The 111,679-nt window shown below is 57.9% G+C and carries 115 protein-coding genes, 1 tRNA gene and 3 pseudogenes (1 of these 119 cut by a window edge); 72 read left to right on the forward strand and 47 right to left on the reverse strand.

Annotated elements, in window-relative coordinates; genetic code table 11:
• The 3 genes in view from M9Q49_RS16195 to M9Q49_RS16205 are tightly spaced (at most 59 nt apart) and all read left to right on the forward strand, a layout consistent with a single transcriptional unit that may run on beyond the window.
• Positions 1–1,072 carry the 3' portion of a DUF1552 domain-containing protein gene (locus tag M9Q49_RS16195; protein WP_254509844.1) on the forward strand. It extends 167 nt beyond the left edge of the window, so only the last 1,072 of its 1,239 coding nucleotides appear in the window; its start codon lies beyond the left edge, outside the window; the stop codon is at positions 1,070–1,072.
• Positions 1,073–1,113: 41 nt separating this feature from the next.
• On the forward strand, positions 1,114–3,726 hold the full coding sequence (locus M9Q49_RS16200) for a DUF1592 domain-containing protein (protein WP_254509845.1): 2,613 nt from the start codon (positions 1,114–1,116) through the stop codon (positions 3,724–3,726).
• 59 nt (positions 3,727–3,785) lie between these two features.
• Positions 3,786–4,343: a heavy-metal-associated domain-containing protein gene (locus M9Q49_RS16205; RefSeq protein ID WP_254509846.1), complete on the forward strand. Its 558-nt coding sequence runs from the start codon at positions 3,786–3,788 to the stop codon at positions 4,341–4,343.
• A 6-nt stretch (positions 4,344–4,349) separates the two neighbouring features.
• On the opposite strand, the gene M9Q49_RS16210 is transcribed toward M9Q49_RS16205, so the two are convergent.
• The gene (locus M9Q49_RS16210) at positions 4,350–5,573 is read right to left on the reverse strand and encodes a HEAT repeat domain-containing protein (protein ID WP_254509847.1); all 1,224 of its coding nucleotides are present in this window, start codon (positions 5,571–5,573) and stop codon (positions 4,350–4,352) included.
• Between the two features lie 239 nt (positions 5,574–5,812).
• Between M9Q49_RS16210 and M9Q49_RS16215 the strand changes: the two genes are divergently transcribed.
• The 3 genes from M9Q49_RS16215 (at position 5,813) to larA (ending at position 7,623) form a co-directional block, all read left to right on the forward strand.
• Entirely contained in the window at positions 5,813–6,004 is a 192-nt protein-coding gene (locus tag M9Q49_RS16215; protein WP_254509848.1) for a DUF6800 family protein, read from the forward strand.
• Between the two features lie 46 nt (positions 6,005–6,050).
• Positions 6,051–6,233, forward strand: a complete 183-nt coding sequence (locus M9Q49_RS16220; protein ID WP_254509849.1) for a hypothetical protein — start codon at positions 6,051–6,053, stop codon at positions 6,231–6,233.
• 73 nt (positions 6,234–6,306) lie between these two features.
• Positions 6,307–7,623 (forward strand): nickel-dependent lactate racemase, encoded by a 1,317-nt coding sequence (larA, locus tag M9Q49_RS16225; RefSeq protein ID WP_254509850.1) that lies wholly within the window; start codon positions 6,307–6,309, stop codon positions 7,621–7,623.
• A gap of 191 nt (positions 7,624–7,814) precedes the next feature.
• Here the strand turns inward: larA and M9Q49_RS16230 are convergent, their stop codons facing one another.
• The gene (locus tag M9Q49_RS16230) at positions 7,815–8,900 is read right to left on the reverse strand and encodes a hypothetical protein (RefSeq protein ID WP_254509851.1); all 1,086 of its coding nucleotides are present in this window, start codon (positions 8,898–8,900) and stop codon (positions 7,815–7,817) included.
• A 300-nt stretch (positions 8,901–9,200) separates the two neighbouring features.
• Here M9Q49_RS16230 and M9Q49_RS16235 point away from each other — a divergent pair, with 300 nt between their 5' ends.
• Both M9Q49_RS16235 and M9Q49_RS16240 read left to right on the forward strand, forming a co-directional pair.
• The gene (locus tag M9Q49_RS16235) at positions 9,201–9,809 is read left to right on the forward strand and encodes a superoxide dismutase (protein ID WP_254509852.1); all 609 of its coding nucleotides are present in this window, start codon (positions 9,201–9,203) and stop codon (positions 9,807–9,809) included.
• A gap of 153 nt (positions 9,810–9,962) precedes the next feature.
• Positions 9,963–12,392, forward strand: a complete 2,430-nt coding sequence (locus M9Q49_RS16240; RefSeq protein ID WP_254509853.1) for an ATP-binding protein — start codon at positions 9,963–9,965, stop codon at positions 12,390–12,392.
• Between the two features lie 36 nt (positions 12,393–12,428).
• On the opposite strand, the gene M9Q49_RS16245 is transcribed toward M9Q49_RS16240, so the two are convergent.
• The 4 genes and pseudogenes from M9Q49_RS16245 to M9Q49_RS36070 form a co-directional block, all read right to left on the reverse strand.
• Entirely contained in the window at positions 12,429–13,688 is a 1,260-nt protein-coding gene (locus M9Q49_RS16245; protein WP_254509854.1) for a lysophospholipid acyltransferase family protein, read from the reverse strand.
• Positions 13,689–13,722: 34 nt separating this feature from the next.
• On the reverse strand, positions 13,723–14,706 hold the full coding sequence (galE, locus tag M9Q49_RS16250) for a UDP-glucose 4-epimerase GalE (protein WP_254509855.1): 984 nt from the start codon (positions 14,704–14,706) through the stop codon (positions 13,723–13,725).
• Positions 14,703–15,257 carry a PDDEXK nuclease domain-containing protein gene (locus M9Q49_RS16255; protein ID WP_254509856.1) on the reverse strand — a complete coding sequence of 185 codons (555 nt, stop codon included), beginning with the start codon at positions 15,255–15,257 and terminating at the stop codon, positions 14,703–14,705. The genes galE and M9Q49_RS16255 overlap by 4 nt, the downstream gene beginning before the upstream one ends.
• Before the next feature lie 39 nt (positions 15,258–15,296).
• A pseudogene (locus M9Q49_RS36070) lies at positions 15,297–15,938 on the reverse strand (DUF1016 N-terminal domain-containing protein); the annotation flags it as partial.
• A 212-nt stretch (positions 15,939–16,150) separates the two neighbouring features.
• Here M9Q49_RS36070 and xerD point away from each other — a divergent pair.
• The 5 genes from xerD (at position 16,151) to M9Q49_RS16280 (ending at position 21,964) form a co-directional block, all read left to right on the forward strand.
• Positions 16,151–17,092: a site-specific tyrosine recombinase XerD gene (gene xerD, locus M9Q49_RS16260; protein ID WP_254509857.1), complete on the forward strand. Its 942-nt coding sequence runs from the start codon at positions 16,151–16,153 to the stop codon at positions 17,090–17,092.
• 130 nt (positions 17,093–17,222) lie between these two features.
• A complete protein-coding gene (locus M9Q49_RS16265; RefSeq protein WP_254509858.1) occupies positions 17,223–19,661 on the forward strand; it encodes a DUF4159 domain-containing protein in 2,439 nt (812 codons plus the stop codon).
• 94 nt (positions 19,662–19,755) lie between these two features.
• On the forward strand, positions 19,756–21,396 hold the full coding sequence (locus M9Q49_RS16270; protein WP_254509859.1) for a HEAT repeat domain-containing protein: 1,641 nt from the start codon (positions 19,756–19,758) through the stop codon (positions 21,394–21,396).
• A gap of 3 nt (positions 21,397–21,399) precedes the next feature.
• On the forward strand, positions 21,400–21,777 hold the full coding sequence (locus M9Q49_RS16275) for a hypothetical protein (protein ID WP_254509860.1): 378 nt from the start codon (positions 21,400–21,402) through the stop codon (positions 21,775–21,777).
• Between the two features lie 114 nt (positions 21,778–21,891).
• Positions 21,892–21,964, forward strand: a tRNA-Glu gene (locus tag M9Q49_RS16280).
• 297 nt (positions 21,965–22,261) lie between these two features.
• Here M9Q49_RS16280 and M9Q49_RS36075 read toward each other — a convergent pair.
• Positions 22,262–22,774, reverse strand: a pseudogene (locus tag M9Q49_RS36075) (tyrosine-type recombinase/integrase); the annotation flags it as partial.
• Here M9Q49_RS36075 and M9Q49_RS16290 point away from each other — a divergent pair.
• Positions 22,691–23,080: a hypothetical protein gene (locus M9Q49_RS16290; protein ID WP_254509862.1), complete on the forward strand. Its 390-nt coding sequence runs from the start codon at positions 22,691–22,693 to the stop codon at positions 23,078–23,080. The pseudogene M9Q49_RS36075 and the gene M9Q49_RS16290 sit on opposite strands and share 84 nt — an antisense overlap.
• A 327-nt stretch (positions 23,081–23,407) precedes the next feature.
• Here the strand turns inward: M9Q49_RS16290 and M9Q49_RS36080 are convergent, their stop codons facing one another.
• Genes M9Q49_RS36080 through M9Q49_RS16300 form a run of 3 tightly spaced genes read right to left on the reverse strand, consistent with a single transcriptional unit; the run spans position 23,408 to position 24,593 of the window.
• Positions 23,408–23,581, reverse strand: coding sequence for a helix-turn-helix domain-containing protein (locus tag M9Q49_RS36080; protein ID WP_390844181.1), 174 nt, complete (start codon positions 23,579–23,581; stop codon positions 23,408–23,410).
• Between the two features lie 2 nt (positions 23,582–23,583).
• Positions 23,584–24,078: an HNH endonuclease gene (locus M9Q49_RS16295; RefSeq protein WP_254509863.1), complete on the reverse strand. Its 495-nt coding sequence runs from the start codon at positions 24,076–24,078 to the stop codon at positions 23,584–23,586.
• Complete coding sequence (locus M9Q49_RS16300; protein ID WP_254509864.1) at positions 24,075–24,593, reverse strand: hypothetical protein; 519 nt, start codon at positions 24,591–24,593, stop codon at positions 24,075–24,077. The genes M9Q49_RS16295 and M9Q49_RS16300 overlap by 4 nt, the downstream gene beginning before the upstream one ends.
• 989 nt (positions 24,594–25,582) lie before the next feature.
• On the opposite strand from M9Q49_RS16300, the gene M9Q49_RS16305 reads away from it, so the two are divergent.
• The 32 genes from M9Q49_RS16305 (at position 25,583) to M9Q49_RS16455 (ending at position 46,789) form a co-directional block, all read left to right on the forward strand.
• Positions 25,583–26,272, forward strand: a complete 690-nt coding sequence (locus M9Q49_RS16305; protein ID WP_254509865.1) for a hypothetical protein — start codon at positions 25,583–25,585, stop codon at positions 26,270–26,272.
• 10 nt (positions 26,273–26,282) lie between these two features.
• Positions 26,283–26,852, forward strand: coding sequence for a hypothetical protein (locus M9Q49_RS16310; RefSeq protein WP_254509866.1), 570 nt, complete (start codon positions 26,283–26,285; stop codon positions 26,850–26,852).
• Entirely contained in the window at positions 26,852–27,082 is a 231-nt protein-coding gene (locus M9Q49_RS16315) for a hypothetical protein (protein ID WP_254509867.1), read from the forward strand. Before M9Q49_RS16310 ends, M9Q49_RS16315 begins: the two co-directional genes overlap by 1 nt.
• Positions 27,072–27,653, forward strand: coding sequence for a hypothetical protein (locus M9Q49_RS16320; protein ID WP_254509868.1), 582 nt, complete (start codon positions 27,072–27,074; stop codon positions 27,651–27,653). The genes M9Q49_RS16315 and M9Q49_RS16320 overlap by 11 nt, the downstream gene beginning before the upstream one ends.
• A gap of 12 nt (positions 27,654–27,665) precedes the next feature.
• The gene (locus tag M9Q49_RS16325; protein ID WP_254509869.1) at positions 27,666–28,049 is read left to right on the forward strand and encodes a hypothetical protein; all 384 of its coding nucleotides are present in this window, start codon (positions 27,666–27,668) and stop codon (positions 28,047–28,049) included.
• Between the two features lie 238 nt (positions 28,050–28,287).
• Positions 28,288–28,569 carry an HNH endonuclease gene (locus M9Q49_RS36085; protein WP_390844186.1) on the forward strand — a complete coding sequence of 94 codons (282 nt, stop codon included), beginning with the start codon at positions 28,288–28,290 and terminating at the stop codon, positions 28,567–28,569.
• 82 nt (positions 28,570–28,651) lie between these two features.
• The gene (locus M9Q49_RS16330; protein WP_254509870.1) at positions 28,652–29,293 is read left to right on the forward strand and encodes a DNA methyltransferase; all 642 of its coding nucleotides are present in this window, start codon (positions 28,652–28,654) and stop codon (positions 29,291–29,293) included.
• A gap of 209 nt (positions 29,294–29,502) precedes the next feature.
• On the forward strand, positions 29,503–29,820 hold the full coding sequence (locus tag M9Q49_RS16335; RefSeq protein ID WP_254509871.1) for a hypothetical protein: 318 nt from the start codon (positions 29,503–29,505) through the stop codon (positions 29,818–29,820).
• Between the two features lie 68 nt (positions 29,821–29,888).
• Complete coding sequence (locus tag M9Q49_RS16340) at positions 29,889–30,185, forward strand: hypothetical protein (RefSeq protein ID WP_254509872.1); 297 nt, start codon at positions 29,889–29,891, stop codon at positions 30,183–30,185.
• A gap of 8 nt (positions 30,186–30,193) precedes the next feature.
• Positions 30,194–30,709: a hypothetical protein gene (locus tag M9Q49_RS16345; RefSeq protein WP_254509873.1), complete on the forward strand. Its 516-nt coding sequence runs from the start codon at positions 30,194–30,196 to the stop codon at positions 30,707–30,709.
• Between the two features lie 18 nt (positions 30,710–30,727).
• The gene (locus tag M9Q49_RS16350) at positions 30,728–31,852 is read left to right on the forward strand and encodes a hypothetical protein (protein WP_254509874.1); all 1,125 of its coding nucleotides are present in this window, start codon (positions 30,728–30,730) and stop codon (positions 31,850–31,852) included.
• A gap of 1 nt (position 31,853) precedes the next feature.
• Positions 31,854–32,522 (forward strand): LamG domain-containing protein, encoded by a 669-nt coding sequence (locus M9Q49_RS16355; RefSeq protein WP_254509875.1) that lies wholly within the window; start codon positions 31,854–31,856, stop codon positions 32,520–32,522.
• The gene (locus tag M9Q49_RS16360; RefSeq protein WP_254509876.1) at positions 32,522–32,800 is read left to right on the forward strand and encodes a hypothetical protein; all 279 of its coding nucleotides are present in this window, start codon (positions 32,522–32,524) and stop codon (positions 32,798–32,800) included. Before M9Q49_RS16355 ends, M9Q49_RS16360 begins: the two co-directional genes overlap by 1 nt.
• 104 nt (positions 32,801–32,904) lie before the next feature.
• On the forward strand, positions 32,905–33,153 hold the full coding sequence (locus M9Q49_RS16365; RefSeq protein WP_254509877.1) for a hypothetical protein: 249 nt from the start codon (positions 32,905–32,907) through the stop codon (positions 33,151–33,153).
• A 9-nt stretch (positions 33,154–33,162) separates the two neighbouring features.
• Positions 33,163–33,612 carry a phage terminase small subunit P27 family gene (locus M9Q49_RS16370; protein WP_254509878.1) on the forward strand — a complete coding sequence of 150 codons (450 nt, stop codon included), beginning with the start codon at positions 33,163–33,165 and terminating at the stop codon, positions 33,610–33,612.
• A 2-nt stretch (positions 33,613–33,614) separates the two neighbouring features.
• Entirely contained in the window at positions 33,615–35,252 is a 1,638-nt protein-coding gene (locus tag M9Q49_RS16375; protein WP_254509879.1) for a terminase large subunit, read from the forward strand.
• On the forward strand, positions 35,242–36,786 hold the full coding sequence (locus M9Q49_RS16380; RefSeq protein WP_254509880.1) for a phage portal protein: 1,545 nt from the start codon (positions 35,242–35,244) through the stop codon (positions 36,784–36,786). Before M9Q49_RS16375 ends, M9Q49_RS16380 begins: the two co-directional genes overlap by 11 nt.
• Positions 36,783–37,349 carry an HK97 family phage prohead protease gene (locus tag M9Q49_RS16385; RefSeq protein ID WP_254509881.1) on the forward strand — a complete coding sequence of 189 codons (567 nt, stop codon included), beginning with the start codon at positions 36,783–36,785 and terminating at the stop codon, positions 37,347–37,349. Before M9Q49_RS16380 ends, M9Q49_RS16385 begins: the two co-directional genes overlap by 4 nt.
• 134 nt (positions 37,350–37,483) lie before the next feature.
• Entirely contained in the window at positions 37,484–38,818 is a 1,335-nt protein-coding gene (locus tag M9Q49_RS16390; RefSeq protein WP_254509882.1) for a phage major capsid protein, read from the forward strand.
• Positions 38,819–38,891: 73 nt separating this feature from the next.
• Entirely contained in the window at positions 38,892–39,101 is a 210-nt protein-coding gene (locus tag M9Q49_RS16395) for a hypothetical protein (protein WP_254509883.1), read from the forward strand.
• Positions 39,058–39,618, forward strand: coding sequence for a head-tail connector protein (locus tag M9Q49_RS16400; protein ID WP_254509884.1), 561 nt, complete (start codon positions 39,058–39,060; stop codon positions 39,616–39,618). The genes M9Q49_RS16395 and M9Q49_RS16400 overlap by 44 nt, the downstream gene beginning before the upstream one ends.
• Positions 39,615–39,932 carry a phage head closure protein gene (locus M9Q49_RS16405; protein ID WP_254509885.1) on the forward strand — a complete coding sequence of 106 codons (318 nt, stop codon included), beginning with the start codon at positions 39,615–39,617 and terminating at the stop codon, positions 39,930–39,932. The genes M9Q49_RS16400 and M9Q49_RS16405 overlap by 4 nt, the downstream gene beginning before the upstream one ends.
• Entirely contained in the window at positions 39,929–40,357 is a 429-nt protein-coding gene (locus M9Q49_RS16410; protein WP_254509886.1) for an HK97-gp10 family putative phage morphogenesis protein, read from the forward strand. The genes M9Q49_RS16405 and M9Q49_RS16410 overlap by 4 nt, the downstream gene beginning before the upstream one ends.
• Positions 40,354–40,764, forward strand: a complete 411-nt coding sequence (gene gp17, locus M9Q49_RS16415; RefSeq protein WP_254509887.1) for a tail completion protein gp17 — start codon at positions 40,354–40,356, stop codon at positions 40,762–40,764. Before M9Q49_RS16410 ends, gp17 begins: the two co-directional genes overlap by 4 nt.
• Before the next feature lie 60 nt (positions 40,765–40,824).
• The gene (locus M9Q49_RS16420; RefSeq protein WP_254509888.1) at positions 40,825–41,235 is read left to right on the forward strand and encodes a phage tail tube protein; all 411 of its coding nucleotides are present in this window, start codon (positions 40,825–40,827) and stop codon (positions 41,233–41,235) included.
• 18 nt (positions 41,236–41,253) lie between these two features.
• The gene (locus tag M9Q49_RS16425) at positions 41,254–41,622 is read left to right on the forward strand and encodes a hypothetical protein (protein WP_254509889.1); all 369 of its coding nucleotides are present in this window, start codon (positions 41,254–41,256) and stop codon (positions 41,620–41,622) included.
• Positions 41,623–41,672: 50 nt separating this feature from the next.
• Entirely contained in the window at positions 41,673–41,936 is a 264-nt protein-coding gene (locus M9Q49_RS16430; protein WP_254509890.1) for a phage tail assembly protein T, read from the forward strand.
• On the forward strand, positions 41,936–43,675 hold the full coding sequence (locus M9Q49_RS16435; RefSeq protein WP_254509891.1) for a hypothetical protein: 1,740 nt from the start codon (positions 41,936–41,938) through the stop codon (positions 43,673–43,675). The genes M9Q49_RS16430 and M9Q49_RS16435 overlap by 1 nt, the downstream gene beginning before the upstream one ends.
• Before the next feature lie 51 nt (positions 43,676–43,726).
• A complete protein-coding gene (locus M9Q49_RS16440) occupies positions 43,727–44,587 on the forward strand; it encodes a hypothetical protein (protein ID WP_254509892.1) in 861 nt (286 codons plus the stop codon).
• A 44-nt stretch (positions 44,588–44,631) separates the two neighbouring features.
• On the forward strand, positions 44,632–45,099 hold the full coding sequence (locus M9Q49_RS16445) for a hypothetical protein (RefSeq protein WP_254509893.1): 468 nt from the start codon (positions 44,632–44,634) through the stop codon (positions 45,097–45,099).
• Positions 45,099–45,758 (forward strand): hypothetical protein, encoded by a 660-nt coding sequence (locus M9Q49_RS16450; protein ID WP_254509894.1) that lies wholly within the window; start codon positions 45,099–45,101, stop codon positions 45,756–45,758. The genes M9Q49_RS16445 and M9Q49_RS16450 overlap by 1 nt, the downstream gene beginning before the upstream one ends.
• Positions 45,758–46,789 (forward strand): hypothetical protein, encoded by a 1,032-nt coding sequence (locus M9Q49_RS16455; protein ID WP_254509895.1) that lies wholly within the window; start codon positions 45,758–45,760, stop codon positions 46,787–46,789. The genes M9Q49_RS16450 and M9Q49_RS16455 overlap by 1 nt, the downstream gene beginning before the upstream one ends.
• Positions 46,790–47,967: 1,178 nt before the next feature.
• On the opposite strand, the gene M9Q49_RS16460 is transcribed toward M9Q49_RS16455, so the two are convergent.
• The 4 genes from M9Q49_RS16460 to M9Q49_RS16475 all read right to left on the reverse strand — a co-directional run bounded on the left by M9Q49_RS16460 (position 47,968) and on the right by M9Q49_RS16475 (position 50,917).
• On the reverse strand, positions 47,968–48,288 hold the full coding sequence (locus tag M9Q49_RS16460; RefSeq protein WP_254509896.1) for a hypothetical protein: 321 nt from the start codon (positions 48,286–48,288) through the stop codon (positions 47,968–47,970).
• A gap of 1,070 nt (positions 48,289–49,358) precedes the next feature.
• Positions 49,359–49,655 (reverse strand): hypothetical protein, encoded by a 297-nt coding sequence (locus M9Q49_RS16465; protein ID WP_254509897.1) that lies wholly within the window; start codon positions 49,653–49,655, stop codon positions 49,359–49,361.
• Positions 49,656–49,767: 112 nt separating this feature from the next.
• Entirely contained in the window at positions 49,768–49,911 is a 144-nt protein-coding gene (locus M9Q49_RS16470) for a hypothetical protein (protein WP_254509898.1), read from the reverse strand.
• Between the two features lie 112 nt (positions 49,912–50,023).
• Positions 50,024–50,917: an SHD1 domain-containing protein gene (locus M9Q49_RS16475; protein WP_254509899.1), complete on the reverse strand. Its 894-nt coding sequence runs from the start codon at positions 50,915–50,917 to the stop codon at positions 50,024–50,026.
• Between the two features lie 204 nt (positions 50,918–51,121).
• Here M9Q49_RS16475 and M9Q49_RS16480 point away from each other — a divergent pair, with 204 nt between their 5' ends.
• From M9Q49_RS16480 to M9Q49_RS16505, 6 genes are all read left to right on the forward strand, one after another.
• Positions 51,122–51,346 (forward strand): hypothetical protein, encoded by a 225-nt coding sequence (locus M9Q49_RS16480; protein WP_254509900.1) that lies wholly within the window; start codon positions 51,122–51,124, stop codon positions 51,344–51,346.
• The gene (locus M9Q49_RS16485) at positions 51,330–51,638 is read left to right on the forward strand and encodes a hypothetical protein (RefSeq protein WP_254509901.1); all 309 of its coding nucleotides are present in this window, start codon (positions 51,330–51,332) and stop codon (positions 51,636–51,638) included. Before M9Q49_RS16480 ends, M9Q49_RS16485 begins: the two co-directional genes overlap by 17 nt.
• A gap of 164 nt (positions 51,639–51,802) precedes the next feature.
• Positions 51,803–52,342, forward strand: coding sequence for a response regulator (locus M9Q49_RS16490; RefSeq protein WP_254509902.1), 540 nt, complete (start codon positions 51,803–51,805; stop codon positions 52,340–52,342).
• Between the two features lie 447 nt (positions 52,343–52,789).
• Positions 52,790–53,167 carry a response regulator gene (locus M9Q49_RS16495; protein ID WP_254509903.1) on the forward strand — a complete coding sequence of 126 codons (378 nt, stop codon included), beginning with the start codon at positions 52,790–52,792 and terminating at the stop codon, positions 53,165–53,167.
• A 436-nt stretch (positions 53,168–53,603) separates the two neighbouring features.
• Positions 53,604–53,789 (forward strand): hypothetical protein, encoded by a 186-nt coding sequence (locus M9Q49_RS16500; protein WP_254509904.1) that lies wholly within the window; start codon positions 53,604–53,606, stop codon positions 53,787–53,789.
• An 80-nt stretch (positions 53,790–53,869) separates the two neighbouring features.
• Positions 53,870–54,226, forward strand: coding sequence for a hypothetical protein (locus tag M9Q49_RS16505; protein WP_254509905.1), 357 nt, complete (start codon positions 53,870–53,872; stop codon positions 54,224–54,226).
• 263 nt (positions 54,227–54,489) lie between these two features.
• On the opposite strand, the gene M9Q49_RS16510 is transcribed toward M9Q49_RS16505, so the two are convergent.
• The 4 genes from M9Q49_RS16510 to M9Q49_RS16525 all read right to left on the reverse strand — a co-directional run bounded on the left by M9Q49_RS16510 (position 54,490) and on the right by M9Q49_RS16525 (position 57,568).
• On the reverse strand, positions 54,490–54,795 hold the full coding sequence (locus tag M9Q49_RS16510; protein ID WP_254509906.1) for a hypothetical protein: 306 nt from the start codon (positions 54,793–54,795) through the stop codon (positions 54,490–54,492).
• A gap of 55 nt (positions 54,796–54,850) precedes the next feature.
• Complete coding sequence (locus M9Q49_RS16515; RefSeq protein ID WP_254509907.1) at positions 54,851–55,198, reverse strand: hypothetical protein; 348 nt, start codon at positions 55,196–55,198, stop codon at positions 54,851–54,853.
• Between the two features lie 37 nt (positions 55,199–55,235).
• Positions 55,236–55,604 (reverse strand): DUF2958 domain-containing protein, encoded by a 369-nt coding sequence (locus M9Q49_RS16520; protein WP_254509908.1) that lies wholly within the window; start codon positions 55,602–55,604, stop codon positions 55,236–55,238.
• 734 nt (positions 55,605–56,338) lie between these two features.
• The gene (locus tag M9Q49_RS16525) at positions 56,339–57,568 is read right to left on the reverse strand and encodes a hypothetical protein (protein WP_254509909.1); all 1,230 of its coding nucleotides are present in this window, start codon (positions 57,566–57,568) and stop codon (positions 56,339–56,341) included.
• Between the two features lie 128 nt (positions 57,569–57,696).
• Between M9Q49_RS16525 and M9Q49_RS16530 the strand changes: the two genes are divergently transcribed.
• Entirely contained in the window at positions 57,697–58,179 is a 483-nt protein-coding gene (locus M9Q49_RS16530; RefSeq protein WP_254509910.1) for a DinB family protein, read from the forward strand.
• Positions 58,180–58,584: 405 nt separating this feature from the next.
• Here the strand turns inward: M9Q49_RS16530 and M9Q49_RS16535 are convergent, their stop codons facing one another.
• Both M9Q49_RS16535 and M9Q49_RS16540 read right to left on the reverse strand, forming a co-directional pair.
• A complete protein-coding gene (locus M9Q49_RS16535; RefSeq protein ID WP_254509911.1) occupies positions 58,585–58,977 on the reverse strand; it encodes a hypothetical protein in 393 nt (130 codons plus the stop codon).
• 234 nt (positions 58,978–59,211) lie between these two features.
• Positions 59,212–60,261, reverse strand: a complete 1,050-nt coding sequence (locus M9Q49_RS16540; RefSeq protein WP_254509912.1) for a WD40 repeat domain-containing protein — start codon at positions 60,259–60,261, stop codon at positions 59,212–59,214.
• A 213-nt stretch (positions 60,262–60,474) separates the two neighbouring features.
• On the opposite strand from M9Q49_RS16540, the gene M9Q49_RS16545 reads away from it, so the two are divergent.
• Both M9Q49_RS16545 and M9Q49_RS16550 read left to right on the forward strand, forming a co-directional pair.
• Positions 60,475–61,899, forward strand: coding sequence for a class II fumarate hydratase (locus M9Q49_RS16545; RefSeq protein ID WP_254509913.1), 1,425 nt, complete (start codon positions 60,475–60,477; stop codon positions 61,897–61,899).
• A gap of 159 nt (positions 61,900–62,058) precedes the next feature.
• Positions 62,059–63,234 (forward strand): tetratricopeptide repeat protein, encoded by a 1,176-nt coding sequence (locus M9Q49_RS16550; RefSeq protein ID WP_254509914.1) that lies wholly within the window; start codon positions 62,059–62,061, stop codon positions 63,232–63,234.
• On the opposite strand, the gene M9Q49_RS16555 is transcribed toward M9Q49_RS16550, so the two are convergent.
• From M9Q49_RS16555 to M9Q49_RS16565, 3 genes are all read right to left on the reverse strand, one after another.
• Entirely contained in the window at positions 63,235–64,725 is a 1,491-nt protein-coding gene (locus M9Q49_RS16555) for a hypothetical protein (RefSeq protein ID WP_254509915.1), read from the reverse strand.
• A gap of 94 nt (positions 64,726–64,819) precedes the next feature.
• Entirely contained in the window at positions 64,820–65,584 is a 765-nt protein-coding gene (locus tag M9Q49_RS16560) for a polyprenol monophosphomannose synthase (protein WP_254509916.1), read from the reverse strand.
• Positions 65,585–65,696: 112 nt separating this feature from the next.
• Positions 65,697–65,876 carry a hypothetical protein gene (locus tag M9Q49_RS16565; RefSeq protein ID WP_254509917.1) on the reverse strand — a complete coding sequence of 60 codons (180 nt, stop codon included), beginning with the start codon at positions 65,874–65,876 and terminating at the stop codon, positions 65,697–65,699.
• Positions 65,877–66,097: 221 nt separating this feature from the next.
• Between M9Q49_RS16565 and M9Q49_RS16570 the strand changes: the two genes are divergently transcribed.
• The gene (locus M9Q49_RS16570) at positions 66,098–69,097 is read left to right on the forward strand and encodes a TlpA family protein disulfide reductase (protein ID WP_254509918.1); all 3,000 of its coding nucleotides are present in this window, start codon (positions 66,098–66,100) and stop codon (positions 69,095–69,097) included.
• Between the two features lie 6 nt (positions 69,098–69,103).
• On the opposite strand, the gene amrS is transcribed toward M9Q49_RS16570, so the two are convergent.
• From amrS to rpsO, 5 genes are all read right to left on the reverse strand, one after another.
• Entirely contained in the window at positions 69,104–72,286 is a 3,183-nt protein-coding gene (amrS, locus tag M9Q49_RS16575) for an AmmeMemoRadiSam system radical SAM enzyme (protein WP_254509919.1), read from the reverse strand.
• A 57-nt stretch (positions 72,287–72,343) separates the two neighbouring features.
• Complete coding sequence (locus tag M9Q49_RS16580; RefSeq protein ID WP_254509920.1) at positions 72,344–74,578, reverse strand: HlyD family efflux transporter periplasmic adaptor subunit; 2,235 nt, start codon at positions 74,576–74,578, stop codon at positions 72,344–72,346.
• A 161-nt stretch (positions 74,579–74,739) separates the two neighbouring features.
• Positions 74,740–76,863 (reverse strand): efflux RND transporter periplasmic adaptor subunit, encoded by a 2,124-nt coding sequence (locus M9Q49_RS16585; RefSeq protein ID WP_254509921.1) that lies wholly within the window; start codon positions 76,861–76,863, stop codon positions 74,740–74,742.
• Between the two features lie 413 nt (positions 76,864–77,276).
• Positions 77,277–79,568 carry a polyribonucleotide nucleotidyltransferase gene (gene pnp, locus M9Q49_RS16590; protein ID WP_254509922.1) on the reverse strand — a complete coding sequence of 764 codons (2,292 nt, stop codon included), beginning with the start codon at positions 79,566–79,568 and terminating at the stop codon, positions 77,277–77,279.
• A gap of 416 nt (positions 79,569–79,984) precedes the next feature.
• Positions 79,985–80,254 carry a 30S ribosomal protein S15 gene (rpsO, locus tag M9Q49_RS16595; RefSeq protein WP_254509923.1) on the reverse strand — a complete coding sequence of 90 codons (270 nt, stop codon included), beginning with the start codon at positions 80,252–80,254 and terminating at the stop codon, positions 79,985–79,987.
• Positions 80,255–80,527: 273 nt separating this feature from the next.
• Between rpsO and M9Q49_RS36090 the strand changes: the two are divergent.
• From M9Q49_RS36090 to M9Q49_RS16605, 3 genes and pseudogenes are all read left to right on the forward strand, one after another.
• A pseudogene (locus tag M9Q49_RS36090) lies at positions 80,528–80,893 on the forward strand (leucyl/phenylalanyl-tRNA--protein transferase); the annotation flags it as partial.
• A gap of 44 nt (positions 80,894–80,937) precedes the next feature.
• On the forward strand, positions 80,938–81,162 hold the full coding sequence (locus M9Q49_RS36095) for a hypothetical protein (protein WP_390844207.1): 225 nt from the start codon (positions 80,938–80,940) through the stop codon (positions 81,160–81,162).
• A gap of 21 nt (positions 81,163–81,183) precedes the next feature.
• Entirely contained in the window at positions 81,184–82,122 is a 939-nt protein-coding gene (locus tag M9Q49_RS16605) for a VWA domain-containing protein (RefSeq protein ID WP_254509925.1), read from the forward strand.
• A gap of 42 nt (positions 82,123–82,164) precedes the next feature.
• Here M9Q49_RS16605 and M9Q49_RS16610 read toward each other — a convergent pair whose 3' ends face one another.
• Both M9Q49_RS16610 and M9Q49_RS16615 read right to left on the reverse strand, forming a co-directional pair.
• Positions 82,165–83,580, reverse strand: a complete 1,416-nt coding sequence (locus tag M9Q49_RS16610) for a hypothetical protein (RefSeq protein WP_254509926.1) — start codon at positions 83,578–83,580, stop codon at positions 82,165–82,167.
• Between the two features lie 341 nt (positions 83,581–83,921).
• A complete protein-coding gene (locus M9Q49_RS16615) occupies positions 83,922–84,557 on the reverse strand; it encodes a HEAT repeat domain-containing protein (protein ID WP_254509927.1) in 636 nt (211 codons plus the stop codon).
• Between the two features lie 515 nt (positions 84,558–85,072).
• On the opposite strand from M9Q49_RS16615, the gene trxA reads away from it, so the two are divergent.
• On the forward strand, positions 85,073–85,402 hold the full coding sequence (gene trxA, locus M9Q49_RS16620) for a thioredoxin (RefSeq protein ID WP_254509928.1): 330 nt from the start codon (positions 85,073–85,075) through the stop codon (positions 85,400–85,402).
• Positions 85,403–85,517: 115 nt separating this feature from the next.
• Entirely contained in the window at positions 85,518–86,363 is an 846-nt protein-coding gene (gene folP, locus M9Q49_RS16625; protein WP_254509929.1) for a dihydropteroate synthase, read from the forward strand.
• Between the two features lie 93 nt (positions 86,364–86,456).
• Here the strand turns inward: folP and M9Q49_RS16630 are convergent, their stop codons facing one another.
• Positions 86,457–87,800, reverse strand: coding sequence for a hypothetical protein (locus tag M9Q49_RS16630; RefSeq protein WP_254509930.1), 1,344 nt, complete (start codon positions 87,798–87,800; stop codon positions 86,457–86,459).
• A 167-nt stretch (positions 87,801–87,967) separates the two neighbouring features.
• Here M9Q49_RS16630 and M9Q49_RS16635 point away from each other — a divergent pair, with 167 nt between their 5' ends.
• From M9Q49_RS16635 to smpB, 6 genes are all read left to right on the forward strand, one after another.
• Positions 87,968–88,696: a leucine-rich repeat domain-containing protein gene (locus tag M9Q49_RS16635; RefSeq protein WP_254509931.1), complete on the forward strand. Its 729-nt coding sequence runs from the start codon at positions 87,968–87,970 to the stop codon at positions 88,694–88,696.
• 115 nt (positions 88,697–88,811) lie between these two features.
• Positions 88,812–89,558, forward strand: a complete 747-nt coding sequence (locus M9Q49_RS16640) for a (Fe-S)-binding protein (protein ID WP_254509932.1) — start codon at positions 88,812–88,814, stop codon at positions 89,556–89,558.
• Complete coding sequence (locus M9Q49_RS16645; protein ID WP_254509933.1) at positions 89,555–90,958, forward strand: lactate utilization protein B; 1,404 nt, start codon at positions 89,555–89,557, stop codon at positions 90,956–90,958. The genes M9Q49_RS16640 and M9Q49_RS16645 overlap by 4 nt, the downstream gene beginning before the upstream one ends.
• The gene (locus M9Q49_RS16650; protein WP_254509934.1) at positions 90,955–91,320 is read left to right on the forward strand and encodes a hypothetical protein; all 366 of its coding nucleotides are present in this window, start codon (positions 90,955–90,957) and stop codon (positions 91,318–91,320) included. Before M9Q49_RS16645 ends, M9Q49_RS16650 begins: the two co-directional genes overlap by 4 nt.
• A gap of 21 nt (positions 91,321–91,341) precedes the next feature.
• Positions 91,342–91,947, forward strand: a complete 606-nt coding sequence (locus tag M9Q49_RS16655) for a LutC/YkgG family protein (RefSeq protein WP_254509935.1) — start codon at positions 91,342–91,344, stop codon at positions 91,945–91,947.
• 66 nt (positions 91,948–92,013) lie between these two features.
• Positions 92,014–92,568, forward strand: a complete 555-nt coding sequence (smpB, locus tag M9Q49_RS16660) for an SsrA-binding protein SmpB (protein ID WP_254509936.1) — start codon at positions 92,014–92,016, stop codon at positions 92,566–92,568.
• A gap of 78 nt (positions 92,569–92,646) precedes the next feature.
• Here the strand turns inward: smpB and M9Q49_RS16665 are convergent, their stop codons facing one another.
• Both M9Q49_RS16665 and M9Q49_RS16670 read right to left on the reverse strand, forming a co-directional pair.
• The gene (locus M9Q49_RS16665; RefSeq protein WP_254509937.1) at positions 92,647–95,301 is read right to left on the reverse strand and encodes a PVC-type heme-binding CxxCH protein; all 2,655 of its coding nucleotides are present in this window, start codon (positions 95,299–95,301) and stop codon (positions 92,647–92,649) included.
• 96 nt (positions 95,302–95,397) lie between these two features.
• The gene (locus M9Q49_RS16670; RefSeq protein ID WP_254509938.1) at positions 95,398–96,444 is read right to left on the reverse strand and encodes a leucine-rich repeat domain-containing protein; all 1,047 of its coding nucleotides are present in this window, start codon (positions 96,442–96,444) and stop codon (positions 95,398–95,400) included.
• Positions 96,445–96,530: 86 nt separating this feature from the next.
• On the opposite strand from M9Q49_RS16670, the gene M9Q49_RS16675 reads away from it, so the two are divergent.
• On the forward strand, positions 96,531–97,004 hold the full coding sequence (locus tag M9Q49_RS16675) for a CAP domain-containing protein (RefSeq protein ID WP_254509939.1): 474 nt from the start codon (positions 96,531–96,533) through the stop codon (positions 97,002–97,004).
• Positions 97,005–97,206: 202 nt separating this feature from the next.
• Here M9Q49_RS16675 and M9Q49_RS16680 read toward each other — a convergent pair whose 3' ends face one another.
• The 7 genes from M9Q49_RS16680 to M9Q49_RS16710 form a co-directional block, all read right to left on the reverse strand.
• On the reverse strand, positions 97,207–97,515 hold the full coding sequence (locus tag M9Q49_RS16680) for a hypothetical protein (RefSeq protein WP_254509940.1): 309 nt from the start codon (positions 97,513–97,515) through the stop codon (positions 97,207–97,209).
• A 46-nt stretch (positions 97,516–97,561) separates the two neighbouring features.
• On the reverse strand, positions 97,562–98,074 hold the full coding sequence (locus M9Q49_RS16685; RefSeq protein ID WP_254509941.1) for a CBS domain-containing protein: 513 nt from the start codon (positions 98,072–98,074) through the stop codon (positions 97,562–97,564).
• A gap of 110 nt (positions 98,075–98,184) precedes the next feature.
• Positions 98,185–99,204 (reverse strand): 2-oxoacid:ferredoxin oxidoreductase subunit beta, encoded by a 1,020-nt coding sequence (locus M9Q49_RS16690; RefSeq protein ID WP_254509942.1) that lies wholly within the window; start codon positions 99,202–99,204, stop codon positions 98,185–98,187.
• A gap of 82 nt (positions 99,205–99,286) precedes the next feature.
• Positions 99,287–101,167, reverse strand: coding sequence for a 2-oxoacid:acceptor oxidoreductase subunit alpha (locus M9Q49_RS16695; protein WP_254509943.1), 1,881 nt, complete (start codon positions 101,165–101,167; stop codon positions 99,287–99,289).
• 174 nt (positions 101,168–101,341) lie between these two features.
• The gene (locus tag M9Q49_RS16700; RefSeq protein ID WP_254509944.1) at positions 101,342–101,806 is read right to left on the reverse strand and encodes a CBS domain-containing protein; all 465 of its coding nucleotides are present in this window, start codon (positions 101,804–101,806) and stop codon (positions 101,342–101,344) included.
• A gap of 244 nt (positions 101,807–102,050) precedes the next feature.
• A complete protein-coding gene (locus M9Q49_RS16705; protein ID WP_254509945.1) occupies positions 102,051–102,461 on the reverse strand; it encodes a type II toxin-antitoxin system VapC family toxin in 411 nt (136 codons plus the stop codon).
• On the reverse strand, positions 102,458–102,637 hold the full coding sequence (locus tag M9Q49_RS16710) for a hypothetical protein (RefSeq protein ID WP_254509946.1): 180 nt from the start codon (positions 102,635–102,637) through the stop codon (positions 102,458–102,460). Before M9Q49_RS16710 ends, M9Q49_RS16705 begins: the two co-directional genes overlap by 4 nt.
• A 168-nt stretch (positions 102,638–102,805) precedes the next feature.
• On the opposite strand from M9Q49_RS16710, the gene M9Q49_RS16715 reads away from it, so the two are divergent.
• The gene (locus M9Q49_RS16715) at positions 102,806–103,207 is read left to right on the forward strand and encodes a YciI family protein (protein WP_254509947.1); all 402 of its coding nucleotides are present in this window, start codon (positions 102,806–102,808) and stop codon (positions 103,205–103,207) included.
• Positions 103,208–103,212: 5 nt separating this feature from the next.
• Here the strand turns inward: M9Q49_RS16715 and M9Q49_RS16720 are convergent, their stop codons facing one another.
• Positions 103,213–104,628 (reverse strand): GH39 family glycosyl hydrolase, encoded by a 1,416-nt coding sequence (locus M9Q49_RS16720; RefSeq protein WP_254509948.1) that lies wholly within the window; start codon positions 104,626–104,628, stop codon positions 103,213–103,215.
• Between the two features lie 204 nt (positions 104,629–104,832).
• Here M9Q49_RS16720 and M9Q49_RS16725 point away from each other — a divergent pair, with 204 nt between their 5' ends.
• On the forward strand, positions 104,833–105,459 hold the full coding sequence (locus M9Q49_RS16725; RefSeq protein ID WP_254509949.1) for a hypothetical protein: 627 nt from the start codon (positions 104,833–104,835) through the stop codon (positions 105,457–105,459).
• A 30-nt stretch (positions 105,460–105,489) separates the two neighbouring features.
• Here the strand turns inward: M9Q49_RS16725 and M9Q49_RS16730 are convergent, their stop codons facing one another.
• Positions 105,490–105,924, reverse strand: coding sequence for a ComEA family DNA-binding protein (locus tag M9Q49_RS16730; protein WP_254509950.1), 435 nt, complete (start codon positions 105,922–105,924; stop codon positions 105,490–105,492).
• A 178-nt stretch (positions 105,925–106,102) separates the two neighbouring features.
• Here M9Q49_RS16730 and M9Q49_RS16735 point away from each other — a divergent pair, with 178 nt between their 5' ends.
• The gene (locus M9Q49_RS16735; RefSeq protein ID WP_254509951.1) at positions 106,103–107,305 is read left to right on the forward strand and encodes a Tm-1-like ATP-binding domain-containing protein; all 1,203 of its coding nucleotides are present in this window, start codon (positions 106,103–106,105) and stop codon (positions 107,303–107,305) included.
• Positions 107,306–107,309: 4 nt separating this feature from the next.
• Here M9Q49_RS16735 and eno read toward each other — a convergent pair whose 3' ends face one another.
• The 5 genes from eno to pyrE form a co-directional block, all read right to left on the reverse strand.
• The gene (eno, locus tag M9Q49_RS35770) at positions 107,310–108,671 is read right to left on the reverse strand and encodes a phosphopyruvate hydratase (protein ID WP_315861180.1); all 1,362 of its coding nucleotides are present in this window, start codon (positions 108,669–108,671) and stop codon (positions 107,310–107,312) included.
• Between the two features lie 6 nt (positions 108,672–108,677).
• On the reverse strand, positions 108,678–109,565 hold the full coding sequence (locus M9Q49_RS16750; protein WP_254509952.1) for a sugar phosphate isomerase/epimerase family protein: 888 nt from the start codon (positions 109,563–109,565) through the stop codon (positions 108,678–108,680).
• A gap of 25 nt (positions 109,566–109,590) precedes the next feature.
• Complete coding sequence (locus M9Q49_RS16755) at positions 109,591–109,890, reverse strand: type II toxin-antitoxin system RelE/ParE family toxin (protein WP_254509953.1); 300 nt, start codon at positions 109,888–109,890, stop codon at positions 109,591–109,593.
• Positions 109,887–110,108 (reverse strand): addiction module protein, encoded by a 222-nt coding sequence (locus M9Q49_RS16760; protein ID WP_254509954.1) that lies wholly within the window; start codon positions 110,106–110,108, stop codon positions 109,887–109,889. Before M9Q49_RS16760 ends, M9Q49_RS16755 begins: the two co-directional genes overlap by 4 nt.
• Before the next feature lie 65 nt (positions 110,109–110,173).
• A complete protein-coding gene (gene pyrE / locus M9Q49_RS16765) occupies positions 110,174–110,725 on the reverse strand; it encodes an orotate phosphoribosyltransferase (RefSeq protein WP_254509955.1) in 552 nt (183 codons plus the stop codon).
• A gap of 103 nt (positions 110,726–110,828) precedes the next feature.
• On the opposite strand from pyrE, the gene M9Q49_RS16770 reads away from it, so the two are divergent.
• Positions 110,829–111,572: an SDR family NAD(P)-dependent oxidoreductase gene (locus tag M9Q49_RS16770; protein ID WP_254509956.1), complete on the forward strand. Its 744-nt coding sequence runs from the start codon at positions 110,829–110,831 to the stop codon at positions 111,570–111,572.
• Positions 111,573–111,679 lie beyond the last annotated feature (107 nt).

A 111,679-nucleotide genomic window follows, 5' to 3' on the forward strand; every position in this document is an offset into this window, starting at 1 on the left:
CTTTCCCGAGAAGGAAGGCCGCGACTATGAAGGGACGCCCTACCTCGATCGACTCAAGGCCCACCGCGAACAGATGACAGTTTTCAGTGGCGTCAGTTTGCCAGGCGTCACCGGCGCACATGCGGCCGAGAAGTGCTTTCTCACCGGCACGCCACATCCAGAACGCGGCGGTTTTCGAAACTGGGTTTCGCTCGATCAATACGCGGCCGAACACGTCGGCAATCGCACTCGCTATCCGTCGCTCGTTCTAGCCATGAGCGGCGAGGGTGGCACGCTCAGCTTCACCCGCAGCGGCGCGCCAATCTCGGCCGAGCGGAGCCCGAAGAAGCTGTTCAACAAGCTATTCGTGCAGGGCAAAGCCGACGAAGTCGCCGCCAACGTCGAGGCCCTCAAGCAGGGCCGGAGCATGCTCGACTTCGTCGGCGATCAGTCGAAGCGACTGAACCGCAGCTTGTCGAAACCCGATCAACAACGGATGGATCAATATCTGTCGAGTGTTCGCGAACTTGAGCAACGCCTGCACAGCAGCGAGGAATGGGAATACAAACCCAAGCCGACGGTCACGGCCACAGCGCCGGAAGACATCGAAGATCAAAAGGAGTTCATCCGCAAGACGCGACTTATGTTCGATGTGATGAAGCTCGCCCTCGAAACCGATTCGACGCGAATCATCAGCCTCTTCATCGACACAACCGTCATTCACAACATCACCCACCACGGCAACCGCCCCGAGGTGCTCGCCGAATTGCGCGCGAAAGAAGAAGGGCAGTTCGACGCCCTCAACGCGTTCCTCACTGCCCTGGCCGACACCAAGGAAGCAGGCCAATCGCTGCTCGACCGCAGTATGGTTCTGTACGGCACTTGCATGGGCAGCGCGAACTCGCACTCCAACGTCAATCTCCCCGTCCTCATCGCCGGCGGCGGTTTCAAGCACGGCCAGCACTTGGCTTTCGATCAGAAGAATAACTACCCGCTGTCGAATCTGTATCTCTCAATGCTCCACCGCCTCGGCATCGAGACGAACGAATTCTCGACTTCCAAAGGCACGATGCACGGCCTCGACCTCGTCTAGCTCCAACCACCACTGCCCTCCTTCTCCCGATCAGTCCCGCCATGCGCATCTCCGTCCCTCTGTGTCTCTGTGGTGCATTCCTCTTCGCAGCCATCGCCAGCGCGGGAGAAGTCGAGAAGCTATTCTTCAAATCGCACTGCGTCTCCTGCCACGATGCCGACACCAAGGAAGGGGGCCTCGACCTCACGACCTTCAAGCAAGATCTCGCCAACGCCGAGAACTTCGCCCGTTGGATCAAAATCCACGACCGCATCGAATCCGGCGAAATGCCGCCGAAAAACCAGCCGCGGCCGAAGCCAGACGAGATCAACGCAGTCACCAAGTCCTTGCGTGATGAACTCGTTACCGCGGAAACCAAACGCCTCTCCACTAACCGCACCGGCATCCGCCGTTTAACGCGCGCCGAATACGAGAACACCATCCGAGATCTCTTCGACATGCCGGGCATTGCCCTGTATGGCAGCCTGCCAGCTGACGGCAGCGCGCACGGCTTTGATAAGAACAGCGATGCCCTCGACATCTCGCATGTGAACATGGCCAAGTACGTCGAAGCGGCCGATCACATTCTCGATCTGGCGATCGCCACCCAACCACAACCGCCGGTGAAGCAGCTGCAACGGATCTCGCTCGCCCGGCACGTTGGTCACATTCTTGGCAACGGCGATGCAGTGCTGCTGAAAAATAAACAGCCCGATCCCGAGTATCCGCCTGCCGGTGAACAGGGGCACATCGATCAAGGCGCGCACGAAAGAATTGGTTCATTCGAGCGGAACAGCAGCACCGGCGTCTTTCGCCATGAAGACGAGTCGTTCAATCCTTATTTTCTCGACTTCGCGGTCCTCTATCCGGGTCGCTATCGACTCAAAGCGTCGTTCTTCAGCTTCGGCTGGGACAAGGGAACCGTTACGCCCGCGCGCGGCACCGAAGCGGCCCGTCTTTCGGCCGTACAACTGAGCCAGGATGGCCGACATGGTGGCCATCCGAGCTATGTACTCGGCTACTTCGCCGCGCCGTCGCTCGAGTCGCGCGAGCACGAGTTCGTGCACTGGCTGAACTACAAGGAAACGATCGGCTTCAACGCGGCGTCGCTCGCACCTGCTTTCAACTACAACCGCAAGGGTCGGGCGATGGCCTTCGCTGGTCCCGGCATCGGCGTCGATTGGCTCGAGATCGAAGGACCGATCAACAACACCTGGCCGCCGCTGCCACACAAGCTCCTCTTCGGCGAGTTGCCGATCGTTGAGTTCAAACAGGCCGAGCAACCGAACGTGAAACTGCCGAAACGAAAACTGCTGCGGCAGGAAATCGTGCATGTAAGAAATCGTCCCGATCCGACGACGGGGCTTTGGTCGGTGAAGAGCGAGCAACCACTCGTCGATGCCGATCGTTTGCTCGCGACGTTTCTGCCGAAGGCGTTTCGCCGCCCGGTTCCCGCCGAAGTTCGTGAGGCCTACGTCGCAAAGGTCGACGAGCGTTTGCAGGCCGGCGATTGCTTCGAACTGGCGATGCGCTGGGCCTATCGCGCGGCTCTTTGTTCGCCCGATTTTCTGTATCACGTTGAGCCAGTCGAAAACAACGCCAAGGTCGATGAGTACGCGCTCGCCAGTCGCTTGTCGTATTTCTTCTGGAACAGCCAACCCGATGAGCGGCTCCTCGCACTGGCCAAGGACAAAAAACTGGCGAAATCAGAAACGCTGCAGAGCGAAGTTGATCGTCTGTTGAGCGACGCCAAAGCCCAGCGGTTCATCGACGATTTTCTCGGCCAATGGCTGAAGCTGCGGCAGATTGCGGCAACCGATCCAGATCGAAAGTTGTATCCCGAGTTCAGCGCCTACCTGCAAGATTCGATGGTTGCAGAGACACGAGCCTACTTTCGTGAGCTCGTCGAGAAAAACCTTTCAGCTAGCCATTTGATCCGTTCCGATTTCGCGATGGTGAACGAAAAACTCGCGAAGCACTATGGCATCGAAGGGGTGAGCGGCCCGGAGATTCGCCGCGTGCAGTTGCCGGCTGGTTCGCTCCGCGGCGGCTTCCTCACGCAGGCCTCGATTCTGAAGATCACCGCCAACGGCACGACGACGTCGCCTGTTCCGCGCGGCGCCTTTGTGATGGAGCGACTTCTCGGCTTGCCGCCAGAACCGCCGCCGCCGAACATTCCGGCGATCGAACCCGATGTTCGTGGTGCGAGCACCATTCGCGAACAACTGGCCAAGCATCGCGCCGATACCGCCTGTGCGTCCTGCCATGCGAAAATGGATCCGCCGGGCTTTGCCTTGGAAGCCTTCGATGTGATCGGCGGTTTCCGCGAACGCTATCGCTCGATCGGCGACGGTGACACCGCGCCGCGCGGCAACATCGACCCCTTCATCGGCATCAGTTTCAAACTTGGCCCGCAGGTCGATCCCTCCGGCATCCTGCCTGATGATCGGCAGTTCAAAGATGTCCGCGAGTATCAGGAACTGATGGCCGGTAATGAATCCCTGCTGCTGAAGAACCTCGCCCGCCAACTGACGATTTACTCCACCGGCCGAGATCTCGCCTTCGGCGATCGTGAGCCGATCACCACGATCGTCGAACGCACGCAAAAGAGCGGCGGTGGCATTCGGCGGTTGATTCACGAAGTGGTGCAAAGCGAGTTGTTTCGTGCCCCATGAGGCGATTGCAGATGGCGGATCGCAGAATGCAGATTGGAAGACGGGTACAGGAACGCGTTATGCTGAAGAATTTGATTTTTGTTGTGATTTGCCTTGTAGCCGGCGGTTTGCGTGCGCAAGAACCATCTGCTGAAACCGCCACGATCAAACTTCGCGTCACCGGCCTTTTCTCTCCCGAGCGCGAGCAAGATTTGCGTGAGGTGATGCTGCTAATCCCCGATGCTACGCTCAAAAGCATCGACTACGGCGCTGCCGAAGCGGTGTTTGAGTACGACCCCAAAAAATCGTTCGACAAAGCCAAGCCCGACAAAATTCCGGAACGGCTCGACAACGCCGTTCGCACTCATTCGCATTCCACCTTCGGCATTAAACCGCTCAGCGCAACGCCGGCGGACAAACTGCAAACCGTTGAAATCGGCGTGCTCGGTCTCGATTGCAAAGGTTGCGCGCTAGCTGCTTACGAATCGGTCGCGCGCATCGAAGGAGTCATGCAAGCGACGGCGAACTTCAAGGCGGGTTTGGTGACGGCCAAATTCGATCCAGAAAAAACGAACAAGGCAGCCCTCGAAGAAGCACTTACGCGCGCCCGCGTCGATCTGAAGAAGCCCGCGCCGTAGCCCTTCTTACTGGCGTCGTTCGAGGGCCGCGGGTTTGACCACGGCTTGCTTCTCCTGGGCGTACCAGAATTGCCAGGCTTGTGAATTGAAGCCGAAGTTCACACCGCTGCCGGCCAATTGGGCCAGGCCGTCGAGCACGTGTTGATTTTGCACGCGATAGACGTAAGTCTTCGGGCCTTCATTCGAACGAAAGTTGGTGCCACCCGTGCCGTTACTGCTGCTGCTGAACGATTGACTGTAGGTGTCGCCCGCGCCGCGGCCGGTAGAGCCGACCGTTTGCGTGTGCGTGGTGACGAGGGCGGCAATCAGCGGCGCGATGGCAGTGCGATCACCCAGACGGCCGAGAGCGATGCCGGCTCGATTGATGGTGACGTTGTTGGTGTCTTTCAACGCCCGGATGTAACCATCGGCGATGTGCGGTGGATTGGCTTTGACGATCTTGTCGAGGCAGTAATGAAAAATCTCCTCGTCGGCGTCGCTCAGCGAGATACTGACGAGCGCCCGTTCCGCGGCTGAGTTATTCATCTCGGCGAGCACGTCGGCAAACAGCATCTTGATGCGGCGGTTCTTGTCTTCCTTCATCACCGTGACGAGCGGGCCGATCGCGACGGGATCGTGAATGTCGGACAAGTACTCGGCTGCTTCCCGAGCCTTGGCCATGATGTCCAGCTCTCTTCGCCAACGACGGATCTTGCCGAGCCATTCTTTTTCTTCAAGCTCGCGCTTGGCCGAGATTTCAAGGAGTTCAATCTCCTGAATCGTCCGCCATCGGCCTTTGTAAAGCTCGTAGCCGTCCTGCCGCCTGGTCTCAGCGTGCTTCACCCATTTACCGTCCAGTAAGACGTAACCCATCGCGCGGCGGGCGCCGGCATGCTTTTCGTCCAGATCGAGAACCCGCGCTACGTGCAAGTTGCGCTCGGCAGTCAGTTGCTGCACCTTGCACCACTCGGCCAGTTTCCACTGATCCGCAGCCGTATCGGCAAATGTTGGCAGCAGCCGCTGATACTCGGCCAGCGCGGGGCGTTGCTGCGAAGCCTGCCGGACTTGCGTCAGTTGCAGCGAAACGACCAAGCCCGCGCCCGTGCGGACGCGGTAATGCGTCAGCGGTAGTTCGTCGCGGTTCAGCCATTCCCCTTCGACCACGCCGCCCGACTCGAGGGCAAAGACGTCGAGCGCCAGCGACGAAGCAGGGTCAGCCAGCGCAACCGTGAAGGCGCCACAAAGGAGCATCGTGCGTGACCAGCATGGCATTAAACTGCGCATGCCTCTCAATATACGAGCGCGGATTCAGCGGCGGCAAGTGTTTCGCCAGGTTCCACGATTCGGTGCTCGCGGGCGAAATCTCAAGAATCGCCTGCCAAACCGGAGGATTTCCCTCGTTGACGCCCCCGCGGCGGTCTGGTAGAAAATTGGATTCGCTAATAGCCGAAAATTGTCTCTAAACGTATACACTCCAGAAGGTTGAACGCATGGGCGGGATCATTCATCGGATGAAGGAATTGCGGCAACGCCGTAAGCGCAAGAAGAAGCTGGCCGTTTTCAAGCGGAAGGCCGTGAAGGCCAGCGCTTCGGAAAAAGCCGTCATCGCGAACAAACTTCGCCGCATGACCGCCGGCGCCGAAGTGATCATTGCTGCTATGGGTCTGGAAGAGAAGCGCTAATCTGCCGCAGCCGTTAAGGCTACTTGGCATTTTTGAGGACTGAAAGATGGCCCATTCGGCACACCACGACGAACACGCTGGCGACAAGCACTTTGACGACCACGAGAGCCAGCAGCACCTGGATGAAGATAGCGAAGCCTGGAACGGCGTAACTGGGCTCCTGCTCTTCATCGTGACCATCGGCCTGGCGCTGGCCTCGCTGACGCTGTTTTTGTCGCGCAATCCGTAGCGATTCCCCGTAGGCCGGAACAAGCCCTGCGCAGTTCCGGCAAGATTGGCAAGGGAACGTCGATGCGCCGTTCATGCCGGAACTGCGCGGAGTACCGCTGGTTCCGGCCTACGATCAAATGCGCATCAAGCTCGAATACGGCCGAACGGGATTGATGGCCGAGCTGCCAGCCGAGCGCGTCGTTCGCACGCTGCATTACAAAGACGCGCCGCCGCTCCCTGATCCGGCGGCCTCTTTGGACGAAGTTCTTCGTCAACCAAATGGCACGCCGCCCCTGGCCGAGTTAGCCCGCGGCAAGCAATCGTGCTGCATCGCCATTTGCGATATCACGCGGCCTGTTCCTAACGAAATGATCCTGCGGCCGTTGCTGCAAACGCTCGAAGCGACCGGCATCGCGCGCGATCAAATCACCATTCTGGTTGCTACTGGTTTGCACCGCGAAAGTACGCCGGCCGAAATCATCGAAATGGTCGGCAGTGAGATTGCCGCCAGCTATCGCGTTGAGAATCATCACGGCGAAGTGCGCGACGAACACACTTACCTCGGCGACAGCCCCCGCGGCGTGCCGATCTGGATCGACAGTCGCTACCTGGCTGCCGACCTGAAGATCACCATCGGCTTGATCGAGCCGCACTTCATGGCCGGCTACTCAGGCGGCCGCAAGTTGATCTGTCCCGGCCTCGCCGCGCTCGAAACGGTGAAGGTCTGGCACAGCCCGGCATTTCTGGAGCATCCTCGCGCCGAAAGTGGTTCGCTCCTTGGCAATCCGGTGCATGAAGAAAACACTTGGATCGCCCTGCAGGCCGGTTGCGACTTCATCGTCAATGTCGTGATCGACGCTCAAAGGCGGCCGTTGAAATTTGTTGCTGGCGACATGCTCGCGGCGTTCGAAGAAGGTGTCGCGTTCTGCAGCCAGGTCGTCCGCGATTATCTGGCCGAACCGGTCGATATCGTCGTCACCAGCGGCGCGGGTTATCCGCTCGATACCACGTTCTATCAAGCCGTCAAAGGAATGAACGCGGCCCTTTCGATCATCAAGCCCGGCGGCACGATCATTCTGTGCGCGAGCATGAGCGAAGGAATCGGCAGCCCGCCGTTTCAGCGGCTGTTTCGCGAGAACGACACTCTCGAAGGGTTTATGCATCGCATCACGCATGAAGGTTACTTCGTGATGGATCAATGGCAGCTCGAAGAGCTCGCCAAGGTCCGCCGCAAGGCTCGGGTGAAAGTCATTACCGACGGTCTGTCGGCGGAAGTGCTGCACGGGCTGTTCGTCGAATCGGCTCCGTCGATTGAACAAGCCGTGGCCGATTCTCTGGCTGAGTATGGCCCGGCTGCCAAAGTTGCGGTCATTCCCAAGGGGCCTTACGTTCTCGCCCAACTGGCTTAGGTTGCCGCGTTAGCGGGGCCGTCGCGGCCCCATCGGCACATCCCAGAATTCAAAGATCGTAAATGGTCGCATGGACTCGATTTGCGTTGGACTTCCCGGCCGCGTGTAATCCCAGGCTTGTGTCCAGTTGTAAGTGAGTTCTACCGACTGTCGCTGGACGACACTCAAGTAACCAAACCCGGGTAAATTCGTCAGCAGATCCAGATCGGATGCGCGAAGCGAAGCGAAGCCCGGCCAAGTCCTGACGCGATGAGGTACGCGTCCACGGTCACACCACGGGCCAGCAACTGATCGATAACGCGCTGGTAACCGGGCACAAAGTAGAACTCAACCTCGAACCGTCCCTCGGCATCAACCCGGGTGGTACTCATCCCTTCGGGCGCAATCAGCTGCGGCTGTCCCGGTGTGTCGCCGCCGGCGTCAATCAGATCCTGATAGTATTCGAAGTAGCGGTTGGCGAATTCCACCATCGGTGCCAATCGTGCATCCGTCTGCCAAGGAATGGTCGGCAGGTCGACGTCTTGATCGGCGCCCAAATCGAGTTCCATGTTGCCCGTCGCCGAGAACTCGCCGAAGCCGGTCGAAATGTGGCCGAAGTAGTTGGTACCAAATGCATACCGAGAATAAATATCTTCCCCCGCGCCCATCCGCACCACACCGTTGCCATGAACGGTAGCCGCCGCTTGGAATTGGTCCCTGTCGTCACCGGTATCGACGGAGAGGTCACCCAGAATATCGAGCGAAGTTATCGGATTGGGATAATAGTCGCGGGCGATGTTTCCGTCGCCATAATTCGGCCAGGGGCCACGCAACTGCACAAGGTCGTCGCCAGCGCCCATCTTGATTGTGAGTCGAGGAACATTGGTGGCGGTAATAATAAGCGAGTCATCGCCGTCCCCCAAATCAATGTCGATCGAGGTCACGCCCGTAAAAGTCGGGATCGGATCGGGCGTCAGTGTACCCACCACGAGAAGAAAGCCGTTCGGAGTCGACTCAACGGTAAAAGTACCGTCGCCACCACCAATAAAGACGGCGTCCTTCCCCGACCCGCCGCGAATCTTCAATACACCGTCGACGACCTTGGCGTCGACTTCGGTGTTCGGCTGGATCACTAGAATCGGACCAGCGATTTCACCTGCTGGTTGCGAGCGGTGCGGTCCCATTGGCGCTCGTGGTCCGGATGTTGGCCGCGACGCCAGCAGATCATCGGCCACCGCCATCAGCTCGCGGCGTTCCAGGGCTTCGACGGTGGGGCGAAAGGTTCGTCGAGGAGACATAGCCGGCTCGGGAGAGGTCGAGTGATAACAATCGCGTTAGGCACTCTAGTCTATCCGGAGGGGCTGTATGGTCAAAGCAGATTGTCGAACCTGCCTGCTTTCGGCGTGAAGATGCCGCGCAAAACGCTGGTTCGGATTGCAGCCATAATCCTGCCCAATTGCTGGCGCGCACCCCGTTCGTTATGCTGCGCGTAGCAACTGGGGTCGGTAGCAGACACTTAATTTGCGAGGGATTTTCGCTCATTTTCGGGCGGAACGAAGTCTCTCGCGCGTGACATTTTTCCTGGTAGGAGAACCGCAATGGCTTACACACTTCCCGCTCTTCCGTATGCGTACAACGCACTCGAGCCGCACATTGATGCCCGCACGATGGAAATCCATCACACCAAGCATCACCAGGCCTACATCAACAACGTGAACACGGCCATCGCCGGCACCGACCTGGAAAAGCTGACGGTCGAACAACTGATCGCCGACCTGAACAAGGTTCCAGAAAACATCCGCGCCACCGTCCGCAACAACGGCGGCGGCCATGCCAATCACAGCCTATTCTGGACGGTGATGGGCCCAGGCGCTGGCGGCGAACCGACCGGTGATCTGGCCGCGGCCATCAACGCCGCCTCGGGTAGCTTTGCTCAATTCAAGGAAGCCTTTGCCAAGGCCGGCGCCACACGCTTCGGCAGCGGCTGGGCTTGGTTGAACGTCGTCGGCGGCAAACTGGTTGTCGAAAGCACCGCCAATCAAGACAGCCCGCTGATGGAAGGCAAAACGCCGATCCTCGGCCTCGACGTGTGGGAACACGCCTACTACCTCAACTATCAGAATCGCCGCCCGGATTACATCGGCGCGTTCTGGAACGTCGTGAACTGGGGCGAAGTCGCCAAGCGTTTCGCTGCTGCGACCAAGTAAGTCGTCGATCGCTCCAGCGATCGATGAATGCGGGTGATAACTTGGCGGGGCTCGTGAAAACGTCGCCCCGCTTTTTCATGCGCACGCGTCACGGCTACAATAGTCAACCTTGTCGCTTCTCCGCCGAATCTGCCTCTCTGAATTGGTTTCGCCATGCAAGACTTCGAAAAGCTGGGCGTCTTCTATCTCGGTAAGCAATACGATCTGGATCAGCGAAAAACTCGCGAGGATTTGCTCCTCTACGATTCCAAAGATCTCACGACCCACGGCGTGATCGTCGGCATGACCGGCAGCGGCAAAACAGGCCTCGGCGTCGCCCTGCTCGAAGAAGCCGCCATCGACGGCATTCCAGCGATCGTGATCGACCCCAAGGGCGACCTCGGCAACTTGCTGCTGACGTTTCCACAGCTGAAGGGAAGTGATTTTTCGCCGTGGATCGAACAATCGGAAGCCGTTCGTGCGGGCATGAAGCTCGATGAGCTCGCGGCGAAAACGGCGGAACGCTGGAAGAGCGGCCTCGCCGAATGGGGACAAACGCCCGATCGCATTCAGCGTTTTCGTGATGCAGTGGATATCGCGGTTTACACTCCCGGCAGCAGCGCTGGCATTCCGCTAACCGTGCTCCGTTCGCTCGATGCACCGCCGCAATCGACCATTCAAAACGCCGAAGCCTTTCGTGATGCGATCTCCGCCGCAGCCGCGAGTTTGCTTGGTTTGATGGGGCTCGAAGGAGATCCGCTCCGCAGCCGGGAGCACATTTTGCTGGCCAACATTCTCGATCGCGCCTGGCGCGAGGGCCAGAACATCGACATGCCGACGCTGATGCGGCACATTCAGCAACCGGCCTTCGACAAAGTCGGCGTGATGGACCTCGAAAGCTTCTTCCCGGCGAAGGAGCGGTTTGAGCTCTCGATGCAACTCAACAACCTGCTCGCCTCGCCCGGCTTCAGCGCGTGGATGACCGGCGAACCGCTCGATATTCAACGCCTGCTCTACACGCCCGAAGGGAAGCCGCGGCTGTCGATTCTCTCGATCTCGCATCTCTCCGACGCCGAGCGGATGTTCTTCGTCACGATCCTGCTCAGCGAAACAATCGCTTGGATGCGTAATCAGTCGGGCACATCGAGCCTTCGCGCGCTCCTCTACATGGACGAAGTTTTCGGCTACTTCCCGCCGAGCCGCAATCCGCCGTCGAAGACGCCGATGCTCACGCTGCTGAAACAAGCCCGCGCATTCGGCCTCGGTGTGGTGCTCGCAACGCAGAATCCCGTCGACCTCGATTACAAAGGCCTCGCCAACTGCGGCACTTGGTTCCTCGGCCGTTTGCAGACCGAGCGCGACAAGCTCCGCGTGCTCGACGGCCTGGAAGGAGCGTCGGCAACTGCAGGTCAAGCGTTCGATCGCGGCGAGATGGAAAAGATTCTCTCGGGCCTTGGCAACCGCGTGTTCCTGATGAACAACGTGCACGATGATGGACCGGTGGTCTTTCAAACACGTTGGGCACTCTCGTACTTGCGCGGGCCGCTGACGCGCGAACAAACGTCGCAGCTGATGGCCGAGAAAAAAGCTGCTGCCGCCGGAGACATTAACGCTTCGGCCGCGCGAGCGACCGCGCTGCTGGGGCTCGCCAATCAACAGCGAGCCGTTTTGCCGCCGGAAGTCATAGAGCGTTTTCAGCCTCGGCGAAAGAGTCGCGGGCCGAATGTCGGACTCAGTTATCGCCCACTCCTCGTCGGCACTGCCAAGATTCATTTCACGCAAACAGCAACTGCCATCGATCATACGCAATCGCTCACGTTCGCAGTGCCGCTCGATGATTCCTTGCCGGATGAGCCTTGGAGTGAAGTCGAGCCGCTTGAGGATGAAACTCTCGAACTCGAAAGTACGCCTGAGGACAACGCGCAGTATGCGTCGCTCCCCGCCGAACTTACCCGGCCGAAGCAATACACCACGCTGGCGAATGGATTGAAGGATTTCCTCTACCGCAACCGTCGGCTGCAGTGCTGGAAGTGTGCCGCTCTCAAGCAAACCTCGCAAGCCGGCGAAACCGAAGCCGATTTCCGTGTGCGACTGTCGCAAGGCGCCCGCGAGCAGCGCGATCTGCTCGTGGAGAAGTTGCGAGCCAAGTACGCCCCGAAAATCGCCTCGATTCAGGAGCAAATCCGCAAAGCCCAACAGCGAGTGGAAAAGGAAAAGTCGCAAGCCTCAGCGACGCAGTTGAACGCCGCACTCTCCATCGGCACTTCGCTCCTCGGCGCACTCTTCGGCCGCAAGCTGGCGAGTTCCGCCAACATCACTCGGGCCGCCAGCGGCATGCGAGCGGCTTCCAAGATCGCCAAGGAACGCCAGGACATCGGCCAAGCCAATGAAACGGTCGAATCCTACAACGAGCGCCTCGCGCAACTCGAAGAAGAGTTTAAAACCGAGTCGGAAAAAGTCGCCTCGCAAATGGACGGCGACGCGCTCGAGCTCGCCGAAATTCAAATCGCGCCGAAGAAGACCGATATCGTCATCGGTCAGGTGATGCTTGTTTGGCAGCCATTTCTCGTCAAAGCCGACGGCACGACCGAACTGGCGACTTAGAAAAAGCGGATAGCATCGATTGCTGCGCAAGCGGGGCTATCCGTTTTTTTCTACCGGCGGGAAAATCGCTGCCGCCGTTTGTTCATCCACCAGCGGCGATTCAAGCGAGAGCTTGTCCATCATTCCTTGCAAACTCTGTTGAATTTGCAACATCAGCGGGTCAATCGGCGCTTTGCGGTCGCGCTCGGGCGAAACTTCGATCGCCGGCGCAACTTGCATGATCACCTTGAGCTTGCCGTGCACTCGGCAGCGATCGGTCAGATCTTCTTCGAACTTTTCGATGGTCTCGAGCACGCGATCGACGCTCAGACGCGTCGTTAGATACTCCGGCGGATAGCTCGACAGCTGCTGCGCCAGATACAAATCGGCCAGGTCTCGCCAACGGCGTTGTTTCTCGGCGGCGTCGATTTTTCCGGCGACCATGTCCGGCAGAATCTTTGTCCGGAGCGTGCGCACGCGCGGCACGGTCGTTCCTTCTTGGGCCGCGCCGAGCCAGCGTTCTTCCAGCGGTTTCAGCAGGCGGTCGATGAGTTTCTGCAACCGTTCTGCGAGTGTGCCGGTCTGCGTTTGGCCGAAGTATTCGATTTCTTTCAGGCTCAGCAGCCCCATGCCAACCTTGGCAACGCGCGACAACAAATCAAGTTGCCGCTGCGGCTGCCAAGAGAGGCGATGTTCGATGCTGGTCAGCACTTCATCGGCAGTTTTCGCCAAGTTGCCGCGATAGAGATACTTCATGCCGATGGGATGGACGACGACTTTGCCCGCTGGCTCGGTTTTACTTCGCTTCTTGGCCGCCGCCCGCGCAATGAAGGCCACGCCATCGAGCAGCGCATGCAAATAGTCAGCCGTGCGGCTCGTGGCCCCTTCGGGAAAAATCACCAGCGGTCGTTTGCCCGCGGCGAGTAGATCGACGGCAACGTTGATGGCCTGGCGATCGACTCCCTCGCGATTGACGCTGAAGGCACCCATTAAGCGAATGATTTGCGTCTTGACCCAGCCATGCTGGAATAGGTGCCAGCTGGCCATCGCATACAAGTGGCAACCGGCCGCTCGCGAAAGCAGCCCCAGAGCCACCGGATCTGCCGTGCGCGGATGATTGGGCGTTAGCAGCACCGCGTGGCCGGTGGCCATCGATTCCTTCAGCAGTTCGACGCCGCGAACTTCAGAATCGTCAACGCCTTCGGTCCACCGCAGCAGCATGTCGGGCCAGCGAATCGCCTGTAGCAGCGAGGGGAACAGCGGGTTGTGATAGGCCGGAACAAACTGGTACGGCCTTTCGACGATGATCTTCTGCATGGTGGCGGATTGCGGCGAAGTAGAACCGCCTCGATCAGCCGCCGTATCCCTGCGGATGCGCGCGATGCCAGTTCCAGGCGGAAGTCACAATGGTGCGCAGATCAGAATAACAACATTGCCAGCCGAGTGTGCGCTGGGCCAGCGAGGAATCGGCGACGAGCGCCGGCGGATCACCAGGCCGGCGCGGACCGATTGCGGCAGGAATCGCATGGCCCGTGACTTCGCGGCACATATCGATCACCTCGCGCACGCTATAGCCCACGCCGCTGCCAAGGTTCAGCTTCAAGCCTTTTCCTGGTTGCAACTGATTCAAAGCCTTCAGATGTGCACTGCCGAGATCATCGACATGAATGTAATCGCGAATGCATGTGCCATCGAGCGTGGGATAGTCATCACCAAAGATACTGATCTTTTCCCGCTGACCGAGGGCCACCTGTAGCACGATGGGGATCAGATGCGACTCGGGCCGGTGGTCTTCGCCGATCACGCCATCGGCAGAAGCACCAGAGGCATTGAAATAACGCAATGCGGCAAAGCCAATTCCATACGCAGCGGCGAAATCCGTGAGCAGATGTTCGACAGCGAGTTTGCTGTAGCCATACGGATTGATCGGATGCTGCGGCGTGGTTTCGGCAATCGGCGATTTCTCCGGCTCGCCATAAGTGGCCGTCGTGCTCGAAAACACAATCTTCGTCACGCCCGCATCGCGCATGGCTTGCAGCAACCGCAAGCTGCCGACGACATTGTTCTCATAATACAAATTGGGATCGGTCACCGATTCGCCGACGAGGGCAAACGCGGCGAAGTGCATCACGGCGTCGATTTGCTTCTCGCGCATCGTCCGCGCGAGTAACTCGCGATCGCTCAAGTGCCCCTGCACCAGCGGCAGATCGAGCACCGCTGCCGCATGGCCCCGTTCCAGGTTGTCGTACACCACGACGCGATGCCCCTCGCGCGTGAGAAGCCGCGCCGCATGCGAACCGACATAACCAGCGCCACCGGTAACCAGAATATTCACTTACTACCTCTTTTGAGTTCGATTCTTCGTCTTGTTTGTTCGACTGTCGCGACCAATGCTGCTTCGTCGGGAAGCGTCGTGCGATACTCGGCGGCAACGATTTTGTTCGGCAGGCCTTCGAGCGCGTATTTCACCAAGGTCTCACCCTTGGAAGCGCAAAGAATGATTCCTACGGGCGCGTTCTCGCCTTCAACGACCCAATGCTCGCGCGCGTAATTCAAATACAAATGCATTTGCCCGGCATCGGCGTGCGTGAATTTGCCAAGCTTCAGATCAATGATCACCAAACTGCGAAGTCGGCGATGAAAAAATAGCAGATCAATGCGATACCACTCGTCGTCGATTCGCAACCGCCGTTGCCGCCCCACAAACGTGAAATCACCGCCGAGTTCCATCAGGAACGCTTCGATGTTCTGAATGAGCGCGGCTTCCAAATCGCTTTCGGAGTATTCGTCCTTCAGGTCGAGGAACTCCAGCAGATATGGATCCTTGATCGCTTCATCGGCAGTGAACACGTCTTTAGGAAGGGGCTGCTGCCCTTTCGTCAGCATCGCAGACTTGTTTCGAGAAAGTAGCGTCCTCTCGTAGAACTGCGAATCGATTTGTCGCTCCAGTTGTCGGACCGACCAACCGCCGCGAATTGCTTCGGCTTCATAAAAGCGGCGGCCCTCGGCATTTTGAACTGACAGGAGGCGAACGTAGTGGGACCACGGAAGAGGAAAACTTGCGGCGATTTTTCGCAGGTTTGAGGGCTGCACAAAAATTGCAGACGGTGTCCGCAATTTCTTGCTGGAGATTTCCGATTTGCCAGCGTTGGTTGGCGCAGTGAATTCGACAGACACTGTCTGTTGAATTTCGCAGTTGCCTTCTGATGGAGTTATGGATTCAACAGACAGTGTCTGTTGAATCGGCCAAGCCAGAAAAAAACGCCGCATATTTCTTAAATTGATGCGAGAATAACCGCGGCCGAAATGCGAGGTGAGATCGACAGCAAGATGGTCGATCAATTGTTCTCCGTAGTCGGCCCGCCGCTCTCCTGCCTGCTCGCATTCCACAATTCGTCGGCCGATCTCCCAATACGTCGCCGTCATCAATGCATTGACGGTTCGAGCCGTAGCGCGACGCGAGTTCTCTAAAAGCTGTACGAGATCCGAAAGCACGGCATCGTAGCTAACCGCGCTAAGGTCTTTTTGTGCGGACAGTTTATTTCGAATTGCTCGCTTCTTTGCCATTTCATTCTGCGGATTAAAAGCGATTCGCCGTCTATCCTGTTCGTGCGTTCCAGCTTACCCGAACTGTGCCGATTCTGTTTCGATCGCCGACAACAAGAATACACCGCGATGCCTCGGCGTGCTTGGGCGGAAAACCCGCATCAAACGCAAGCTTTGCGCCGACAAAGTCTGCGCAATTCGATACCGCGATATTCACTTTTACCCGCACATTCATGCCCCCCCGCAAGCCACTTAAGGTTGTTCACGCCGCGCCGGCCGCGGGTGGGCAGACGGCCCGCTGGGTCGCGCTGTGCCTGGATTATCTCCGTACCGAATGTCATCTCGCGCCCAACAGCCTGGCGGCTTACACGCGAGATTTGAAGCGGTTGCAAACCTGGCTGGGCGAGCGGGCACTCACAAGTTTGACGGTGCGCGACCTGAGCAATTACATCGCTTGGTTGCAGCAACAGAAGCTTGCGCCGGCGAGCGTCGGGCGGCACATGGCGGCGCTGAAGGTCTTCTTTCGCTTTCTGCAGGTCGAAGGAGTCCTCAAAGAGAACCCCGCCGAACTGCTGGCCACGCAAAAGAAATGGCAGCACATTCCCGATGTGTTGTCTACGAATGTCGTGAAAGAACTCGTCGCCGCGCCGCAGCCCTACGATCCCTACTATCGGCGCGATCGGGCGTTACTTGAGTTGTTGTATGCCACCGGCTGCCGCGTGTCGGAAGTTTCGGCGTTGCCGATGCGCGACTTGCATCTGGACGAGCGTCATTGCCTGGTGCAGGGCAAAGGTAGCAAACAGCGACTCGTGCCGCTGGGCGATGCGGCGATCGCCGCTCTCAAGGATTATCTGCAGCTCGAACGGCCTGAGTTGGCCGCGGCTGCCAAGTCGCCGCCGCCGTGGGTTTTGCTTTCGCGCCGCGGCAAACGATTGCGGCGCGAGGCAATTTGGGAACTGGTGAAGCGTTACGTCGCTCGCGTCGGCGGGCCCGGCTCTGCAAGTCCGCACACGATGCGGCATTCATTCGCCACGCACTTGCTCTCTGGCGGCGCCGATCTCAGGCAAGTGCAGGAATTGCTAGGCCATGCGAGCATTGCGACCACTCAGATCTATACACATGTCGATCAAACGCGGTTGAAGAAAGTCCATCAGCAGTACCACCCGCGCGCATGAGTTTTACGCCGCATTCGCCGCGGCGAACGCCAATAAACTCGCCACTTTTGGCAAATACGTCCTTCCTCAATTTCCCCACAGGGTAGAATAGACATCGGCACGCAGGGGTTACGGAAGGAGAACGATCCGCATGCCACGCCAGATGTCCGGAAAAACTGTTCTGACGGCAGTCCTTGTCGTCATCGTTGCGCTACTGCCGCGCACGAGCAACGCCCAACCCGGCATGGAGCTGCACAAGGAAGTCACCGCCGAAACAGTCAACAACGCCATTCGCTACGGCGTGGGTTATTTGCATAGCAAGCAAAAGCCCGATGGCAGTTGGGCAGATTTTGAAAGCCCTTTCGCGCAGCCTGGCGCGATCACCGCGCTCATCACCCTGGCTCTGCTCAATTGCGGCGAAAAAATCGACGAGCCGCACGTCAAGGCAGCGCTTGAGTATCTCGAAAAGTCCAAGCCGCCTGGCTCGACCTACGCCACGTCGCTACACATCATGGCGATGTGCCAAGCCGATCCGCAGCGCTACAAACTGAAAATTGCCAGCCTCGCACTGTGGCTCGAAGCGCACCAGGTGAAGGGGGAGGGCCCGCAGCGCGGCGGTTGGTCTTATACGCCGACGACCGGTCTTTCGGATAACTCGAACACGCAGTTTGCCATGCTCGCCATGCATGAAGCCGAGCGTGTGGGAGTGAAAATCTCCGATCAAACCTGGCAACTCGCCAAGGAATATTGGCTGAAAAACGCGGTCTACGATAAGGGTCGCGGCGCCTGGGGCTATCACAATGGCGTGTCGGGCAGCATGACTTGTGCAGCCGTCGCATCGTTGATAATCGCCGAAGATCGTCTCGCGAATATGGAGGCTCGCGTCGTTGGCGAGCAGGTTCAATGCTGTGGCATCGAACCGGGCGACGACGAAATCAGTCGCGGCATCGATTGGCTCGGCCGCAATTTCACCGTCCGAACCAATCCTGGCGACGATGGCCAATCTCATAACTGGCAGCTGTATTATTTGTATGCGATGGAGCGCGTCGGACGCATGTCAGGCCGGCGGTTCTTTTTCGGCAAGCCGCAACTGAATCCCAACACCGGCGCCTTCACCACGCCGCGCTACGACTGGTATCGCGAAGGCTGCGAAATTCTCCTCGGCCAGCAAGATGCCTTCACGCGATTCTGGTCGGGACTGCAACTCGAACGCGATCCTCTCATTGCCACGCCGCTGGCCCTGTTGTTTCTGGCGAAGGGGCGTCGTCCGGTCGTCATCGCGCGGCTGCAAACACCGAATTCAAATAGCGATTGGAACCATCATCGCCGCAGCATGCAGAATCTGGTCGGCCGCGTCGAACGCCAATGGAAGGTCGATTTGTCTTGGCAAACCTACGAGCTGAAAGATGCCACCGTGGCTGATCTGCTTGAGGCGCCGGTCCTTTTTCTGAGCGGCACGCAGGCGGTGAATTTCACCGACGCGCAGAAAAAAGTTCTCAAGGACTATGTCAATCAGGGCGGTTTCCTCTTCATCGAAGCCTGCGACGGCAATGGCTGCAATGGATCAGCCTTCGATCAATCGATCCGGCAGATGCTGAAGGAGATGTTTCCTGAAAGCCCGCTCCGAAAGCTCCCTCCAGATCACGCGGTCTGGCATGCTCAGCAGCCTGTGATGCCGCAAAACTTGCCGCAGGATTCCGAATTCTGGCTGTGGGGCCTCGATTCGTGTTGCCGCACCGGCGTGGTCTATTGCCCGAAGAGTCTGTCTTGTTATTGGGAGCTCGCGCATCCGTATCGCGAGTCGAATTATCCGCAGAAGGTCAAGGATCAGATCGAGCAGGTCTCGCGCATCGGTGGCAATGTGCTGGCCTATGCGACCAACCGACAGCTGAAGCAAAAGCTCGACAAACCTCAAATCGCCCTCGGCAACCTCAACGCGAAAACGCCTCGCGGCGCACTGACGCTGCCGAAGCTGAGCCACAACGGCGGCGCCGATGACGCGCCGAATGCGCTGCAAAACCTGCTGACCTTCCTGGATAAGCGGATGGAAATGAAGGTCGATTACGAACGCCGACCGCCGATTGCGGCCAACGAGCCGAAGCTGCTCGATTACCCGCTATTGTTTGCGCACGGCCGGCAGGCATTTCAATGGACTCAGACCGAGCGTCGGGCCTTGAAAACGTATCTCGATCGAGGCGGCTTTCTGTTCGCCGATGCCATTTGTGCGAGCGAAGAGTTTTCCTATGCGTTCAAGGCCGAAATTCTCGCGATGTATCCCAACGGCAAGTTCTATCGCTTGCCGCCAAATCATTCGATTTTCACCGAGGAATTTCACGGCTTCAATCTGAACGCCGTGCAACTGCGCGATCCCAAGACCCGCAATCCAAATGATCCGCTGCAAACCGATATGCGAACCACCACGCCTTATCTCGAGGCGTTTGAAGTCGACGAGCGGATCGCCGTCATTCTTTCACCCTACGACCTGAGCTGTGCGCTGGAGAAAGGCGCCTCGCTCGAATGCAAGGGTTACGTGACCGCCGACGCGGCGCGGATTGGCGCGAACATCATTCTGTACGCTCTGCAGCAGTAACGATTGTGCCGGTTGTGCCGGGCGAGCGGGAAGCCGCTTTCTGCGACTGTCCGCGAATGCGCGACGTATCTTTCCAGCAGAAAGAGGTCTTTGCATGGCGGGCATTGCGGACACATTGCAGCTCTTGGCGGAAACCGCAAACGAAGCGGCCGTTCCGGTGCTCGTTGCTGCGCTGAAGACGCCTGACCGTCGCCGGCCTAAACAAGCTCTACAGGCCCTGTTGCATCGTGCCGATCCTGCAGCCGAGATGGAAGTGCTCGCTCGCTGGCATCAATGGCCCGAACCCATGCGGCGACTCGTCGCGGACAAGCCCGGCTGGCTTTCAGGAGTGATTCACACGGCCCTCGCCGGCCGTCTGGATTCTGCTGCCGCCGAAGAACTATTCCGCAACGCCTGCGCAGCCGCTCTGGCCACGCGCGACTACGATCAAATTCCTGCGCTGGCGACGGCTGCCGCGGATGTGAAGAATAAGATCCGCGCGCAACCTGCCGAAACGACACTGTTGCTGGCCGAAATGCTGTTCGAGGAATTGCACGCGCCCCGCGATTATCGGGTCCGACGTGATCCCCAATTGCAGCGGGCCAATCTCCTTCCCAGCCTCGAACGGATGGCTGACACCGTTGATCAACATCAGCGATTGGAACTGATCGAAGCGCTGCTGCTGCTCGCGGAGCGCGATACGGCGACGATCAAACGCATTCTGCAAAGCCCACGCGATCCAAGCTTTCCGGCGCTGACACAAGTCCTGCGGCAGAGTTCCCGTCCCGGCGTCATCCGGTTGCTGCTCAGCTATCTCGATGATCCGCATGCGCCGCGGGCAGCGCTCGAAACACTGGCCAAACGCCGCGATCTGCAATTCATCCGCCAACTGCTCCGTAAGGTCGGCAATCAGCCGCCGAATGTCGTGCGCAGCAATCTGCATCGCATCGAAGAAGTGAATTGGCTCAGCGACGCGAGTGCCGTTTTCGGCTCGCTCGCCGAAGGAGAACAGGCCGCAGCGATTCAGTTGGTCATCGAAGCCAACTTGGTTCCCTCGCAGGCACTGCAGATTCTCTCGCTCGGTTTGCAGGATGGCAGCCCCGAAGGTCGCCGCGCTGCCGCCACCGGCCTCGTCCGCTTTGCCGGCGCCGAAGCCGATGAAATCGCCTGGCAAGCGCTCGATGACGAAGACCCTATCGTCCGCGCACAAGCCGTCACGCGCATGGGCAAGCACGCCACACCGACCGTCATCCCTCGGCTGCTTGGCATGCTCGACAGCTCCCATCAACTCGAGCGCGAAGCCGCCCAGGCTTGTCTCGACGAATACAACTTCGAACGCTACTTGCTGGCCTACGACACGATGGCGCCGGAAACGCGGCACGCGACTGGCCTGCTCGTGAAAAAGGTCGATGCCACGTTGATCTCGCAGCTAACTACCGAACTGCAAGCGCCAGTTCGCGCTCGCCGCGCGCGAGCCATCGAAATCGCGATCATGCTCGAGTTGATTCCCGATTTGTTCGACGCCCTGTCGCCGCTGCTCGGTGACGAAGATCAATACACACGACTCGACGCCGTCCGCGCACTCGCCACCTGCGAGCTTCCCGAATCGCAACAAGCACTCCGCCGGGCCATGCTCGATCATTCGCCGCTGGTCAGCCAAGCCGCCGAGGCAGGTCTCGCGCGGTTTCAAGCCAGCCACGAAGAACCGCCGATCAAGCCAGCCGAGCCACTGGTGGATATCGAGAAGGAAGGTTAAGCCATGGAACTTCTCGCCGGCGCCGTCAGCCAAAAGACTTCGTCCGTTTCGCTCTACTACATGCACCTGCCGCTGCACTGGGTCGGCCTGGGCATGCTCGTCGCCATCGTCGGTGCCTGGCTAGTTTTTCGTTGGCGCAGCGCGCGGCTCAAGCGTTTGAACTCACCGCGACAACTGCTGCGATCGCTGTTTCGCTTGCACGAAATGGGTTGGTCCGAGCGACAACTGCTCCTCACCTCGGCCCGCCGTCAAAAGGTGAAAGACCCGGCGCGGTACTTCTTGGAATCAGAGCTCTGGCGGCAAGCCATCGAAGCCGAACGCTCGGCGTCGAACCGCCAACGCCTGGCGCAACTGCAGCTAAAAGTGCTGGGTAGTTGCTAACCTGCGGCCATTTGCTTTGGCTGTCGGTATCGCGAGTGGGTTGACAATTCGCCATCGCCATCGCAAGATAATGGTCTGTCCTGACGGCGGTACGCCCGCCTATTTTCACTGCACGCCCCCATCGTCTAGTGGCCCAGGACCCCGGGTTCTCAGTCCGGTAACAGGGGTTCGAATCCCCTTGGGGGTACTCTGCAACACGGTGCAACTCAGCATCGTGTTTTGCTTTATCTGACAACGACTTACGGCCAGCGGGTTCACCGCTGGCCGTTTGCGTTGAGTTGCACGGTAAGTCGCCATTATGTGCCGTTTCGACTGCCAAGCACTGGCGTTTTCGCTGGCGTTTTTCGGGGTCGCTTTCGACGACTTTCGTCGCCGATTCATAGGTCGGCAAAGCACTTACAGCCGCGCGAAGGTCGGCAATCCGCGTGTGACCGTAGCGACCAATCGTCAGCGTGGGCGTCGAATGGCGGGCCAGTTCCTGAGCGACTTTCACCGAAGCGCCTGAGTCAATGACGTTGGTGATGTAGGTATGGCGGTAGGCGTGGAAGTCGATCACTTCCCCCTCAGCGTTTTTGTACTTGAGGAAGTCGCTTGCCTGCCGCCGCTTGTGCTCCGCCTTGTCGTCTTCGGCTGCCTTGAGCCATTCCGCCCGTGCTGCTTTCAGATCGGCTTTCAGCATCCGGCAGAGCTTTTTGGGCAAGCCTTGGAAGACAAACTTCCCTTTCGCCTTGCCGACAAGCCACGCCTTTAGCGTTTCGGCTAGTGCGCGGCTGATTGGCTGAACTGCCAACTTGCGGTTTTTTACACAGCCAGCTTTGGCCGTGACCGTGGCGTTATCCAAATCCGTCAACTGGAAACTGGCTGGCGTCAGTTCCCGCAATTCGCTTCCGCGATACCCAGTGCCGTTGGCCAGTTGGTAAACGACGGCCCGCGTCTCGCCATCCAAGGCGTGAGACTGGTCGGTTCGCTTGCGCGTGCTGACGAGCAGCGTCGTCATTTCATCGGCAGTGAAGACGCGCCGAATATGGCGACGGTCGGTTTCGGCGTTGAACTTTTTCAGGCACTCAAGCTGGTCCTCGCGGATTACCTTTGCCTCTCGCGTCAGCCACCGCGTCAGTCCCTTGATTGCCGTCAGGTAGTGATTGCAGGTTGTCAGCCCGCGCGACTCACCACCCACATTGTCGCGAATCGCGGCAATCGCCTTTTGGACCGCTGGTGCGGTCAAGTCGCTGATGTACTTCGCCTTGGCATGGGCAATGACAGCTTCGCACTTGTACCGCGTCTCGCTGACGTGTTGTGCTGAGTTGTCACGCGCGGCCAAATCGGTCAGGAAGTTTTCCAGATGCTCTTTGATCGGTCGCCGCGCTTCGTGGGAATACCGATCTTCGCGCGGATCAATCACACCGTCGCGCCGCAGGGCAGCAGCGGCTTCCCATTTTGCCGCGATGCGTTCTGCGGCTGCCTTGTCGCTGGTCTTGGTACTCTTGGTGCAGCGTTTACCTTCATGGTCGGTCCAATCTGCGATGTAGTTGCTGCCGCGCGAACGCTTGTAAATAGATGCCATTTTTGTTGTTCCAAAAGAGGAAAGTGCCGAGCGGAGTCTAACTCCGTTCGGCACCGGAGTGGAGCGTCATTTGCCTCGATTTTCCGAGATAAATTGCCGTAAATCGTCTACTGAGTAACGGACTGCCCTGCCCAACCTCACGCACGGAATAACCCCACTGGCCGTGAGCGACCAGAGAAGGCGCTGAGAAATTGAAAGCATCACCGATGCTTCCTTTCGAGAAATCAAAAGTCGTTCCATTGTTATGCCGCCATTCCAAGGGTTTCAGATTCGGGGAAGTTCAGTACGGCGAAGTCTGGCCACACCGCTCGCGCCGCAGCGTCATACGCTCTTGCGGCCGCAATCTTGTCGTCGAAGCGACCAAGGCGAATTGGCACGTAGTTGACTTTGATCTTCGCGAGCCACTTCCCAGATTCCCAACAGACGCCACGGAAGCCTGATTTGTTGTTTGCTCTCAATTTTGAGTTCACCGCGTTTTGCGATGCTGTGGCGGCCCGAAGATTTTCGAGCCGATTGTCTAAGCGATCTTTGTTGATGTGGTCAGTGCGAAAGCCTGGCTCGCGTCCCGCAAGTTCCATCACATAGCGGTGAAGCAGAATTGTCCGCCGCTCACCATCAATGTCGGCTTGGCGGTATGCGTAGCCTTTCGAGTGAAGGCTCCATTTGTATTGGTTCACTGCTTCGGCGAACTCATCGTCGATCTCGCTGAATGCGTCTTTGCTTAGTTCGATTTTCATAGGGCTGTCTGATACTCCTGATAGATGGCGTTGCGACGGTTCCTCACTGTCGCGGGGGTAAGGTTCAGTTGCTTGGCGGTTTGGGCCACGGTGAATCGCTGCGAGAGAAGCTCGACGATTCGGTGGTCTGTCTCATCGCCGCAAGCGTCGTGGATGTCGGAGAGCATTTCCGCTGACCGATCCTCAGGCGCGGCGATGGCATCGCCTTCGATGGGCTCGAAGGTAGGCGGCTGGTAGGTGCCGTCTGCGATTCGCCGTTGCTTTGTGCTTGGCGATGGTCCCGGCTGGTCTGCCAGAATTGCTTTCTCAATTGCGTGGTCGATGCTAGTGGTCAGATAACCGTCGGTCGCGTCGGGCAGTGCATCCAGAGTCTCGATGAGCGCCACCAGCGCCACGCTTTCCAAATCGTCGCGTAGGTAGCTGAGTGATGGGGTGCGTTTGACGCGGGCTGCAACACGACGTTTGCTCAGTGGCTGCAGTTCCAGAATGCGATTGTCTCGCGGGGATAGGTCCATCGTGGACTCCTGGGGATATGCCACGGCCAGAGCGGCTACGCGGCGGTAAAGAATGGTGCGAGACTTTCTCGCTACCAATACAGGATGGCAAAAACGCAGTTCGTTCTCAGAAATCCGGCAAGATTGCCGAGATTTCTCCTGTCCCTGCCTGCTACCAATACAGTAGGAAGAAATCGGTCATTTGTCCGGTGTGTTCGTGACTTCTTTCCCTAAGAATATAGGATGGCAAAAACGCGTTTTTTTCGCACACAAACCGGAAATTTTCCGGCTTTGTCGCCTTCCTACATATCAATATAAGAGGGCGAAAATGCGTTTTGTTCTCACGAAATCCAAACATTTTCGAGAATACTTTCTCCCGAATCGACGCGGCGATTCGCATGGCACAGCAGAGTCAGGAGAGGGGCGTGGCTAAACTTCGCACGTCGATGCGTGGGCGCTTTTCTGGCCAACGCAGAGACCGCCGTGCGCGTTCTGATTGGGGTGCTATTTGCACGCTGCAGAACGCTGCCTATTGCGTTTAACGCGATGAGCATCTGGCGACGGCTTCACCGGTGCAGGATTGCTGACGCGGGGTAGTAACTAGGGCAGTAAACAGTAACGAATTGGGGGTCGCCAGATTACCCCTTATAGAGTGTATGTTTATCTATATGTTTGTTGAACTTAATTCTAACTTACTACATTACTAGATTACTAAAAAGGGCTTTGGTGCGGCAAAAAGCGATGTGGAACGCTTAGTAATGAAGCGCGCGGCAAGTTACCACGTTACTGCTTTCCGCCGCGTGAGCAAACTATTTTCCGGATTCTGGCCAACTCTTTCATTTTCCATTTTCGTTTTCGGACTGCTTGACACTTGTATATCTATAGAGGGACGTTATGTCCCGACCGGTCGAGCCCATTGGCTCCCGCATCCAATCATTCCTAGCCCCGCGTGGGCCTGCGCTGCGGCAGTTGCTGACGAGCACGCCGCAGCCTCTTAAACACCATGAGCCATGCCAACCAGTGCCCCTGCGGCGAGCCGATCAAGTACGCCGCCGAAACCCGCTGCGAAGATTGCTACGCAGACGCGGCACAGCGATTCCACGGCAACAGCCAAACCGTCAACACGCTTATCACCGCTGAACCTGACGCCAGGGTCGATACTCGGCTTTAGTGGCAATCACTGGGCAAGCGTTGGTATCAACCTTGTCACCTACGGCATCCCGTTCTGGAACCTGTCGCACGTCGGGATTGTCGGTGAACACGATGGCGACTTGGTCGTTTTTGAAAGCTGTGTTTCGGCCCCTGAACCCTGCCTGATTCGCGGTGAGCACTTCAGCGGCACCCAAGCTCACACGCTCGATTCCTTACTGACCTACAACGGCACTGTCTGGCACTACCCGCTCTGCCGCCCGCTGTACGAAGACGAACGCGAACGGCTCAACGACTTCCTTCATTCAACAATCGGCACGCCCTACGACGCAATCGGCGCGTTTCGTTCTGGTGGCCTTGGCTTCTCACTCATCGAGTCACTGCTTCGCAACCAAGACCTGAGCAGTCTCTTCTGCTCTGAGTGGTGCGCCGCTGCACTCTGCCACATTGGACTCTTCGCGACTGACAACGTGTCGCGATGGTCACCGAACAAATTCGTGCGTGCCGCGCGTCGGCAAGCGATTCTCTGTCGCCCGCAACGAATCAAATAAGGAGCGAACTGTGAAGCAACTACTGCTGATTCTGATTCTGCTCTTCGCGACCGCAGGTTGCGACATCAATCTCGACGTAAGCGGACCCGCAATTCACGGTCGCTCGTATATCACTGAGCCCGTGTGCAATCTGCCGGTCACCCTTCGACAAACAAACTGGCTCTCGCCATCACGCGAGGGAAGCTGTACTCACGCGACAGTCACCACCGCGCTTCGCTGGCAGAACCGACCGCACACGGCGAACGAATACGCCGCAACTCACAGCGGTGGTGAAACGCCGCAGAGCCTTGCCGCTCAACTCAATGCCGCAGGCATTCGATACGTCGATAGCGTAGGTCAAAACGATGTTGCCTTCCTCGAATGGGCAATCGCCACGCGACGCGGCTGCCTTGTCACGGTGATGGGTGGACGCCACGCGGTGTTCTTAGCTGACCTAACACCGACGCACGCTTGTTTGATCGACAACAACGCACCGCAAGTGCCGCAATGGATCGAACGCGATGCCTTCCTTTCCGAATGGCAGCAGTCCCACAGTTGGGCTCTGGCCGTCCTTTATTCGCCAGTCCCGGAGTTGCCCTAGTGGAATTTGCCGACGCCATCCAACTTGTCAAACAGTTTGGCCCGTTCTTCATCGCCGTGCTGTTCTTTCTCTGGCGTGATTGGCAACGCGAAGACCGACTCAGCAAGCGAATCGACCACCTGGAAGATGAGCAGCGCCAAGTCATCATGCCGCTCGTGCGCGACTGCTCAGCGGTCATCACCAAAAACACAACAGTCATGGAACGAATCGAGAAATACCTTGAACGCTAGAATCTTCGCCCTGTTGGTGCTGCTCTTCGCCAGCACTGCAAACGCCGAACTGGTCACTGACCGTGCCTACGGCGTGAAACACAACCCCGCCGAGCTTCGCCTGACATACCGACCGCAAGATGGCGACAAGCAATACGTCACGGTCTTCGGCACCGGCGCACGACTGACTGAAGCTAAAGGCTGGTTTGAGACAAACCCCGAACTGAAACGACTGAAAGAGTCGAGCCACTTCAACTGCATCGACACCACGTCGGTCATGTTCCGCGATCGATACGCCAGCAATACGCCTGCCACGACCCTGATTCGCATTCAGGATCAGCGAGGCAAGACCATCCATGAGTTCAGCAATCTGCCGATGAGCGCGGAAGCATTCATTCGCAAGATGAACCACGAATGCCCGCGACGTGAACAAGACGACCCGCCGCAACCACTGCCGCCACCGAACACACCAGCGCCCGCGCCGAAGCCGTCTATGCCTCTCTGGCCCATCGCTCTCATCCTGGCCACCATCGCCGCAACTGTTGGCGGCATCCTTGGCATCAAGGCCAAGTGGACTGAAACACACTTCTAAGAGAACAAACAAATGATCCTGACCGGAACAAGTATCGCTATTAGTCTTCTCAGCGTGGGCTGCGCTGGCCTGGGCGCATACACGCTGGGCAAGTGGCTCTTCACGAAAGACACCGAGATTGAAGCTCGTCGTCGCGCTGCGATGCAGATCACCGGCAAGCTGGAAGGCTTCGGCCTGAAACGACTGCCACGAATCACCGGTGCCTATGCAATCGGTGACTACAGTCTGCTTGCCCACGAACTGAAAGCCTTCGCTGACATCCTCATCGGTGACGCCACCGCGCTGATGAAGGAATTCGACGAAGTCTTCACCAACGTGCTGCGGATCAAACTGCAGACGCCCGAAGGCAAAGCACTCGTCGCCGCCAAACTTGCTGACGCGAGCGTGGCCGCTTGAGACCATTGCTGCTTCTGCTCTTAGCTTTCTGCCTTGGTTGTGAAGCCAGTGAAACGCACGTTGTCGCGTACACCGCGCCGTGGTGCCGTCAGTGCGTAATCGACAAGCCGCTGCTGCAATCGCTGCCCGTGCCCTTCACAGAAGTTGAACCGACACCCGGCATGACTATTCCGCAATACGAAGTGCATCGTGATGGCAACGTCACCACGACGCATGACATCCATCGAGTAATTGATCTGTGCCGATAGCCGCCAAGCCCTTGAGAACTCAGCCGCGCCACGAGTCGCGACTCAGTTCTTATCGGCGCGGATACGATCACCACTGGCGCGCTGCCCGCATCCAATTCCTTCGGCAGCATCCGCTCTGCGTCGAGTGCCAATCAGTCGGCATCGCAACCGCAGCAACCGTCGTCGATCACGTCACACCGCACCGTGGCTGCTACGCACTGTTTTGGAATCAATCGAATTGGCAATCGTTGTGCGAGCGATGCCACAACGTGAAGACCGCGCACGGTGGGTAGGGTGATCAAAATTTGACCATGCCTAAAGCCGCTAGACCGTGCCCATCGGAAGCGTATTTTTTGTCAAAAATCTGAGGGTCCGATGGACTGGAAGTCACGCGGCATCGAGCTACACCACGGCGACTGCCGGGACTGGCTCGATTCCGTCACCGCCGATGCGGTCATCACTGACCCGCCCTACGGCATTGCCCACAACACAAACTACACCCGCTTCACTGGCGGACTTTCCGACCACCGCAACTTCGAGACGCCAATCGCTGGCGACGATGAGCCCTTCGACCCTTCGCCGTTCATGCGATTCAAGAAGGTGATTCTCTGGGGCGCAAACTGTTTCAGCGACCGGCTGCCAATGGGCACCTGGCTCGTATGGTGCAAGCGCCGCGACAACCAGATTGGAACCTTTATGTCTGACTGCGAAGTCGCGTGGCAGAAAGGTGGCCACGGTGTCTATCTGCATCGCCACATCTGGAATGGTTTCGACCGCGAGTCAGAACGTGGCAAGACAATCCACCCGACTCAGAAACCCGTCGCACTGATGCGATGGTGCATTGAGCGGCTAAAGCTAAAACCCGGCTCGACGATCTTCGACCCCTACATGGGTTCCGCGCCAGTGGCGCAAGCGGCCATCGAACTTGGTCACCGCTACATCGGCATCGAGAAAGATGCCAAGCACTTCGCCACCGCCGTCAAACGAATCGAATCACTGAACATGCTGGCGGCATAAGACGCCGCAGCGGTGCCGATCTTGAATCGTTCCCTGTTCCCTCAAGCGACTTGTCGTCGGCACCGCGTGGCGCTGGCCTGGGCCAGTGACTCCGCAAAGCGCTGTCAGCGAGAGCATCGTGCAGTATCGCTTGGGCCTTCACGAACGCGAATCACTTCAGCCTTTCTAACCTAAGCGCGGGCGAGTACAAGCCCCACCTTTGAGGTCACATGACGAATTACCAACGCGCCAAAGAGCTTGCCTCTTTCGGCGCTGAACTTTGCACCGAAGCGAAGTCACTGCTCAACGGCATCAACAGCTTCCTAGCGACGAACACCACGTTCTCCATCGACTGGGCTGCTGAGACCTTGCCCGACAATCTTCAAGAGTCGAACGACGGCAACCTCGATGGCCTGCACTTCTCGCGCACCGACTTGGCGAATGCCATCTACAGCCTGAATCAAATCAAGGCGCTTCTGCTTGGCGAATCCGTCTCGCAAGGCAACTACTTCGGCAACGTTCTGAAACTCGCACAGGTGGAAGCATAGTGGCAACCAGACTCGCGGGCCTGTTAGTCGAGGCAGTCGCCGGGACTAACCTTAGCGGCCATCGAGCGGTGGCCCTCATCAATAACCTGGCAGTCTATGCGTCCAACGGGAACCCCGCTCACCTTGGCTGCGTTCGTGGCATTTCCGTCGCCGCTACTGTTGCCGACGCGACCGCACTCATTCGAGTGTATGGACCGATGCTCGAACCTTCTTTCAGCTTCGTGCCCGGCCCCATCTTCGTCGGGCTCAATGGCTCGCTGACGCAGACACCACCAACAACCGGATGGCTACAGCAGATTGCCGTGGCTGATTCACCAACGCAAATCTTCGTAGACCCGCAACCGCCGATTGACCTCGGCAACTAAGGAACAAAATGGCTGGTAACAAGTATCTCAAAAACGCTTCGGGAACCATCACCGAAGAAGCTGCAATTCAGTCTTCGGCTGGCGCTGGCGATGCGGGCAAGATTCCCGCTCTCGATTCGGCTGGCAAGCTCGACAATTCCATGATGCCCACGGGCATCGGCGGTGACACCAAGCAGATTGTCGCGAGCGAAGCTCTTTCGGCTGGCAATCTTATCAACGTCTACAACAACGCTGGCACGCTGAACATGCGCAAAGCGGATGCGACCACGGCTGGCAAAGAAGCAAATGGCTTCGTGCTGTCGTCGGTGAGTTCGAGCGCGACGGGCACCGCCTACTTCGAGCAACTCATTACTGGACTTTCCGGCCTGACGGTTGGCGCGCAGTACTATCTTTCGACCACGGCAGGCACACCATCCACCACGGTGCCTTCTACGAGCGGCAACATCGTTCAGAAGATTGGCCGCGCTCTCTCTGCCACCGAGCTTCTGTTCATGCCGCAGCCAGATCCAATCACTCTTGCCTAGTTCGCATAAGGTTGCCCAATGACGAAACGACTGGTCGTTCACGAGAGCGGCAATCATCTTGAAGTGCCGGTCTTCACCGGTGCCACGAGTGGTCATACCTACGTTCAGATTGCGAATTCATCGAACGTCGGCACGGTGAAACTCGGTGGTGCATCGAACGGCAACGTGTCAATCTTCGACTCCAGCGCGAATCTGAGAATGTCGCTTTCGGCGGATGTCGCAGGCAACGCACAAATCAACGGCTACGATGCGTCGGGCACAAACACCTTCACCATCAACTCGGCAGGGATCTTTTCCGGCCCGGCCAGTTGCCAGTATCTGACTTCGACTGTTGCGACAGGAACGCCGCCGCTCTTCGTTACTTCGACGACCGTCGTGACGAATCTCAACGCTGACAAACTCGATGGCTATGATGCCACCGCGTTTGAAGCTGCGGGTACGACCAGCACCCATGCCGCGCTGACCGCCGCTCACGGCGCAACGGGCGCGGTTGTTGGCACGACGAATAGTCAGACGCTGACGAACAAGACCATCGTCGTTGCGAACAACACAATCACCACGGCAGCGAGCGGCAACCTTGCCGCCACCGAACTCAACGCCGCGCTAGCAGAGTTGCAAGCTGACATCGACACACGTGCAACAACGCAAAAGGGACGAATTCGGTTCCTGAAATCGTTGCCTCCCGCCACGCTCTTCGCCACGGAAGACATTCGCCCTGGCGGTAGCTCACCGGCTGAGTCCGTCATCGTGTGGGACTTCGACGCCGCTTCGATCGAATACATGGACTTCCTCTGCGTACTCGAACACTACGGTGGCGGTGGACTGACGTTCTCACTGCCCTGGTCAGCAACGTCCGCGACGAGCGGCGCTGTCCGCTGGGGCGTTGCGATTCGCCGCATGACCGATGACGCCGAAGATGTGGACGCTTCCAAAACATACGACTTCAACGAAGTCGATGACACCGCAGCCAGTGCTTCGGGCGAACTCAGTTACGCGACGATCACGTTTACCAATGGTACCGACATGGACAACCTGGCTGACGGCGAGTTGGCGATTGTTCGCGTCCGGCGCAATGGGTCACATGCGAATGACACCATGAGCGGCGATGCCGAGTTGTGGTTGCCGAACGCAAGGGAGACCTAAAATGGCCCGCAATCTCGATGGCGTGTCGGACTACATGCAAGGCAGCAATGTTCGCAACGTGCCGTTCACGATGGCAATTTGGTTCAACCCGAATGCCGTAACTGCCACGCTTACGCTGTGCTCGCTATGCACGGGTGGGGTATCGGACCAAAGCCGCTTCCTACTGAACTGTCACGGCGCGCTGGCTGGCGACCCGCTGCGTGCCTCGACGGTGAACTCTTCCGGCACTAGCTCTTTTGCTGCTACATCAACGGCTTCCGTGGCTGGCAGTTGGCAGCACGGTTGCGGTGTATTCGGCTCGGCAAGCAGCCGCGCTGTATATCTCAACGGTGGTGGTAAGGGCACCGAGTCTACGTCCCGGGCAATCAGCAATTCAGCGGTCGTTATCGCGGGCGCACAGCAGACGACTTCTGGCGTGTACACCAGCCAGTTTGACGGTTTGCTTGCGCACTTCACTATCTGGAACGTCGCTCTGACGGACGCCGAAGTCGCCTTGATTGCAAAGCCTGGCTTCGATTCCACGCGTATGCGACCGAATGCAATCATCGGACATTGGCCATTGATCGGCCGAGTGAGTCCTGAAATCGACATTCGCGGTGGTGCGAACCTGACGTTGAGTGGCTCTCCCGGCGCAGGCGACCATCCACGCTTCTGTCAGGAGTTGTGGTGATGGAGCTAATCCTTGACCCTTTCGCCAGCGATCTGATTCTCGACCCGCTGGCCGATGATCTAATTCTGATTATCGGCGAAGCACTGCCGCACGTTGGTGGCTCGTTCAAGTGTGACGCTCACTGGCAGTTCGTTCCCGGCGCAGTAGCCACCGAACTCTTCACGCTCACCACGCTGGCCTTCTCGTTTGTACCTGGCACTCGTGCCACGTATCTCTTCGCGTCTTCTGACGCAGCCGATTCTTTCGTTCCGGGACCGCCATGCAGATCATCGACTTAGAACCCGTCGTTCCCACGACCGGCTTCTATATCCTCTCCCGTATAAAAAACCGGGCAGGCAATTGGGCAGTTCAGTCAGACATCACATCCATCAGCGTGCGCGTTGTGGACGAGGCAACGAACGAACTTGTCTCGACAAGCTCACCCGCTGTCGCTGACGTAGTCTCGAACACGTTGCAGCTTGATGGCCGCTGGCCCAAAGACAAGCTCGGTTACAACGTCGCCTATCCCACCGCTGCCGCTGAGACGCCCGAGCCCAACGCCAGCTATCTCTTCAAAATCAAATTCACGCCCGTGACCGGCGCGCCGTTCTTTGAATACTACCGGGTTCGCACGCTGGCTCCCGCGTTCTAGGAGCCGACTATGACACGCGGACGACCCCGCAAACCCACCGCTGATCTGATTCTCGAAGACAAGTTTCGCCGTGACCGACACGGTGAACCATCGGAAGTCTGGATTCCAGCGGGCGCACCGCAGATGCCGGATTGGCTGAGCCCTGACGCGAAGGCGCTCTGGCAATCCATCGTCCCCGCTCTCGCCAATCGCGGCGTGGCCACCAGCGTTGACGCTGCTGAACTTGGCGCGCTTTGCGATTGGTTCGCCCGCTACCGCGCTGCCAGCCGCGCGCTCGATGCCGTGACCGACATCAAGAGCACCGACTATTACCGCCTGCAAATCTTGGCAGGCGCTGCTTTCAAAAACTTCTCCACGACCGCCAGCAAGTTCGGGCTGAATCCGTCAGACCGCGCCCGCCTCCAGATCGAAGGCACCGATCAATCGAAGGATGAGCTTCTCGCATTTGCCAAGGATTAAGCATGGACACGCTGACGAAGCGTTGGATTCTCAACGCTGCGGACGAGCGTGCTGTCGCCAATGGCTGCCGGTTTGATGAGAAACGCGGACAGAAAGTAGTCTCGTTCTTCGAGCGATTTTTACATCTATACGAAGGAGAGTTCGCGGGTCAGCGGTTCGTTCCGCAAGACTGGCAAGCGGATCTCCTGATGCGCTGCTTTGGTTGGGTGCGCCCTTCCGATCACTGGCAGCGCGACGTGCGCCGATTCCGCAAAGCAAGCATCTTCGTCCCAAAGAAAAACGGTAAGTCGCCGCTTGGTGCTGGCGTCGGCTTGTACTTGCTGACCGGTGACGGTGAGCAAGGGCAGAAAGTCTTCTCGGCAGCGCGTGACGGCGTGCAAGCGCGAATCATGCACGAGCACGCCATGCGAATGGTTCAGCTTTCGCCATCGCTTAGCAAGCACTGCAAGATCAATAAGAGCACTGGCCGCATAGCATTCCTGCCAACGGCATCGACCTACTCGATTCTCGCAGGCGACAACATCAATTCCCAAGAGGGATTGAATGGCTCTGTTGTGATCGACGAAATCCACGTCGTCAGTTCTCAGCTTGCCTCCGTGCTGGAACACATGGGCGCCTCTCGTGCTGAGTCACTGCAATTTGAAATCAGCACCGCCGGTAATAACCCCGAAGGATACGGTCGCAAGCAATACGAATACGGCAAATCGGTCGAGCGTGGTGACTTCCACGACGACCAGTTTCTCTTCGTCGCTTACGAAGCCCCACAAGACTGCACCGACGAAGACATTGAAACCAAGCCAGAAATCTGGCAAGCAGCTAACCCGTCGTGGGGCGTAACGATCAACGAAGAAGAGTTCCGCTCTTCACTCAACCGCGCCAAGCGGTCGCTCACCGACTGGTCGAACTTCTGCATGTACCGGCTCAACCGCTGGCAAGCGTCGGCGAACCCGTGGCTAAAGCAGGATGATTGGTCAAAGTGTGCCCGCAACTTCTCAGCCGATGACCTGCAAGGAATGCCTTGCTGGCTCGGACTGGACCTATCAAAAACACGTGACTTGACTGCAGCCGTGCTGGTCTTTCCCGATGCCGATGGTGAGACGTTCTGGCAGTTGCCGTACTTCTTTCTTCCCGAAGAAGAAGCCAAGGCAAAGAACCATCTGGCTCCATTCCTCGAATGGGCGAACGATGGCTACCTGGAACTGACACCCGGCAATGTGCTCGACTATCGCCATGTTCTGCGGCGTATCGCTGAACTCAGCAAGCAGTTCGACATTCAAGGTGTGGCCTACGACAAGACCTATGCCGAAGAACTGACTCAAACGCTCGAAGAAGAACACGGCATTGAACGCTTTGTCTTTGAGCAATCGTGGCGCAACTTCGCTAGTGGCACCGCCGATTACGAGCGGCTCGTCATCGGTGGCAAGTTCTTCCACCCGAATCATCCGCTGCTGTCCTGGCAAGCCAATCACTGCGAAGTGAAGACCGACAGCAATCTAAACAAGCGCCCGGTCAAACCGCCCCACAACTCGATTAAGAAAATCGACGGCGTGGTGGCTGGCATCATGGCGCTTTCCGCCGCAATCGCGCGGCCAGCAACTCATTCCGTTTACGATCAGAAGGGAGCGGTCCTTGCTCTTTGATTGGTTCTTTCCGAAAGAAACCCGCTCACTTGAAAACCCCGCCACGCCGCTCTCCGTTTCATTGACAAGCGGCTTCACTGACACCGGCCTCGCCATTACGCCGCACACCGCGCTCAACATCGCCGCCGTCTGGCAAGCAGTGAACGTGCTGGCAAACGATGTGGCGAAACTACCGCTGCACATCTATCGCCGCACCCCTGACGGTGGGCGCGAACGCGATACGATGCACCCGGCCAGCTATCTACTGCGGCGCAAATCGAATGCCAACCTGACATCGTTTGCGCTCATCAAGACGATGATGCTGCACACGCTGCTTTGGGGAAACGCCTACGCTTTCATTTTGCGCGACAACGCAGCCAAGCCGCTCGAACTGATTCTGCTGTTGCCCGAACGCACCAAGGTGATTCGCATCAACAACGAAGTTCGCTATCAAACGAAGATCGGCAACGAGACTCGCGTGCTGCGTCCCGAGGATGTGTTGCACATTCGCGGCCTGTCTCACGATGGCATCACTGGCTTGTCGATGATTGACCTGGCTCGCGAAAGCCTAGCGCTTGGGTTGGCTGCTGAGAAGTTTGGCACCAAGTTCTTCGGTAATGGCTCTGTCTCATCGGGTGTGATTACCTACCCCGGACGATTGAAAGAGCAAGCTGCCAACAATCTGCAAAGTGAATTTGAAGAGAAACACCAAGGCCTGACCAACGCCCACCGCACAATTCTTTTGCAGGAAGGCGCGAAGTTCACGCCGCTGACCATTCCGCCTGAGACCGCTCAGTTCCTTGGCACCCGCGAATTTCAGAAGTCCGAAGTTGCCAGTTGGTTCAATCTACCGCCGCACAAAGTCGGCACCGGTGACCACACTTCCTACGCCAGCCTCGAAGTTGAGAATCAGTCGTATCTCGACAACTCTCTTGACCCTTGGCTGCTGACATTCGAGTTCGAGTGCTTCGACAAGTTGCTGACTGAACAAGAGAAGCAAACCGAATCGCACTTTGTCGAGTTCGTTCGCGAAGCGTTGCTTCGTGCCGATCTGCCGACGCGCTACGCCGCATATACATCGGCCATCACGAATGGCTTTATGTCGCGCAACGAAGTGCGCCGCCGCGAGAACCTGCCACCCATCGAAGGTGGTGACGCATTCCTGACACCGCTGAACATGACCGCTGAGCCAACTCAGCCACCCGCGCCAACGACCGACGTGCAGCGCAGCCTGCTGGTTGATGTGCTCGGTCGGATGTCGCGACGAATCGCAGCCACCGCGCGACAAGCTGCCAAGCAACCTGCCGACTTCGAGCAACGAATGCAGCGTGAGCTTGACGACTACGAGCCCCTATTCATGCAGGCCATTGCGCCCGCCATCGGTGCGATTCGCTGCTTGTCGAACGACAACACGCTCGCACCCGGCCCCATCGCACGCCGCCACGTCGCTTCGCTTCGCGACGAACTCAAGACCAATGACATTGAAGCAACCGTCTCGCGCTGGGAATCCAGTGCGACCGAACAAGCCAATAACATCCTGGGGATTGCCCTTTGAAAACCGAAGTCCGTTACCTTGCCACACCTAACTTGGAAGTCCGCAGCGAAGACGGCGCACCGACGCGCATCACTGGCTATGCCGTTGTGTACAACGCACTGAGCCATGACCTCGGCGGATTCCGCGAAGTCATTCGGCCTGGCACCTTCACCCGTTCTCTGATTGACAATCCTGATGTGCGGGCGCTTGTTGAGCACAATGACTTGATGCTTGTCGGTCGCACAGCGGCTGGCACGCTCAAAATCACCGAAGACGAACGTGGTCTCGCCATTGAATTGACTACACCGAACACGTCGGTCGGTCGTGATCTGGTTGAGAACGTGCGGCTCAAAAACTACTCGGGAATGTCGTTTCGGTTCAACACTGTGAAAGACAGTTGGAATCGCAGTGCCGATGGCGTGGTTCGCGAACTGACCGACGTCGATCTGATTGAAGTGTCGGTCGTATCGAGTCCGGCCTACCCAGACACCAGCGTTGCCGTGCGCTCGATGAAAGCATGGTCTGACTTCGACCCGTCGATGCTCAAGACGCTTGAATACAAACTGAAACTCGCTTGCTTGTAGCGAACGTGGGCGACCTCACGCCCGCTATTCCAAGCACTCTCTAGCGCGATGCCCGGTGGCCAAAGCCGCCTTTCTTCCGCGCTCCATTCTGCGGCCATCCGCCGCACTCTCTTTCTCCCTCTCTGGAGTACCCGATGCAAGATTGCATCAACGATTCGTTCGCTTCGTTTGCCTTGGTCGCCTGTTACGACGGTGGCAATAGTCCGAAGCCCCTGCGCGAAAAGCGAGCCCATCTCGCCAAGCAAGCCGAAGCCATTCTAAACAAGGCCACCGATGAAGCTCGCGCCCTGACTGCTGAAGAGCAGACTCAGTTCGACAAGATTCACGCCGATGTGGATGCCCTCAAGGCAACCATCGACGCCATCGAGCGACAAGACGCCACGAGCGCCGATCTCGAAGACGTGGAACGCGAAGCCCCACCGGGCGAGCCGACCGGTGAGCAACGCAGCCAAGCCCTCAAGACCTGGCTGATGAGCGGCGTGCAAAGCGCCACTGCTGAGCAACGCAACATTGCCAGCCGTTGTGGCGTTGACGTGAACCGTAGCGAACTAAATCTCCGGTTCGCCCGCACGGCCCCGCGAACCCGCGAGGAAGCTCGCGCCCTTTCCACTACGACCACGGCTGGTGGTTACACCGTGCCGCAAGGTTTTCAGCGCACGCTCGAAGAGGCATTGCTCGCCTATGGTGCGATGCGCGAAGTCGCCACCGTGATGCGGACGGATGGCTTCGGCGATTTGCCGATGCCGACGGTGAATGATACCGCTCAGAAGGGCGCGCTTCTCGCTGAGAACACGGCTGCTTCAGAGCAAGACATTGCCTTCGGTCAACTCATCCTGCAAGCCTACAAGTACAGCAGCAAGATGATTCGTGTCAGTGTCGAGCTTCTGCAAGACAGCGCGTTCAATCTGGAAGAGTATCTCGGCCGCGCTCTCGGCGAACGAATTGGTCGCATCACGAACGATCACTTTACAACCGCTGACGGCAGCAGCAAGCCGAACGGCATCGTGACTGCCGCGACTCTTGGCAAGACCGGCGCGAACGGCCAAACGACCAGCGTCACTTACGCTGACTTGGTCGATTTGCAGCACAGCGTTGACCCGGCCTACCGTAGCAACGCGGTATTCATGTTCAACGATTCGACTTTGAAGGCCATCAAGAAGCTTGTCGATTCACAGAATCGTCCGCTGTGGTCCGCTGGTATGGCAAGCGGTGATCCTGACACCATCCTTGGTTGCCGTTACGTCATCAACCAGTCGATGCCAACGATGGCCACCAGCGCCAAGTCGATTCTTTACGGCGACTGCTCGAAGTACATCATCCGCGATGCAAGCGACATTCAGCTTGTCCGGCTGAACGAACGCTACGGCGAGTATCACCAAGTCGGCTTCCTGGCCTTCGCCCGCTGCGATGGTGACTTGCTCGATGCCGGTACTAACCCGGTGAAGTACTACGCCAACAGCGCTTCTTAATGCGTGCTGGTTTGAGTTCCCCGCGCCTTCGGGCGCGGGGGACGTTTTTCTAACTCGTGAGACTTTGAGACTCATGCAAATTCGCATCGAGACCAGCATCGCTTCGGCTGACTGGTCCTTCGCTCCCGGCCAACTCATCGACGTTGGCACTCACATTCCCGCCGAAATGGCTGCCGCTTGGTTGGACTCGGGGATTGCCACACGCACCACCGAGACCGCCTCTCTGAAACGAAAGAAGCATGACACGCTACGGCCTGGAACTGGTGACGCCCCCGGTCAGTGAACCGGTGAGCCTTGCCGACATGAAACAACACGCGCGCATCTCGCGCGAAGATGAAGACACAACAATCTCTGCATTCGTGACCGCTGCCCGGCAGTACAGCGAAACCTTTCTGCGTCGGCAACTGATGCCCGCCACTTGGCGGATGTCGCTCGATTGCTTCCCGGCTGAGATGAGACTGCCGCTGCCGCCGCTGCAATCCGTCACCAGCATCACGTTCGTCGATGGCAACGGCACGACTCAGACAGTCGCATCCGACACCTATTACGTCGATTCGACTACCGAGCCCGGTCGCATCGTGCCGGTCGGATGTTGGCCCACGGCCCGCAACCAACCCGGTGCGGTGAAGGTCACCTTCGTCGCCGGTTACGACACGGTGCCCGCCACCGTTACGACTGCCATCAAGATGCTTGCGGCTCACTACTACGAGCATCGCGAAGCCGTCAACGAAGGTGGTCTGACCGAAGTGCCGATGGCCGTCGAATCGCTGCTGATGTCCGAGCAATGGGGGACGCTATGAAAGCGGGTTCCCTGCGGCATTTAGTTGAAATCCAAAAGCCGCTCGAACGACAAACCGAATACGGCGAAACGGAAACAACCTGGCATCGCGTGGCAACGTGCGATGCGTCAATCACGCCACTGTCAGCGCGCGAGTTCTTCGCCGCTCAGCAAGTTCAAGCCGATGTCTCACATCGCATCGTGGTTCGCTACGTCCCATGCATCGGCCCGCTGATGCGTGTGGTGTGGTGCCATCGCATCTTCCACATCGAGTCCGTCATCAATACCGATGAACGCGGCGTGATGCTGGAACTGCTCTGCAAGGAGACCGTGTGAAAGGTCGTGTCACTTTAGAAGGTGGCGCGGAACTCAACCGGAAACTGAAAGCACTCGATGACAAGGTGTCGAAGAAAATCGTCACCAAAGCGCTTCGCGCTGGCGCGAAGATCATTCTCACGGCAGCCAAAGCCGCAGCGCCCAAACAATCCGGGGTGCTGAAAAAGAGCCTCAAGGTTCGCGCGGGCAAACGCAAAAAAGGCACCGTTCGCTTCGTCGTGCAAACGGCATCGGGCGACTTCAAGGGCGAATCGTACTACGCCGCCTTCCTCGAATACGGTCACAAGGCTGGCTCTCGCAAGCTCGAAAACCGCAAAGACATCCCCGCTAAACCCTACCTTGGCCCCGCTTTCGACTCGAAGAAAGAGGCAGCCGCCAAGGCCATCGCCGATTCTATGCGGCAGGGCATCAAAGACGCTGCATGATCCGATCTAGTCTGCGCCAGTATCTGGCCACCAATCTTGCGAACCTAGTTGGTTCGCGCATCTTCCCGCTTGTTCTGCCTCAGTCCGCTGCCCGTCCCGCCATCACGTATGCGCGCACTACGGGTGGCCACGACCACAACTTGAAACAAGCAACCGGCTCTGCAATTCCAGTCTTTGAACTTGACTGCTGGGCCGACAGCTACGAAGCCGCTGACCAACTTGCCGAAGCCGTGCGTCAAAAGATGCAAGGCTTTAGCGGCACGATGGGCAGCGTCAGCGTTCGCGCTGTGATTCTCGATGACGAAGTAGACGCTTTTGAAGTGCCGTCTGACGGCAGCGACAACGGCATCTATCGCATCTCACTCAAGTACCGCATTCGGTACGACGAGTCGATTCCGACTTTCTAACCGGCGCTCAGCGCCTTCTTCCGCGCGACTCTCGCGCACAGCCCCAAGGAACTCTGGCCAATGGCGTATACCGCTGGCAAAGGGACGAAGTTGCAATTGTCAATTTCGTCCACGCTCACCGACATCGCGCAAGTCGTGAGCATGACTCCCCCGTCGATGGAAATGGGTACGGTCGAAACGACCCACCTGCTTTCGACGTGGCGCGAATACATCTCGACCATCCCTGACGGTGGCTCGATTGATTTCACCCTTGAGTGGGATGCGTCCCACGCCACGCACGCTGCGCTTTGGACTGCCTTTCAAGGTGGTGCCGTTGAGACGTGGAAGGTGCTTTTCACCGACACGGGCGCGGCCACAGTCGGCTTCAGCGGCATCGTCACCGGATATGCGTTTGACGAGATCGCGGTTGACGGAGTCGTCACCGCCAGTCTTTCGGTGAAGCTTACCGGCCCCGTGGTCATCACCCCCTGATTCTAGGAACAAACCAGCATGTTGACGAAAGAACAAATTCGCGGTGCGCAAGATCGCCCGCGTGAATGGGTGCCCACGGAGAGTTGGACACCCGAAGGCGAGACATTCGACAAGACGAAACACGGCGTTTGGGTTTGCACCATGAGCGGCAGAGACCGCGATTCATGGGAGCAGGATTGCCTCAATCGGAAGGGTAACCATGTGAACCTACGGGCAACGCTCGCCGTTCGCGTAGTTCACGATGCTGATGGCAAACGCATCTTCACTGATGCCGATGCCGAATGGCTCGGTGAGAAATCGCCGGGACCATTGTCAGACATCTTCGCTGTTGCGTCTCGACTCAATAAGTTGAGCAAAGACGATCAGGACGAACTCGTAAAAAACTAACCGACCGGCCTGAGCGTCGATTCTACTTTCTGCTTGCCGGCCATCTGGGCATGACGGTCGAGGAACTTCTCGACCGTATCTCATCCGCCGAACTATCCGAATGGATGGCGGATTACCAGTTTGAGCCATTTGGCAACGACTGGCTTCAAACCGCGTCCATCTGCACGTTGGTCGGCAACATAGTCGGAAAGAAGAACGGCGGAACCTTCAAGCCGCAGGATTTCCTGCCGGTCAAACCACCGCCGAAACCACGTCCAAAGCGGCAAACGGCTGAGCAAATGCTCGCCATCTTTCGCACTCTTGCGAGCAACTAATGGCAACAATCGGAAGCCTGAACGTCAATTTGGGCATGAGCACCGCCGCATTCTCGGCAGGTGCAAAGAAAGCAACAGAGACCGTCAAGAGCCTGGCTTCTGGCGTCTCGTCTGCGGCCAGCGCCATTCCCGGTCTCGGCGTTGCAATTGCTGGCATCGGCGCGGCGCTTGGCGCTGGCGCGTTGCTGGCTGGCTTTCAGTCGATGGTGAAGGGCTCGATGGAAACCATCGACGCCACCGGAGACCTGGCTGGGCGCATTGGTGTCACAACCGAAGCGCTTTCGCGTCTGCAATACGCTGCGCAACTGACCGGCTCCGAAGCGGAATCGGTCGCACCCGCGCTGGGCAAGCTCAACGCCAACTTGGGCAAAGCCAAAGAAGGTGGCGAGTTCGCCGACACGCTGGCTGAAATCGGTCTCAGCGCCACAGCGTTGAAAGAACTCGACCCCGCCGAGGCATTCGTGCAAATTGCCGATGGCATCGGCAAGCTCGAATCGCCGTCTGACAAAGCATCTGCCGCGCTGGCCATCTTCGGCAAGCAAGGTGAAGGGCTCATCAATACCTTCAACAGCGGTGGTGATGCCATCCGCGTGCTGATGGAAGAGTCCGACAAGCTCGGCAACACTATCACCGATGTCGATGCTGCGAAGGTTGGCGCTGCCAATGACGCGCTCGATAAGATGTGGAAGGTGCTCGGCGGCATCGCGAATCGCGTGGCTGTCGAAGTCGCGCCGTTCATCGAGCAAGCTGCCACCGCGCTGGTGAACTTCGGTCTCGAAGGTAACCGCGTCGGGATGGTCGTGAGCGTTGGCTTCGAGGTCTTGGCGAAATCCATTGCTTTCGTCGCCGATATGTGGGACGTGCTTGTCCTTGGCTTCAAGGGCGCACAGTATCTCATCACGAAGGGGCTGGCTTACATCGCCAGTCTGTGGATTCAAGTCGGCAAAGGTATTGCTTGGGTTGTTCAGCAAATGGGGTACGAGGTCGATACGACCTTCCTCGATTCGCTAGACAACGAACTGCACGCCGCTGCCGATGCCATCGGCACCGACTTTCAAGAGCGGCTCATCGGCAAATCGTCCGGCGAGAAGGTCACCGCGTTCTTCGACAACATCCGCAACGGTGCTCAGAAGGCAGCGGAAGCAACGGCGCAGATAACGAAGCAGAACAAAGGTCTCGCAGAGTCGTTCGACGAATCAGCGGACAGCGTTAGCAAGCTCGTTGCCAAGTACAAAGAGCAACTTGATTTGTTCGGTTTGGAAGGTCGCGCCGCTGAAATCGAGAAATTGCGTCGCGAGGATGCAGATCCGAAAAAGCTGGCGCAAGCGCAAGCATTGTCGGATGAACTGACTCGCCGCGAAGGCGATAAGAAACGTCTTGGTGACGCGCAGCAAATGCGCGACGCACTGCAATCGCCGCTGCAAAAGTTCCAAGCGGAAATGAAACGCATTGCCGATCTGACCGCGAAGAACCCGCAAGACCTGGCTAACGGTCTGCTCAGTGGCGATGAAGCGCTGCTTGCCAAGCTGCAAGCGCAGCGCGACTTGCTCGCCACGGATCAGCCGCAAGCCGACCCCGGCTCAAACCGTCCGGCTGCTCTCGAACGTGGCACCGCTGCCGCGTTCACTGCCTCTTTCGGCCCGGTAGCCAAGCCTATCGACCGAGTTGCCAAGCTCACCAACGAGTTGCTCATCGTGCAGAAACGCATCGAAGAGAAGCTCGGCGAAGCCAAAATCTAATCTTGCCGCACTCTGCGGCCATCTTCTTCCGCGCACTCTCTGCGCCACTCCATGTCTATTGTTTCCGTCCGCGAAGTTGGCGGTGGCCGTGAAGGCAGCGTCAACGAGAAGGGCGAGCGTCGATACACGCGCGTCTTCCAAGTAATCACCGACAGCGCGCTTGATGGCCCGCTGCTGGTTCGCACCGCACCGGGCATCCCTGGTCGTGGCAATATCTACGCCACCGCGACCGAGTTTGATCCGGGCGCGAAGGTGAAAACAATCACACCGTCGCAATCCGACAATCCCAAAATCTGGGAAGTGCGGGTTGAGTACGACAGCGTGACCGAGGATGAGCCTGAGAATCCTCTCGAACGACCGCCCGAAGTGTCGTGGTCAGCGGCTCCCTATTCGCGCGTCGCATGGAAGGACAACGACGGGAAGGCAATTGTCAATTCGGCTGGTCATTATTTCGACCCACCGCTAGAGGTTGACGATTCGCGCCCAGTGTTGAGCGTCACGCGCAATGAAGCGGCGTTCAATCCGTCCCTGGCCATCGACTATCAGGACGCGGTGAACAGTGACGGCTTCCTCGGTTTCTCACCGGGACAGGCGAAGGTCGCCAAGATCGACGCAAGCTCAGCAACTGAGAATGACATCTTCTATTGGAAGGTGTCTTACGAGTTCCACTTCCGGCGCGAAGGTTGGGAACTCTCTGTCCTCGACCAAGGCCGCTACGAAAAGATCGGCGGCAAGCCGGTGCCGATCCCGGAATTTGACGTCGCGGGCAATGAGATTCCCGGCTCGCAGGTTACCGACCCGGTGCCACTCAACGGCGCGGGCGCACGGCTGAACAATCCCGGCCCGGACACCGTGCAATTTCTTTCGTTCAAAGTCTACAAGGAGCGTCCGTTCTCGGCGTTCAGTTTCTAATAGCACAAGACCTCATCAACAATGATCTGCATGTGGCAGGTCACTTGTCATGCAAGACATTCACGCTCCCCGCTGCCAGCGTTGGCAACGCCACGATTGCGGGCGCGGCCGGAATCGAAGCCACCAAGGTGGTTCACCAATTCCCGCTGCACGTTCAGCAAGTACCTGGCAGCGCAGTCGTCAGCGCCACGACGCTGATTCACATTTCCCGCGCGGTCGGGACAGTTGTCTCTATCGAGGCAATCACGACTACGCCCGCGACGGGTGGTGACCGCACCGTCAGCATCGACCTGCAAAAGAGCACCGGCGCTGGCGCGTTCGCTTCCATCCTCAGCGCGCCATTCACGCTGACGAATGCCACCGTGGCTCGCACGGTTGCACTGGGCATGATTCCCAGCCCTTCGCTGATTGACGGGGACGTGCTGCAAGTCGTCGTGACAGTTGCCGGTGCCGCTGGCAGCCAAGCGCAGGGACTGCTCATCACCGTCACCCTTCGAGAAGAGCCCCAGTAATGTTTGGATTCTCTGCGGCTGACGTGGCCCGTATCTCAGAGGCAGTGAACTTCGTCGAACGTCTGCCGCGTAACAAGCCCACCAACCGTCGCCGCCACGTTACGTTTCGACCGAGCACCGCCCCAGATACCGTGCAAGTCTTTCACGATGATGCCAATGCTGGGGAAGTCGTCGAAGCGAACGAAGCCAACCTTCACCCTGGCCGCATCCGACGCTTCGATGAGACGATGCAAGTCTTCGACGACGTGTGGATTGGCTTTACTGATCGCTTCGACGAATGGGAAGGCGACGTTCTCGCTGTGCAGGAAGAGTTCTATGGCCCCGGCAAACAGAACGGCACGTTTACCGTTGGTGACGACACCCGCCCGCTGTATCTCGTAACGCACGGCGCGCGATCGTGGGATGCCTTCGCCTACGATGAGATTGTGGCTGGCGAAGCCAATCTCGTTGAGTTCATGGAATGGGACGAAGACGAAGAGAAGTTCATGCCCACCGGTCTTCGCTACGACGCCCATGACTTCTTTCTCAATGCGGATGAAACGCAGGAGAAGGGAACGAAGCTCACTGTCGAGTGGCGCGGTCCGCGCTTAGTCATCACCAGCATGTATTGCTCAAAGAGCGATGACGCGAACATTGTCGCGATTGTGGGAGACGACTAATGGCAGCCGCAGGAATGCGAATGGGGAAGAAGTGTTGCTGCTGCAACGACATCTACAAAGCTAACTTCTTGGAATTGGCCAGAGTGACCGGCGACACGGCGAAATCAATTCACGAACTCACGGCTGCTGTCGGTGAAGAACCGGATGTTGCCACGAAGTTCGCCTTCGACCATGTCCACGAGAACGTCTACTACATCGTCGGAATTGGTTTACAGAATCAGATTCGTCGGCGGAATAAGAACTTGAACAATCCGCAGGTGATTCTGACTTGCCCGAGCGGCAGATCTATCTCAGGGATTGCCGGACTGGCGGTGCATCCAGGCAGCCAACGTATCTACTATGGCTGCAACGAATCCCCAAGTGGAGAGCGGTTCATGCGCCGCTGCGATTACGACGGCACGAACGACGTTGAGATTCTGCATCACCCCGACAATTCAGCTGCCGGTGGCGCGCAGTCTCGCATCATCGCCGTGAGCCGCGACGATGCTTACGTCTTCTACTACATGGCCTATGGGCCACCGTCAACGAAGAAGCCTGAGATTCGCCGTTGCGACAGTGACGGCAGCAACGACATGCAGATTTGGGAAGCCGCCACGGCCAACGACACGCTGCACCAATCGCTCGACATCGACAACACGAACCAGAAAGTCATCTTTGCCCACGACTACCGCAGCGGTGGAAGCAACCGTGGCAGCAAGTTGATGCGGTGCGACTTCGACGGCAGCAACGTGCAGGAGCTTCTTGATGCACCACCGGGCAGCACGACAGGTGGGCACTGGTGGATCAGCGGCGCGAACTGGTCGCACAAGCTGGAACGAATCATTTACTGGCACGGGCAATACTTCGGTAGTGTCGGCGTGGACGAAGACGATGACACCGGTGGCCTGTATTCGATGGCTGCCGATGGCACGGACATTCAGCCGCTAGTCGTGCCCGCGAATGAGAAGTGGCATCCCTACGTTGACGAAGACGTGAACCAGCTAGAGCTTGGTTGCGGATTCGAGACGACCGGGCCAGAGACGTTAGCTTAGAACTTTGCCGCACCTTCGGGTGCGGCTTTTTTCGTGCGCCCCTAGGGCACCACTTTTGTACCCCAGTCTGTATACCGTAGCACCAGCACACCGTCACCGGCGTCGTTCCATACAGCCACCCCGAGATTCCAGTAATAGTGATAGGTCGTATTGTTGGCGTTGAGAGGGGAAGTGTAATCCACGCCAATTCCCGTATGGAGCACTACGCGGTCGCCCGTCGTAATCATTTGCTTAGGGAACAAATAGCAGTGTCGCAATTTGTTTGAAACACTTCTATCAGGGTTGTATGTGCAGTCTGCAACTACATGAAACCCAATATCGCAATCTCCAGTCGCTTCTAGAACGACACGTTCGTTGGCGGCATTTCCGCGATTCTGCACTTCCACAATTGACACTAGCAACGGCATGGTAGTAAGTCCTTTGGGCACAATGCTACAGGCTCATCTTCCGTTGGTCAATTCTGTGCAATTGCCGAAAGCGATGACATTCTTAATGTCCCAAGTGCTTTTCGAGATGGTGATTCCCTACAGCCAGCAACACCGCCTCTCGCGCAACGGACTCGATCGCTTTCGGCTCCGACCTACCCATTTGATCGCAGATCGGACATTGCCACTCTCCCCAATAGCCGGGTCGGCCTAGCATGAAACGGACGGAGTAGATAACGTTCGCAAACGTCACCCCGTACTGATCGCGCTGGACTTGGTGTGCCATGGGCGGCAGACTAGCACCGCCACAAGTGCATCACCATTGTGACGCCTTTTATCCTAATCCGTCTGCCGGGGGGCAGTGATAGCCGTTCACCTTAGACGTGATACCAAGATTCAGCGAGCCTACCGAACGGCATTTGCTGGTAGCCCAGTCTCACCCCGAACGCTGATCGCAGTAGCAGAATAGCACCGTTGATTGTAAGCCAAAGGGCTGCGAGCACCTGAAAAAAGACGAGAAACACTATCAGCTTGAGGCAGAAGTTTAGAATCGGATTCACCGCATTAAGGATTTTTATGAGCGCAAATCCAAGAACGAGGCTTAAACCGAACATGAAAATTGGCGGAACTTCGATGACTACCATAGCGCCTCCCTACGCTTTGCGAAAAATATACTAACTCCTGTTCAGATATCGCCCCTCCGCTCAAGGGGCTTGAGTAAAATGTCAGAGACGTCTGTACACTGCGAAGTTTCTATCCAAGGATTTGGGCTAACGCTTCGAGCGCCGATTTCGCTGCATCGATTCCACCTAGTTTGTCCACCAGTTTCTTGGCTTCCACCAGATGCTCAATTCCGCCCGAGGCAGCCACCTTGGGTTTCGGCCCTCGCTTGCCGACTTTGCCGCCCTTTTTCTTCGCATTCGAGAGGACAGTGCTGACAAACTGAGCAGAGACTTCAACACCGGATTTGACTAGTGCCTCGGCGATCTCTTTCGGCTGTGCTGTTGGATTAGCTTCTTTGTATTCGCGAATCGCTGAGGACTTGTTCGGACCCGACTTGGCTTTTTTGGCCATTCCTAGCTCTTTCTAAAACAGATGCAAGAATTATCCTGTGGAATTTTAGCCTAGTTGGGGTGACGGAATACGTCAACGTATTGCTAAAAGTGAACGGGCAATTTGACAATTTGGGGATTGTGACCAAACTTTACTCAGACTGGCGATTCCCTCCAAGAATGCAGCGCGTCGGTCAACGAGCCTGATGGCATAGGAATGTGCCATCAGGTTTTTTTTCGCGCATTAGCGAATCGGTTCGGTCGGCACCCGACAGTGACCGCTATGGACTTTGCGGCTTTCTTTACATTTGGGAGCGTTACATTTGGATTCGCAGGTGTATCGCGATGCTGGGCACCTGAAACAAGGCACAAATCCTTAGGCAAGTTCAGTTCGAGGTCTGAATTGACTTGCACATCCAGATTATCACGACCAGCAAAATCAACGCTGTCACGGTTAAGCCGATAGCGAGAAAAGTCCGCACGATAACAGCTACTTTGCCTGAATTAGTTGTTTCGAGTCTCGCGGCCAGAGTAGGCTCAGTGATAGCTTGTGTCAACAATTAACGCCATCCAGCGACGCGCCTGCCCCGCAGCGTCACTGAATGGCGTTGCAACTTCTATCGACCGGCGCAAGGATTTTTTGCTGTTAATTTCTCGCACAAAAAAGCCTCGGCACGGGGCAGCGTACCGAGGCTAGGCGCATCCGCCATTCGACGGAGTAACGCCCAGTGCCAACTATCGACACCGGTTCTCATTTTCTGAAATTGGGGATGTCGGCTATGCGCGTGAATGTGTAACCGGGTACCGCTGGTCGGTTATCGTCAACCGACATAACGCCTTCCGCGTTGATGCGGTCGCTGGACCACCACCAAACGCCCGATCTTAGCGCGCTGCCTTGCCCGCCCCTGACAACCTCTGGCTCCGCCACTGTTGCGTGACCACATTTCGGGCACACGATTGGTTGCATACGCCCTCCCGACAGTAGTAATGTTGGCTCTACAAATCGGCGGTCAGTCTACGGAACGAACGCTCGCGAAATCCACGCGAAAATTATTCATTGCACTAAGATGTAATCAAGGCTGACGTAGTTCGTCAGCCGCTTTGCCAAACGGCCACCGGCGTAAGATCGCCGACCACGCTACAGATGCGATGCTGCAAAAGGTCATCTGGCCCATCGGTGTCTGAGGTGTCGTCCCAGACCTCGACGAAGTCGCCCCACAGCTTCGCGTGGCGCTGATTGACGGAACTTGATTTCCAGGTGCAGAGTCTGTCTGCCTCATGGATCAGAGAGGAACGCCACCCGCCGAAGTTGCGGTCGAGAAACTGCTTGAAGCGTTCGATTTGGGTGGCGTTGGCAGTTGGAATCGCCGCCGGATTCAATTCGATCATTGGGGTGCAAGTTCAAAAGTGCGCAAAAACCAGCCCCAGCGCGGATGCGCCGGGGCCATCATGGTGTGACAGATTCTGTCACGCGCGAGCGCCGATCGAAAGTGGTGGATTTCTAATCGATCATCGCTTGGATGCGCAGTTCGACATCAATTGCGCATTCCTCAAGTAACTCTCGATAGTCGTCGAGCGAAAGGTCGGATTCCCCAATTGCCAGAGCCTGTCGCACGATTTCAAACAGCTCGGCTTTGCGGTCCATTAGCGACTCTCCTGCTACCGGGTTGTGACAATTGTCGCCAGCAGGTGTTAGGTATCGTCACAGGATTACGTTTTCTATAGTTGCCAAGTCCGCAAAAACCCACTCCGTCAGGCTACTTACTCTGCTTAGCCAGCCAGTCTTGGTCTGCTTGCGACAAATTGGCGGCATCGAGTTCGACCGTCTTGCCATCCAGCTTCTTGAGCTTCACCTTGCCGCCGATCTGGCCAGCGAACGTGGCATCGACTGAGAACTTGCCATCGGCGCTGGTCCAAGTGCGGCTGGCTGGCGTTGAGGCAGTCGTCTCTGTGGGCGCTGGTGCCTTCGTGTGCATCTTCGCCCATAGTTCCTTCGCGGGAGCCAGGTCGAACGGTTCCAGCACGAACACCGTGTTGCGCCCGTCTTCGGTGTCATAGGTCTTCGTGCCGGTGACGCGGAAGACCTTCGTCGTCAGATCGACGCGGCCATCGGTGACCATACCCGCCGTGTCGATGCCTTTCACCCACACGACTTCATCAGGCAATCGGCGTGGCGCTGCCGTGCCCAGCGCGTTACCTCTCGCGATGGTCGTGGCTGCGGTGTACCGCGCCACCGCGACGATGACTTGCTTGGCATCGACCACATCGACAGCCTTGCCGTCTTTGTACCTGCCGACTGCGCCGACTTCGAGCTTGGTGAGTTCCGGCAGGCAGAGTTGCAGCGCGGCTTCGTCGCCAGCTTCCAAGGCAGCAAGCTGCTGGGTGATCTCTTCGACGGCCTTGGTGGCGTCGGCGATTGCCTCAGTCTTGGCTTCGGCAGTGGGAAACGAGATTGCCGTGTCGCTGATGTGCGTGCCCATCTGGCCGCGTTTCACCGCGCCGCGCTTCGACAGCGCCAGCCGCTTCTGGCGTGTGGCCAGTTCGGTCTTCGTGTAGGCAATTCGTTCGGTGCGGTTGGCTTCGCTGGTTTTCACCAGCGACTCAATTGACGGCTCAGCGGCAACGACGGACAGCAAAACAAGCAGAAACATGACTCTTCCCCAGTTCGCGAATGGAAATGACGCGAGCCGAGTATCGCTCGATTGAGGGGGAGGAGTCAAGTTTGTCTACGTAGCGTTTTAGCCGACAGACAGCATAGCAGCGAATACGTCATACTACGTCTTAATAACCTATTCGCTGCGGGCCGCTAACCGCCATTGGCCCCTCGCCCCGAATTTCTTTGCGGGAGACGAGTCATGCAGCAACCGAAAGTGAAAGCCGCTGTTTGCCCAAAATGCGGTTCTGAAGAAGTCGCAGTCTATGAACGCGACAAACAATTGGCTCAAGAGGGGGGCATCAAGCCCGTGCGACTGCCACAGAACGTGGGGCAGTGCGTTCCCTGCGGTACCATGTTCACGTTTTGGGCTGACGAACCAGAGAAGCGGGCAGAGTTTGGAACCTGCAATGACGGATCGAATTAACTTTGTCGTGAGTTTCGTCGGCGGACCGCTGGACGCAACACAACTCTTCGCCACACAGGAAATTGAGTTTCCCATCTTCATTGGGCGACTGGTTGGCGGCAGTCCGACCCAGATGGCCATCTACGAATACGACGGCAATCAAGAAGGTGATCGCTGCGTGCAGCGAATCTATCTGTATGTCGAAACGCTGGGAATGGACGAGGGCGCAGAGTTCATCGCCGAACACGGCAGGATTGGTGGCGAAGGACGAGCCAACCTGCGACGTCAGGTTTCTGCACCTGCCCAACCGTAATTGCGTTCCTGCAGGCAACCTCTGTCCTGTGTAAAGTTAAGCGCTGCGGCACAGCGGCGCAGCAACTGCACGAGGGGAAAGCAATATGGATGACTTGCACGTATTACTTTAAGGTAGCTTCCAGCCAGTCTCGGCCCAAGAGCAGCCAGCGGATCGGAACACGAATGTCTGTCGAAGGCAACGATGTACTCGTCATCGACGATAACTCGGACTCTGCGCACGTGCTTGCGCTGTTACTTCGGAGCTGGGGCTATAGGGCGAGAATCGCTTACTCGGCACTAGAGGGCTTAGACGCAGCGAAATCGAGCAAGCCCAAGTGCATCGTGTCCGATATTGGAATGCCGGGAATGACCGGCTACGATCTAGCGAGATTGATCCGCCAAGACGATCAATTGCGTGACGTACCGTTGATTGCATTCACGGCCTACTCAGAACCGCACGAAGCCCTCAAGGCGGGGTTCGATAGCCATCTCGTTAAAACAACGGACCCTCTACTTATTAAAGACTTACTTGCGAAAATAGTAACAATGGACAAGCGACTTGACCAATCGGAAGATCTGATAAAGAAACAAGGGGAAGTAATCGCGGAAGCGAGGGACGTCATGAGAGAGGTCCATAAGGACGTCAAGGAAATCAAGGAAGAGTTGAAAGAAGTCAAGGAAGATGTTGGCCAAATTAAGAAAGAGATCAAGGAGAAGAGCTAGTTGCTCCCACGCTCTTGGCGGTCTGTAGATCAGCGATTCGCGTGAAGGTGTAGCCTTCAATCGCAGACCGACCGTCTTCAACTCCCATCACGCCCGAAGAGCCAGCGAGGTCACTGGTCCACCACCATACCCCAGCGCGAAGCGTTCGGCCCTTCGCCCCCTTGACGACTTCCTGAGGAGGGTGGATGACGCTGCCACATTTCGAGCATAAGCATGAATCAGGTGTCACGGCTGACTTCCTTGGCTTTGGGGAGCATGGCTGGGGAAAGCGTGTTCCGGCAATTCTATTTTTGACGCCCAGCTGCGAGCAAGTCCCGGCAAGCGGCTGATTTTTTCAGCGACGGTTTCATGGCGTGATTGTTGCTATCGAACGCCAGTACCCTCCATTCCGGCAGGCTTTGGGGTGATTCTGCTTGCCTGCCGAGCACGTTGATTATTCCTTAACCAATGGCTCACATTCTCCTGGTCGAAGACTCTGAAGAGTTTCGTACACCCCTGGCAAAGCTGCTTTCGAAAGCCGGTCACCGAGTCACCGAGGCTCCCGACGGTCGCGCAGCACTTGCCCACGTTCTTGCAGAAACCCCTGACCTAATCATCACCGACGTGCAGATGCCAGAAATGGACGGGCCATCGCTTTTGGAAGTGATCCGGTCATATCTACGGCTCTTCTCAATTCCAGTCGTAGTGTTGACCGGCATCGAGGAAGGCGCTCTGATTGAGCGGGCAAGAGCGCAGAAGGTGAACTCGTTCATGGTCAAAGGCAGGGCGACGATAGATGACATCTTAGAAGCCGTGAAGCAAGCGCTGATAACGCTTCCAAATTAGCAACCTTCCTCAACGCACGATGGTCAGCGAGAGGGGATGGGAAAGAGCGATGAGCGGATCGGAAAGTACCTGGCGCTTCGTTTGGCGTACCTTGTACTGCGAAATTGCGCAGTTGGAATTGTTCGACACCAGTTCGAATCGGCAAGTCGCCTTCATAACGCGCGAAGAACATTGTTACCGTTGGACTCGAACGACGAGCGTAATTGTTCACGGTGCGCCGCCAGCGGCAGGGGAAGAATCTACTCTGCTGCGAGCGAAAATTGCCATTTTAAACGGAATACCTGACTAGCCACGACGACCTGTCCACGCCGCGCATGAAAAAGCCTAGCGCGAGGAATGCCTGATGGAACAGCGGAACTTGCCGCCATCTGGACACGAACGACAGTTAGTCAGAGGCAGAGTGCGTACGATGTAGGTAGACGAAAGTGAGGTCTATATGCCCCGACCTGAACGCGAGCGGGAATTGCAGCTATCTCTGGTTTATGATCGCTATTTACTGATTCATGAGTATCGCGCCGCGATGCACCTATACGGTGATCCCGCTGATTCGGAAAACGAATCGGAAGAAGCGATGATTCAAGCAATCGCAAATCGGAAGAAACCAAAGATGCCGCCGAAGTAAAAAACCGTGCCCACTGACACCTATCGTCAGTGTGGCGCGGATTCTGTTGCCCTGCGGCTGGCGTGCAATACAATCAAACCATGAAACGCGAATCCCGCGCGCCGCTGATCGTCGCTATCATCGCGCTGGCTCTGCCGGTGCTGTACGTGGCGAGTTATTGCGCAATGGTCACGCCAGCGTCCGTGACGGTCAGCAGCGCAGGAACCTATGTAGTTAACAACTACAGGTTCGGCGAAGATCGGGCACAGCGATTCTTCTGGCCTTTAGAACAGATCGACAGAACGCTGAGACCCCGCGCGTGGCTGCAAGATGATTCGTGGAACACTGAACACTTCCGCGCTGCCGGGCGCGTCGGGCGAGGATCGACAGAAGCGGTAACAGGTGTCATAACTTCGTCCACGGTGGCCAAGAGTTTTTTGCTTGGGACATATGTATAGTTAGCTGCTTGGCAACGCCTGCGAACATAGTGGGTGGAAGCGGAGCGTGAGCGTAGATGTTATGGAAGATGTCGAGCTGTGATTTTCCAACCTTGACGCGTGACCAAGCCATACCGTTGGAATCGCAAAACTGCTCAAAGAGTTTTTCGGACGTTGTCTGGCTCATTGGCGAATTGTAGCCGCTCGAATGCTTCTGCGCACGAATAAGCCCAGCGCGGGGCAAACTCGCTGGGCTGGTACATTAGCTGACTAAGACCTGAACGCTACTTAGATTCCTTTGCGGCTTCCGCCGCGCCGACAGCGAAAGCGACAACATAGCCGTCGTCTAGCCGGTCAAGCGAAATGCCCTGGTCGTTCCAGAAGCTTTGCCAGCCGAGCATGTCGCCGCGCACCAGCGTGAGAAGCCGCTGACCAGCCAGGACGTCGCTTACCGGATGCGTCAGTTTCTCCTTGAGGTCAGGTTCCAGGTCGAGTCCGCTAACATTCCCTGCGAAGCGAGTGCGCTCTTCTGGGGTGGCGGTATTGGTGAACCATGCTTTGCCGTCTCTGTGGCCTTGTTCGTTGCTCATTCGCTTTTTCTCCAGCAACTTCTGAAAAGCTAGTATCGTCCGCGATCGCGCCAAATCAGGAACCTCGCTCAACACCGGCAACTTCGTTCATTACCGTTCTGAGTTCACCGACCGTAGACAATAGACTTCGACGATTTCGCTCGTTGGCCGTCACGAGACGGCTGAAAATTTCTCGGCGAACAACAGCCGTGAGCTTACCGCACATCGAGTTCCACAATACGAAAAAGAAGCAGCCCCACAAGCCGCCAGCTTCACGAACCGCGACTGATTCGTTTGCTGGAAGCGTGTAAAGGTATTCTAAGTATTCGTGCTCAGTTACCGCCGATGGCTCACTGAACTTTCGTGCGAGTCGGTCGCGATAAGCAGTTTTTCTGAGTTGCGCGTTGCGGCGATTCTTAATCACTTGCTGACTCCGTTCGTAGGATGTTTGCGAAAATGGACTAGCTGGCCTTACTGCGTTTGATGCACTGAGTCAGCGGTCTAGCGCTGAAAGAAGTACTTCGCTCGAACCCTAGCGACCCGTCGAAGTCTGTGAACTTCAGCAGTTCGTCAATCGGGACTGGGCCGTATTCGACTTCGATATGGTCCACCACGCCAAACAGCAGTCGAGACTTCGGATCGTATGATGTGACCCACATCGTCCATGAGCCGATGGCCAGGAACAATTTCGCGAATACCATCGGGTCATTTGGGTTGGCGACAGCGTCGGGAAGTGGCAAGACCTTGAGAAGTTCGGTGGTGAGAAGTTCCATCCCCTTTCCATTCCGTGCGCGGAACTGCGATGACTTTGGCGTTTGCTTTTTAGGCATAGTGAGCACTCCGTTGAAGTAGTTTGTGGCTGCTGAAATGAAGGTCGGCTCGCCAAATCGCAGAACTTTTCGATCACGGCAGCCGCATTCAAAATCCCGAGGCCCGCAACGACAATGCAAATGCGACAGACAATTCTCTCCTGGCGCTGATATTTGGCCTAAAGTCGGTCCCTGGCACCCCAAGGAATGAGGGCTAAAATCGCATGTTAGCGAGAAGCGAGATGCCATCTATCTTGCGTGGAATACCCCCTAAGCTATTTTCTGTAACCCCACCGCTATTGCCCGAATCGTTCATAACTGAACGATCTCAAATAGCAGTCAACAGATGAGAGCGGGATTCAACCCGCGCACGAAAAAGCCCCGCCAGTGACTGACGGGGCATGGTGATTCTCGATGGACTGGTGACGCGGCATCAGTCGTCCAATTGTTCGAGCAATTTCTTCATCAGCGCCTTCTTTTCTTTCCGGCTGAGTCCGGCCACCAGAGACTCAACTTCCATTTTCGGCACTGGCGTTTTCACTGTCATGTCTTGAAAATCTGCGTTTTTTACGGCATTTTCGGCACTAGGCTGCGGGTTCTCAGTCCGGTAACAGGGGTTCGAATCCCCTTGGGGGTACTCAGTTGCACAGCGTCGCATCTCGACGGTAAGCGTTGCAGCAACAAGCCATTACGGCCAGCGGGTTCACCGCTGGCCGTTTTTGTTTCATGGCATTCCGCAACCGCGGGTGGACCAGTCAAAACACTGGGGAATCATCCTTTTCCCGCTTCAACCACATTTCGTACTCGGGCGATTTGACGAACTCGGCATAGTCGGGGTTAGTCTCAATGTCGACAATCTGCAATTGAAACCGCTCCTCGTATTCCGCTAAGTAGTCACACACCGCAACAAAGTCCTGTTGCTTCAAAAGGATTGAAATCACTTGCCAATAGGCCTGCCTAGCTACCGCTGGAGCTTGGATGGCCAGTTTCGCGACCGCGAGCGCTTCGTCGGCTTTCCCTTCCTCTAGCAGCACGACGCTACGAATTGCGTTGAGATACGGGTCGCCACCGACAAACTCATCGAGGTCGTCAATGCTCTTGTAAACGGCCGCGTAGTTCTTCTCTTTCAGCAGCAACGGCTGGCTCGCAATATCGAGAGTGATATCGCTCGGATAGGTCGCCTTCAGCGTATCGAGCGCTTTCCGCGATTCCGCCAACTCACCGGCCTGCGCAGCCGCAATCATCCGTAGCAGCAAGTAGTACCGCTCTTTTTGCTTGAAAGCCGGGACGGTCGCGATGACGTCCAACACGGCACGATGATTACCGCTGCGAAGGTGCTCCTCGATAATAGCGCCGGTCGCTAACTCATCGAAGGCGTCCAGTTTTACGGTCCAGTTCGGCCCGTGCCTCCGGTGCCAATCGGCAATTCTCTCTTTCGCGGCCCGGCGAATCGTGGCGGACAACGTTTCGCTAAGGATCCAGTGAAAAACCTCATCAACGGCGATGGTTCCGCTGGCGTCCTTTCGGAAACGCAGTTCGAGATAGTCCAGGTCTTCTGCCCGCTGGACGCGATACATCGCGAAGCAGACATTCTGTCGGCGATTCACCCGTAGCAGTTGGAAGAAGCCACCCCGTTCGATGTTGGGCACTACAGTTTTACCTAGGCAGAAGAAGCCATTCGGTACCGAATCCAGGTCATTCTCGAGTTCTGTTTCAGCATCCAACTCGCCGGTCTTCAGGTTTTTGTGCGCCCTCTTGATGATGGCTGGATAGTCAACCCATTTGTCCATCAAATCCGCATCTTTAGCAGCCGCGGCAGACTCAATTTCAACGGCCACATCGTAAAACTCTCCGGCGGTGATCGGCTCGCCGAGTTCGCGTTTTTGTTTCGCTGCGGGGATGCCGGCGGGACTCGGCGCGCTGCAGCCGATGATGGCAAGTAGCAATAAGAGATAAATCATGCGCGACAGCATGAGTCCTGACATGAACAAATTCCTATGCGAGAATGCCGACGCCTACTCTTCGAGCAAAGTCATCTTAGTAAGGGTGGCTGTTGATTGCAGCCGGAACAAAGACACGGGCGCGAATTAGTCCGACGCGAAGGTCAATTACCATGTCAGAGAGCGAGCTTTCCACAACCATCGCCGCCGGTTTCGGCCATTACTTTCACGACTTTGCGCGTCGTGTGCGCACGATGGCCAGCAACCTTACGGACGATCAGTTCTGGGCAAAACCGTATCCGTATGGGAACAGTTTTGGCAACATAGTTTTGCACTTGATCGGAAATTTGAGTTACTACATAGGTACGCAGATCGAACACACCGGCTATGTGCGCGACCGCGATAGCGAGTTTGCCATTGTCCAGCAGGGGCGGAAGAAAGACGAGATACTGGCGGAACTCGACGAAACCGTTGCGATGGTCATTCGCTCGCTCGGCAATCAGGCCGATAACGACTGGTCACGCCAGTACGTTGCACAAGGTGTAGACGATGTGCCCGACCGCTTCAGCATCTACCTACGCTGCTGCGTTCACTTTCATCATCACATTGGGCAGATGACGTATTTGATGAAGGAATGGGCTCACCGGGCGACGTAGCCGAGGCTGGTCAGGTCGGTACTCCGCCCTGACGATTGGATACTAATGAAGCTGTCGAATTGCTCACCGTTTTCGTTTCGCCGTACTGGGTTACACCAGTTCTAGCATTGGCTGGGTGGCATGGGTTTTACCCATGTCCTGCTGGTAATTCTCGGAGGACATGCCATGACAGTGCCAGGTGGAAGTTCTGAGGTAACGCAGCGCCTCAACTGCTGGCGAAATCGAAATGAGCTCCCCTGGGTTAGTGAGTGTTACCTCAGAAGTCAAAGGAGACATGGGTAGTACCCATGCCACCCAGCCGCTACCTACGACATCCTCAGCGACAACAATCACCCATCCTCCCTTTCCTCAAACCAATCCCAACGACTTGACAAAGTAGCTCAGATGCCTGACGACGTAGCATCATTAATCGCGAGCGGAGACTTTAACTGCATCAGCCTGAATTGTCACAATGGCCTTTGCGCCAAAGGTCACTTCGATCTGATCTGACAACCTATCGCCTACTGTCCGGGAATCTAGCTCTATAACACTTTCCGGGTAGATGCCATATTTGGCAAAACCTTTCCAGTCTATTTCAATTGGAATTTCGTGGATATTGCAAAAGTGCGTTACAACATTCCTAGCACTTGTCTTAAGATAGCCCAAGCCCCTGTCGCGTGACTCCAGATAGCGGACTTGAAACCTCAATCTCTCGAGTTCGGCTTCACATTGCCGCTGACGCGTCAGAGACACGGCAAGCCCCATTGCAAGAGACAACAAGCACACAAACCAGCCAAAACTGCGGATGGAAAATCGCATCACTTACCACCTTGTAGTCGTGTTAATCGATTTATAGCCAAGGCTGGTCAGGTCGGTACTCCGCCATGACGATTGGATACTAGTAAGCTGGCGAATTGCTCGCCGTTTCGTTCCGTTGTATTGGGTTACACCAGTTCTAACATCGGCGGTGTGGCATGGGTTCTACCCATATCTGCTGGCAATTCTCGGAGGACGGCCATGACAGTGCCCAGCCGCAACCAATTTCAGGCCGCTCTACTTCGCCGTCGCTTGGCCTGCGAATTTTTCAGTGTTCCAGACCAAGAGAAGCTCCTCCTTGTCGTCCCAAGCGACCAGGCGACGCCCATTTCCGCTTAAGGCAAATTCCCTCGGAGGTTGTCCGAACATGTCGGGCGAGGGGCCAACGAGACTGCCAACCTGCTTGTCGGTTGCAATATCCACCAGCAGCACAAAGCGCCCTAATCCCGGAAGCAGCGCAACCGTCTTTGCGTCCGGGAAAATTTCCATGGTAGGGCGAAAACTTGACCAGTTAAGTGTTTTGACTTTCTTTCCAGTTTGCACGTCGGAGACAACACGAGGCTGTGAGTAGAGGCTGGAAATGAGGATTTGGCCATCCGCTGAAACAGCCAGCCCTTCCATATCCAGATTCTTTTTATCCTCAATGAACACGCGCCGCTGTTGCTGGGCGCCGGAAGTCTTGACGACGATCACGTCAGCACCCTTGGTGCCAAGTGCCACCGTTTGACCGTCGGAAAAAATGCAGGCGGAGTAAACGTCAGGCTCATCGACGGTGCGAGCGAAGGCTTGCGCACCATCTTCCATTTTCCAAGCAGCCAATGAGCTGGGACCTTCATATTTTGCAGTACCAAACGCGACCAGCCCCCGCCCCTCAGCAACAAAACGGAGGGCCTTCAAGCTGGCAAGCTTTGTAAGCTCGTAGCGCTGCTTGCCATCGCTGGTCCCTTGCACCACTAACTTGCCTGACTCTGCAAGGCAGGCAACCCACTGACCGTCGGGTGAAATGGCAACCTGTCGCGAGGCGACTTTCTGTTCGCGAACCTTCTTTTCTTTCTCGATGTCCCAGACTTGCAGCAGTCCATCCGAGCCGAAGTCATTCGCACTGCTAACAATGACGAGCAGGTTGCCTTGCTCGTTGAGTTCCATTTGCCGCACTACTTGTTTTTCAAATGCGAACTTCTTTTCCGTCGCCAGTTCCGGTGGCTGGGCCACGGCGCTCGTCAAGTGGTAGCCGGCGATGACGGCAACACTCAAGAACTTTAGCGCGAAAGAAGAAGTAGTGTGCATTGCAGGCTCGAGTTGTGGTGGTAGGTTCGCAGAGATGCGGCGAGTATATCACGCCCCGTTACCACCCGCTTTATGTAGGCACTGATCGACCTCCGTATGCCATTCTGAGCGAGGGAGGCCGATTGTGCAAAGCTACCGTTCGCGGTAGCTTTTTTCGTTTAGCACGGCGATTCCGCAACAATATCTCCACAACGATCTTTCAGCAGGTCCGCAATGACTCAATTCCGCGTTGAACGCGATTCGATGGGCGAGGTTCAGGTTCCGGCGCAGGCGTATTACGCCTCGCAAACGCAGCGGGCCGTCGAGAATTTTCCGGTCTCCGGTTGGCCGTTGCCGCCGGCGCTCGTGCATGCCCTCGGCCTAGTGAAGTATGCCTGCGGCGTGGCCAATCGCGACCTCGGGAAGCTCACAAAGACCGGCAAAAATAAGCTGAACGACGAACAGGTCGCGGCGATGCTCAGCGCTTGCCGCGAAGTGGCGGCGGGGAAATTCGACAAGGAATTTCCGATCGACGTCTTTCAGACGGGCTCGGGAACGTCGAGCAATATGAACACCAACGAGGTGATCGCCAACCGCGCGATCGAAATCCTCGGCGGCGATCGCTTTGCCAAGGACAAGCCGGTCCATCCCAACGATCACGTTAACATGGGGCAGAGCACCAACGATATTTTCCCCACGGCGATTCACGTGTCGGTGGCGATGCAGATCAAGAACGATCTCATCCCCGCGCTGCAGCGTTTTCATGATGAGCTGAAGAAAAAAGCGGTCGAGTGGGACAAGATCATCAAGATCGGCCGGACGCACTTAGCCGACGCGACTCCGTTGCGATTGGGGCAGGAGATTGGCGGTTTTGCGCGGCAGCTCGAGCTGTCGCTTGAGCGCGCTCAAGCAGCGATCAAAGCAGTGCTGGAGCTTCCCGCCGGTGGCACCGCAGTCGGCACGGGCATCAACACGCATCCGGAATTCGGCCATCGCGTGGCTGCGGAACTCGCCAAGGAAACGGGCATTCCTTTCATCGAAGCGGTGAACCACTTCGAAGGGAACGCGCAGCGCGATGGCTTGGTGGAATGCCACGGCCAACTGCGCACGATCGCGATGACGCTGTTCAACGTCAGCAACAATATTCGGTGGCTGGGCTCGGGCCCGCGCTGCGGTTTCTATGAAATCAAGCTGCCCGATCGCCAGCCCGGCAGCTCGATCATGCCGGGTAAGGTAAACCCGGTGATGTGCGAAAGCATGATGCAAGTCGCCGCCCGCGTAATGGGGAACGATCAAACGATCACCTTCAGCGGTGCAACCGGTGGCCAGTTCCAGTTGAACATAATGATGCCCGTGATGGGGCAAACGACGCTCGAGAGCATCGCCCTGCTCGCCGGCGCCACGCGGGCCTTTGTCGATTTCTGCGCAATCGAAATGGAAGCGAACCCCGAAGCCTGCGAGGCCTCGGTGGAGAAGAGCCTGTCGATGGTGACGAGCCTGAACCCACACATCGGCTACGAGAAGGCAGCGGCCATTGCCAAGCAAGCCTTCAAGAGCAACAAGACGGTGCGCGAACTCTGCCGCGAAGAAGGGATCCTGCCCGAAACGACGCTGAAGGAAGCGCTCGATCCTTGGAGCATGACCGAACCGCAGGCATAAGGTGCTAGCAGCAACCCACCCTTCTGTGCAATTTTTGTCCAAATTGGGTTTGCTGCTTTCGTCGCTATCTTCGACAATCCGCCATTGGTTGCCAAAGGGATTGGCAGCCATCGATCAATGACCGGCGCTCCGTGCGCGAGGTCTGCGGAGGGATCTGCCATGAGTTGCACACGCTTGCTCATTTCGTTCGCGGTCTGCGCTGCGCTAACTACATTCGTCAGCGCGCAGCAGCCCAACTCGCTGCGACCCGCGCGCACCGCTCCCACCGAAGCCAAGCCGCAGGGCACGCCGGTGGAGATCAGCCCGGCCAAAGCGATTGCCCGGCAAATGGCCGATGCCTATGCTCTGTCGAAGACGGCGAAGACCGTCGATGAGTACAGCAGCATCATCGAAAACTGCGAGCGAGTACTCGCCGAGCAAACTAGCGAAGAGACAATCAAGTACGCCAAGCAACTCGCTTCGTGGGGCTACAACCGCCGCGGCGAAGCGTTTGCCCAGCAAGCAACAGAGCTGATCGAAAAGGGTGAGGAACGCAAAGCCAACGACCTCGATGCGTTGGCCCTCGAAGACTTTCAGCAAGCGATTACGCTCGACAGCACCAAGTGGAAGGCTTATCACAATCGCGGCGTGAGCCTCGGTTTGCATGGCAAGGTGGAAGAGGCGCTCGCCGATTTCGATCAGGCGCTGAAACTCAAGCCCGATCATGTGAACGGCTGGTTCAATCGGGCCGAGATCAAGTCGCAGCTCGGCCGCTATGCTGAGGCCATCAGCGACTACTCGCAAGTGCTGAAGCTCAAGCCCGATGATCACGGCAGCCTGGTGGGTCGTGCTGCAGCACGGCGACATGTGGGCAAACTCGATGACGCACTGAAAGACATCTCGCACGCGCTGCAGATTCAAGCTGACTATGCTCCTGCCTATTACGAACGGGCCGAAATCGAAATGGGGCTCGGCCAATGGCAGTCTGCGGCGGAAGACTATCGCACGGCGGCTCGCACCGACAACCGCATGGGTCGAGCCTTTCGCGGAGTCGCCTGGCTGATGGCGACTTGCCCTGAGCTGAAGTTCCGCAATTCGAAGCTGGCTCTCGAAGCAGCAGAGAAAGCCATCGATCTCGATGGCGACGACGATTACCGCACTCTCGATGTGTATGCCGCGGCGCAGGCCAACATGGGGCAGTTTGAACAAGCCCAAGCCACGCTACAAAAGGCCATTCAACTCGCGCCGCAAGAGGCACAGGCCGCGCTGCAGGCTCGCCTGCGATTGTATGCAAACAAGCAAGCCTATCGCGAACCGGTCCGGCAGGCTGCTGCACCGGCGAACCTGCCGCGATAGTTAGAGTTGCTCCCAACCGCCGGCGCGCTTGTTGGGTGCCGGCCCTTGAAGCGGTCGCGCCGGACGGCCTGTGAAGACCACGCACATGCCGCCTCGCTGAGCGACGTTGACGACTTGCTTTTGTGAAGCTCGAACGGTGATCGCCACGCCGTACTGCGTGGGTGCAAAGCCCATCACCACATGAAACGGCTCGCTGTGAATTGCTCCATCGGGGCCAATCACGGGGAACTCACTGACCGGCAAACTCGCGATTTGCTGCACGACCCAGCGATTGGGATCGGCTAGCGCTAGCTCAATCGCGGCGTCCCACTCGCCCGGAGAAGTGGCCGGGCCGATGAGCACTCCTTCGCCGCCGCAGGCTCGGTTTGGTTTGAGGACCAGAGTTTCCCGCTCGCGGCGCACATAGGCGAGCAAGTCTCCTTCGCTCCCATCGGGGAAGCTCGTGTTTCGCGGCCGGATTAAGCGAGTCCACAGCACGTGGCGGCGAAAGATCTGCCGCTCGTCGGCGCTGAAGTGCCGTTCGGCGATTTTCGGATCGGTCAGCACTTCCCAGCAACTCTTCTGATCGAGCTCGGCCGTGATCGACGACACCATGCGGTTCTGCTGAAACAGCAGCCGCATGGCCGACACATCCTTGCCCTGATTCTGCAGCGTCAACAAATCGCCGACCATGTAATCGCGGTAAGCGAGGTCGACGACATCGCCCGCGTAATAAACTTCGTTGCCGCGGACCTCGAGCTCGCACGGATCGGCGTGCATTACCTTGAGGCCGTACTGGTCGTGATAAAACCGCGCGAGATCCTCTTGCTCGTCGATGCCGGAGCCGGCGTACTTGGCTTCTACGAAGCAGATGTTCCGCGCCGGCCGGCCGATTGCTTCCAGGTGGTCGCGAATCATCTGCATGAGCATCTCACGAGTGTCCGGCAGCAGCGAGAGACTGAGCTGCGCGTCGCGCCGCACAAGTTGCGGCAGCACGATCTCATGCACCAGTCGCTCCGCCGTGGGCACGAGGTGTAATCCACCAATGCCGCTCAGATTCGGTTCCATGAACTTGAGTGAGTTCTTCCACATCGGGCTGGTGAAGTCGATCACTGCATCGAGCCGACCGAAAATCGGATTGTGATCGCGCTGACTCGGCCCCCAGCATTGCAACAGCCACTCTTCCTCGGCGGCTGGAATGCGGAGGACCTCGCGGACGAGAAAGTCCTGAAAATAAAGCTCCGGCAACCGCTTCAGCGCGTTCTGCAGCGTGAGCGAAACATAATGCAGATACGAAATCTGATCGGGCAGCGCTGCCAGCGGACAAGGAAACAGGCTGACGACTTCCTGCTGGCCATCGCGCAGATAAATCAGGTGCCGCGCGAACGATTCGCTGCGCAACTTCGTGAGCAGTTCATTCACCTCGGCATCGCTGAACGCGGCAAACGCCTTCCGCACCTGACTAGCCAGGTGAAAGCCACCAAGTCCCACTTCTTCCGCCAGCGTGAGCATGCCCGGCCATCCTTTCCGTTCGGTGAATGCCTGGATTATCGCGGCCTTCGTGCGGGCAGGACAGTCGGCAGTCAAATACTGCCCGGTGGTTCGCTCAAACTCCGACCCAATTCTTCACGCCCATGCGGAAGATGATCCAAAGTGCGGCGAGCGCTTCTTTGCTGTTGATCTTCGACTGGCCTCGTTCACGATCGGCGAAAATAATCGGCGTTTCGTCGAAGCGAGCACCGACCCTTTTCAGGTGCCAAAGAATCTCTTCTTGAAACGAATAGCCGCGGCTGCGGATGCGGCTGAAGTCGAGTTTGGCGAGCGTCGAAACGCGAAAGCACCGATACGCGCCGCTGCAATCCTTGGGCGAGAGTCCCAGCGAGGTGCGAGCGTAGAAGTTGACGCACTGGCTCATTAGCCGGCGTTTGAGTGGCCAATCTTTCACACCGCCGCCGGGGCAATAGCGCGAGCCGATCATCACGTCGGCGTTGTCCATGCCGGCGAGCATGGCGGGAATGTAGCGAGGGTGATGGCTAAAATCGGCGTCGAGATTTAGCAGATAGTCGTACTCGTGGTCGATGGCATATTGCATCGCGGCGATGGTCGCCGTGCCGAGGCCCAACTTGCCGGCCCGATGCAGCACATGCACCCGCTCATCGCCATGCGACTTTTCGTCGGCCCACTTACCCGTGCCATCGGGAGAGTTGTCGTCGATAACCAGAATGTCGACCTGCGGCGCGACGGCGAAAATTTCGTCGACCAGCAACGGCAGATTTTCGAGCTCGTTGTAGGTCGCCACGCTGACCAGCGTGCGCGGCGAACGGCTGGCGACGGAGTTTTCGGTGTCGGACATCGCGGCAGTGAGAGGCATGGAAATCGGCCCATGAGGATTCGCCGGCGAAAACCGCGCAGCGACATCTCTACTTTACCCCATGGTGGAAATCACGCATTCGCGCGATCGGCCGGCAACTTCGTTGCAATCGTTAAGCGCGGAGTTTGGTTGCTTCGGCTTCGAGGGCAGCGATCTCTTTTTCCAGCTTCTTCACTTCTTCCACGTCGTCCATCTGCTTTTTGGCGCCGGCCAGTTGCTGCTTGAGCATCGGCAGCTTTTGGCGGATGACTTCGAGGCGTTTCTTGGCTTTGCCGTCCATCAATGAACTCACGATCGGAAGAGAGGAACAGGGTGCGTTGGTTGTAACGTAATCCAAGTGCTGGCAAGGCAACAGAGCTAATCGTTCGTCTGCTGTGGCGCGGGGCGTTTTCCAATATCGGGGATGCTTATTTTCCGTAACTCCCTTAAAATCCGGACATTAGTTCGGTTGCCAGCCGCGGCGAGGGTTCGCGGCGGCTTGGCAGCGATTGGATGGATGGGTTAGGTGCTGTGATGGCAGTTCGCTCGCGTTTGGCGTGGCTGGTTTTGGGCATGATGCTGGCTGGCGGACTGACTGGCTGCGGCGGCGATGGCCAACCCGTAACGGCCGAAAAATCGAAGTTTCGCCCGGCCGAAGAAACCGTCGGGTTGCCGCCAACGGATGTGCCGCGAGGATTGCCCACCGGCAATAGCGGCGAGAATCAGCCTGCCGATCAAAAGCTGATTATCGAAAAAAGTGCGGGCACGACGCCTCCCGCCGTAGCCGAAAACGGCGGCAAGCAACCGCCGGCCACTCCGAACGAAAAGGGAACTCCCGAAACGCCAGCCGCTCCGGCCGGCGGCAAGGAAGTTACCGTCTCGCAAGAAGTGAAGCAGATGGTGGTGATGATTCAGGAGATGGTCGAAACGCCTCCGCCCGGAAATAACGAAAACGAGCAACTGACTAATCTGGCCAAACGGCAAGCCATGATCGTCGAGCTGTCGCAACGAATCCTGGCCGCCAATGCCCATCCGCAAGTCAACGACTTCGCGTTGGGCAGTGCCGCTCAAGCTCTCCGCATGCTGGGCGAGCTCGGCGATCCCTCGGCCCCCATGCGCATGGCTACCTTCGCCAAGGCAGTGGCCGCGAGCCCCAACGCCGACATCGCCCGCAAAGGCCGGCTGATGCTTTTCAACGGCAACGTCTCCGCCCAGTTGGCTGCGAAGAAGGTCGATGCTCCCGCCATTCTGAAAGAGCTCGAAAAGCTGCTGGCCGACGACGCTGGCGATCAAGATGTGCTGATGATCGCCAGTGAGGTTTGCCAAGTGCTGGGCGATCGCGGCTATCGCGACGAAGCGGTGAAGGGAATGCGGGCTATCGCCGCGGCTTACAAAGACCACAAAAGCGAACAGCTGGCCGCTGCCGGCAAGATGCATGAATACTCGGCTAACTTGATCGAGCTCAACGTGCGCGGCCTGCTCAAAGATGTGCTCGCCAAAAAGCCGGATGCCAATGAAAAGCTCCTCACTGGCGTGCAAGGATTGTTAACGGAAACGAGCCCAAGCCCTGCTTATATCCAAGCCATCGTCGATATTATTTCGCAGCTCGAAAAGAGCGGCCATGAAGAGCTGGCCAAGCAGTTTCTCGGTATTTTCGAGACCGGCTATGCGAAGCACGAAAATGCGGAGATCACGAAGTTCATCGCTCGCTACGCCGAGATGACCCGCAAGCGATTTGCCATGGTCGGCCAACCGTTTGCGGCTTCGGCCGTCAGCATCGAAGGCAAAGACAAGCCCGGCGTGCCGCTCGATTTGCAGGCGATGAAGGGGAAAGTGCTGCTCGTTTGCTGCTGGCGGACCGACATCGAATCGGCCCGCAACGATCTGCCGGTGTTGCGGCAAACTACGGAGAAGCTGCAGCCGCAAGGACTCGAAGTGATCAGCCTCGTGCTCGATACGCAGCTTGCCGAATTGCAAACCGTGCTGCAATTCAATCGCTCGTTCATTCCTTGGACCGTGTATGTTTCGCCCGACGTCGCCAAGGGGGAGAAGTTTCAAGACTGGCACGAAAGCAGTCTAGCCAAGGAACTGAATCTGTTCGGCCTGCCGCTATACATTCTGGTCGACAAGGAAGGCAAAGTGGATTCGCTCCACTACAAGCTCGACTCGGAAAAGCTCGGTCTGCGGTTGAAGGAACTGTTGGGATTGCCCGAAGTGCCGAAGTTCGAATTCCAACCGCCGCCGCCATTGTCGATTGATAATCCCACGATTCCCAAGGCCGAACCGACGCCAAGTAACGCGCCGTCGGCTGGGCCACCGGCGCCGCAGCCGCCAACTCCACCGGCTCCTGCTGTTCCTGCGCCCGCTGCGTCTGAGCCAAAAATCACTGAACCAAAAGCTGCCGAGCCGAATAAGCAAGGGAGTTTGATTCCGGATCTGCGGCAGATCGATCGGCAGTTGGCCGGGCTCTTTTCGCCCTTTGGTTTGCTTTCGGTCCTCGCTGCCGACGAACCCGCGCCGGCTGCCGAGGCGAATCCTTATCTCGCCAAGCCGGATCTGACTGCGAATCAGCTCAACGATTGGATCGAGCGGATGCTCGATAAGCCGAAGACCATTCAATCGCGGCCTGGATTTTCTGCCGCCATCGCCGAGGCCTGCGACCGCATCCTGGCCGACAAAACCGCCAAGGAAAATGCGCAACTGGTGGCCATCGAGAACAAGCTCGCGATTCTCCATCGCGCGGCCTGCGACGGCGACGAAAAAGCCGATCAGCAACTGGCTGCATTCGTGGCAACGCTCAAGGATGACGCTCGGCCGCGGATCGCGCGCCAGACGTCGTTTTTTCAAGAAGAACGCAAAGTCCTCGACGCCAGCGACGCCAAGCCGGAAGAAATCACATCGCTGCTGAAAGAACTACAAGACTTCTACGGCAAGGAAAAGCTCGCCGCGAAGCATTTGCGGATGGCTTCCGGAACTGTCGATCTGATCAACAAGCTCGAAGATGGCGACGCGCGCGAAAAGCACTTCAGCGAGTTCGGCGCCGTCTTTGCCAAGAGCAGCGACAAGGAACTGGCCCGCTACGGCAAGAAGCTCGCGAAGAAACCCGAGACCAAAGAATCGGACCTCGTCGGCAAACCGCTCGAGCTCGGCGGCAACACTGCGGACGACAAAGCCTTTGTCTGGGAGAAGTACCGCGGCAAGGTCGTGATCGTTGACTTCTGGGCTACCTGGTGCGGCCCCTGCCGCAAAGAAATGCCGAACGTCAAAGCATTCCGCGATCAGCACAAGGACCAAGGCTTCGAAATCGTCGGCGTGAGTGTCGACAAGGATCTGGAAGCGTTGGCCGCATACCTGCAAGAAAACCAAATCCCTTGGGAAACACTCGCCGGCGACGAAGCGGGCGAACTGGCGGAAAAGTACGGCGTGCGCGGCATTCCCACGATGATGCTCGTCGATCAAAAAGGCATCGTCGTCGCAGTGGCCCACAACATCGCCGCGCTCGCGCCGCAGGCCGAGAAGCTGCTCGCAAAGTAGTCGCTCTTATAAGAACAGCACGCCGGCATAACCGACTACCCGCGACGAATCACCCGTTACATCTGCACTCGTCGCATAGCCAATCCGCTCTACGCGTTGAAGCTTATTCAGTTGGCGCAGTGTCTCGACGACGATCACGGCGGGGACCAACCCGCACATGCTGATTTCCTGATCGCGCACGGTTTCGAAAAGCGTGGCTGGATCGAGCGTTTCGAGCGATTGCAGCGCGATCTCATCCAGCCGACGGTTTTCGGCATCGGTGGCAAAGTGATTCATGTCGCTCCAGACGATGAGGAGCGGCGGTTCTGGGAGTGAGCGGATGACTTCAGCAAGTCCGGTCGCGAAACGCAGGCACTGCGCGAGAGTAGCCTGACCAAGCGCGATTCCGGTCACTTTGGAATTCGGCGCCAGTCGCGCGAGGAATGGCAGCTCTACTTCGACTGCATGTTCCTGTGCATGAGCAGCAGCATCGAGTTGCAGGCCAGGAATCTTCTGGCAAAGCAATTCCGCCAGTTCCCGGTCGGCGGCGAGCTGCGCACCGGGAACCGCCCACGCTGCTTGCGGGGCGACAGCCCAATCGACGCCATGTGGCGTGTGCTTGGGGCCGATCACAATCACGCGCTGCGGAATCTGCACTCGCCGCAGCACGTCGGCGGCGATCTTTCCCGAGTAGATCAGGCCCGCATGGGGCACCATCACGGCGGGAACGGATTGCTTCTCAGCCGATTCGCCTGCCAGGCAACGATCGACCAGCGCGTTCAGCTCGCGGACATCTGCAGGATAAAACCGGCCCGCCTGTGCTGCTGGCCGAACATCGGGGCCGTTAGCGGGCTGAGGAAACTGTGCCCAGGTTGTGCTCTGCGCTGTCGAAGCGGCGGCGAGGCTGAAGATTGATGCTGGTTCTTCCGGATCGATGCGAGCCGCTTCGATGGCCCGCTGCAGCAATGACTCCGCCGTGGCCTGCGAATCAAAGGCCACGGCCGTTCGTTGCCGCTGAATCGCGATCAGCGCCCGCCGCGCGGGGTCGATGCCGCGCAGATCCGGGTCGTCGATCGTTCCATGCAAGGCAACGTCGGTGAGAACCGTCAGCTCAGCAACGCAATCGCGTAACAACGCTTCAGCCACTCGCTGATTGCCCAGTTGCTCGCCCAACTGCTGAGCAATTTGAAACAGCGACGATTGCAGCGGCAGCGAATCACGCAAATTCAACCGGCAAGACTGCCCGAGCGACTGGCCATCTTTCGTCGCGAGCTTCGCCACCAAACCAGAGATATTGCCATCAGCGGCACCGTGCGCGAAATAGTTCGGTGTTGCTCCGGTTGCGGCAGCAATCACGTTGTCGCGAAAGAAGCTCGTCAAGATTCGCAAATCGGCTGTACTCAGCGCTGGCGACGCGGGAGCTGAAGCGTTCGATAACTGGGCGAGCGGTGCGTGGTAGCTCACGCCCTCGAATGTCCACAACTGCGTGTCGTGATCCTTCCACGCCGTTGGCGGCAAACCGGCTTTGCGGCAGACCTGGCGGAGAAATTCTTCCGCGCTAAAACCTTGGTCGACGGCGACACCTGGTAGCAGCAAGCCGCGCGAATTGCCGCGGGCGATCTGTAAGCCGTGCTTGCCGATCACGACGACGCCTTCGCGCGCAACACCTTGAGATTCAACAGGCTGCATGTTCGAGAGAACCCACACTTCCAAATCCAGAAACGGCAACTCGCTCGGCGAGATTGGCGGAAAACGCGGGTCATCACTCGCGGTACGCTGCGCCGAATGGGCCAGCGATTGCTGCAGCGGCGTGAGTTGGCCGAGCGAACCGCAGCAACCTCGCAATTGGCCGCTGCGTTTCGCGCTGACGAAGGTGCCCAGGACTTGCTGCTGTGCTTGCTCGGCCGGCAGTCCAGCCGTTGATTCCAGCGGTTGCCGGAGAACGCAACTGCACAGCGCCTTCGCGGCAAACTGCAAGAGCTCTCGGCCTGGTTCATTTGTGAGAGGATTCATCGTTGGTGTCCGCTTCGAGAGAGAGGATTCGATTTGCAGCAGCGGCGGCTCGGGGCTGTTTTTGGGTTCCGCTTCCGCCACCGCATACGAACTGATCCGGACGGGCTGTCTGCGACTTCCCCACGTGCCGGCCGCATCGTGAAAGCGGCCGGCGATCGCGGCGCCGCAGTGAGCACAACTCTGATTGCGTACGGCATACGAGCGAATCTCGTAGCCGACGCGGTCGATCACCGGCCGGCGACAGTTCGGACAATACGTGCTTTGCTGCGCTGGCGAATGAATGTTGCCGACATAGGGATATCGCAGCCCAGCGGATTTCGCGAGGTCATAGGCAGCGAACAGCGTTTCGGGTCGCGTGTTGCCGCGGTCTCGCATTCGAAAATCAGGATGAAACGCCGTGAAATGGATCGGCACATCCGCGCCCAACTCGCGTAGCAGCCAGTCGCACATCTGTTGCACTTCGTCGCGCGTGTCGTTGGCATCGGGAATGATCAGATTCGTGACTTCCAGCCAAACATCGCTCTCGTGAACGAGCCACTTCAGCGTGTCGAGCACTGGTTGCAGATGCGAAAGGGTGACGTGCTTGTAAAAGTCTTCGCTGAATGCTTTCAGATCGACGTTGGCCGCGTCCATGTATTCAAAGAACGGCCCGCGCGCTTCCGGCGTGATGTAACCTGCCGTCACCGCGACGGTTTTGATGCCCGCCGCGCGACAGGCCTTCGCGGTGTCGATCGCGTATTCGGCCCACACGACCGGATCGTTGTACGTGAACGCCACGCTATCGCAGCCGAGTTCTTTGGCGGCGGCGGCGATCGTCGCGGGCGTGGCTTCCTCGCTCAGCCGTTCGACTTCGCGCGATTTCGAGATGTCCCAGTTCTGGCAGAACTTGCAGCCCAGGTTGCAGCCCGCCGTGCCGAAGGAAAGAACGCTGGTGCCGGGATAGAAATGATTCAGCGGCTTCTTTTCGATCGGGTCGATGCAAAAGCCAGTGCTGCGGCCATAGGTGGAGAGAATCATCTCGCCGGCGATGTTCTCGCGAACAAAGCAAAAGCCGCGATCGCCGGGCCGCAAGACACAAGCTCGCGGACACAGGTCACAGTGAATGCGGCTCGGTTCGTCGGTTTCATGCCACCAACCGCCCGGCTGATGAAAGCCGGCAGTCGGGTTGGGCGAAGGTGGCTGAATGACGCTGCGCATGTCGACCGCGAGAAGAACGACGGCGGAAAATCCAAGCCACTATTCTACTCGTCGCGGCTACAACTCAAACCGAAACGTCCGGCAGATCATGCGCCAAGCGTGCTGAGCGAGCGTGAGCGAACCGGCGTGAATGCGGGCTTCGCCGGTCCCTTCGGCGACCCAGCGGTCGTCGGTTTCGCCGAGCGGCACGCTGGCTTGATAGGTTTCCGAAACCGGGTGCTCACCGCCGTCGCTGCCGGTATGTGTCGAAATCCGACCGCCCGATTTGGTCGACAGGCTCGGCGGCACGGCGTTCCACGGTTGTTCCGAGATGTGTTCGATCGAGCCGCGGAGTTTTTCACCCGGCCATTGATCGAGCACGATTTCGACCGGTTGACCCGCACGAATGAACTCCATCGCATTTTGATCGAGTGCGAGAACGGCTTCGAATTGGCCCGTCGGCGAAACCTTGCCGAGGAGCGTTCCTTTGTCGAGAAACGCGCCGTGATTCTTTGCCGCGAGTGGCCGACCATTCCAACCGGCTAACGTAACTTTGTCGGCGTGGGAGTTCGTTCGCTCGGGCGGCGGCAAGAACTGCCCGGCGAACGGCGCTACGATGGTGAGCTTTTGCAGCTCGGCTTCACGCTGTTGCAGTTGACCGACGATGGCGGCCAGGGCTTCTTCGGTTTGCGAGAGTTGCCGCAGGGCTTCGCTATCGGTGTGCGCTCGTTGTCGCAGGCCTTCGATCTTGGTTTCGAGTTCGTCACGGCGGGCCCGCAGTTTTTGCGCGGCGATCTTGGCGTCGATGTTGGTCAGCCTGGCCAGCGGTTGTCCCGCAAGGACCGAACCGCGATCGAGCCAAACGGCTTCGATTTCGCCTGGCACTTCCACATAGATGGCTTCGGCGCCGCGCGGCTGCAGCAGCACTGGGGCCGAAATGTAATGCGGCAGCGGCACGCAACAGGCCGCGGCAACCGCCCCCACCGCCAGCGAGCTGCTGATGACGACACGTAATGGTTTCATCCGCTGCCTCCTCCCTGGAACTCTCAAAGATTGCACGAGCCGCCACACCGGCATCACGATCATCAGCGCGAGCGAACCGACCGCCATCCCTTGGCCGATGATCGACAGACCGTATGGCTTGAAGACTTGCGTGAGAAACCACAGCACCGAAAAAGTCACGACCCAGCCGTAGAGCGTCGACGCGATGCAAAACGCCGCGAACCACAACCGGCCGCGCACCGGCAAAAAGGGATCGATGTTTTCCTTGACGCCGAGGAACCAGGTCGCCGCTTTGCTGCGTACGAGCGACGAGGCCTTCTGCCGCAGATTGGGAATCTCGAGCAAATCGCACAAAATGTAATAGCCGTCGTAGCGCATTAGCGGGTTGGCGTTGAACATCAGCGTGCTGACCGAGCAGACAAACATCGTGTTGATGCACAGATGATTGACCAGCCCCGGCTCGGTGAACCACCAGATCCACGTGCAGGCCGCGGCGAGCAACAGCTCGATATACATGCCGGCGGCGCCGATCATGGCCCGCTTCCACTTGCTGGGAATGACCCACGCATCGGTCACGTTGCAATACAGGCAGGGCGTGAACACAAGCAGCATCAGGCCCAGCTCATGACTGTGCCCGCCGTAACGCCGGCAAGAGACACCGTGGCCAAACTCGTGCAGAACCTTCACCAGCGACATGATCACCGCGAGCAGCAACCAATTGCTGACGGCAAAAAATTCGCGAAATCGCGGCAGTTTCTGCGAGAATTCATCCCACTGCACGCCAATCAGCGCGAGCGCAGAAAGACCGAAGCACACGCCGAAGAAAATGGCGATCGGCGAGAACAGCCAGCCGAAGTTGGCGTTCAAAACAGTAAGGAGCCAGTCGGGATCGAAGCCCCGAAACCGCATGGCGAGCGGATTGCTGAGCGTCGCCCAGAACTTTTGACGCGACCGCTGTTCATTGCGCGTGCGGAGTGATTCACCTTGCCCAGGCGCGAGTGAAACCAGCAAGTTGCTGCGATGGAGCATCGTCAACAATTGCTGCAGCGCGGCGATCGAAAGCTTCTGCGGGGCGAATTGCTCTTCGAATCGAGTCTGCAAATCGCTGAGGCTCGTCTGGCCATCGAGCCACGAGAGGAGCGTGAATTCTTCTTCCTCGAAGCGATAGTACTTAAGTGCCAGTGGATCTTTGATGACCCAGCATGAACGGCCTTGCCACGTTTGTTGCACCAGCTCCAAGTCGCTGCGCATGCGCAAACCCAGCGCTCGGCTGGTGCTTGCGGAGTACAGGTCTTGGAGGGAATTTTGCATGGCTTAGTTGGCTGGATTGGGGAGGGCGAGGCTCCTGCCGAGCCGGGGGTGCGATGGAATTGACGATCGATATCTAACTATCGCTGCTAAATCAATCGATTGAATTTGGTTGAAGTGCGATTCCACCGCGGCTCGGCGGGAGCCTCGCCCTCCCGAACAAACTACAACCAGAAAAGCACTTTCGTCTGCACCGTTTCCAGCAGATCGACGAACCACACAAACCCCAGCGGCCGTTCGCCGCAGTAAAGCTTGCCGGTCACGGTCACCTGATCGTGCAGTTCCGGCAACCGCGATTTATCGACCTGCACGCGGACGAGAATAGTGTTTCCTTCTTCGCCGCGGACTTGGGCCGTTTGTTCGACTTCGACAACCTTGCCGACGAATGTCTGGCCTGGATGACTGGCGAGAGTGAATGACACTTCGAGTGGTTCGCGAGTTCGCTCGTTCGGTTTCATTTGCCGTGCCGCGGCGAGGTGCTTGAGTCGCCGTTCGGGAACATAGAGCTCCAGTTCCCATGGCCCGCCCGGATCGGCGATCGACAGCAGGGCCTGGCCGCGCTCGACGGGGCGATGCAGCAGCAGTTGCTCGACTTTCCAAGTGACGACATGGCCCGCGGTTGGCGAGAGAACTTGCAGCCGCTTTTGCTTCTCACGGAAGAGAGCCAGCTCGCGATCGAGATTTCGCAGCCGTTGATTCAGTTCGAGCAACTCGGCATTCAGGCGGTTTTCATCGGCCGTCGACAGCCGAGCGCCGTTGTTATTACGGTTGTCGAGCAAGGCGCGTTGCGTGGCGGCTTGCTGTTCGCTGGCCGTGTTTTGCTCGCCGAGAATCGTGGTCAATTCTTCTTCGAGCTCGTGACTGCTGAGCTGCATCAGCGGTTGATTCGGCTGCACAAAGTCGCCGTGGCGGACATTGAGCGAATCGACCACGCCGCTGATCGGCGCGAAAACTTCGCGGCGTTCGGCGGGCTGCAGCTTGCCCCGCGCGGCGACTTCGAAATCGGCAGGCACGAGCACAAGTGCGGCGACGATTGCGGCGAGCGCGATGACGACGGCGAGCGTCTTCGGCAAGGCTCGCAGCGACGCGACCACGCCGAGGCTGCCGATGACTTTCCAAACTGGCAGCAGGAAAACGCTTTGATGCGACTTCACGGCAGCCAGCGCCGAGGCGCTGTGCTGGGCGACGAGTTCCACGCGTTTGGATAAGTCCGCCGTCGGGCGGTCATCGGACAACTGTTCGACGATGATGGCGCCCAGGAGCGGCAACTCGCTGGCGCGAATCGGCTGATCGGTGTTCGCCGGCGCGATGGTGAGGGGCACCACCCCCAGCAACCGCGCGTGCGATTGATCGAGATAGGCCTGCAGCGCCGCTTCGATCTGTGGCGGCACATCGCCGGAAGCATGCGTATGCCAGAACGGCTCGCGGGCCTTGAGGACGCAGCGCGTCAGTTCGGCAAGCCGTTTTACCTGAGCAGCACGGCGGTCGAGCGAATCGAGACCGCTGACGGCGAGAACTTCGCAGCGTCCATTTTTCCAGAGGACCAGCGACACGCGCTCGCAGCCGACAATCCGCCGCCCTTCGTTAGCGATCGCATACGCGGTCGGCATGAGTTCGAGTGAGCGGTGCACAGCAAGCACAAACTGTTCGACTTGTTGCCACAGGGCCTGGCGGTCGCGCATTTGTTTCAGGTGCTGCGTCTTCAAAAAGTCGCCGGCCAGATCGGCCATCTGCACCAGAAAGCGGAGGTAACCGCGCTGTGTCGTCGGCCCACCGCCGGGGCGCTGAAAGACTTCGACGATCGCCTGCGTCTCACCTTCGAGCAACAACGGCGCGACGACGAGCAGGTGCTGCGTGGGGTTGTCTTGACTCTTCAGGTCGGCGGCAGCACCAGCATGCGGCGGCACAACTAGGGCCTGCTTCGATTCGGCGACGCGGGCGAGCAAACCACGATGCGCCGGCAGGTCCTGATCAACGGGAAAACCGGTCGCTGGAAAGTTGGCGTGGAAGGCGAGGTGCAAACCACCTTCTTGCTTCAGCCAAACCGCACCGCCGACAGCAGCCATCGCCGCGAGCACGCGGGAGAGAAAACCCTCGTAAAACTCCGACGGCGAAACGTCGCTCGCCGCGAGCTGGGCGACTTCGCCGACGAGATTGCGGATCTCGTTCCGCGTGTCTTGCAGCAGCGTGGGATCGACCGGTTCCGTTGCGGGTTGCGTGTACGCACCGGGCGGCACGAACACCGGCTGGGGTGTGGTCGTTGTCGGTCGAGATGCCTGCGAAGTCATGCTGGCAACGGCTCGCGAAAAGTAGTTCGAACGCGCACTGCGGCTCGTCTATCTTCGGCGACGGCGGACTGCTGACTGGCGTTAGAATCGCTGCGATCGTCGCAGATTGCCAAAATCTGCCGCCGGGGCGTCCGCTACGGCGGGGGTAATATATAACAGGTTATGCGATTTTCTGAAAAATCGCAAAATATTGCAATGAAATGACTTGCGTCGATTAACAAGCTAAAAACCGGCTCCGCATATAACCTTTTATAACCTTCCGGACACGCCAGACATCTGCCATTGAAGTAGTGGCAAATTGGGTCGCGGCAGCCAATAAAAAAGGCTGTTGCCTCTTGGGAAGAAGCAACAGCCAGAGTTGATGTCAAGCTGCAGGTTCGCTCGGACCAATGGTCCGGCCTAACGGGGATCGACTAGCGTCGACCGCCGCCACCGCCGCCGTGGCCACGACCACCACGGTCGCCGCCTCGGCCTCCGCGATCGTGACGGGGACGATCACCGCGGTCGCCGCCACGGTCACCACCGCCACCGCGATCTTCACGCGGCGGACGGGGCGGGCGTGGTTCGCCACCTTCTCCGGGCGGGCCGTCATTCTTCGGCGCGAGTTCATCGGGCAAGCCGAGTTCCTCGAGAGCGCGACGGCGGCTGAGCTTCACGCGGTCGTGATCATCGACGTCGATGACGAGGACTTTCATCTCGTCGCCAACGCGGCAGATCTCGCCAACCGAGCTGACGTAGCCAGCGCACAGTTCGCTGATGTGCACCAAGCCATCGCGGCCCGGAATGATTTCGACGAAGGCGCCGAAATCCTTGATGCTGCTGACCTTGCCGTTGTAGATCTTGCCGATCTGCACCGTCGCGGTCACCGATTGCACCTGCAACAGAGCTGCTTCGGCCCATTCGCGGTTGCTGCTTGCGATGGTCACGATGCCGCTGTCTTCGACTTCGATCACGCAGCCCGTGGCTTCTTGAATGCCGCGGATCATCTTGCCGCCAGGGCCGATGAGAGCGCCAATCTTTTCCGGATCAATCTGCGTGCGGAGCAGACGCGGGGCGTAAGCCGAGATGTCTTCCTTCGGACGCGAGATGCACGAGAGCATTTTGCGGAGAATCTGGATGCGGGCTTCGCGCGATTGCTCGAACGTAGCCTTGATGACTTCCTTGCTAATGCCTTCGATCTTCAGGTCGAGCTGAATGCCCGTGATGCCGTTTTGCGTACCGGCGATCTTGAAATCCATATCGCCGAAGTGATCTTCGTCACCGATGATGTCGGTAAGCAAGCACCATTCGTTTTCCGATTGTTGAACCAGACCGACCGAGATGCCGGCGACCGGATTGCTGATCGGCACGCCAGCGGCCATCAAGCCGAGCGTAGCGCCGCAAACGCTGGCCATCGACGAGCTGCCGTTCGATTCCAGAATGTCGCTGATCACGCGAATGGTATAGGGGAATTCTTCGGGCGACGGCAGAACCGGAGCCACGCTCCGCTCGGCCAAGGCACCGTGACCGATTTCGCGACGACCCGGGCCGCGGATCGGGCGGCATTCGCCGACCGAGAACGACGGGAAGTTGTAATCGAGCATGAACTTCTTGGCGTACTCTTCGAACAGGCCGTCGACCCGTTGTTCGTCGCGGCTGGTGCCGAGCGTCACGGTGATGAGGGCTTGCGTTTCACCACGTTGGAACACGGCGGAACCGTGGACGCGGGGCAACACATCGACTTCGCAATGCAGATCGCGGAGCGTCTTGTAATCGCGGCCGTCGGGGCGAGCGCCCGAGATGATGAGATCGCGGATGACGACCTCTTCGAATTCATGCCACACCGTCGAGAAGCGTTCGGGCTTGATCGCGCCGTCGGCCTTCGGGTCGGGAATGATTTCGGCTTGAGCGCGAGCCTTGACTGCCTTGGCAGCTTCGGCGCGGGCTTGCTTGCCCACGGTCTGCTTGGCCGAGCGGTAGTCGTTGTAGTAGCTGCTCTTGATCCGATCCATCAAACCGTCGTCGGGCGGAGCCACGTATTCAGGCCGCGTGACGCCGATCTGCTGGGCGAATTCGCGCTGCAGTTGGCAGATTTCGACAATGGTCTGATGGGCGAACAGAATCGCCTCGTACATGTCGGCTTCGCTCATTTCGCGAGCAAAGCCTTCGATCATGGCGACCGAAGTTTCGCTGCCCGAAACGATCAGGTCGAGATCGCTCTCTTCGAGATCATCTTGGCTCGGGAACGGAATGAACTGACCATTGACGCGGCCGACGCGCACCGAGGCGATCGGGCCACGGAACGGCAGGGGCGAGATGAACAGCGCACAAGCAATGCCGTTCATCGCGAGGACGTCGGCGTCGGTCTGGGCATCGCTGGCCATGACCATGGCCTGGCATTGCACTTCGTCGCGATAACCCTTGGGGAACAGCGGGCGAATCGGGCGATCGCAGAGACGCGAGGTGAGAATTTCTTTGGTCGTCGGGCGACCTTCACGCTTGATGAAACCGCCGGGGAACTTACCGGCCGCGGCAACGCGTTCGCGGTAGTCGCAGGTCAGCGGGAAGAAGTCTTGACCAGGACGGCCGGCGCCGCCGACCACGGCATTGAGCACAACGGTTTCGTTGTATTGGCAAAGGACGGCTCCTGCGGCCTGTTTGGCCAGGAAGCCGGTTTCGAAGGAGAGGGTATGGCTGCCGATTTTCTTTTCTACGCGATGCTTCACTGCTGCTACCTGATACTTTCTTGTCCTACGCTCCGGCGGGGCTGCTCAGAAATTGAAGTCAGCTGCTGGTCGCGCGAACCTGCGAGGAAAAACGAGCACTATTGGAGAAGAGACTTATTGCGGTGGCTGCTGATCGCCGAACGCTTCCTGGGCCAGATCTCTGGGCAGGGCAAAAAGCGCGCGACACGATAACGACATCAGCGAAAGAGGCTGATGCAGGGGCGATGAATCCAACCGGATGGAAGAAATGCTGCCCGGGTTGGCAATAACCTTGCCCCGACCCCAGGCCCTACTACAACGACCGAATTGCCCGGAGAAAATCGGGGCAATTCGTGAACTCTCAGAACGCAATCCAGCTTCGTTGCGCTGCCGGGCTCTTCCCGACGAACACAAACCCACTTGCGCTTGTTACTTGCCTACTTGCGGATGCCCAGCTTACCGATGATTTCGGTGTAGCCAGCAGCATTTTCGCGGCGCAGGTAATCGAGCAGCGTGCGGCGACGACTGACGAGCGCCAGCAGCCCGCGGCGGCTGGAGTAGTCTTTGTCGTGCGTACGCATGTGCTCGGTCAAGTTGTTGATACGGGCCGTCAGCACCGAGATTTGCACCTCAGGGGAGCCGGTATCGGATTCCGACCGACGATACTGCGAGATCAACTCTGTCTTACGTTCTTTCGTAACTGTCATATTCCGCCGTCATTCCTCCACGCGGCTGAGTTCCGATTCGCCGGAAAAAGGTCCCGGAAACCGTGCCCACTCAACCAGGGTGCAACAAACTCTCCTTGTAGTGCCCGCAGGCCCTCTCGGCCCGTGCGACATTCGACCGGAACTGGTCCCAAAACATCTACTAACCAAGAAACGATAAGCCAGTGAGTGTACCAACGCCCCCAAGGAATGCAAGGGCATCGGTGACGCTAATCCAAAGGAATTTAACTGTCATCCAGGCCTATACTTAGCCACATGCCATTTCTCGGTGCTGCCTTCCATCCACGCGACCGCCACAATCCCGGCTTGATTGCCACGGGCGGGCAGGTAACCGCGCAAACCTTGCTCGAATCATATCGGCAGGGAATCTTTCCCTGGTACAACGCCGGTGAACCGATTCGGTGGTGGTCGCCGGATCCACGGGCGATTCTCGAACTCGATCAGTTTCACATTTCGCACCGACTGGCCCGCCGGATTCGCTCGGGGAAGTTTCGGTGCACGATGGACCAGGCGTTTCTGTCGGTCGTTCGCGGCTGTGCCCAGCGCGATGAAGAAACCTGGATCACTTCGGCGATGATCAGCGCTTACGCTGAGCTGCATCGCGCTGGACATGCCCACAGCATCGAAGTCTGCAAGGCGATCAACTCGCCGGCGGCATCTTCGGCGTGGGCCTGGGCGGGTTCTTCGCGGGTGAGTCGATGTTCCACCGCGTCCGAGATGCCTCGAAGGTGGCGCTCGCTTTTCTCGTCGGCCATCTGCGCACGCGAGGCTGTCAACTCTTCGACGTGCAAGTTCGCACCGATCACACGGCATCTCTGGGCGTGACAGAGATCTCGCGCGAAGAATATGAAAGACGATTGAAAATCGCGTTGGCCAGTGATCCAATTTGATTGGCCATGTGAGCTACATCAATGACAGTCGATTTCGGTTCCCAGTCTCGCATTCCGCTGAAGTCCGCTGCGGCGGTGCTCGGATTAAGTGCGTTACTCGGCGCGTTGATTCTATTTTGGACTTGGAAAGCTCCAAAAGTTGATGAAGCGACACCGGCTGAGGCACAAGCTGAGCCGAAGTCCTTCGCAGACCAGTCGTTGGAAGTTCACGCTAGCGCGAAAACTGAAATCGCAAGAGCGTCGCTCATCAATCCGTTAGTGAAGGAAGTCGACCTGGAATCGCCAACAGAGATCGCGCGGCCCGTTAGCGATGCCTTGGTGCCCGGCGATGATTCACTCGCGAGCAGCAGCATAAATCAGCGCGATGCAGCGGCATACCCTGACGATGCGATGACGCGCGGTTCGGGAGGCGAAGCTGAGAAGCTGGGAACCTTGCATGTATATGGCACGCAGGCGCGGGGTCGAACCTTCTTGATGCTCATTGATCGCTCCGTGAGCATGGGAGAGAAAGGACTTGGAGCAATTCAGGCGGTTTCCGTTGAACTAGCCAAGCAATTTGATTCGCTCGACGAACGGCATGAACTGCAGATTGTCGGCTACAACTCGGTGCCGAAACCCCTCGCGCCCGAATGGCTGCCGGCCACCGAGGACAACAAAAAGCGACTCCTGTCGTCGCTGCGAGAAATCCCTGCAGTCGGTAGCACCAACCATACGGCCGCGTTAATGGCAGCGCTGAAGCTGCGGCCCGATGTGATCTTTTTCATGACTGACGGCGGAAGTCCCTTGATGGGGCCCGGCGCGCTGCGAATCGTGCATGACCTATCGAACGAACGCACGATCATCAACACGATTCATTTTTCTCGCGGCGGCAAGGACGCGCCGCCCAACCATTTCCTCCGCAAAGTCGCCGCCGAGAATGGCGGCACTTATCAGTTCATCGATCTCGACCAACTGCCGTAGCTCGCAGGTCTGATGGAATCGGTGTCGTCCAGTTCTGAGCGACTACCGTTCGATCACCGTCGGCCGGGCATACTTGGCCAGTTGCTCAGCCCGCTTGCCGGGTTCGCCGCCGAAGACGCGTTCGTCGTAGGTGGCTAGGGCGTGCAAGCCGTGGCCCATCGGGCCGATGTTCCACTTGGTGCTGCGGTTGTCGTAGAGGAGCTTCGTCAGGTACGACACGCTCTTCACCATCTCAGGGCTGGTCAGTTCTTCTTTCGACAGGCTGTAAGTGAGCCATTCGGTGATGTGGCCGGTCGTTTCCAGGCGGCGTCCCGGTGGGCCGTTGTCGGCGCGGCCGACGAACCACTCGGTGCTGAAGCTGCCATCGGGGTTCTGCAGGCGGAACGTATAGGCGTGGTAGCTTTCGAGGAACTTCTTGGCCCGCAACCATTGACCTTCGATCACTTCGCCCCGTTGCTCACGCTTGCGAACGGCGTAGCTGAAACCCATCAGACGGTGCGTACCGCCGCAGGCAGCGCCCACGATCTTCTGATTGAGTTCTTCCTTGATGAGCCGCGGAATGTCCCACGACTGACCATCGTTACTGGTCCACGAATCGTCCGACCGCAGGTAATGCGTGAGGGCGATCAGCTTGAAGGTAAGTTCGGTGTTCGGCTTGCAGGTCAGCTTTTCGTGTTCGATCAGATCGGCCACGTTGAAGTCTTCGGTGTCGACCTTGATCGGGAAGTTCGTCTTCACGCGCGATTGAGCGAGCATGGCCAGGTATTGGCCAGCGTGACCTTGCACGCCGGGTCCGATGCGGGCCTGCAGTTTGCCACCTTGCGTGTAGAACAACTGCTGGCCGTTGCAGTTGCCGTTGAAATTCATGTAGCCAATCGCGTTGACGCGCTGATTGTTGACGATCAGGTTGGCATCGACGCCGTAGGCGATCATCGCGTGCATGCAGGCCCAAGGGCTGCGAGCGGCGACGTTTTCGGGGCGAATGTAATAGTGCGAGAGGCATTCGCGAATCTCTTCGCGCAGACGCTTCATTTCGGGCGACAGTTCGGGTTCGGCCGCGGCCTTGGGCTCTGGACCCATGGGCTTCGAGTCTTCTTCGGTAGTCGATTCCTTCGTGAGCTCTTGCAGCTTCTTTTCTGTTTCCTCGAGTGTCTCTTCGGCCGACTTTTTCGCCGACTGTTCCGAAGTGCCTTCTTCGAATTCAACGAGTTGAATCTCGCCATTCGAGCGCAAGCCGACGGACTTCAACTGCACGGGTTCTTGGAGGAGCGACAGCGGTTTGTCTTCGCGCTGGGCCGACCGGATAGCCGGAGCCTGCTCGTCGCCACATTTTTCGTCGGTTGTCGAAGTCTGCCGTGGTTCGCTAGCAGGATTTTGCTGCGAATGCGTAAACAGCAGATTGCACGCGAGTGCGAGCAGGCCAAAGAAAGCGGCGAACGAGAAAGTCGTACGAATCATGAATGGCTTTCGCTCGACCGGTCCCACCTCCATCACTCAATCGCGTGAACGCCGCGATGAGAAGATGTTTGGTTTGCGGAGACCAGTTGGATTGTGCTGACATTCGGGGGAGCCCGGCAAACCGCCTGCTGCCGGGGGCAAGTGATGTATCGGAATCGAGCCGGGGCGAGCAGCAATTGAGGCGGAAAAATCTACACTCCTGATTTGCTTGGCGTATGTTTCGTGCGGACAGGGTGAGCGGGCAACTCTGGCGAAACTTAACCGCCTCGGCGAAGGCTGGCGGCTGGAGAACCGACGCTGCGAAGTAATCTCGTCGTCATCTCGTTCATAAACGTCGCGATTTACCACCACCACCAGTCTTCACGCAACCGCTGAGCGATCGATGGCGGCGGCGGCGGAGTCGGTGAACCACCTTGCATGAATTCTCGCCAGGCCTTGGCGCTGTAGCCGTAATCCTTGCCGGTCACGGTGCGGAGCGAATCCATGGCGGTTTGCTGCAAAGCAGGATTGTTATCGTCGACGACTCCAGCCAGCGCTTGCGCTGCTTGCTGATCTTTAAATTTGCTGAGGCTGCGAGCGGCGACAATCTTGACATCGGTGTCGGTATCGTTCGCCAGCGTATGGCTGAGAACTTGCAACGCTTCGGCGTCGGGATTCTTGGCCAGTGCGACGCAAGATTCGCGGCGCACGTAAGGATCGGGATCGGTCGCGGCGAGTTGAATGGCACTGCGAGCCTGCGGCGTGGGAAAGGCCGACAGCGTCTTCACAATTTCGATCCGCATGGGAATCGTTTTTTCGCGTTGCACTTCCACGGCGAGCTCGGTGCTCAGCCGTTCTTGTTCGGCTGGCGGCATTTTCGGCGCGCGTTCGCGCAGCTCGGCGAGTTGTGTGACCTTGGTGTGATACGTGGTCGCGTACTTTTCGTCTTCTTTCCAATCCTTGGTGATCCAAGGGTTGTAGCCGGCAAAGACTGCCATCGGACCGCTGCTGCAGCCTGTCGATAGCCCAGCGCAAGCGAGCAGGGCCCAGCAGCTGAGAAGGCGAAGAGCGACGGTGGCTGTCGACGGTTTCAAGGCAGACCTGGTCCGCTGAGTGCTAATCAAACCCGATCGCGCAAGGATGCGCAACCAGGAAACAGTTGCGGCGGCTTATAACAGGAGGCCGCGAGGGCAACCAGACGAAAAATGCGTTTGTCCCTCGCATCCAAGAGCGACGCTGCGACTCGCCGAAGTGTCCTGCCAGCAGCGACATCGTTCTTGCGAGGGGTTTGCGGCTGGGGCGGTCGTCGCAGATCGCTCGGCAGCAAGACTTTACGCCGTTTGCGGGCGATTCGCCCTCGTTGACACTATGGGGGGGATACCTAAAATCTGAAATTACAAGGAGCCCTGCCGCCAGCACTTGCTGAAGACCGCCGCCGTGAAAGACTTGCTGGCAACGGCGGTATACCTGGGTAGCTACAACACACTAATCAATAACGCAAAGGGAAATGACCATGAGCGAAAACGTGCTGGAAATCGACGACAACAACTTCAAAACCGAAGTCCTCAACAGCGATCAGCCGGTGCTGGTCGACTTTTGGGCCCCCTGGTGCCAACCTTGCCGCCGCATCGCTCCGATGATCGACGACCTGGCCAAGGAAAACCTCGGCAAAGCCCGCGTGGCCAAGGTCAACGTCGATGATGCTCAGGGCACGGCCATGGAATATGACGTGCAAAGCATTCCGACGCTGATCATTTTCCGCAAGGGTCAACCGGTGCAACGCTTCACCGGCATTTCGAGCAAGGCTCATTTGCAAGAAGCGATCGACGCGGCAACCGCCTAAGGTTGTTGAGTCGCGAATTGTTAACGAGAAGCCTGCCGGTTCGCCGGTGGGCTTTTTTTGTTTGGATGGAAACAGGTTATCGGCGCTCGCAACGTCGAGTACGATCAAGCGGCATATGAATCCCGCAACTTCCTGGCAACTGCGCACGCAGCAACTCACGTTCACCACGGGCCCCGCGTGGATGGGCATCGTCAATGTCACGCCGGATAGCTTTTCCGACGGCGGTCAGTTTTTTGATTCCGCGAGCGCGATCCGCCGCGCTGAAGAGCTGCTCGCCGAAGGGGCCGATATTCTCGACATCGGCGGCGAAAGCACGCGGCCTTATGCGACGCCAGTGAGCGAAGACGAAGAGCTGCGTCGGGTGCTGCCGGTGATTGCCGCGATTCGCAAGAATAATCCGCAGGCCATCATCTCGATCGACACGACAAAACCCGTCGTCGCCGCTGCCGCCATCGAAGCCGGCGCCGAGATCATCAACGACATCACCGGCCTGGCCGATCCGCGAATGATGCAACTCGCCGTCGACAGCCGCGCCGGTGTGTGCGCGATGCACATTCAAGGGACGCCGCAAACGATGCAAGATCGGCCGCACTACGACGATGTCGTGCGCGAAGTCTACGAACATTTGGAATTGCGCCGCGATCAGTTGCTCGCGGCCGGCGTCGAGCGCGAACGAATCTGTCTCGATCCGGGCATCGGCTTCGGCAAGACTCACGAACACAGCATCACGCTGGTGCGCAACTGTGCTGGATTCCACCAGCTGGGCTGTCCGATTCTGGTTGGCCATTCCCGCAAAGGTTTCATCGGCCAACTGCTGGGAGACAAAACCGCCGATCGCTCGGCGGGAACCCTGGGAGCCTCTCTCGCGCTCGCGCTGCAAGGCGTGCAGATCATCCGCCTGCATGAGATTCGCGCGACGCGTGAAGCTTGGCAGTTGTTGCGAGCAATGTCGCCGCAGTAACAACGCACGTTCAACGCACCAACGAAAAAAGCCCCCAGCGAATTTCGCTGAGGGCCAGAAGGTTATCGAATTAGCCTCTTGCGGAGCCGGCGATTACTGTTCGTACTTGGCGGCTTCGATGTCCGAGGTCGTCGGGCGGGCTTCGACCGAGGTGGTCAGCGTGGTGACCAGTTCGCAGTTCAGCGTGCTGGCCGTCTTGCCGTCCGACTTCAGCACATGCAGCGTAGCCTTGCTGGCCTTGGTCAGGCCGAGGACCGGCAGCGTGCAAGTGACCGAGTCGTTCTTCCATTCTTGAATCGTGGCCGGCAGAGCAATCTCACCGACTTGCAGCACCACTTGGCCTTCCTTGCTGGTCAGGTCCTTGCCTTGCAGCGTGAGGGTCGCACCAACCGGGATCTGCGGCAGCGGCATGTCCTTGCTGACGAGTTCGGTCGTGGCAGCGGTAGGCTTCACTTCGGTGTCGACCGCGGCCGGAGCTTCGCTGGCGACGATGTCGTTCAGAGCTTGCTTGGTTTCCATCGGCAGACCTTGCGGAGCAGGAGCGGCAGGTCCGACAGGAGCAACCGGTCCAACCGGAGCGGCGTTCGGATCGATTGGCTGGCCATTCGCATCGACCGGCACCGGAACCGCAACCGGCACGGGGTAGTAAATCGGCGGGCACGGCGGTGGGCAGTAGTTCGACTGATACACCGGCAGCGTGAACACCAGCGGCGGGCAGTGGTGATGGTGGTGATTACCGTTGCCATTGCCATTGCCGTTACCTGGGCCATTACCCGGACCGTTGCCGTTGCCATTGCCCAGGACGACACCGAGGCCGCCCAGAACCTTGCCTTGCACGGCAGGGCTGTGCAACTTGTCGCCAATGCTCTTCACGGCGTTGGTGGCCTTGATCACATCCATCGTCGAGGGGCCTTTGCCACTCAGGATGTTGCCAACCGTCGAAGGCTTGTTCGTGTTGTTGTTGCTGATGTTCTGGATCTTGATGCCACCAGCGATGCCGGTGTTGCCTGGCTTGTTGCCGTTGCTCGTGGTGCCGACATTCGGCAGCTTGATGCCACCGGCGATACCCGTGTTGCCCGGCTTATTGCCGTTATTCGTCGAACCGTTGGTCGGCAACTTGATGCCGCCAGCGATGCCCGTGTTCTTCGGCAGGCCTTGGCTGTTGCCGAGGTTGCCGCTGCGGATGGCGTTCGACAGGCCGCCCGCGATGCCGGAGTTACCACTCGACGGCAGGGACCGCGGCATTGAGCCACTGCCACCGATACCACCGATCCGGACACCGCTGCTGCTGCCGTGGCCCATGCTCATGCCGCCACCGCTGTGGCCGCCACCGCCGCCATGTCCGCCGCCGAAACCGCCAGCTTGAACCGAACCGATTGTGCCACAGGCACTTATGACAACCGCGAAAACCATCGCGAGGTGAAATTTGATCGACATGGGAGTTTCCTTTTTCGCAATCCTGGGTGGCTGAGTAACCTTCTAAAGTTCTAGGCGTAGGGCGGCCAAAAATGTTACTGAGAAAAATTTGGAAACAGAAATATGCCCTCTGACCACGGTATCCTGTCGACGAGTGGCGGTCAATTCACAGAAAAAAGGCGGGGATAATGTCGCAACGCTGGGCCTTGGTAATCGTCTTCACACTCGTCGGTTGCTCAAAACTTACTTCGCCGTCACAAACTGCCCCGCAGGCCCCTTCGCCCGAGCAGGTTGCCGCTGCCGAGTTCGCTGCCGCTCAAGATAAAGCCGCCACCGAAATCCAAAGCCTAGGCGGTGAGGTCCTGCGCAACGACGCGCCGGGCAATCCGATCCACGCCGTCCGCTTCACGGGAAAAAAGACCGACATAGCCGCTCTCGCAGCCACCCTCAAACCGCTGGCTCAACTGCAAGAACTAACGCTCGACCACGCCGAACTAACCGACGCCGATCTGAACTCGCTGGGAGAACTCGCCGGCCTCACAACGCTCGATCTCTCCGGCAACGAACTCACCGATGCCGGCCTCCCCCACCTGAAACCGCTCGCCAAACTAGAGTCGCTGCAGCTCAACCAAAACAAACTCACCGCCGCCGGGCTGACGCATTTGAAAGAGTTCCCGAACCTGAAAAAACTCTCCCTCAGCAGCAACGCAATCACCGACGACAGCTTGGCTCACCTGACCGAACTAACTCACCTGGAAGAACTCGACCTGAACGGCTGCGGCGTGACCGATGCCGCGTTCGCTCATCTCGCGAAACTCCCCAAGCTCAAAGAAGTTCGGCTCGCCTTCACGCTAGTGACGCCTCAAGGCGCGACGACCTTTCAGCAACAACGGGTGGACGTGAAGGTTGAGAAATAGGAGCGATCCACCCCTTTCCAATTCTCACCAAGCATCGACTCGCCGAGGATGGCCGTTCGCTGGCGCTTCTTGTTACAATGAGTCATCCTCGCTGTTCCCTCGCAAAACGCTCTCCATGCCCACCGTCGGCCTGTTTATCCCCTGTTACGTTGATCAACTCTTTCCCCAGGTTGGCATCGCGACGCTGAATCTGCTGGAGCAGCTCGGCCTGACCGTCGAGTTTCCTACCGCGCAAACCTGCTGCGGTCAGCCAATGGCGAACACCGGTTGCCTGAAAGAAGCCGAGCCGTTTGCCCGCCGGTTTTTGGAGATCTTCGCGCCGTATGACTACATCGTGGCGCCGTCCGGCAGCTGCGTCGCCATGGTGCGGCATCACTACAAGCATCTACTGCATGACGATCCGCAGCTCGATGTAATCAAAGCCAAGACGTTCGAGCTGTGCGAGTTTCTCACCGACGTGTTGAAGGTCGAAAAGCTGCCCGGCCGCTTTCCGCATCGCGTCGGTTTGCATCAAAGCTGCCACGGCCTGCGTGAACTGCGACTCGGCAGTTGCAGCGAAGTGATGGGGCCGCGATTCAGCAAGGTGCGCAAGGTGCTCGAGCTGATCGACGGCATTCAATTCACCGAGTTGCAACGGCCTGATGAATGCTGCGGCTTCGGCGGCACGTTTGCGGTGAGCGAAGAAGCCGTCTCGTGCTTGATGGGTGAAGATCGGATTCTCGATCACGAACAAGCCGGCACCGAAGTTCTCACCGCCAACGACATGTCGTGCCTGATGCATCTCGAAGGCATCTTACGCCGGCAGAAGAAGCCGATCCGCGTGTTGCACGTTGCTGAAATTCTCGCCGGGAGTGCGACATGAGCCCCAATCATCCGAAGCTCGCGGCGGGATTTATCCAGGATAAAGAGCGTGCCCGCTGGCACGATCAAACGCTGTGGTTCGTCCGTCACAAACGCGATCTGGCCGCGAAATCGCTGCCGGAATGGGAAACGCTCCGCGCGGCTGCATCGGCCATCAAGATGCACACGCAGGAGAAGCTGGCCGATTACCTGGAACAATTCGAACGCCAAGCCACGGCCCTCGGCGCGAAGGTTCACTGGGCGGCTGATGCTGCCGAACACAATAAGATCGTGCTCGAGATCCTGCAAAGTCATAACGTCAAACGCCTCGTGAAGAGCAAGAGCATGCTCACCGAGGAGTGCCATCTCAACCATCACTTGGAAGAGCATGGCATTGAAGTGATCGATACAGATCTCGGCGAACGGATTGTGCAGATGCTCGGCAAACCGCCGAGTCACATCGTGCTGCCGGCGATTCACCTCAAGAAGCAAGACATCGGTCAGCTGTTTCATGAGCAGCTGAATACGGAAGCCGGCGCATCGGATCCCAAGTACTTGGCCGAAGCGGCGCGGCAGCATTTGCGCGACAAATTCATGGCCGCCGACGCTGGCTTGACCGGCGTGAACTTTGGCATCGCCGAAACGGGCGGCATTGTGATTTGCACCAACGAAGGGAACGCCGATCTGGGCGTGTCGCTGCCGAAATTGCACATCGCCTGCATGGGAATCGAGAAGTTGATTCCACGGCCGAAGGACCTGGGCGTGTTTCTGCGGCTCTTGGCTCGCTCCGCCACCGGTCAGCCGACGACAACTTACTCGTCGCACTTCCACGGACCGCGGCCAAGCGGGGAGTTGCACATCGTGCTCGTCGACAACGGTCGGAGCGACATTCGCGCGAGTAGCGATTATCGCCGTTCGCTCAATTGCATTCGCTGCGGCGCATGCATGAACACCTGCCCGGTGTATCGACGCAGCGGCGGCTACAGCTACAACAGCACCGTCCCCGGCCCGATCGGCTCGATCCTCTCGCCGGCGATGGACAGCAGCAAACACTACAGCCTGCCGTTTGCGTGCAGCCTGTGCGGCTCGTGCAGCGACGTCTGCCCAGTGAAGATCGATCTCCATTCGCAGCTGCTCACCTGGCGCGGCGAAATTGCCAAGCGCAATCAACTGCCGCTGCAAAAGAAGCTGGAGATGAAACTCGCGGCAGCCGTTCTCGGCAGCAAATGGCTGTACCAGTTGTCGGGTTGGCTCGCGCGAAAGATTCTGCCGCTGCTGCCGCGGTTCATGATCTACAACCGCTTGAACCCGTGGGGCAAGCAGCGCGAAATGCCGCAGATGCCGAAGCAGAGTTTTCGCGAGCTGCTGCAGATCCGCAACATGCGCGAAAATACGAAGACCGATTCCAATCCGCCTCAATGACCATTCCCGATCACAACAACGTGTACGGCGCATTAAAGACAACGGCTGGTTTGCAGTCGGTACTGAATGCGTTGCGCAGCTTGTCCGGGATTGAAAAGGCGTTCATTTACACCTCGTCGCACAATGGCGCCGAGACGCTCCATTTTTCATCCGCTGAATTTGATTTCGTGTCCACGCCGCTGGAGATTCATGAGCATCTCTTGAACGGCGCTGTCGCTGGCCCACCCGCGCAGATCGCGGGAACAGTGCAGACGATCGCCGCAGCTCTCACGGTTGCCGGCATTGAAGCCAAATTCGAAATTAACGATGAGAATCAAAACCCGGTTGAACTGGTCCCGGCCCAGACGCAGATCAAGAAGTAAAGAACTACGACTTAAACAACAATGAGCAGCCGCGACGCGATTCTTGCCAAGCTTCGACAGCAGACCTTGCCCGTGCAGGATCTTCCCGACTTATCCGGGCCATGGATCTCGTACGAGAATCTGCCGGAGCAATTTGCCAAAGCGCTGACCGGCATCGGCGGCGTGTGCCACTTCGTTTCGTCGCTCGACCAGGCCCGCGAACATCTGCAGAGCACGCCGACCTTTCAAGCCGCGAAGCAAACGGTCTCGCTGGTACCCGATCTGATTGCCGGTAACGTCGATGAAAAACAGATCGACGATCCACATCAGCTCGAGACGATCGATTACGCGGTCATCCCCGGCGAATTCGGTGTCGCCGAGAACGGCGCCATCTGGCTGTGGGATTCGGCGATGCGCAATCGCGTGATCCTGTTCATCAATCAGCACCTAGTGCTGGTGATTTCCGCGAACCATATCGTGCCGACGATGCACCATGCTTATGAGCGGATTTGTGCCGATCAAAACGCGTTCGCCGCTGCCAGGTTCGGCGCGTTCATCGCCGGGCCGTCGAAAACGGCTGACATCGAGCAATCGCTGGTGATCGGCGCCCACGGGCCGCGGTCGATGACGGTATATTGCGTAGGATAGGCTTCCAGCCTGTCTTTAAAAAAATCTTGAACAAACGCGACAGGCTACAAGCCTATCCTACGAATCATGGGCAAAGGCCAACCCAAACCGACGAAACCACCGCCGACCAAGGCGAAGGCTGCCAAAGCCGCCGGCAAGACGCCTGCCAAGAAAGCTGCGCCGAAAGAGCCCGAAGGCAAGGTCGTCAGCGACAATCGCAAAGCCCGCTTCCGTTTCGAGATTGTGGAAACCCTGGAGTGCGGCGTGCAACTGCTCGGCAGCGAAGTGAAGAGCCTCCGCGACGGCAAGCTCTCGCTCGATGAAGCCTACGCCCGCGTCAAAGATGGCGACGTTTGGCTGGTCGGCGCCGATATCGCCGAATACAAGCAAGCGACGCTCTGGAATCACGCGCCGAAACGGCCTCGCAAACTGCTGATGCATGCCGTCGAAAAAATCAAGTTCGCCGGCCAGGCCCATGAAAAGGGACTGACGCTCGTGCCGCTCAAAGTCTATTTCAACGCCCGCGGCATCGCCAAAGTGCTGCTCGGTCTCTGCCGCGGTAAAAAGTTGCACGACAAACGCGAGACGCTAAAAAAGAACGACGCACGGCGCGACATGGATCGCGCGATGCGTCGTCGGTAAGTGTAGTCCTCACGCTCCGCGTGGGGCGAACTCACCACGCGGAGCGTGGTGAGTACACTGGTCGCAATTCACTGCGAACTACTTAGCCTTCTTCCCTTCTTCCGCGTTCTTCTTCTCCCGATCCGTGGGATTGTGCGGAATCGCGGTCGCGCCCTTCACGCGGCGTTCGAGAGTCTTCATCGTTTCCTTCAGCGTGTACTCGAGATAGTAATCCTGGTCGTGGATCAACGACTCAACGGCAGTATCAATCGCTTGCTGGTTGTTGAAGAAGCTGAGAGCGCGGATCCCCTCGAGGCGAACGCGGGGATTTTCGTCGTTCACTTGCACTTGCAGCAGTGCGATCGGGTCCTTCACCCGATCACGCCAGTAGCAGAGCACGCGCGTGGCGGCGGCCCGTGCGTGAAAGTCAGGTGAGCGGAGAACTTGCTTCAGCAGTTTCTCATTCACCATGTCATGGGCTTGATGGAGCCAGAGAACTTCCAGCACGTGGTGTTCGTATTCAGCATCCTTCTTATCCTGCGCGGCGAGCCACTTCTCGGCTTCGGCAAGGACGTCCTTCGTTTCGCGATTGCGGAGTTCGATGCGGACGCGATAGCGAGTTCGTTCTTCCGGTTCGGTATTGAACAGGCTGAGGAGTTGCGGAATCGGTTCGCCAGCGATCTTGGCCGGTTTCACGAGCGGCTTCTTCGTGTAGTGCACGCGATAGATGCGGCCGTGCGAATGATCGCGATTCGGGTCACGCAAGTTGTGTTGCATGTGGCCAACGAGCGGATTGAACCAATCGCAGATGTAGAGCGCGCCGTCGGGGCCGAACTCCAGATCGACCGGGCGATAGGCTTGCTCGCTCGATTGCAGCAGCGGCTCGACCGGATCGGCGGCAAAGCCCGAGCCGTCGTCTTTCATCTTGTATTGCAGCGTTCCTTGGAACCCGATGCAGTTGTTGAGCAGGTAGTTGCCCTGGGCGTCATCGGGGAAGTTGCGGCTGCTCACCAGTTCGCAGCCCGCCGTGGGCCGCCATTGCTTCTTCAAAAATTCCTTCATGCTGGCGTGCTTGTTTGGGTAATCGACGTCACCCGAGAAGGCCGTGCCGTTGTAGTTGGCGCCGCCCGAAGCATCGGCGATCAGATTCTGACCCCAACGATCGACGTAGTGACCCCAGGGATTCGCAAATCCGTACGAAACGAACACGCTGAAGCGGTTCGTGCGCGGTTCAAAGCGGAAATAGCCAGCATCCTTCAAGCGGACCGGGCCGTAGGGCGATTCGATCTGCGAGTGATGGAAGGTTCCTTCCGAGAAATAGAGTGCGCCGCCCTGATCGAACACGAAGTCGCTGATCGAGTGATGTGAGTCGGCCGAATCAAAGCCATGCAGCACGATCGTCCGCTCATCGGCCACGTCGTCGCCGTTGGTATCCTTGAGGAACATTAGGTTCGGCTGCTGAGCGACATACACACCGCCATCGGCAATCTCGAGGCCGGTCGGCACGTGCAGCTTGTCGGCGAAAACCGTTTTCTTGTCGGCCTGGCCGTCGCCGTTCGTATCTTCGAGAATCAGAATCTTGCAGTTCGGCGGGGTGCCCGGCAGATACTGCGGATAAGTCGGCATGCAAGCGACCCACAGCCGGCCCTTGGCATCGAAGGTGATCTGCACGGGGTTTTCGAGTTCGGGGAACTCGACTTCCGAAGCGAAGAGATTGACGGCGTACCCTTCGGGCAACGTCATCTTCTTCATCGATTCGCTGGGCGGGGTGACGTTGATCACACCCTTGAAATTCGTTTCGATCTTGGTGAACTCACCGGTATCGCTGTCGTCGATCTTTTCCGGCACGCTCTTGCCTTGAGCGACGGCCCAGATGCGTTCGTCGCGCTTGGCGATCATCTTCCGCAGCTTGGCAAACTCGGCAGGAAAGTTGACGACGCCGAACGGCGCCTTGCGGCCGCCATAGATATAAAAACCGTTGACCGAACGATGGTCGTACCAGAACTGCAGGCTCTTTTCGTTCACTTCGGCCCGCAGCTTCGCCAGATCGGCTTCCTTGGCCGGGCGATCGCCAAAGAGGCTCTTGTCCATGACCTTGCCGACTTGTTCATCGCCGTATTCGTTCAGGTGAACGCCGTTGATGGTCAGCTTGACCTTGCTGTTGTCCATCAATTGCTTCGACGGGGCGTAGAGATCGACGAAGACGACATTGGCCTTGGCGGCGACTTCCTTCATCGCTGCGGTGTAGAGAGCGATGTTCTTATTGTTCGACTCGCCGTCGGGCAGTTCGCGCTTGCCGAGGTTCTCGTGCGCGATGGGCGAGAAGATGACAAGTTGCGGCGGATTGTTGCCGTTGTATTTCGTCGTGGTGCTCTCTTGGATGAATTTTTCCAAGTCACTCTTGAACTTCGCCAGTCCCGCTTCGCCGCCGAACGATTCGTTGAAGCCGAAGAACGCGAGAATCACGTCCGGCTTGTGATCGGTCAGCTTATGGCCGTGATCGGCAAACGACTGCGACCGGGGCCGCAGCGTCAACTCATCGGCCGACCAACCGAGGTTTCGAACCACTAGGTTCAACTCTGGAAACCGCGAGTGGAGCAGCGTCTCGAAATTGCCAAAGTGCTGCTGCCGTTCGGCGAGCGTATTGCCGATGAGAACGATCTTGTTCCCTTTCTCGAGCTTCAGCGGCGGCGCTTCAGCCACCGCCAGCCCGGCGAAAAGGAGACAGAGGGAGAGCGCAACAAAACGAACCATGGAAAAGCCTCGGAAAGGTGGGAACAAACTTGTGCGGCGGAATCACGCATTGTGACCGGACGTCTGGCATTCTTCAACAGGCGACACAGTTAGCAATTAGCGCTCAACCCTCAGCATCGGCAACTGCCGCTGCAGTTTCTGCAATGCAGCAGCGCTCAGTTCGACTCGCCGAACTTGGAGCAATCGCAGGTTCTTCAGCACGGCCAGGTGCTCCAAGCCGGCATCGGTGACTTTTGTTCCATCGAGATGCAGACCACTCAGTTCCATATCTGCTGGCAGGTTTTCAAAGGCTGCGTCGGTGACCCGAGTATCGCGGAGTACCAGCACACGGAGCGCGGTTAGCTCCTTGATCTCTTGCACGGCTTCGTTGCCCACATTGGTGTGGGGGAGCGCAAGTGAGCCCAGCTTCGTCAGGTTTTTCACGCCAGGAAGCTTGGGGTCTTCGAGCGTGACGTGGTTGAGCGTCAGGTGTTTCAGTTGGGTGATCTGACGAATCCCTTCCCACTCCAACTTGCTAATCTGCCCCACCGAGAAAATCGTTAGCCGTTCGAGCGACCGGCACTTGGCGAACTCGGCGTAGACTTTGTTGAGTGTGATATCGTCGATGTAGAGCGACGTGAGCTTCTCGAGCTGATCGACGTCCTTGAAACCAGCCAGCGTCATCCGGTGCGGCCCCCTGCCGTTGATGCGGAGCGTGGTCAGATTCGGCAAGCGGCAAATGGCTTGCATGCCGGCGTCGGTCATGTCGTTGATCGTCACCATGAGATGCGTCAGCTCGGGCAAATCGCTCAGCTGTTCGAATCCCTGGCCGCTGAGCGGCGTCTTCGTCACATCCAGCTTTTGCAAGTGTCGACAGTCCTTCAGCGACTTGAGGCCGGCATCGGTGATCTTGCTCTCCGCCAGATCGAGTTCTTTCAGCTCGGGAAAATGAACCAAGTGGCCGACTGCAGCGTCGGTCACTTTTTTGCCTTTCAGCGAGATGCTGACGACAGGAGCATTCGCTAGCCCGCCTTCGGTGCCGACCTTGACGTCGAACTCGCGCAACAACTCCAGCGTCGCCGCTTCGTCCGCGGCCAGGCGGTTCGCCAGGATGAGCAAAAGGCAAGAGAAGATGTAAAAAGTTGCGCTGCCGTGCCACTTCATCGGTGTTATTCCGCCGTAGAATGCCCCGCCTCAGTATAGCCAGGAGATCGTTGACCGAGCGAGATTCGATCTTTATCCTTGGGCCTATGAACACCTCGCCAACAATTCGTCTCGCGCTGATCATCGTTTTCACCGCGATCACGACCGCGAGCGCGCGGGCTGAAAATGGTAAGCCCGATTCGGACAAGACGCGCGCCGATCTGCTGAAGTTGCACAACCGCGAGCGGCGCGAGGACGGTGAAAAGCCACTCAAGCTCAACTCAAAGCTCAGCGAAGCTGCTCAGGAATATGCCGAGTACCTGGCCAAGTCAGGCGAGTTCAGCCATTCGGCCAAAGGGACGATGAGTTCACGCGTAAAAGACGCCGGCTACAAACCACGCGCCGTCGGCGAGAACATCGCGGTCGGTCAAAAGTCGACTTCGTCGGTCCTGAAGAGTTGGATGCACTCCGAGGGACACAAGAAAAACATCCTCAGCGACAAATACAGCGAAGTGGGCTTCGGCATCGCTAAGGATAAAAAGGGCCGACTGCTGTGGGTAACGGACTTCGGCGATCGGTGAGTGGATGATCTACGAAGTCGCTCCGAAAAACTGTTGTGAAAACAGGAGGCTGTAGCAAACAGCGACACAGCAAACGGCAGCTGACACGAAGAGTACGCCGATGAGGATGATGGCGAACAATCCGAAAACCTGCGAGCGCGAAAACGGCGAGGACTGAGATAAACTCTGCGGCACGTTCTGTTCTCGCGGTGATTCGTACGGATTAATGCTCATTTGGCTCACTGCTGAATCCGCGGCATCTGTCCCAAGACTCAGGCTCAATGGAGCTGATAATTAGTTTGATCAACGGATCTTCCCAAGCATCGGGCCGCACGCGACGGTCGACTTGCTCAACTGGCCAAAAGATCTTGGCGCAGAGTTCCGGGCTGGTGCGATAGCGCAAGTCGGGGTTGCCGTAGAGGCACACAGTGTTTGTGTCGACCAGCAAGCAATAGCTGCCCACGTAGATCAGCGGCGTGAGCAACAGCAACACGGCGACAACGGCGGCGGGATAGGAACGAGGCTCGTGCATAGCCTCATTCTATTCGAGCGGCGAATGACACTGCCAGCGTCGCCCCTTATTCCGTCATGACGCGGGTCAGGTAGCGGAGCATTTCGCGGATCGAGAAGATGCCGACCGGACGGCCGTTTTCGTTCAGAATGGGGACGTGGCGGTAACCGCCCAGGTCCATGCGGTGGAGAGCGAAGGCAACCTTAGCCGTAGTGGGAAGCGATTCCACCTGGGAGGTCATGAATTGGCGAACTGGCTTGTCGCCGAATTCGGCCAGGTTGTCTGCGACTTTGAGGAGCACATCGCGTTCGGTAAAGATGCCGACCATTTCGCCCTTGTCGATCACCAGCATGCTGCCGATGTTGTTGAGGGCGAGGAGCTTGATGGCTTCGCGAACCGGAAGGCTGGCCGAAATCAGTAGCGGCCGCTTTCCTTCAAATTGCGAAATGCGATCGGTGAGAAGAGCCAACTCCACCGCGTTTTGCGGCGGCGGCAGGCTGCGATCGTCAAGCGGCAGACCACATTCGTCGCAGTGGTCGGCACCTTCGATGACAGGGTGTTCGCAGTAAGGACAGTCCATGCGGTTGATCCGTGTTGCGGTGCCTTACGCATTCTGTGCAGCATGGAATCATGCTGCAGCCTACGTTCGAACGAAGCAATGCTTCGTTCTACGCGACCCGACGAGTGTCGTTACGACACGGTCCAAGTTTCGCCGCTGTTGAACAAGGCATCGAGATCGCCGCTACCCTTCTTTTCGCGGGCAGCTGCGACCTGCTTGTTCAATTCAACGTCGTACTTGGGCTGGTCAACCGCGCGGAACACGCCGATCGGCTCGGGAAATTCCGGATGACGCATCCGGCTGAGCAGATAAGCGTGGGTCGCCTCGGGGGCCTTCTCGTCGTGGAACAGCAAGTCATCTTCGCTGATTCCCTTGCCCAGTTCAACTACTTCCGGCTCGGTGCCGTTGAGGCGAATGCCCTTGTTCTTATTCTTGCCGAAGATCAACGGCTTGCCGTGCTCGAGTTCGACGGTGGTGTCGAGCTTCGAATCCTTCGACGTGGCGTATTCGAACGCGCCGTCGTTAAAGATGTTGCAGTTCTGATAGATCTCGACGAAGGCCGTGCCTTTGTGCTCGGCGGCCCGCTTGAGCACTTCACCGAGGTGCTTGATGTTCACATCGATCGAGCGAGCGACGAAGGTCGCTTCGCAGCCGATGGCGACGGACAGCGGATTGAGCGGATTGTCGATGACGCCCATCGGCGCGCTCTTGTTGAGCTTGCCCAGCGGCGACGTCGGCGAGTATTGCCCCTTGGTCAGACCGTAAATCCGGTTGTTGAACAGCAGGATCTTCAGGTCGACGTTGCGGCGCATCAGGTGCAAAAAGTGATTGCCACCGATCGACAAACCGTCGCCGTCGCCGGTGACGACCCACACTTGCAGGTCAGGCCGGACGCATTTGAGACCGGTCGCAATGGCCGGGGCCCGGCCGTGAATGCTGTGCATGCCGTACGTGTTCATGTAGTACGGAAAACGGCTGGAGCAGCCGATGCCCGAAATGAAGACGACGTTTTCGCGGGCGACGCCGAGCTGCGGCATCACCTTTTTCATTTGAGCGAGAATCGAGTAATCGCCGCAGCCTGGGCACCAGCGGACGTCTTGGTCGCTGCCGAAATCGGACGCGGTAAGCACCGGAGTAACATCATTGGCCATGGTAGCTATTTCATCCCAACATTAAGTAAGTATTTGTTTTGTACGGTAGAAGCGAAGGTCGGTGGCGAAAGGAACGAGCGAATTACTTCGGCAACAGTTCCTTGATCGCGGTCGTGAGTTCGGCGATGGCAAACGGGCGGCCCTTCACTTTGTTCAGGCCTTGGGCATCGACGAGATACTTCGCCCGGATCAACGTGCGGAGTTGTCCCATGTTCAATTCGGGGATCAGAACCTTCTTGTAACGCTTCAGCACTTCGCCGAGGTTCTTCGGGAAAGGATTGACCCAGCGGAGATGAGCGTGGGCCACTTTGTGACCTTGGCTGATCATCAGCTCGACGGCAGTCCGGCAAGCACCGTAAGTACCGCCCCAACTCAGCACCAGCACGTCGCCGGTCTCTGGACCTTCGACTTCTTGCGGGCCGATTTCGAGGGCGACATTCTCGACCTTTTGAGCCCGCGTGTTCGTCATGTGCTGATGGTTGTCGGGCTCGTAGTTGACGTTGCCCGTCACGTCTTGCTTCTCGAGACCGCCGATGCGGTGCATCAAGCCTTTCGTGCCCGGGATCGCCCACGGCCGCGACAGGTATTCGTCGCGCTTGTACGGCAGGAACTTCGAACCGTCGGTCTGTTCCGGAGCGTGCTTGATCGGGATTTTCTTGAGGTTCTTCATTTCGGGAATCAACCACGGCTCGCTGCCGTTGGCGATGTAACCATCCGACAACACGATTACCGGGACCATAAAGCGCGTCGAAATCCGCCAAGCTTCCAACGCGACATAGAAGCAGTCGCCTGGGCCGTGGGCCGCGATCACCGGCAACGGGCATTCGCCGTTGCGGCCGAGAATTGCCTGGAACAAGTCGGCCTGCTCGGTCTTGGTTGGCAAGCCCGTGCTCGGACCGCCGCGCTGAATGTTGATAATGAGGAGCGGAATCTCCAACATCATCGCCAGGCCGATCGCTTCACCCTTGAGGGCGATGCCCGGGCCGCTCGACGTGGTGATCGACATGTGACCGCCGTACGAAGCACCGATGGCCGACGTGATGGCGGCGATTTCGTCTTCGGCTTGGAAGGTTCGCACGCCCATGTGCTTGAACTTGGCCAGTTCGTGCAGAATGTCGCTCGCCGGAGTAATCGGGTAAGAGCCGAGGAACAATTCCTTGTCGCTGAGTTTGGCAGCGGTCATCAGGCCCCACGCCATCGCGGTGTTGCCGTTGATATCGCGGTACTTGCCGGGAGTCAGCTTGGCGGGATCGATTTTGTAATTGCTGACGAAGGCGTCAGTCGTTTCGCCGTAGTTCCAGCCAGCTTGCAAAGCCTTGGTATTGGCTTCGATGATTTGCGGCTTGTTGCCGAACTTGGTTTGCAGAAAGCGAAGTGTCGCGTCCATGTCGCGGCCGTACAGCCAGTACACGAGGCCGAGCGCGAAGAAGTTTTTGCAGCGATCGACTTCCTTGGTCGACATGCCGGCAGCCTTCAGATCCTTCAAGGCCGTTTCGACGATCTTCGTCATCGGCACCTTGAAGAGCTGGTACTGATCTTCCAGCACCTGCGAGTTCAGCGGGTTTTCGGTTTCGCCGGCGAGTTCGAGATCTTTCTTCTCGAAGCCATCGGAATTGCAGATCAGGATGCCACCCTTGCGGAGGTCGCCGAGGTTGGTCTTGAGGGCGGCGGGATTCATCACCACCAGAGCGTCGAGCTGATCGCCGGGGGTGAAGATGTCTTCGCTGCTAAAGTGAACTTGGAAGGCGCTCACACCGGCCAGCGTTCCCTTGGGAGCCCGGATTTCGGCCGGATAGTCGGGGAACGTGGCGATATCGTTGCCGATCAAGGCCGTGGTGCGGGTGAACTGATCGCCCGTGATCTGCATACCGTCGCCCGAGTCACCAGCGAAACGAATCGTGGCGCTGGGGATCTTGGTGGTTTGTTTGGTGGAGGTGGGAACTTGCTCGATCGTGGTAGACATGGCTGACAATGAGCCCCTTCTCGAAGAACTTTTGCGTTCGAAAGTCTGCTGAATTTGCAGTTACAATTTGCGTTATCGGAATATCTTATCGGCTTTTCGCCAATCCTTTGTCCAGGCAACTATCGCTAGCGACCATGCCAGCGGAAAATTCTTGGCGGGGGAGTGGAAGGGCTTTTACGCTCCCTCCCGCTCCTGTGTCTTGTGGTGTGGAGCAGGTGGGAGCGTATACACAACCTTGGGGAAGTGCTCAACCAGATAATGCAGGATTCCCCGAGCGTGCAGCACACCTAAAATGCGGCCAGCCGCATCGACCACGGGAATTTGCCGTACGCCACGGCCTGACATGAGTTTGATCGCCGTTTCGAGCGAATCGCGCGGTTGCAGCGTGGCCGGGTCGCGAATCATGATCGAGCTGATGGCAGCGTTCAGGTTGCCTTCGGCAGCCAGCACACGAATCAGATCTCGTTCGGTGCAAATGCCTTGCAGCTTTTCATCGCGGCAAATCATTACCGCACCAGCGCGTGCTTCGCGAAGCCGCTGCAGCACAGTCCGGATACTTTCCTCCGGCGCAGCACAGACGGCAGGCGAGGGCGAGGCTTGCTCGACCGTATCGGTCTCAAGATGGAGCTGAAAATCCACGACTCTATCCGACCAAATTGGTCCCGGGTGAGACAGGGGGAAACGCACAGTCGCTCAATAAGCGATAACCAGCGCCGCCGCGCTAACCCAACCAAAAGGTTACCACCGTGGCAAGGTCGCGACAAGAGATACTGTATTGCCGTGGTGGGAAAATTACAGGGATGTCACCCGTAGGTAAGTTGCTCCAAAACCGCCGGCAGCACGTGTATCTCGTGCCATCTGCTGCCGACATTGAACCTGCGAACTACGAAAAATTCTTGAGAAGTAAGACGCTCGAAAAAGGCTGTAACCGAGCATCGGCTGTGAGAAACTGGCAGTGCTGATCCTGTGCGAGAGCCAGATACAAGCAGTCATAAACACCGATGCGTGCCTCCAAAGAAATCTGAAAGGCCCGCTCGATCAGCCCCATGGAATCGAAGAGAACCGGCATTTTGCTGAGCATCCGCTCAAGCGCCTGCTCAGCCTGAGTTGCGTCAATCAAGTTGCGACGCATCGCGCGAGACAACGCATGGCCGATTTCAATCGGAAAGACATTCGGAGCGATGAACTCGATACTATCGACTTCAAACGCCGCTCGTACTTGCAAGGCTTCTGCCGAATCATTTTCTGGCAGTTCCCATTTGAGGGCGACGCTGGCGTCGAGAACAAACTTCATTCGCCGTCACGCCCTTCGCGGATCAACTCCACAACAACGTTCACGACCCCCAGTTTCTTCTTGAGGGCGTCTCTCGCTCGGTCTTGCTCAGCATACATCGCGCGCAGTTCATCCTTGGATTTGGCAGCTCGCGGTGGCTGATTCGTGGCGATTTTTGGCGATGGAATCGTGCTCATAGTTATATTCTGCCTCAGGTTGCGGCCGAGGTCAAACTTGCCTGCGCGCAAGGACAGGGGCCCTTAACGATACTTTCCAACAAAAAACTGGCGAGCGTTGTCGATTTTGCCCGGGTTTCAATCGACCATAATCCAAAGCCATCAAGAACCTATTCCAGGAACTTACCCATGCGATTTGTTTGCCTCGGCTGTTGGGACCAAGCGATGTTCGACGCCCTGCCGGACTCCGAGAAGGCCACGATCATGGATCGTTGCTTTGAATACGACGATGAACTTCGTCGCGGCGGTCACTTTGTCGGCGGCATGGCCCTGCAACCGGCGAACGAAGCTGTGACGCTTCACCTCCGCGATGGCAAGCCGACGCCCGTCGATGGGCCGTTTGCCGAGACCAAGGAATACATCGGCGGGCTGCTGTTTCTCGAAGCCCGCGACATGAAGCAGGCGGTCGAGCTCATTTCGAAGCATCCGGGCCTGAACGTGGGACCTTTCGAGATCCGCCCTGACAATCCGGAGATCACGGCGCTGGTTGCTGCGCGTGATCGAAAGATCGCTGCCGAGAAAAAATCTTAGGTTCGTCATTTCGCCGGTCGCAGGCGCAACAATCCCACGCCCGGCCCGGCAGAGATCTTACCTTCGATCGAATCGCCCTCTGCGATGTGAGGGGGCTCTTCGAAGAAGTCGTGAAGCGCGGTGATCCGCCAGTTTTCGATCCGCGTTTTACCCTCCCACGGGAAGTTCCGAACGGTCAGCTTCTGCTCACCGCCGCTGAAGTTGGCAACCAGAATCTGCAGTTCATCGGCTGCGTCATTCAGCCCAGCGCCGGCAATCACCTTTCCAGCTATTCCGCCTTTCACACCCACGCGGTTCGGCGTAGCGAGCAACCGCTGAAAGGCTTGAAAGGCAAAGTAGTTCTTCTTCGGCTCACCGAAGCGAGTGAACAAACCAAAAGTCCCGGTGTCGCCGGCATAAAAATTGGCTTGATCGATCGGACAATCCTGCAGGTCGAGCAGTGCATAAGCAGCGAAAGCAGCTCCCTCGATGCCACCCTGCCGTTCGAACCAACGGGCCCGCTTGGCCGGCGCCGTTTGTTTGAAGTTCGCCGACCAATCGTTGTCTGGCAGGTAGTTCCATTCGTTCAAATGGATCTCGCTCTGGCCATATCCCTGCTCATCGAGCCACGTGCGAATGCCGCGCGACTTGGCCGCGTACTTCGCCGGATTGTCGGCATATGTGTGCCAGGAAAAGAAATCCAGCGGCAGTTTCTCGGTCTGGCACTTCGCCATAAAGCCTTGCAAAAACTTGTTCGGCAAGAATTTGCCATCCTTCATTTCGCCCGTAGCGCCTAACGATGGACCGCCGATTTTCAGATGCGGAAACTCCTTCCGCAGCGCCTTCGCGGTCACGGCAAACAGTTCATAGAACTGCTCGTTCGTGCCGGTCCACATCACTGGCTGATTCTCGGGCTCGTTCCAAATCTCCCAGTAATCGATCTTGGGAAAACCATCCTTCCCGCTGCGGGCTTCGTAGTAACGCACGATGCCGCAGCAAGCCGCGGCCCAGCGTTCAAAATCGGCTGGCGGATTTACCCAAATCTTCGTTTGCGAATGCTCAATGCTCTCGCCGAGGCGAAACACCACGTGCGAGCCGGCAGCAGCGATGGCTTTGAGATAAGCGTCGGTTTCCGCAAACCGATAGTTCTTCGGATCGGCTGGATCAGCCCGCAGATCGGGAAACAGCGAATGAACGTCCGCAATCCGCCCGCTAGGCCATTCGCAATCGTGCAACCGCGTGAGCGGAAAGCCCGCCGCTCGCCACGCCGGTGTGATGTCGATCGTCTCGCCGAAATTCAGCGGCCCGCCGTTCACGCCATGCAGCGGCTTGAACTTGCCGAGTCGTGAACTGCAATCAATTCGTATTCCTTCGTCGGCTAACGAAACTCCGGTGACCAGAACCGCCATCACCAGCGACAACCAGCACTTCTGAAAAATCACTTACTAGCTGCTTTCTTATTCAGGTGCAAAATCCAGGGAGCTCTACTGTTGCCGATCAGGGGCGGGTTCGCAAACGAAAAAGCAACGAAAGGAAAGAAGGCAGCGAGCGTAGAAAGTGGAGCATATGCCCTGACCCAGAACAGATCGCCGGACTAAGATGTTCATTCCCACCTCACCATTTTCCGCGATTGGAGTTTGAAGCTCATGGGCTCCGGTAACATCATCCTGGCTGGCACCTTCGCCCTTGTCACCGCTTTGTTCTGGGGCACGTATGGCCCGGTTTTGCACAAGGGTTCGACCTACATGGGAACCTACGTGGCTCAGGATCCCAGCAATCCTGCCCAAAAGAAACCGCTCGGCCGCATGCGGCCGTTCCTGTGCGTCGGCTTGGCCTATTTCATCATCGCCGTGCTCGCACCCTATCTGATGATTCAATTTATGGGCGTCGAAAAGGGCGCCGGCATTATGGCTGGCTGGACCACCAAGGGCATCATCTGGAGTTTCGCTGGCGGTACGGTCGGTGCGCTCGGTGCTTTTGCTCTCATCATGGCCCTCAACAACGGCACGCCTGTTCAAGTCATGCCGCTGGTCTTCGGCGTGGCACCGGTCATCAGCGTGGCGACAGGCATGTATCTCAACAAAACGCTCGGCCAGGTCAGTCCGTTCTTTTTCGTCGGCATGCTCCTGGTGATCCTGGGCGCCGTGACCATTCTGTTGACTGCTCCGGCTCCTCATCCGCCGACCAAGGCTCCGGCAACGCCCACTGAAAAATCCGCCAAAGAAGAAGCCAAGGCTGCGGTGAAGGATGCGGTTTCTAAGAAGCACGCATAGGCCGGAACTGCACGAGAGATAGGTAGTAAACTATGGCCCTGCCGTGGCATTCAAATCAGCCATCGGCAGCAGATAGGGCTTGATCCCTTCAAACGTTTTCGGGCCGATGCCGCGTACTCTCCGCAGGCCATTCCAATCTTTGAATGGCCCGCGCTCTTCGCGATCGGCAACAATCCGTTTCGCGAGGACTTCGCCAACGCCCGGCAGCAGCGCGAACTCGGGCCAGTCAGCCGCGTTGATGTCGATCTGAAATTTCGCCACGACGATGGCGGTGCGATCGACATCGATCAGCCGATGCCGCTGCAGTTCGTGTCGCCACCAATGCCAGCCGAGAAGCGTCAGCGCCGCAAGCAAAACCACACCGGCCACGCCTTGATCGGTCCAGCGCAGCGACCACCGCGGCCAAGAGTTATTCGGCGGTGGTGTGGGTTTGTTCAAGGCTTTGAGCAGCTTTAGCTGCGTCATGTTCGCTCGCCCTGTACTCAGGGGAGAGCGCTAGGGTGAGGGGCAGAGGCTCGATGGATCCCGTCACTCACTATAACTCTGCGTTCTTCGCGCCGCAGGTGAAAGTTTGTACCCGCTTCAAACCCCTTGTATGCTCTTACAAGGGCCTGAAGCGGGGTAGATGCAAGGAGATGATAAAGTGACGATCTACCTCTTCGCCACCCTCGACACCAAAGGCCCTGAAGCCGATTTCGTCGCTCGCCGATTGCGTGAACTGGGCCTGACGGTCGAACTAGTCGATACCGGTTGCCTCGGCGAACCAACCGTCGCGGCCACGATCTCGCGCGAACAACTGTTCGCTGCCGGCGGCGCGTCGCTCAGCGAACTTCAGCAGCAAAATGATCGCGGCGCTGCCATCGCCGCCGCCGCACGTGGGGCCGAGGCAATTGTCCGCTCTGCTTTTCAGGTGGGTAAGGTCACCGGTGTGATCGCGCTCGGCGGTTCGGCGGGAACAACCATCGGCACCGCTGCGATGCGCGCGCTGCCGATCGGCGTGCCGAAGGTGATGGTCAGCACACTCGCGTCGGGCAATGTCCGGCCGTACGTGCGCGACAAAGACATCGTGATGCTGAACTCGGTGGTCGATATCGCCGGGATTAACCGCCTCAGTCGCCAAATTCTGAATGAAGCCGCGGCCGCAATCGCCGGCATGGTTCGCTTCGCGGCGTCTGTTCAAGAAACGAGCGATCGACCGCTGATCGCCGCGACGATGTTCGGCGTGACAACGCCTTGCGTGCAGCACGCGCGCAAGATTCTCGAAGACGCCGGCTACGAAGTCCTCATCTTTCACGCCACCGGCAACGGCGGCGAAGCCATGGAATCGCTCATCCGCGACGGCCTGGTGGCTGGCGTGCTCGACATCACTACCACCGAGCTCGCCGATGAACTCGTCGGCGGCATTCTCTCGGCGGGGCCAACTCGCTTGACCGCGGCCGGCGAAAAGGGCATTCCGCAAGTCATCTCCGTCGGCGCGCTCGACATGGTCAACTTCGGCCCGCGGGAAACAGTTCCCGCCGAATTCGCCGAACGTCTGTTCTATCAGCACAACGCCAACGTCACGCTGATGCGCACCACGCCAGAAGAGTGCCGCCTCCTCGGCGAGCAAATCGCCCGCAAAGCAGCGGCTGCGACTGGGCCTGTCGAAATCCTCCTGCCGCTGCGCGGCGTTTCTGCCCTCGATACTGCCGGCAAAGCGTTCGACGATCCACAGGCCCGCGAACAACTTCGCTTCGGTCTGCATGCGATGGCGGGCCAAGTACCGATTGTCGAAGTCGATCACCACATCAATGACGCGGCGTTCGCGGAACTCGCAACTCGGCGATTGCTCGAGCTGCTCAAGTAACCTCTTACTTCAACTGCTCTTCAATCCGCAGCAAACGGTTGTACTTCGCCAGCCGTTCGCTGCGAGCAATCGAACCAACCTTGATGCGATCAGCGGCAACCGCCACGGCGAGGTCGCTCATGAACGTGTCTTCACTCTCGCCGCTGCGGGCACTGACAACCGTTGCGAACCCGGCCCGCTTGGCCAGATCTACCGCAATCAGCGTTTCGGTCAGCGTGCCGATCTGATTCATCTTGATAAGCACCGCGTTGCCCGCGTGCTGCACGATGCCCTGTCCGATGCGGTCGTAGTTGGTCGCAAAAAGATCATCGCCCACCAGATGGCAACGGCTGCCGAGTTTTGAGGTTAGTTCCGTCCAACCGCTCCAATCCTCTTCCGCCAAGCCGTCTTCGATGCTGGTGATAGGGAACTCATCGACCCATTCTTCCAGTCGCGAGATCATCTCACTGCTCGACAGCTTCCGCCCTTTTTCGGCGGCCAGATGATAGAGGCCGTCGCGATAAAAATGAGTCGACGCGACATCGATGGCAATGGTCACTTGCTCGCGCGGCTGCAGGCCTGCCGCTTCAATCGCACGCACGACAAACTCGACTGCTTCGCGATTCCCCGGCAGTCGCGGGCCGTAGCCGCCTTCGTCGCCGACGAGATAGCCCTCATAGCCAGCTTTGTTCAGCAGCTCGCCCAGACGCCGATAAATTCGCACGATCCATTCAAGTCCGGTGCGATAGTCGGGAGCGCCGTTGGGTTGAATCAGGATGTCCTGAAAATCGAGATTGCCGCCAGCGTGCTTGCCGCCGGAGATCATGTTCGTCATCGGCAACGGCATGCGAGCCTGGTGGTTTGCGCTGACAACCGACTCGACTCTCGTCAGCCAGGTGCTCCACTTCTCCACATCGCACTTGAGTCGCTTCAGCGCGGGCATGATCGGCAGAACGACTTCTTGATACTCGCGAAACTGCCGTTCGAGATAAACGAACAACGGCTCGCGATTCGAAAGCGCGGCGGCTTGAGCGACCGCGAGCGAAACGGAGAGTATGGCATTCGCGCCGAGCTTCGATTTGTTCGGCGTGCCGTCGAGTTCAATCATCAGTCCGTCGATCTCGGCCTGCTGATCGACTCGCTGACCAGAGAGCGCCGGCGCAATGATTTCATTCACATTCCGCACAGCTTGCAGCACACCTTGGCCGTCGTAGCGATTCGGATCGCCATCGCGCAGCTCGCACGCTTCGGCCGTTCCCGTGCTCGCGCCGGACGGCACAATGGCGGAACCCATCGCGCCGCTCGAGAGATGGACTTCGGCTTCGACGGTAGGTTTGCCGCGACTATCGAGGACTTCGCGAGCAAAGACACGAGAGATGGTGGACATGAAGGTCTAAGCCTTCGCCTTTGCGACCATCGCATCGAACAGCTTTTTCTGCTCTGCGAGCGCAGCCACGCGATCTTCCGGTTTGCTCGCCGCTTCGAGCAGCAGCCAACCGACGTAGCCGCTGTCGACGAGCATCTTGAAGAGCTCCTGATGCGGATACTCTTTCGATTCGAGCTCGTGAATGTGCACCGTCGAACCAAACCGCTTGTTCACGAGTTTGAAATTATGCTCGAGGCCGTCGCCGCCGAGATCGGCTTTGTTGCAGTTCCAGCAGACGAAGACATTCTCGTCGGTGGCCACATCCATGATCGCCTTGATCGTCGGCAGTTCCTGGCATTGGCCGTGTACTTCCAAGCGAATCTGCTGACCAAAGCCGGCGGCATACTCGCCGAGCTCGTTCAGCGCCTTGCCGATTTGCTCGATGGTCTTTTCCTTCGGCACGTCTTTGTGAAACGAATCGGGCTTCACTTTCACGCCGCTGCCGCCGATGTCGTGGCTGAGGCGAATGAAATCCTTGGTGTCTTCGATGGCTTTCTTCACCTTGGCCGGATCCGGATCGTCGTAGCGTTCGTTGCTGCCGATCCCCACGATCGTGATACCAGCATCAGCAAAGCGCGACTGCACGTCGCTCCGCTGCTGTTCGTTCAAAGCCGGTTCGACCTTGTGAGCGTGCGTCGTCCGCAACTCGACGCCCAGCACGCCCGTCTTCTTGCAATTGGCCACCAGCGTCGGCACATCCCAATCGGCGGCCCACATGTAGGTGACGAGGCCGAAGGTGAGCGCTGCGTCTTCTTTGGCGGGAACAGATTGGGCAGCGCTCAAATAATTTTGAGTCGCGACACCAGCCGCGAACGCGGCGGAGGCTTGGAGAAAACTACGGCGAGTCGTGCTCATGTGGCTACCTTTTTGCAATGGATGCCTATCTGCGTCTAGTCCAATCACCGGCAACTCTCGCCGAGTGAATCACGCTAAGAATACGAATGCGGCCATCTTTTAGTATTCGAAAGCGAATTAAATAGGGAAACTGAAACATTCGAGCAATACGCTCTTGCCGCTTAACGACGGCGAATCGCCGGGGATTATCCGCGATCGCCAGGAGAAATTTCATCAGCTCAGCCAAAAACTCCGCTCCGAGGCCGACGCGATTCTCCTCATAAGATATTTTGATAAGTTCAACTTCTGGCAGCACGGCAGCGTGATATTCCAGAGAGACGCTCATTTCCGTCCCTCGAGGCGGTCCCAAAATTCCTCGTGCGAGAGGGCTCTTTCTGGATGAGCTTCCAATTCAGCATCTCGCCGCGCGGTCTCTGCATCCCATTGTTCTTCAGATGGAGAGGGTGAGTCGGCCTTGCGCAAGCTATCCCACAACTGATTGGCCAATTCGCGGCGCTGTTCTTCCGGTAGTTTGTCGATGCCGAAGTCCTTGATCGAAACCATCTCAGCGTTCCTCCAAAATTGAGTTGTAAACCGGATTGTAGTTTGCTACGAGAGCAGCTCCAAACCTATTTCACCGGCTCCAGCCCAAAGTCGCGAATCGTCAGCAAAGTCTGCAGCGAATAGCCACGCGCAGCCAAAGTTTCGCGACCACCTTCCAGACGGTCGATGATCGCCAGCACGCCGCGGATTTTCAAACCGAAGGCTTCGGCTTTGTCGATGGCGGCGAGCGAGCTGCCGCCGGTGGTGACGACGTCTTCGACGATGACCACTTCTTCACCGGGCGCGACAGGCCCTTCGACATCACGGCCCGTGCCGTGAGCCTTGGCTTCTTTGCGGACGATGAAGCCCTTGATTCGTTTGCCTTGGCGACCGGCGACGGTGATGATGGCGCCAGTGATGGGATCGGCGCCGATGGCCATGCCGCCGACGGCAGCGGGAAGAGGATCGCCGAGCAATTCGAGCATGCCATCGGCGATCAGGTTGGCGCCCCAGGAATCGAGCGTGATTTTGCGGCAGTCGAGGTAGTAGTGCGATTTCTTTCCCGAGGCCAATGTGAAATCGCCGACCTGCAAAGCTTGCTGGCGAACCAAATCCATGAGAGCGGGCTTGTCGAACATGCGCGCGAGTTCCAATTCGATAGAATGTGCCGAAACCAGATGCCAATCGAGGCGATTATAGCGAATCTGCCCGCTCCGTCGGACCGACGGCCGAACAAAAACCATGAATGAAAATCCCTCGCAAGATCGACGCGTCGCTTTGATCACCGGCGGCACGAGCGGCATCGGCCAAGCCATTGCTCACGCGTTTGCCGCTGACGGTTATCACGTGCTGATTACGGGAGTGACCTCGCAGGAAGTTGATGAGTTCAACGGTTCGGTCGCGCCGCAGGTGCGCGAAAATATCGAAGCCCACGTGCTCGACGTCACCGCTGCCCAAGCCATCGAGCGGCTCATCGGCCAGCAGCGGCGACTCGACGTTCTCATCAATGCCGCCGGTATGATCGCGCGCGGGAAAGAGCATGGGCCGGAACATTTCGAGCGCGTCATCGATGTGAATCTCAACGGCGCGATGCGAATGTGCGCCGCCTGTTTACCGTTGCTGCGCGAGACAAGGGGTTGCGTGTTGAACATCGCCAGCATGCTCAGTTTTTTCGGCAGCGGCCCCGCGCCGGCTTATAGCGCGAGCAAGGGAGGCATTGCGCAACTGACAAAGTCGCTCGCCATTGCCTGGGCTGCCGATGGCATTCGCGTGAACGCGCTCGCTCCCGGTTGGATTGCGACCAAGCTAACCGAACCCTTACAAAAAGACCCTATTCGCTCGCAAAAAATACTAGACAGAACGCCGCTGGGCCGTTGGGGCCGGGCCGAAGAAGTTGCGCCGGCTGCACTATTTCTTTGTTCGCCCCAGGCGTCCTTTATTACAGGGGCAATTTTGCCCGTGGATGGCGGTTATCTGATTGCCTGACGCTGGCGTGCCAAAATTGTTGGGTCACAGCCAAAATTTCGCGACACCCGGGGCAAGTCTCTCGGTTAGATAGTATTGAGACAAACTGCGTACGTGCAGCACCGCGT

The sequence above is a fragment of the Anatilimnocola floriformis genome, assembly GCF_024256385.1.
In the GTDB taxonomy this organism is placed as follows: Bacteria; Planctomycetota; Planctomycetia; order Pirellulales; family Pirellulaceae; genus Anatilimnocola; species Anatilimnocola floriformis.

What these genes read in the sequence shown, in the direction of transcription:
- M9Q49_RS16505 (WP_254509905.1), top strand. Translation starts at nt 53,870, where the DNA reads ATGAAACGCGAATCCCGCGCGCCGCTGATCGTCGCTATCATCGCGCTG.
- M9Q49_RS16550 (WP_254509914.1), top strand. Translation starts at nt 62,059, where the DNA reads ATGAGTTGCACACGCTTGCTCATTTCGTTCGCGGTCTGCGCTGCGCTA.
- M9Q49_RS16480 (WP_254509900.1), top strand. Translation starts at nt 51,122, where the DNA reads ATGCAGCAACCGAAAGTGAAAGCCGCTGTTTGCCCAAAATGCGGTTCT.
- M9Q49_RS16615 (WP_254509927.1), bottom strand. Translation starts at nt 84,557, where the DNA reads ATGGCAGTCTTTGCCGGCTACAACCCTTGGATCACCAAGGATTGGAAA.
- M9Q49_RS16255 (WP_254509856.1), bottom strand. Translation starts at nt 15,257, where the DNA reads ATGCTGACGAAAGGGCAGCAGCCCCTTCCTAAAGACGTGTTCACTGCC.
- M9Q49_RS16430 (WP_254509890.1), top strand. Translation starts at nt 41,673, where the DNA reads ATGACGGTCGAGGAACTTCTCGACCGTATCTCATCCGCCGAACTATCC.
- M9Q49_RS16300 (WP_254509864.1), bottom strand. Translation starts at nt 24,593, where the DNA reads ATGGACCTATCCCCGCGAGACAATCGCATTCTGGAACTGCAGCCACTG.
- M9Q49_RS16755 (WP_254509953.1), bottom strand. Translation starts at nt 109,890, where the DNA reads ATGAGCGTCTCTCTGGAATATCACGCTGCCGTGCTGCCAGAAGTTGAA.
- M9Q49_RS16395 (WP_254509883.1), top strand. Translation starts at nt 38,892, where the DNA reads ATGCAAATTCGCATCGAGACCAGCATCGCTTCGGCTGACTGGTCCTTC.
- M9Q49_RS16235 (WP_254509852.1), top strand. Translation starts at nt 9,201, where the DNA reads ATGGCTTACACACTTCCCGCTCTTCCGTATGCGTACAACGCACTCGAG.
- M9Q49_RS16370 (WP_254509878.1), top strand. Translation starts at nt 33,163, where the DNA reads ATGACACGCGGACGACCCCGCAAACCCACCGCTGATCTGATTCTCGAA.
- M9Q49_RS16610 (WP_254509926.1), bottom strand. Translation starts at nt 83,580, where the DNA reads ATGATTCGTACGACTTTCTCGTTCGCCGCTTTCTTTGGCCTGCTCGCA.
- M9Q49_RS16585 (WP_254509921.1), bottom strand. Translation starts at nt 76,863, where the DNA reads ATGACTTCGCAGGCATCTCGACCGACAACGACCACACCCCAGCCGGTG.
- M9Q49_RS16500 (WP_254509904.1), top strand. Translation starts at nt 53,604, where the DNA reads ATGCCCCGACCTGAACGCGAGCGGGAATTGCAGCTATCTCTGGTTTAT.
- xerD (WP_254509857.1), top strand. Translation starts at nt 16,151, where the DNA reads ATGCCCCCCCGCAAGCCACTTAAGGTTGTTCACGCCGCGCCGGCCGCG.
- M9Q49_RS16690 (WP_254509942.1), bottom strand. Translation starts at nt 99,204, where the DNA reads ATGGCCAATGATGTTACTCCGGTGCTTACCGCGTCCGATTTCGGCAGC.
- M9Q49_RS16760 (WP_254509954.1), bottom strand. Translation starts at nt 110,108, where the DNA reads ATGGTTTCGATCAAGGACTTCGGCATCGACAAACTACCGGAAGAACAG.
- M9Q49_RS16265 (WP_254509858.1), top strand. Translation starts at nt 17,223, where the DNA reads ATGCCACGCCAGATGTCCGGAAAAACTGTTCTGACGGCAGTCCTTGTC.
- pyrE (WP_254509955.1), bottom strand. Translation starts at nt 110,725, where the DNA reads ATGTTCGACAAGCCCGCTCTCATGGATTTGGTTCGCCAGCAAGCTTTG.
- M9Q49_RS16295 (WP_254509863.1), bottom strand. Translation starts at nt 24,078, where the DNA reads ATGAAAATCGAACTAAGCAAAGACGCATTCAGCGAGATCGACGATGAG.
- eno (WP_315861180.1), bottom strand. Translation starts at nt 108,671, where the DNA reads ATGTCCACCATCTCTCGTGTCTTTGCTCGCGAAGTCCTCGATAGTCGC.
- M9Q49_RS16520 (WP_254509908.1), bottom strand. Translation starts at nt 55,604, where the DNA reads ATGCCTAAAAAGCAAACGCCAAAGTCATCGCAGTTCCGCGCACGGAAT.
- M9Q49_RS16605 (WP_254509925.1), top strand. Translation starts at nt 81,184, where the DNA reads ATGACAGTCGATTTCGGTTCCCAGTCTCGCATTCCGCTGAAGTCCGCT.
- M9Q49_RS16560 (WP_254509916.1), bottom strand. Translation starts at nt 65,584, where the DNA reads ATGCCTCTCACTGCCGCGATGTCCGACACCGAAAACTCCGTCGCCAGC.
- M9Q49_RS16325 (WP_254509869.1), top strand. Translation starts at nt 27,666, where the DNA reads ATGATCCTGACCGGAACAAGTATCGCTATTAGTCTTCTCAGCGTGGGC.
- M9Q49_RS16695 (WP_254509943.1), bottom strand. Translation starts at nt 101,167, where the DNA reads ATGTCTACCACGATCGAGCAAGTTCCCACCTCCACCAAACAAACCACC.
- M9Q49_RS16230 (WP_254509851.1), bottom strand. Translation starts at nt 8,900, where the DNA reads ATGTCTCCTCGACGAACCTTTCGCCCCACCGTCGAAGCCCTGGAACGC.
- M9Q49_RS16335 (WP_254509871.1), top strand. Translation starts at nt 29,503, where the DNA reads ATGACGAATTACCAACGCGCCAAAGAGCTTGCCTCTTTCGGCGCTGAA.
- M9Q49_RS16455 (WP_254509895.1), top strand. Translation starts at nt 45,758, where the DNA reads ATGGCAGCCGCAGGAATGCGAATGGGGAAGAAGTGTTGCTGCTGCAAC.
- M9Q49_RS16200 (WP_254509845.1), top strand. Translation starts at nt 1,114, where the DNA reads ATGCGCATCTCCGTCCCTCTGTGTCTCTGTGGTGCATTCCTCTTCGCA.
- M9Q49_RS16240 (WP_254509853.1), top strand. Translation starts at nt 9,963, where the DNA reads ATGCAAGACTTCGAAAAGCTGGGCGTCTTCTATCTCGGTAAGCAATAC.
- M9Q49_RS16355 (WP_254509875.1), top strand. Translation starts at nt 31,854, where the DNA reads ATGGCCCGCAATCTCGATGGCGTGTCGGACTACATGCAAGGCAGCAAT.
- M9Q49_RS16470 (WP_254509898.1), bottom strand. Translation starts at nt 49,911, where the DNA reads ATGGACCGCAAAGCCGAGCTGTTTGAAATCGTGCGACAGGCTCTGGCA.
- M9Q49_RS16440 (WP_254509892.1), top strand. Translation starts at nt 43,727, where the DNA reads ATGTCTATTGTTTCCGTCCGCGAAGTTGGCGGTGGCCGTGAAGGCAGC.
- M9Q49_RS16435 (WP_254509891.1), top strand. Translation starts at nt 41,936, where the DNA reads ATGGCAACAATCGGAAGCCTGAACGTCAATTTGGGCATGAGCACCGCC.
- M9Q49_RS16405 (WP_254509885.1), top strand. Translation starts at nt 39,615, where the DNA reads ATGAAAGCGGGTTCCCTGCGGCATTTAGTTGAAATCCAAAAGCCGCTC.
- M9Q49_RS16670 (WP_254509938.1), bottom strand. Translation starts at nt 96,444, where the DNA reads ATGAAGTGGCACGGCAGCGCAACTTTTTACATCTTCTCTTGCCTTTTG.
- M9Q49_RS16655 (WP_254509935.1), top strand. Translation starts at nt 91,342, where the DNA reads ATGAGCAGCCGCGACGCGATTCTTGCCAAGCTTCGACAGCAGACCTTG.
- M9Q49_RS16375 (WP_254509879.1), top strand. Translation starts at nt 33,615, where the DNA reads ATGGACACGCTGACGAAGCGTTGGATTCTCAACGCTGCGGACGAGCGT.
- M9Q49_RS16360 (WP_254509876.1), top strand. Translation starts at nt 32,522, where the DNA reads ATGGAGCTAATCCTTGACCCTTTCGCCAGCGATCTGATTCTCGACCCG.
- M9Q49_RS16215 (WP_254509848.1), top strand. Translation starts at nt 5,813, where the DNA reads ATGGGCGGGATCATTCATCGGATGAAGGAATTGCGGCAACGCCGTAAG.
- M9Q49_RS16510 (WP_254509906.1), bottom strand. Translation starts at nt 54,795, where the DNA reads ATGAGCAACGAACAAGGCCACAGAGACGGCAAAGCATGGTTCACCAAT.
- M9Q49_RS16675 (WP_254509939.1), top strand. Translation starts at nt 96,531, where the DNA reads ATGAACACCTCGCCAACAATTCGTCTCGCGCTGATCATCGTTTTCACC.
- M9Q49_RS16490 (WP_254509902.1), top strand. Translation starts at nt 51,803, where the DNA reads ATGTCTGTCGAAGGCAACGATGTACTCGTCATCGACGATAACTCGGAC.
- M9Q49_RS16710 (WP_254509946.1), bottom strand. Translation starts at nt 102,637, where the DNA reads ATGAGCACGATTCCATCGCCAAAAATCGCCACGAATCAGCCACCGCGA.
- rpsO (WP_254509923.1), bottom strand. Translation starts at nt 80,254, where the DNA reads ATGACAGTTACGAAAGAACGTAAGACAGAGTTGATCTCGCAGTATCGT.
- M9Q49_RS36080 (WP_390844181.1), bottom strand. Translation starts at nt 23,581, where the DNA reads ATGGAACGACTTTTGATTTCTCGAAAGGAAGCATCGGTGATGCTTTCA.
- M9Q49_RS16535 (WP_254509911.1), bottom strand. Translation starts at nt 58,977, where the DNA reads ATGCGATTTTCCATCCGCAGTTTTGGCTGGTTTGTGTGCTTGTTGTCT.
- M9Q49_RS16540 (WP_254509912.1), bottom strand. Translation starts at nt 60,261, where the DNA reads ATGCACACTACTTCTTCTTTCGCGCTAAAGTTCTTGAGTGTTGCCGTC.
- M9Q49_RS16425 (WP_254509889.1), top strand. Translation starts at nt 41,254, where the DNA reads ATGTTGACGAAAGAACAAATTCGCGGTGCGCAAGATCGCCCGCGTGAA.
- M9Q49_RS16495 (WP_254509903.1), top strand. Translation starts at nt 52,790, where the DNA reads ATGGCTCACATTCTCCTGGTCGAAGACTCTGAAGAGTTTCGTACACCC.
- M9Q49_RS16400 (WP_254509884.1), top strand. Translation starts at nt 39,058, where the DNA reads ATGACACGCTACGGCCTGGAACTGGTGACGCCCCCGGTCAGTGAACCG.
- M9Q49_RS16545 (WP_254509913.1), top strand. Translation starts at nt 60,475, where the DNA reads ATGACTCAATTCCGCGTTGAACGCGATTCGATGGGCGAGGTTCAGGTT.
- M9Q49_RS16350 (WP_254509874.1), top strand. Translation starts at nt 30,728, where the DNA reads ATGACGAAACGACTGGTCGTTCACGAGAGCGGCAATCATCTTGAAGTG.
- M9Q49_RS16715 (WP_254509947.1), top strand. Translation starts at nt 102,806, where the DNA reads ATGCGATTTGTTTGCCTCGGCTGTTGGGACCAAGCGATGTTCGACGCC.
- M9Q49_RS16555 (WP_254509915.1), bottom strand. Translation starts at nt 64,725, where the DNA reads ATGCTCACGCTGGCGGAAGAAGTGGGACTTGGTGGCTTTCACCTGGCT.
- M9Q49_RS16485 (WP_254509901.1), top strand. Translation starts at nt 51,330, where the DNA reads ATGACGGATCGAATTAACTTTGTCGTGAGTTTCGTCGGCGGACCGCTG.
- amrS (WP_254509919.1), bottom strand. Translation starts at nt 72,286, where the DNA reads ATGCGCAGCGTCATTCAGCCACCTTCGCCCAACCCGACTGCCGGCTTT.
- M9Q49_RS16580 (WP_254509920.1), bottom strand. Translation starts at nt 74,578, where the DNA reads ATGCAAAATTCCCTCCAAGACCTGTACTCCGCAAGCACCAGCCGAGCG.
- M9Q49_RS16210 (WP_254509847.1), bottom strand. Translation starts at nt 5,573, where the DNA reads ATGCTCCTTTGTGGCGCCTTCACGGTTGCGCTGGCTGACCCTGCTTCG.
- M9Q49_RS16475 (WP_254509899.1), bottom strand. Translation starts at nt 50,917, where the DNA reads ATGTTTCTGCTTGTTTTGCTGTCCGTCGTTGCCGCTGAGCCGTCAATT.
- M9Q49_RS16270 (WP_254509859.1), top strand. Translation starts at nt 19,756, where the DNA reads ATGGCGGGCATTGCGGACACATTGCAGCTCTTGGCGGAAACCGCAAAC.
- M9Q49_RS16245 (WP_254509854.1), bottom strand. Translation starts at nt 13,688, where the DNA reads ATGCAGAAGATCATCGTCGAAAGGCCGTACCAGTTTGTTCCGGCCTAT.
- M9Q49_RS16305 (WP_254509865.1), top strand. Translation starts at nt 25,583, where the DNA reads ATGCCAACCAGTGCCCCTGCGGCGAGCCGATCAAGTACGCCGCCGAAA.
- gp17 (WP_254509887.1), top strand. Translation starts at nt 40,354, where the DNA reads ATGATCCGATCTAGTCTGCGCCAGTATCTGGCCACCAATCTTGCGAAC.
- M9Q49_RS16750 (WP_254509952.1), bottom strand. Translation starts at nt 109,565, where the DNA reads ATGAGCACGACTCGCCGTAGTTTTCTCCAAGCCTCCGCCGCGTTCGCG.
- M9Q49_RS16705 (WP_254509945.1), bottom strand. Translation starts at nt 102,461, where the DNA reads ATGAAGTTTGTTCTCGACGCCAGCGTCGCCCTCAAATGGGAACTGCCA.
- M9Q49_RS16770 (WP_254509956.1), top strand. Translation starts at nt 110,829, where the DNA reads ATGAATGAAAATCCCTCGCAAGATCGACGCGTCGCTTTGATCACCGGC.
- smpB (WP_254509936.1), top strand. Translation starts at nt 92,014, where the DNA reads ATGGGCAAAGGCCAACCCAAACCGACGAAACCACCGCCGACCAAGGCG.
- M9Q49_RS16645 (WP_254509933.1), top strand. Translation starts at nt 89,555, where the DNA reads ATGAGCCCCAATCATCCGAAGCTCGCGGCGGGATTTATCCAGGATAAA.
- M9Q49_RS16635 (WP_254509931.1), top strand. Translation starts at nt 87,968, where the DNA reads ATGTCGCAACGCTGGGCCTTGGTAATCGTCTTCACACTCGTCGGTTGC.
- M9Q49_RS16465 (WP_254509897.1), bottom strand. Translation starts at nt 49,655, where the DNA reads ATGATCGAATTGAATCCGGCGGCGATTCCAACTGCCAACGCCACCCAA.
- M9Q49_RS16450 (WP_254509894.1), top strand. Translation starts at nt 45,099, where the DNA reads ATGTTTGGATTCTCTGCGGCTGACGTGGCCCGTATCTCAGAGGCAGTG.
- M9Q49_RS16390 (WP_254509882.1), top strand. Translation starts at nt 37,484, where the DNA reads ATGCAAGATTGCATCAACGATTCGTTCGCTTCGTTTGCCTTGGTCGCC.
- M9Q49_RS16530 (WP_254509910.1), top strand. Translation starts at nt 57,697, where the DNA reads ATGTCAGAGAGCGAGCTTTCCACAACCATCGCCGCCGGTTTCGGCCAT.
- M9Q49_RS16665 (WP_254509937.1), bottom strand. Translation starts at nt 95,301, where the DNA reads ATGGTTCGTTTTGTTGCGCTCTCCCTCTGTCTCCTTTTCGCCGGGCTG.
- M9Q49_RS16460 (WP_254509896.1), bottom strand. Translation starts at nt 48,288, where the DNA reads ATGGCCAAAAAAGCCAAGTCGGGTCCGAACAAGTCCTCAGCGATTCGC.
- M9Q49_RS16630 (WP_254509930.1), bottom strand. Translation starts at nt 87,800, where the DNA reads ATGTCGATCAAATTTCACCTCGCGATGGTTTTCGCGGTTGTCATAAGT.
- M9Q49_RS16525 (WP_254509909.1), bottom strand. Translation starts at nt 57,568, where the DNA reads ATGTCAGGACTCATGCTGTCGCGCATGATTTATCTCTTATTGCTACTT.
- M9Q49_RS16570 (WP_254509918.1), top strand. Translation starts at nt 66,098, where the DNA reads ATGGCAGTTCGCTCGCGTTTGGCGTGGCTGGTTTTGGGCATGATGCTG.
- trxA (WP_254509928.1), top strand. Translation starts at nt 85,073, where the DNA reads ATGAGCGAAAACGTGCTGGAAATCGACGACAACAACTTCAAAACCGAA.
- larA (WP_254509850.1), top strand. Translation starts at nt 6,307, where the DNA reads ATGCCGGAACTGCGCGGAGTACCGCTGGTTCCGGCCTACGATCAAATG.
- M9Q49_RS16345 (WP_254509873.1), top strand. Translation starts at nt 30,194, where the DNA reads ATGGCTGGTAACAAGTATCTCAAAAACGCTTCGGGAACCATCACCGAA.
- folP (WP_254509929.1), top strand. Translation starts at nt 85,518, where the DNA reads ATGAATCCCGCAACTTCCTGGCAACTGCGCACGCAGCAACTCACGTTC.
- M9Q49_RS16725 (WP_254509949.1), top strand. Translation starts at nt 104,833, where the DNA reads ATGGGCTCCGGTAACATCATCCTGGCTGGCACCTTCGCCCTTGTCACC.
- M9Q49_RS16650 (WP_254509934.1), top strand. Translation starts at nt 90,955, where the DNA reads ATGACCATTCCCGATCACAACAACGTGTACGGCGCATTAAAGACAACG.
- M9Q49_RS16420 (WP_254509888.1), top strand. Translation starts at nt 40,825, where the DNA reads ATGGCGTATACCGCTGGCAAAGGGACGAAGTTGCAATTGTCAATTTCG.
- M9Q49_RS16730 (WP_254509950.1), bottom strand. Translation starts at nt 105,924, where the DNA reads ATGACGCAGCTAAAGCTGCTCAAAGCCTTGAACAAACCCACACCACCG.
- M9Q49_RS16685 (WP_254509941.1), bottom strand. Translation starts at nt 98,074, where the DNA reads ATGGACTGTCCTTACTGCGAACACCCTGTCATCGAAGGTGCCGACCAC.
- M9Q49_RS16205 (WP_254509846.1), top strand. Translation starts at nt 3,786, where the DNA reads ATGCTGAAGAATTTGATTTTTGTTGTGATTTGCCTTGTAGCCGGCGGT.
- M9Q49_RS16640 (WP_254509932.1), top strand. Translation starts at nt 88,812, where the DNA reads ATGCCCACCGTCGGCCTGTTTATCCCCTGTTACGTTGATCAACTCTTT.
- M9Q49_RS16275 (WP_254509860.1), top strand. Translation starts at nt 21,400, where the DNA reads ATGGAACTTCTCGCCGGCGCCGTCAGCCAAAAGACTTCGTCCGTTTCG.
- M9Q49_RS16220 (WP_254509849.1), top strand. Translation starts at nt 6,051, where the DNA reads ATGGCCCATTCGGCACACCACGACGAACACGCTGGCGACAAGCACTTT.
- M9Q49_RS16330 (WP_254509870.1), top strand. Translation starts at nt 28,652, where the DNA reads ATGGACTGGAAGTCACGCGGCATCGAGCTACACCACGGCGACTGCCGG.
- M9Q49_RS16680 (WP_254509940.1), bottom strand. Translation starts at nt 97,515, where the DNA reads ATGCACGAGCCTCGTTCCTATCCCGCCGCCGTTGTCGCCGTGTTGCTG.